110 protein-coding genes, 1 tRNA gene and 2 pseudogenes (2 of these 113 cut by a window edge) are annotated in these 113,213 nt (G+C 67.0%); 42 read left to right on the forward strand and 71 right to left on the reverse strand.

Annotated features, from left to right (window positions below; all coding sequences use genetic code 11):
- The 5 genes from AB0H61_RS18100 to AB0H61_RS18120 all read left to right on the forward strand — a co-directional run.
- Window positions 1-91, forward strand: the end of a protein-coding gene (locus tag AB0H61_RS18100) for a DUF402 domain-containing protein (protein WP_357305503.1). 542 nt of this gene lie to the left of the window's left edge; 91 of the gene's 633 nt are visible here — the last part of the coding sequence; its start codon lies beyond the left edge, outside the window; it ends in the stop codon at window positions 89-91.
- Window positions 92-150: 59 nt separating this feature from the next.
- Window positions 151-675 carry a DUF402 domain-containing protein gene (locus tag AB0H61_RS18105; RefSeq protein ID WP_357305506.1) on the forward strand — a complete coding sequence of 175 codons (525 nt, stop codon included), beginning with the start codon at window positions 151-153 and terminating at the stop codon, window positions 673-675.
- A gap of 124 nt (window positions 676-799) precedes the next feature.
- Window positions 800-1,138: a metalloregulator ArsR/SmtB family transcription factor gene (locus AB0H61_RS18110; protein ID WP_357305509.1), complete on the forward strand. Its 339-nt coding sequence runs from the start codon at window positions 800-802 to the stop codon at window positions 1,136-1,138.
- Window positions 1,135-1,659, forward strand: coding sequence for a pyridoxamine 5'-phosphate oxidase family protein (locus tag AB0H61_RS18115; protein ID WP_357305512.1), 525 nt, complete (start codon window positions 1,135-1,137; stop codon window positions 1,657-1,659). Before AB0H61_RS18110 ends, AB0H61_RS18115 begins: the two co-directional genes overlap by 4 nt.
- A gap of 34 nt (window positions 1,660-1,693) precedes the next feature.
- Complete coding sequence (locus AB0H61_RS18120; RefSeq protein WP_357305515.1) at window positions 1,694-2,137, forward strand: SRPBCC domain-containing protein; 444 nt, start codon at window positions 1,694-1,696, stop codon at window positions 2,135-2,137.
- 9 nt (window positions 2,138-2,146) lie between these two features.
- Here AB0H61_RS18120 and coaE read toward each other — a convergent pair whose 3' ends face one another.
- Window positions 2,147-3,355 (reverse strand): dephospho-CoA kinase, encoded by a 1,209-nt coding sequence (coaE, locus tag AB0H61_RS18125; RefSeq protein WP_357305518.1) that lies wholly within the window; start codon window positions 3,353-3,355, stop codon window positions 2,147-2,149.
- 372 nt (window positions 3,356-3,727) lie between these two features.
- Here coaE and AB0H61_RS18130 point away from each other — a divergent pair, with 372 nt between their 5' ends.
- Window positions 3,728-3,940, forward strand: coding sequence for a hypothetical protein (locus AB0H61_RS18130; protein ID WP_357305904.1), 213 nt, complete (start codon window positions 3,728-3,730; stop codon window positions 3,938-3,940).
- 72 nt (window positions 3,941-4,012) lie between these two features.
- Here the strand turns inward: AB0H61_RS18130 and AB0H61_RS18135 are convergent, their stop codons facing one another.
- Complete coding sequence (locus tag AB0H61_RS18135; RefSeq protein WP_357305520.1) at window positions 4,013-5,551, reverse strand: alkaline phosphatase family protein; 1,539 nt, start codon at window positions 5,549-5,551, stop codon at window positions 4,013-4,015.
- Between the two features lie 315 nt (window positions 5,552-5,866).
- Here AB0H61_RS18135 and AB0H61_RS18140 point away from each other — a divergent pair, with 315 nt between their 5' ends.
- Window positions 5,867-6,850 (forward strand): NAD(P)H nitroreductase, encoded by a 984-nt coding sequence (locus AB0H61_RS18140; RefSeq protein ID WP_357305523.1) that lies wholly within the window; start codon window positions 5,867-5,869, stop codon window positions 6,848-6,850.
- Window positions 6,851-6,883: 33 nt separating this feature from the next.
- On the opposite strand, the gene AB0H61_RS18145 is transcribed toward AB0H61_RS18140, so the two are convergent.
- The 8 genes from AB0H61_RS18145 to AB0H61_RS18180 all read right to left on the reverse strand — a co-directional run bounded on the left by AB0H61_RS18145 (window position 6,884) and on the right by AB0H61_RS18180 (window position 19,593).
- The gene (locus tag AB0H61_RS18145; protein ID WP_357305526.1) at window positions 6,884-8,290 is read right to left on the reverse strand and encodes a wax ester/triacylglycerol synthase family O-acyltransferase; all 1,407 of its coding nucleotides are present in this window, start codon (window positions 8,288-8,290) and stop codon (window positions 6,884-6,886) included.
- Window positions 8,291-8,357: 67 nt separating this feature from the next.
- The gene (locus AB0H61_RS18150; RefSeq protein WP_357305529.1) at window positions 8,358-9,587 is read right to left on the reverse strand and encodes a cytochrome P450; all 1,230 of its coding nucleotides are present in this window, start codon (window positions 9,585-9,587) and stop codon (window positions 8,358-8,360) included.
- A gap of 378 nt (window positions 9,588-9,965) precedes the next feature.
- Window positions 9,966-11,204 carry a cytochrome P450 gene (locus AB0H61_RS18155; RefSeq protein WP_357305878.1) on the reverse strand — a complete coding sequence of 413 codons (1,239 nt, stop codon included), beginning with the start codon at window positions 11,202-11,204 and terminating at the stop codon, window positions 9,966-9,968.
- Between the two features lie 350 nt (window positions 11,205-11,554).
- Window positions 11,555-12,814 (reverse strand): cation:proton antiporter, encoded by a 1,260-nt coding sequence (locus tag AB0H61_RS18160; protein ID WP_357305531.1) that lies wholly within the window; start codon window positions 12,812-12,814, stop codon window positions 11,555-11,557.
- 89 nt (window positions 12,815-12,903) lie between these two features.
- Window positions 12,904-14,766 carry a 3-deoxy-7-phosphoheptulonate synthase gene (locus AB0H61_RS18165; RefSeq protein WP_357305533.1) on the reverse strand — a complete coding sequence of 621 codons (1,863 nt, stop codon included), beginning with the start codon at window positions 14,764-14,766 and terminating at the stop codon, window positions 12,904-12,906.
- A gap of 24 nt (window positions 14,767-14,790) precedes the next feature.
- Window positions 14,791-16,266: an NAD(P)/FAD-dependent oxidoreductase gene (locus AB0H61_RS18170; protein WP_357305536.1), complete on the reverse strand. Its 1,476-nt coding sequence runs from the start codon at window positions 16,264-16,266 to the stop codon at window positions 14,791-14,793.
- 613 nt (window positions 16,267-16,879) lie between these two features.
- The gene (locus AB0H61_RS18175) at window positions 16,880-17,830 is read right to left on the reverse strand and encodes a helix-turn-helix domain-containing protein (RefSeq protein ID WP_357305539.1); all 951 of its coding nucleotides are present in this window, start codon (window positions 17,828-17,830) and stop codon (window positions 16,880-16,882) included.
- 326 nt (window positions 17,831-18,156) lie between these two features.
- Window positions 18,157-19,593, reverse strand: coding sequence for an SPFH domain-containing protein (locus AB0H61_RS18180; protein ID WP_357305542.1), 1,437 nt, complete (start codon window positions 19,591-19,593; stop codon window positions 18,157-18,159).
- Window positions 19,594-19,830: 237 nt separating this feature from the next.
- Here AB0H61_RS18180 and AB0H61_RS18185 point away from each other — a divergent pair, with 237 nt between their 5' ends.
- Window positions 19,831-22,062, forward strand: coding sequence for an MMPL family transporter (locus AB0H61_RS18185; RefSeq protein ID WP_357305545.1), 2,232 nt, complete (start codon window positions 19,831-19,833; stop codon window positions 22,060-22,062).
- On the opposite strand, the gene AB0H61_RS18190 is transcribed toward AB0H61_RS18185, so the two are convergent.
- Window positions 22,034-22,666, reverse strand: a complete 633-nt coding sequence (locus AB0H61_RS18190; protein WP_357305548.1) for a TetR family transcriptional regulator — start codon at window positions 22,664-22,666, stop codon at window positions 22,034-22,036. The genes AB0H61_RS18185 and AB0H61_RS18190 overlap by 29 nt on opposite strands.
- Window positions 22,667-22,787: 121 nt before the next feature.
- Window positions 22,788-23,489, reverse strand: a complete 702-nt coding sequence (locus AB0H61_RS18195) for a TetR/AcrR family transcriptional regulator (protein WP_357305551.1) — start codon at window positions 23,487-23,489, stop codon at window positions 22,788-22,790.
- Window positions 23,490-23,579: 90 nt separating this feature from the next.
- Here AB0H61_RS18195 and AB0H61_RS18200 point away from each other — a divergent pair, with 90 nt between their 5' ends.
- The gene (locus tag AB0H61_RS18200) at window positions 23,580-24,272 is read left to right on the forward strand and encodes an NAD(P)H-binding protein (RefSeq protein ID WP_357305554.1); all 693 of its coding nucleotides are present in this window, start codon (window positions 23,580-23,582) and stop codon (window positions 24,270-24,272) included.
- Window positions 24,273-24,410: 138 nt separating this feature from the next.
- On the opposite strand, the gene AB0H61_RS18205 is transcribed toward AB0H61_RS18200, so the two are convergent.
- Entirely contained in the window at window positions 24,411-25,118 is a 708-nt protein-coding gene (locus AB0H61_RS18205; protein ID WP_357305556.1) for a hypothetical protein, read from the reverse strand.
- Between the two features lie 299 nt (window positions 25,119-25,417).
- Entirely contained in the window at window positions 25,418-26,887 is a 1,470-nt protein-coding gene (gene rpsA / locus AB0H61_RS18210) for a 30S ribosomal protein S1 (RefSeq protein ID WP_062987216.1), read from the reverse strand.
- 289 nt (window positions 26,888-27,176) lie between these two features.
- Between rpsA and AB0H61_RS18215 the strand changes: the two genes are divergently transcribed.
- Window positions 27,177-28,025 (forward strand): class I SAM-dependent methyltransferase, encoded by an 849-nt coding sequence (locus AB0H61_RS18215; RefSeq protein ID WP_357305559.1) that lies wholly within the window; start codon window positions 27,177-27,179, stop codon window positions 28,023-28,025.
- A 33-nt stretch (window positions 28,026-28,058) separates the two neighbouring features.
- On the opposite strand, the gene AB0H61_RS18220 is transcribed toward AB0H61_RS18215, so the two are convergent.
- Window positions 28,059-28,649, reverse strand: a complete 591-nt coding sequence (locus AB0H61_RS18220) for a TetR family transcriptional regulator (RefSeq protein ID WP_357305562.1) — start codon at window positions 28,647-28,649, stop codon at window positions 28,059-28,061.
- A gap of 43 nt (window positions 28,650-28,692) precedes the next feature.
- Between AB0H61_RS18220 and AB0H61_RS18225 the strand changes: the two genes are divergently transcribed.
- Window positions 28,693-29,589, forward strand: a complete 897-nt coding sequence (locus AB0H61_RS18225) for an SDR family NAD(P)-dependent oxidoreductase (protein ID WP_357305564.1) — start codon at window positions 28,693-28,695, stop codon at window positions 29,587-29,589.
- A 104-nt stretch (window positions 29,590-29,693) separates the two neighbouring features.
- On the opposite strand, the gene AB0H61_RS18230 is transcribed toward AB0H61_RS18225, so the two are convergent.
- The 4 genes from AB0H61_RS18230 to AB0H61_RS18245 form a co-directional block, all read right to left on the reverse strand.
- Entirely contained in the window at window positions 29,694-29,894 is a 201-nt protein-coding gene (locus tag AB0H61_RS18230; RefSeq protein ID WP_357305881.1) for a cold-shock protein, read from the reverse strand.
- 87 nt (window positions 29,895-29,981) lie between these two features.
- Entirely contained in the window at window positions 29,982-30,158 is a 177-nt protein-coding gene (locus AB0H61_RS18235; RefSeq protein ID WP_357305567.1) for a toxin-antitoxin system HicB family antitoxin, read from the reverse strand.
- Between the two features lie 9 nt (window positions 30,159-30,167).
- The gene (locus AB0H61_RS18240; RefSeq protein WP_357305570.1) at window positions 30,168-31,052 is read right to left on the reverse strand and encodes an SPFH domain-containing protein; all 885 of its coding nucleotides are present in this window, start codon (window positions 31,050-31,052) and stop codon (window positions 30,168-30,170) included.
- A 70-nt stretch (window positions 31,053-31,122) separates the two neighbouring features.
- Window positions 31,123-32,496 carry an FAD-binding oxidoreductase gene (locus AB0H61_RS18245; protein WP_357305573.1) on the reverse strand — a complete coding sequence of 458 codons (1,374 nt, stop codon included), beginning with the start codon at window positions 32,494-32,496 and terminating at the stop codon, window positions 31,123-31,125.
- A 71-nt stretch (window positions 32,497-32,567) separates the two neighbouring features.
- Here AB0H61_RS18245 and AB0H61_RS18250 point away from each other — a divergent pair, with 71 nt between their 5' ends.
- Together AB0H61_RS18250 and AB0H61_RS18255 are read left to right on the forward strand one after the other, a co-directional pair.
- Window positions 32,568-33,464, forward strand: a complete 897-nt coding sequence (locus AB0H61_RS18250; RefSeq protein ID WP_357305576.1) for a LysR family transcriptional regulator — start codon at window positions 32,568-32,570, stop codon at window positions 33,462-33,464.
- 158 nt (window positions 33,465-33,622) lie between these two features.
- Window positions 33,623-34,330 carry a respiratory nitrate reductase subunit gamma gene (locus tag AB0H61_RS18255; RefSeq protein ID WP_357305579.1) on the forward strand — a complete coding sequence of 236 codons (708 nt, stop codon included), beginning with the start codon at window positions 33,623-33,625 and terminating at the stop codon, window positions 34,328-34,330.
- A gap of 5 nt (window positions 34,331-34,335) precedes the next feature.
- Here AB0H61_RS18255 and AB0H61_RS18260 read toward each other — a convergent pair whose 3' ends face one another.
- Both AB0H61_RS18260 and AB0H61_RS18265 read right to left on the reverse strand, forming a co-directional pair.
- Window positions 34,336-35,661 (reverse strand): deoxyribodipyrimidine photo-lyase, encoded by a 1,326-nt coding sequence (locus AB0H61_RS18260; protein WP_357305582.1) that lies wholly within the window; start codon window positions 35,659-35,661, stop codon window positions 34,336-34,338.
- A 103-nt stretch (window positions 35,662-35,764) separates the two neighbouring features.
- Window positions 35,765-36,319, reverse strand: a complete 555-nt coding sequence (locus AB0H61_RS18265; RefSeq protein WP_357305884.1) for a lipocalin family protein — start codon at window positions 36,317-36,319, stop codon at window positions 35,765-35,767.
- Window positions 36,320-36,642: 323 nt separating this feature from the next.
- Here AB0H61_RS18265 and AB0H61_RS18270 point away from each other — a divergent pair, with 323 nt between their 5' ends.
- Window positions 36,643-37,488 carry a MerR family transcriptional regulator gene (locus AB0H61_RS18270; protein WP_357305585.1) on the forward strand — a complete coding sequence of 282 codons (846 nt, stop codon included), beginning with the start codon at window positions 36,643-36,645 and terminating at the stop codon, window positions 37,486-37,488.
- Between the two features lie 109 nt (window positions 37,489-37,597).
- Here AB0H61_RS18270 and AB0H61_RS18275 read toward each other — a convergent pair whose 3' ends face one another.
- The 5 genes from AB0H61_RS18275 to AB0H61_RS18295 form a co-directional block, all read right to left on the reverse strand.
- The gene (locus AB0H61_RS18275) at window positions 37,598-38,350 is read right to left on the reverse strand and encodes an amino acid ABC transporter ATP-binding protein (protein ID WP_357305887.1); all 753 of its coding nucleotides are present in this window, start codon (window positions 38,348-38,350) and stop codon (window positions 37,598-37,600) included.
- A gap of 65 nt (window positions 38,351-38,415) precedes the next feature.
- Window positions 38,416-39,369, reverse strand: coding sequence for an amino acid ABC transporter permease (locus AB0H61_RS18280; protein ID WP_357305588.1), 954 nt, complete (start codon window positions 39,367-39,369; stop codon window positions 38,416-38,418).
- Between the two features lie 3 nt (window positions 39,370-39,372).
- Complete coding sequence (locus AB0H61_RS18285) at window positions 39,373-40,236, reverse strand: ABC transporter substrate-binding protein (RefSeq protein WP_357305890.1); 864 nt, start codon at window positions 40,234-40,236, stop codon at window positions 39,373-39,375.
- Window positions 40,237-40,843: 607 nt separating this feature from the next.
- Window positions 40,844-42,676 (reverse strand): acyl-CoA dehydrogenase, encoded by a 1,833-nt coding sequence (locus AB0H61_RS18290; RefSeq protein WP_357305590.1) that lies wholly within the window; start codon window positions 42,674-42,676, stop codon window positions 40,844-40,846.
- 230 nt (window positions 42,677-42,906) lie between these two features.
- A complete protein-coding gene (locus AB0H61_RS18295; RefSeq protein ID WP_357305593.1) occupies window positions 42,907-44,127 on the reverse strand; it encodes a helix-turn-helix domain-containing protein in 1,221 nt (406 codons plus the stop codon).
- A gap of 253 nt (window positions 44,128-44,380) precedes the next feature.
- On the opposite strand from AB0H61_RS18295, the gene AB0H61_RS18300 reads away from it, so the two are divergent.
- From AB0H61_RS18300 to AB0H61_RS18335, 8 genes are all read left to right on the forward strand, one after another.
- On the forward strand, window positions 44,381-45,973 hold the full coding sequence (locus AB0H61_RS18300; RefSeq protein WP_357305595.1) for an FAD-binding oxidoreductase: 1,593 nt from the start codon (window positions 44,381-44,383) through the stop codon (window positions 45,971-45,973).
- 156 nt (window positions 45,974-46,129) lie between these two features.
- Window positions 46,130-46,753: a TetR/AcrR family transcriptional regulator gene (locus tag AB0H61_RS18305; protein WP_357305597.1), complete on the forward strand. Its 624-nt coding sequence runs from the start codon at window positions 46,130-46,132 to the stop codon at window positions 46,751-46,753.
- A 67-nt stretch (window positions 46,754-46,820) separates the two neighbouring features.
- Window positions 46,821-47,273, forward strand: coding sequence for a VOC family protein (locus AB0H61_RS18310; protein WP_357305600.1), 453 nt, complete (start codon window positions 46,821-46,823; stop codon window positions 47,271-47,273).
- Window positions 47,274-47,421: 148 nt separating this feature from the next.
- Entirely contained in the window at window positions 47,422-48,435 is a 1,014-nt protein-coding gene (locus AB0H61_RS18315) for a nitronate monooxygenase (RefSeq protein WP_357305603.1), read from the forward strand.
- Between the two features lie 193 nt (window positions 48,436-48,628).
- Entirely contained in the window at window positions 48,629-49,120 is a 492-nt protein-coding gene (locus tag AB0H61_RS18320; RefSeq protein ID WP_357305606.1) for a hypothetical protein, read from the forward strand.
- Window positions 49,003-49,497, forward strand: coding sequence for a DUF2199 domain-containing protein (locus AB0H61_RS18325; RefSeq protein ID WP_357305609.1), 495 nt, complete (start codon window positions 49,003-49,005; stop codon window positions 49,495-49,497). Before AB0H61_RS18320 ends, AB0H61_RS18325 begins: the two co-directional genes overlap by 118 nt.
- Before the next feature lie 289 nt (window positions 49,498-49,786).
- Window positions 49,787-50,413 carry a hypothetical protein gene (locus AB0H61_RS18330; protein ID WP_357305611.1) on the forward strand — a complete coding sequence of 209 codons (627 nt, stop codon included), beginning with the start codon at window positions 49,787-49,789 and terminating at the stop codon, window positions 50,411-50,413.
- Between the two features lie 106 nt (window positions 50,414-50,519).
- Window positions 50,520-51,944: a hypothetical protein gene (locus AB0H61_RS18335; protein ID WP_357305614.1), complete on the forward strand. Its 1,425-nt coding sequence runs from the start codon at window positions 50,520-50,522 to the stop codon at window positions 51,942-51,944.
- An 83-nt stretch (window positions 51,945-52,027) separates the two neighbouring features.
- Here the strand turns inward: AB0H61_RS18335 and AB0H61_RS18340 are convergent, their stop codons facing one another.
- On the reverse strand, window positions 52,028-52,360 hold the full coding sequence (locus tag AB0H61_RS18340; protein ID WP_357305617.1) for a hypothetical protein: 333 nt from the start codon (window positions 52,358-52,360) through the stop codon (window positions 52,028-52,030).
- Between the two features lie 466 nt (window positions 52,361-52,826).
- Between AB0H61_RS18340 and AB0H61_RS18345 the strand changes: the two genes are divergently transcribed.
- The 3 genes from AB0H61_RS18345 (at window position 52,827) to AB0H61_RS18355 (ending at window position 56,049) form a co-directional block, all read left to right on the forward strand.
- Window positions 52,827-54,314 carry a catalase gene (locus AB0H61_RS18345; RefSeq protein ID WP_357305620.1) on the forward strand — a complete coding sequence of 496 codons (1,488 nt, stop codon included), beginning with the start codon at window positions 52,827-52,829 and terminating at the stop codon, window positions 54,312-54,314.
- Between the two features lie 123 nt (window positions 54,315-54,437).
- Window positions 54,438-54,602 carry a hypothetical protein gene (locus tag AB0H61_RS18350; protein WP_357305623.1) on the forward strand — a complete coding sequence of 55 codons (165 nt, stop codon included), beginning with the start codon at window positions 54,438-54,440 and terminating at the stop codon, window positions 54,600-54,602.
- 193 nt (window positions 54,603-54,795) lie between these two features.
- Window positions 54,796-56,049, forward strand: a complete 1,254-nt coding sequence (locus AB0H61_RS18355) for a helix-turn-helix domain-containing protein (RefSeq protein WP_357305626.1) — start codon at window positions 54,796-54,798, stop codon at window positions 56,047-56,049.
- Between the two features lie 12 nt (window positions 56,050-56,061).
- Here AB0H61_RS18355 and AB0H61_RS18360 read toward each other — a convergent pair whose 3' ends face one another.
- Together AB0H61_RS18360 and AB0H61_RS18365 are read right to left on the reverse strand one after the other, a co-directional pair.
- Window positions 56,062-58,170, reverse strand: a complete 2,109-nt coding sequence (locus AB0H61_RS18360) for an acyltransferase family protein (protein ID WP_357305629.1) — start codon at window positions 58,168-58,170, stop codon at window positions 56,062-56,064.
- Window positions 58,171-58,362: 192 nt separating this feature from the next.
- The gene (locus AB0H61_RS18365; RefSeq protein ID WP_357305631.1) at window positions 58,363-59,067 is read right to left on the reverse strand and encodes a flavodoxin family protein; all 705 of its coding nucleotides are present in this window, start codon (window positions 59,065-59,067) and stop codon (window positions 58,363-58,365) included.
- Window positions 59,068-59,264: 197 nt separating this feature from the next.
- Here AB0H61_RS18365 and AB0H61_RS18370 point away from each other — a divergent pair, with 197 nt between their 5' ends.
- A complete protein-coding gene (locus AB0H61_RS18370; RefSeq protein WP_357305634.1) occupies window positions 59,265-59,978 on the forward strand; it encodes a response regulator transcription factor in 714 nt (237 codons plus the stop codon).
- Complete coding sequence (locus AB0H61_RS18375; RefSeq protein ID WP_357305637.1) at window positions 59,971-60,999, forward strand: HAMP domain-containing sensor histidine kinase; 1,029 nt, start codon at window positions 59,971-59,973, stop codon at window positions 60,997-60,999. The genes AB0H61_RS18370 and AB0H61_RS18375 overlap by 8 nt, the downstream gene beginning before the upstream one ends.
- Here AB0H61_RS18375 and AB0H61_RS18380 read toward each other — a convergent pair.
- Together AB0H61_RS18380 and AB0H61_RS18385 are read right to left on the reverse strand one after the other, a co-directional pair.
- Window positions 60,983-61,129: a hypothetical protein gene (locus AB0H61_RS18380; protein ID WP_357305640.1), complete on the reverse strand. Its 147-nt coding sequence runs from the start codon at window positions 61,127-61,129 to the stop codon at window positions 60,983-60,985. The genes AB0H61_RS18375 and AB0H61_RS18380 overlap by 17 nt on opposite strands.
- Before the next feature lie 56 nt (window positions 61,130-61,185).
- The gene (locus tag AB0H61_RS18385) at window positions 61,186-62,271 is read right to left on the reverse strand and encodes an isocitrate/isopropylmalate family dehydrogenase (RefSeq protein ID WP_357305643.1); all 1,086 of its coding nucleotides are present in this window, start codon (window positions 62,269-62,271) and stop codon (window positions 61,186-61,188) included.
- A gap of 79 nt (window positions 62,272-62,350) precedes the next feature.
- Here AB0H61_RS18385 and AB0H61_RS18390 point away from each other — a divergent pair, with 79 nt between their 5' ends.
- Window positions 62,351-62,908 carry a 2'-5' RNA ligase family protein gene (locus AB0H61_RS18390; protein ID WP_357305646.1) on the forward strand — a complete coding sequence of 186 codons (558 nt, stop codon included), beginning with the start codon at window positions 62,351-62,353 and terminating at the stop codon, window positions 62,906-62,908.
- 49 nt (window positions 62,909-62,957) lie between these two features.
- The gene (trxA, locus tag AB0H61_RS18395) at window positions 62,958-63,329 is read left to right on the forward strand and encodes a thioredoxin (protein ID WP_357305648.1); all 372 of its coding nucleotides are present in this window, start codon (window positions 62,958-62,960) and stop codon (window positions 63,327-63,329) included.
- 116 nt (window positions 63,330-63,445) lie between these two features.
- On the opposite strand, the gene AB0H61_RS18400 is transcribed toward trxA, so the two are convergent.
- The 3 genes from AB0H61_RS18400 to AB0H61_RS18410 all read right to left on the reverse strand — a co-directional run bounded on the left by AB0H61_RS18400 (window position 63,446) and on the right by AB0H61_RS18410 (window position 65,615).
- Window positions 63,446-63,877: a 2-keto-3-deoxygluconate kinase gene (locus AB0H61_RS18400; RefSeq protein WP_357305651.1), complete on the reverse strand. Its 432-nt coding sequence runs from the start codon at window positions 63,875-63,877 to the stop codon at window positions 63,446-63,448.
- 83 nt (window positions 63,878-63,960) lie between these two features.
- Window positions 63,961-64,092, reverse strand: coding sequence for a hypothetical protein (locus tag AB0H61_RS18405; protein ID WP_357305654.1), 132 nt, complete (start codon window positions 64,090-64,092; stop codon window positions 63,961-63,963).
- Between the two features lie 215 nt (window positions 64,093-64,307).
- Window positions 64,308-65,615, reverse strand: a complete 1,308-nt coding sequence (locus AB0H61_RS18410; RefSeq protein ID WP_357305656.1) for a DUF3533 domain-containing protein — start codon at window positions 65,613-65,615, stop codon at window positions 64,308-64,310.
- Window positions 65,616-65,680: 65 nt separating this feature from the next.
- Here AB0H61_RS18410 and AB0H61_RS18415 point away from each other — a divergent pair, with 65 nt between their 5' ends.
- A complete protein-coding gene (locus AB0H61_RS18415; protein ID WP_357305659.1) occupies window positions 65,681-66,277 on the forward strand; it encodes a TetR/AcrR family transcriptional regulator in 597 nt (198 codons plus the stop codon).
- Between the two features lie 266 nt (window positions 66,278-66,543).
- Here AB0H61_RS18415 and polA read toward each other — a convergent pair whose 3' ends face one another.
- The 8 genes and pseudogenes from polA to AB0H61_RS18455 form a co-directional block, all read right to left on the reverse strand.
- The gene (polA, locus tag AB0H61_RS18420; protein ID WP_357305893.1) at window positions 66,544-69,210 is read right to left on the reverse strand and encodes a DNA polymerase I; all 2,667 of its coding nucleotides are present in this window, start codon (window positions 69,208-69,210) and stop codon (window positions 66,544-66,546) included.
- A 314-nt stretch (window positions 69,211-69,524) separates the two neighbouring features.
- On the reverse strand, window positions 69,525-71,195 hold the full coding sequence (locus AB0H61_RS18425; protein WP_357305661.1) for a DUF885 domain-containing protein: 1,671 nt from the start codon (window positions 71,193-71,195) through the stop codon (window positions 69,525-69,527).
- Window positions 71,196-71,264: 69 nt separating this feature from the next.
- Window positions 71,265-71,960 carry an ABC transporter ATP-binding protein gene (locus AB0H61_RS18430; RefSeq protein WP_357305896.1) on the reverse strand — a complete coding sequence of 232 codons (696 nt, stop codon included), beginning with the start codon at window positions 71,958-71,960 and terminating at the stop codon, window positions 71,265-71,267.
- 210 nt (window positions 71,961-72,170) lie between these two features.
- Window positions 72,171-73,115, reverse strand: a pseudogene (locus AB0H61_RS18435) (ABC transporter ATP-binding protein); the annotation flags it as partial.
- A complete protein-coding gene (locus AB0H61_RS18440; protein ID WP_357305664.1) occupies window positions 73,112-74,530 on the reverse strand; it encodes a branched-chain amino acid ABC transporter permease in 1,419 nt (472 codons plus the stop codon). The gene AB0H61_RS18440 and the pseudogene AB0H61_RS18435, both read right to left, overlap by 4 nt.
- The gene (locus AB0H61_RS18445) at window positions 74,527-75,564 is read right to left on the reverse strand and encodes a branched-chain amino acid ABC transporter permease (protein ID WP_357305666.1); all 1,038 of its coding nucleotides are present in this window, start codon (window positions 75,562-75,564) and stop codon (window positions 74,527-74,529) included. The genes AB0H61_RS18440 and AB0H61_RS18445 overlap by 4 nt, the downstream gene beginning before the upstream one ends.
- Window positions 75,565-75,639: 75 nt before the next feature.
- Window positions 75,640-76,818, reverse strand: coding sequence for a branched-chain amino acid ABC transporter substrate-binding protein (locus AB0H61_RS18450; protein ID WP_357305898.1), 1,179 nt, complete (start codon window positions 76,816-76,818; stop codon window positions 75,640-75,642).
- A gap of 240 nt (window positions 76,819-77,058) precedes the next feature.
- On the reverse strand, window positions 77,059-77,676 hold the full coding sequence (locus AB0H61_RS18455; protein ID WP_357305669.1) for an ANTAR domain-containing response regulator: 618 nt from the start codon (window positions 77,674-77,676) through the stop codon (window positions 77,059-77,061).
- Between the two features lie 300 nt (window positions 77,677-77,976).
- Here AB0H61_RS18455 and AB0H61_RS18460 point away from each other — a divergent pair.
- Window positions 77,977-78,063: transfer RNA gene (locus AB0H61_RS18460), tRNA-Leu, on the forward strand.
- A 42-nt stretch (window positions 78,064-78,105) separates the two neighbouring features.
- Here the strand turns inward: AB0H61_RS18460 and AB0H61_RS18465 are convergent.
- The 3 genes and pseudogenes from AB0H61_RS18465 to AB0H61_RS18475 all read right to left on the reverse strand — a co-directional run bounded on the left by AB0H61_RS18465 (window position 78,106) and on the right by AB0H61_RS18475 (window position 80,876).
- Window positions 78,106-78,715, reverse strand: a pseudogene (locus tag AB0H61_RS18465) (site-specific integrase).
- A gap of 263 nt (window positions 78,716-78,978) precedes the next feature.
- Window positions 78,979-79,812, reverse strand: a complete 834-nt coding sequence (locus AB0H61_RS18470; protein ID WP_357305672.1) for a hypothetical protein — start codon at window positions 79,810-79,812, stop codon at window positions 78,979-78,981.
- A gap of 815 nt (window positions 79,813-80,627) precedes the next feature.
- Window positions 80,628-80,876 (reverse strand): hypothetical protein, encoded by a 249-nt coding sequence (locus tag AB0H61_RS18475; protein ID WP_357305675.1) that lies wholly within the window; start codon window positions 80,874-80,876, stop codon window positions 80,628-80,630.
- Window positions 80,877-80,933: 57 nt separating this feature from the next.
- On the opposite strand from AB0H61_RS18475, the gene AB0H61_RS18480 reads away from it, so the two are divergent.
- The 3 genes from AB0H61_RS18480 (at window position 80,934) to AB0H61_RS18490 (ending at window position 82,824) form a co-directional block, all read left to right on the forward strand.
- On the forward strand, window positions 80,934-81,446 hold the full coding sequence (locus AB0H61_RS18480) for a DUF4188 domain-containing protein (protein WP_357305678.1): 513 nt from the start codon (window positions 80,934-80,936) through the stop codon (window positions 81,444-81,446).
- Between the two features lie 230 nt (window positions 81,447-81,676).
- Window positions 81,677-82,297, forward strand: a complete 621-nt coding sequence (locus tag AB0H61_RS18485; RefSeq protein ID WP_357305681.1) for a low molecular weight phosphatase family protein — start codon at window positions 81,677-81,679, stop codon at window positions 82,295-82,297.
- A 116-nt stretch (window positions 82,298-82,413) separates the two neighbouring features.
- Window positions 82,414-82,824, forward strand: a complete 411-nt coding sequence (locus tag AB0H61_RS18490) for a hypothetical protein (protein ID WP_357305684.1) — start codon at window positions 82,414-82,416, stop codon at window positions 82,822-82,824.
- 55 nt (window positions 82,825-82,879) lie between these two features.
- On the opposite strand, the gene AB0H61_RS18495 is transcribed toward AB0H61_RS18490, so the two are convergent.
- From AB0H61_RS18495 to AB0H61_RS18545, 11 genes are all read right to left on the reverse strand, one after another.
- Window positions 82,880-83,782 (reverse strand): acyl-CoA thioesterase II, encoded by a 903-nt coding sequence (locus AB0H61_RS18495; protein ID WP_357305686.1) that lies wholly within the window; start codon window positions 83,780-83,782, stop codon window positions 82,880-82,882.
- Window positions 83,783-85,201 (reverse strand): pyruvate kinase, encoded by a 1,419-nt coding sequence (gene pyk / locus AB0H61_RS18500; RefSeq protein WP_357305689.1) that lies wholly within the window; start codon window positions 85,199-85,201, stop codon window positions 83,783-83,785. It abuts the gene before it with no gap.
- A gap of 103 nt (window positions 85,202-85,304) precedes the next feature.
- On the reverse strand, window positions 85,305-85,973 hold the full coding sequence (locus AB0H61_RS18505) for an amino acid ABC transporter permease (protein WP_357305692.1): 669 nt from the start codon (window positions 85,971-85,973) through the stop codon (window positions 85,305-85,307).
- A gap of 6 nt (window positions 85,974-85,979) precedes the next feature.
- Entirely contained in the window at window positions 85,980-86,732 is a 753-nt protein-coding gene (locus AB0H61_RS18510; RefSeq protein WP_357305695.1) for an amino acid ABC transporter substrate-binding protein, read from the reverse strand.
- 189 nt (window positions 86,733-86,921) lie between these two features.
- Window positions 86,922-87,386 (reverse strand): TM2 domain-containing protein, encoded by a 465-nt coding sequence (locus AB0H61_RS18515; RefSeq protein ID WP_357305698.1) that lies wholly within the window; start codon window positions 87,384-87,386, stop codon window positions 86,922-86,924.
- 351 nt (window positions 87,387-87,737) lie between these two features.
- Window positions 87,738-88,979 carry a prolipoprotein diacylglyceryl transferase gene (gene lgt, locus AB0H61_RS18520; protein WP_357305700.1) on the reverse strand — a complete coding sequence of 414 codons (1,242 nt, stop codon included), beginning with the start codon at window positions 88,977-88,979 and terminating at the stop codon, window positions 87,738-87,740.
- Window positions 88,980-89,054: 75 nt separating this feature from the next.
- On the reverse strand, window positions 89,055-89,855 hold the full coding sequence (gene trpA / locus AB0H61_RS18525; RefSeq protein WP_357305702.1) for a tryptophan synthase subunit alpha: 801 nt from the start codon (window positions 89,853-89,855) through the stop codon (window positions 89,055-89,057).
- Window positions 89,852-91,114, reverse strand: a complete 1,263-nt coding sequence (trpB, locus tag AB0H61_RS18530) for a tryptophan synthase subunit beta (protein WP_357305705.1) — start codon at window positions 91,112-91,114, stop codon at window positions 89,852-89,854. Before trpB ends, trpA begins: the two co-directional genes overlap by 4 nt.
- On the reverse strand, window positions 91,114-91,932 hold the full coding sequence (trpC, locus tag AB0H61_RS18535) for an indole-3-glycerol phosphate synthase TrpC (protein ID WP_357305708.1): 819 nt from the start codon (window positions 91,930-91,932) through the stop codon (window positions 91,114-91,116). The genes trpB and trpC overlap by 1 nt, the downstream gene beginning before the upstream one ends.
- 183 nt (window positions 91,933-92,115) lie before the next feature.
- Window positions 92,116-92,853: a TIGR02234 family membrane protein gene (locus AB0H61_RS18540; protein WP_357305711.1), complete on the reverse strand. Its 738-nt coding sequence runs from the start codon at window positions 92,851-92,853 to the stop codon at window positions 92,116-92,118.
- Entirely contained in the window at window positions 92,846-94,396 is a 1,551-nt protein-coding gene (locus tag AB0H61_RS18545; RefSeq protein WP_357305714.1) for an anthranilate synthase component I, read from the reverse strand. The genes AB0H61_RS18540 and AB0H61_RS18545 overlap by 8 nt, the downstream gene beginning before the upstream one ends.
- A gap of 162 nt (window positions 94,397-94,558) precedes the next feature.
- On the opposite strand from AB0H61_RS18545, the gene AB0H61_RS18550 reads away from it, so the two are divergent.
- The 4 genes from AB0H61_RS18550 (at window position 94,559) to AB0H61_RS18565 (ending at window position 96,744) form a co-directional block, all read left to right on the forward strand.
- On the forward strand, window positions 94,559-94,879 hold the full coding sequence (locus AB0H61_RS18550; RefSeq protein WP_357305717.1) for a hypothetical protein: 321 nt from the start codon (window positions 94,559-94,561) through the stop codon (window positions 94,877-94,879).
- 108 nt (window positions 94,880-94,987) lie between these two features.
- A complete protein-coding gene (locus AB0H61_RS18555) occupies window positions 94,988-95,449 on the forward strand; it encodes a peroxiredoxin (RefSeq protein WP_357305720.1) in 462 nt (153 codons plus the stop codon).
- Between the two features lie 78 nt (window positions 95,450-95,527).
- Window positions 95,528-96,112 (forward strand): permease, encoded by a 585-nt coding sequence (locus AB0H61_RS18560; protein WP_357305722.1) that lies wholly within the window; start codon window positions 95,528-95,530, stop codon window positions 96,110-96,112.
- A 200-nt stretch (window positions 96,113-96,312) separates the two neighbouring features.
- Entirely contained in the window at window positions 96,313-96,744 is a 432-nt protein-coding gene (locus tag AB0H61_RS18565; protein WP_357305725.1) for a MarR family transcriptional regulator, read from the forward strand.
- A gap of 27 nt (window positions 96,745-96,771) precedes the next feature.
- Here AB0H61_RS18565 and hisI read toward each other — a convergent pair whose 3' ends face one another.
- The 5 genes from hisI to AB0H61_RS18590 all read right to left on the reverse strand — a co-directional run bounded on the left by hisI (window position 96,772) and on the right by AB0H61_RS18590 (window position 100,170).
- Window positions 96,772-97,122, reverse strand: a complete 351-nt coding sequence (hisI, locus tag AB0H61_RS18570) for a phosphoribosyl-AMP cyclohydrolase (protein ID WP_357305728.1) — start codon at window positions 97,120-97,122, stop codon at window positions 96,772-96,774.
- A 190-nt stretch (window positions 97,123-97,312) separates the two neighbouring features.
- Entirely contained in the window at window positions 97,313-98,086 is a 774-nt protein-coding gene (gene hisF / locus AB0H61_RS18575) for an imidazole glycerol phosphate synthase subunit HisF (protein ID WP_357305731.1), read from the reverse strand.
- Window positions 98,087-98,107: 21 nt separating this feature from the next.
- Entirely contained in the window at window positions 98,108-98,905 is a 798-nt protein-coding gene (locus AB0H61_RS18580) for an inositol monophosphatase (protein WP_357305734.1), read from the reverse strand.
- Window positions 98,906-98,912: 7 nt separating this feature from the next.
- Window positions 98,913-99,644: a bifunctional 1-(5-phosphoribosyl)-5-((5-phosphoribosylamino)methylideneamino)imidazole-4-carboxamide isomerase/phosphoribosylanthranilate isomerase PriA gene (gene priA / locus AB0H61_RS18585; protein ID WP_357305737.1), complete on the reverse strand. Its 732-nt coding sequence runs from the start codon at window positions 99,642-99,644 to the stop codon at window positions 98,913-98,915.
- A gap of 73 nt (window positions 99,645-99,717) precedes the next feature.
- Entirely contained in the window at window positions 99,718-100,170 is a 453-nt protein-coding gene (locus tag AB0H61_RS18590) for a MarR family transcriptional regulator (RefSeq protein ID WP_357305740.1), read from the reverse strand.
- A 102-nt stretch (window positions 100,171-100,272) separates the two neighbouring features.
- Between AB0H61_RS18590 and AB0H61_RS18595 the strand changes: the two genes are divergently transcribed.
- A complete protein-coding gene (locus AB0H61_RS18595; RefSeq protein WP_357305743.1) occupies window positions 100,273-100,803 on the forward strand; it encodes a nuclear transport factor 2 family protein in 531 nt (176 codons plus the stop codon).
- A gap of 218 nt (window positions 100,804-101,021) precedes the next feature.
- Window positions 101,022-101,465, forward strand: a complete 444-nt coding sequence (locus AB0H61_RS18600; protein ID WP_357305745.1) for a hypothetical protein — start codon at window positions 101,022-101,024, stop codon at window positions 101,463-101,465.
- Window positions 101,466-101,573: 108 nt separating this feature from the next.
- Here the strand turns inward: AB0H61_RS18600 and hisH are convergent, their stop codons facing one another.
- The 4 genes from hisH to hisD are packed head-to-tail and all read right to left on the reverse strand — an operon-like array spanning window position 101,574 to window position 105,303.
- Entirely contained in the window at window positions 101,574-102,203 is a 630-nt protein-coding gene (gene hisH, locus AB0H61_RS18605) for an imidazole glycerol phosphate synthase subunit HisH (RefSeq protein WP_357305748.1), read from the reverse strand.
- Complete coding sequence (gene hisB / locus AB0H61_RS18610; protein WP_357305750.1) at window positions 102,200-102,814, reverse strand: imidazoleglycerol-phosphate dehydratase HisB; 615 nt, start codon at window positions 102,812-102,814, stop codon at window positions 102,200-102,202. The genes hisH and hisB overlap by 4 nt, the downstream gene beginning before the upstream one ends.
- Before the next feature lie 3 nt (window positions 102,815-102,817).
- On the reverse strand, window positions 102,818-103,969 hold the full coding sequence (locus tag AB0H61_RS18615) for a histidinol-phosphate transaminase (RefSeq protein WP_357305753.1): 1,152 nt from the start codon (window positions 103,967-103,969) through the stop codon (window positions 102,818-102,820).
- Entirely contained in the window at window positions 103,966-105,303 is a 1,338-nt protein-coding gene (gene hisD, locus AB0H61_RS18620) for a histidinol dehydrogenase (protein WP_357305756.1), read from the reverse strand. The genes AB0H61_RS18615 and hisD overlap by 4 nt, the downstream gene beginning before the upstream one ends.
- A 359-nt stretch (window positions 105,304-105,662) precedes the next feature.
- On the opposite strand from hisD, the gene AB0H61_RS18625 reads away from it, so the two are divergent.
- Window positions 105,663-106,244, forward strand: a complete 582-nt coding sequence (locus tag AB0H61_RS18625; protein ID WP_357305759.1) for a TerD family protein — start codon at window positions 105,663-105,665, stop codon at window positions 106,242-106,244.
- Window positions 106,245-106,324: 80 nt separating this feature from the next.
- Here AB0H61_RS18625 and AB0H61_RS18630 read toward each other — a convergent pair whose 3' ends face one another.
- The 5 genes from AB0H61_RS18630 to AB0H61_RS18650 form a co-directional block, all read right to left on the reverse strand.
- Window positions 106,325-106,711: a peptidoglycan-binding domain-containing protein gene (locus AB0H61_RS18630; RefSeq protein ID WP_357305762.1), complete on the reverse strand. Its 387-nt coding sequence runs from the start codon at window positions 106,709-106,711 to the stop codon at window positions 106,325-106,327.
- Between the two features lie 149 nt (window positions 106,712-106,860).
- Window positions 106,861-108,468 (reverse strand): protein kinase, encoded by a 1,608-nt coding sequence (locus tag AB0H61_RS18635; protein ID WP_357305765.1) that lies wholly within the window; start codon window positions 108,466-108,468, stop codon window positions 106,861-106,863.
- Window positions 108,469-108,608: 140 nt separating this feature from the next.
- Entirely contained in the window at window positions 108,609-110,348 is a 1,740-nt protein-coding gene (locus AB0H61_RS18640; protein WP_357305768.1) for a penicillin-binding transpeptidase domain-containing protein, read from the reverse strand.
- Between the two features lie 62 nt (window positions 110,349-110,410).
- Complete coding sequence (locus tag AB0H61_RS18645; protein ID WP_357305771.1) at window positions 110,411-111,277, reverse strand: arylamine N-acetyltransferase; 867 nt, start codon at window positions 111,275-111,277, stop codon at window positions 110,411-110,413.
- A 111-nt stretch (window positions 111,278-111,388) separates the two neighbouring features.
- Window positions 111,389-112,390, reverse strand: a complete 1,002-nt coding sequence (locus AB0H61_RS18650; protein ID WP_357305773.1) for a prolyl oligopeptidase family serine peptidase — start codon at window positions 112,388-112,390, stop codon at window positions 111,389-111,391.
- A gap of 178 nt (window positions 112,391-112,568) precedes the next feature.
- On the opposite strand from AB0H61_RS18650, the gene AB0H61_RS18655 reads away from it, so the two are divergent.
- Window positions 112,569-113,063: a TerB family tellurite resistance protein gene (locus AB0H61_RS18655; RefSeq protein ID WP_357305776.1), complete on the forward strand. Its 495-nt coding sequence runs from the start codon at window positions 112,569-112,571 to the stop codon at window positions 113,061-113,063.
- Window positions 113,064-113,080: 17 nt separating this feature from the next.
- On the opposite strand, the gene AB0H61_RS18660 is transcribed toward AB0H61_RS18655, so the two are convergent.
- Window positions 113,081-113,213, reverse strand: partial view of a lipase gene (locus AB0H61_RS18660; protein ID WP_357305779.1) — the 3' end only. Its footprint extends 851 nt past the window's final position; 133 of the gene's 984 nt are visible here — the last part of the coding sequence; the start codon falls outside the window, past its right edge — the gene reads right to left on this strand; it ends in the stop codon at window positions 113,081-113,083.

The following is a 113,213-nucleotide window of genomic DNA, read 5'->3' on the forward strand; positions in this document are numbered from 1 at the left end:
GGCGACCGCCGTGGTGGACGGTGTCGCGTCGCACCAGCACGATTTCGGACGCTGGCTTGCCGCCAAGGGCATCACCCTGACCTGGATGTAACCGGCCCCATACCCCGCTCATCGCTCGACTACAGGCCCGCGGCGGTAGATTCTGGGTGCATGACACAGGCACCATCCGTGGGCGTGCACCGACCGAAGGTCGAGTACTTCGATATCGCGAGCCTGACGAATACGGACCCGAAGGGTTTCGTCCGTCCGGTCGAGTACTACCGCGAGGAATCGTGGGGCCTGTACATGGCGCGCACCTCGGATCATCCACAGTTCTACTACATCGAATCGTGGCTGCTACCCGACCTCGCCCTGCGCACGACCATCTTCCACTACCACCCGGAGCACCAGCGCGACCAGGACTTCTACCTCGATCTCGGCGAATTCAGCAGGCTGGGTCCGGACCGGTGGAAGTCGGTGGACCACTACCTCGACATCGTGGTGCGCACCGGGCGCGAGACCGAATTGCTGGATGTGGACGAGTTATTGGCCGCGCACGCCGCGGGGCTGCTCGGCGCGGCGGAGGCGCAGGCGGCGATCGAGCATGCCACCGCCGCGATCGACGGCATCGCCGCCAACGGATACTCGCTCGAGCGCTGGCTGGCGAGCCTCGGCATCACCCTCACCTGGCGGTAGCCCCCGCACGAATAGCCCGCCGCATCCGGCGGCGCTACATCCTTCGGCCGGACACTTGACATCCTCTGCCATCAGGACCAGCATTTAACCTGTCAGTTAATTATCTAGGTGGTTAAATAAGGCCATGACGGACGACGAACTCAGCAGGACCTTCGCCGCACTCGCGGATCCGACCAGGCGTGCGATCCTGGCTCGCCTCGCCGACGGCGAAGCCACCGTCAGCGAGCTCGCCGAGCCGTTCGCGATGAGCCTGCCCGCGATCTCCAAACATCTGAAGGTGCTGGAACGCGCCGGACTCATCACCCGAGGGCAGCATGCGCAATGGCGCCCGTGCCGTTTGGACGCGGCGCCGCTCGGCCCGGCCACCGATTGGCTGGACCGCTATCGGCAATTCTGGGACGGCCGTTTCGATCGCCTCGACGCCCACCTGCTCCGCATTCAGCACAAGGACATACGCCGATGACCGATCCGCTTACGCTGCCGCAAGGCGACCTCCGGCTCCTCGACACCGACATCGCGCGAAAACTACTGGCCGCGAATATTCCGGCCCGCATTGCCTGCACCGCCGCCGACGGCACCCCGCGGGTGCTGCCGATCAACTTCTGGTGGAACGGCAGCGAAGTGGTCATGGCCGGTTTCGCGCCCTCGAAGAAGGCAGCGATGCTGCGCGCCAACCCCGATGTCGCCATCACCATCGACACGAATTCCGCGCCGCCGGAGGTGCTGCTCATCCGCGGCCGCGCCGAGGTACACGATATCGACGGATTGGCACCGGAATACGCGTCGGCGATGCGCAAGGGCGGCGCCGAGCAGGTCGCCGACTATCTCGACTTCGTGGCCGGTCTGGCTCCGCGCATGGAACGAATCGTGGTGCGGCCGAACTGGGTCGGCGTCCTGGACTTCGAGAACCGTTTCCCCGCAGGCGCCCCCGACTGGATGACCCGCCGGAACAGCCAGGCCCCGCATCCCGGCGATGACGACTGACCGACGATCAGCAATCGAAGAGGACTTTCCGATCATGAGCGACCACGAATTCACCATTGTCCGCGTTTTCGCCGCACCACGCGAGCTGGTCTTCCGGGCCTGGCTCGACCCCGACCAACTCGCCGAATGGGCTGGGCCGCAGGGATTCACGACGCCGCACGACAGCATTGTGGTCGAGCCGCGGGTCGGCGGCCGCTATGACTCGCTCATGGTGTCCGAGGCCGACGGCACGACGTATCCGAGCGCCGGGACGTTCCGGGAAATCGTCGAACCGGAACGTCTGGTCTTCACCTGGGGCGACCCAACCGGTGACGGCAGCCAGGACCGGGCATCGATCATCACCGTGACCTTCGACGAAACCGGTGCGGCCGAAACCACCATGACCTTTCACCTGCTCGCGCCGGGACCGCTCAACCCGGAGGACGGCGCCGAAGCAGGCTGGGGACAGAGTCTGGATAGGCTCGGCGCCCGATTCTGAGCGTCGGACTCACGAACTCCGGCCCGCGCTCCATGCCAGGGCGCGCCCATAGACCGCGTCGATCCACGGCTCCTCGACCCCGTAATACGCGTCCACGGCATCGACACCGGTCAGGCCCGCCGCCTTGGCCTCGGCCTCACGCTTGACCTCGAGGTACTCGTCGCGAGCCGCCGCGTCGGCGCGCAGCCAGTCCCGGAAGATCAGCGCGAACCGCTGCCCGGGCGAGCCGTCGACGCGGATATGCACATTCGCGGGCCGGCCCGGATCGGCGTTGCCGTGCAACCGCTTGGCCCACAACCCGGTATCGGCGCCTGCCGGATCTGCCTCGGTCGGCTTCGGGTTGTCCCCGGTGATATCCGCCTTCACGGGGAAGCCCGCCGTGCCCAACACCTCGCGCAGGCCGTCGGCGGCGGCCAGATCCGCGACGCTGATCTGAAGGTCGATCATGTCCTCGGCGGGCAACCCCGGCACGGCGGTAGAACCTATGTGGTCGATCCGGATCGCGGACTGCCCGCACGCCACCCACAGCCGGGCGATCAGTCGCTGCGCCTGCGCCGCCCACTCCGGATCGGCGGACACCGGCCGCAGCGGCGCGGGCGCGGCGGTTCCGGTCCGCAGGTTGTGTTCGAACGGGACCAGCCGCTCGTCCCACAGCCGGCGCACCACCGGTTCGATATCGCTCGGCGCGCCATTGTTGTCGAGCAGCACATCGGCGGCCGCGCGGCGCTGTTCATCGCTTGCCTGCGCCGAAATCCGCGCCCGTGCATCGGCTTCGGAAACGTCCCGGTATTCGACGAGCCGCCGAATTCGAGTTTCCGCTTCGACGTCCACCACCAGAACCAGATTCATCAACGGCGCCAAACCGTTTTCCACCAATAGCGGAATATCCTGCACCAGAATCGCATCCGGCGCGGCCGCCGCAATCAATTCCGCGGTACGCTTTCCGACCAAAGGGTGGGTGATGGAATTGAGTTTCGCGCGGGATTCGTCGTCACCGAATGCGCGGGCCGCCAGCGCGGGCCGGTCCAGGCTTCCATCGGCGGCCAGAATGTCGGGACCGAAGGCCTCGGCGAGCGCGGCCAGCCCCTCGGTTCCGGGTGCGACGACCTCCCTGGCGATCGCGTCGGCGTCGATGACCACCGCGCCCCGCTCGGCGAGTATCCGCGCCACCGTCGACTTGCCCGCTCCCATGCCTCCGGTGAGGCCGATCCGCAACATTCCCCCAGTCTCGCATCCATGATCGAGCCCCGGCCCACCGCCCAGCGGGCGGTCGATGCCTTCGGCGGCACCGGCCGAGGCGCCGAATGCGGGCGGATCCCGGCGTAGATCCGCCGTCGGCGCGGTGTACCCCGGCCCAAGGCGCGGGAATACCCACAGCCACCGCGCATTCCACCACTCCGTGCCGCATTTGCCCGATCCGTGATGCCGCCGAGACCAATTCGCAACATTTCCGGCGGGCTCCGGTGTGGCAGCGGCATCTTTCCGACACGCCGAGGCAATTGCTTGCGCAAAATACACTGTTGCGCCCTTTTCTTCGGCTAATCTTCGCCGTGGCGATCCAGGCCAGAACCAGCTAGCAAAGGAACATCATTGGGCACCAGAGACAACCAGACGGGTCGCCACCGCCTGGGTATGGCGGGAGGCATGCACTGCATCCTGATTCCCGCCGTAGCGGCCGCGCTCGCCGAGCATCGCCGCTCATGGTTTACCGCGTTGATAAGCCCAGCGCGGCACAGTTTCGCGGCCATGCGAAAACGCTCCGCTGTCGCGGCCGTGCACTGGGTACCCGCCACCGCCAGCTGACCTCCACTTCGGACGTGGCCCAATCCTGTTCGGGTTGGGCCACTCCCATGTGCCCCCGGGGGCGGTGGCCGTTCAGACCGACCCGCTCGGGCTGCGACGGGCGCCCGGCCGCTGCCGCGGCATCTCGTTGGGCGGGACGGGATAGGGGACACCCATCTTCTCGGTGCCGAGCACGATATTCAGACCACACTGCGCGACGGCCGCGTCGACCTTCGGCTTCGGGTCACTCAACACCGGTACGGCCGCGTCCGGAGCCGAACCGAAATCGAAGGCCGAAGTCATATCGCCGGTGACGCCGCGCCGCCAAGTGGTCAGATTCGGCACCTCGACCCCGAACCTGGTCTCCAGCAGGCGCAGCTGTGAGGTGTGGTCGAAGGTCTCGGAGGCGACGAGGCCGCCGCGGCTGTACGGCGAGATCACCAGCCCCGGCACCCGATATCCGAGGCCGATCGGGCCCGCGATGCCATTGGCCGAGGAGACACGGTCCAGCGGCACCGTCAGGTACTCCCCCGGCGTGCCCGGCGGCGCCGTCGGTGGCGTGACATGGTCGAAGAAACCGCCGTTCTCGTCGTAGCTGATGATCAGTGCGGTCTTCTCCCACACCTTCGGGTTAGAGGTGAGGGTGTCGAGCAGCTGCACGATGCCGAAGGCGCCGAAGGCCGCGGGTAGCGCGGGATGTTCGCAATTGATCAGCGCGGGGATCACCCACGACACCGCGGGCAGCCGGTCGGCCGCGACATCGGCCTGGAAGTCGTTGGGATACACCGGAGCCAGGCCGCGGCGGGCCAGCTCGGAGTTGGGATCCGCCGACTGGGTGAAACAGCCGATCATGCCGTCCAGGAACCTCGATGACAGCGGGCCGACATCGCGGTTGTTGTAGATCTTCCAGCTGACCCCGGCTTCGGACAGGTTCTCCGGGTAGGTGCGCCAGCTGTACACATGCTGCGGTATCAGCGTCGGCGTATCCACCAGCGGGCCTCCGGCCCGGCCGTCCGGATCGATGGTGGCGCTGATCCAGTACAGCCGATTCGGGTCGGTGGGGCCGAGCAACGAGCAGTGGTAGTGGTCGCAGAGGGTGAACGCCTCGGCCAGCTCGTGATGGATCGGAATATCCTCGCGCAGGTAGTAACCCATGGCCGCGGGGGCGTTGGCCGGACCGACGCTCGCGATCGACATCGGCATCCATTGATCGTTGGCGCCGCCGTTCCAAGCCCGGTGCATACCACCCCAGCTGTGGTCCGGATCGTTGATGCATTCGCCGTCCAGCGTCGCACCGCGGGTGGTGTCGAGGCGGAACGGATTGACGAATCCGTCCGGGGCCGGGCCGATTCCGGGTGTCCACCCGTACTGCTGCCACGCCGCGGACGGGTCGTCGAAGCCGCGCACGCCGGACATGGTGCCGAAATAGTGGTCGAACGAACGGTTTTCCTGCATCAGCAGCACGAAGTGCTCGATATCGCCGAGACCGCCGGTCCCCGCGGGGTCGGCGGCGTAGGCGCGTTCGATGATCGGATTCGCCCACGACGCCAACGCGCCCACCGCGCCGGCCGCCGCCGCCTTCCCCAGAAATTGCCTGCGATTGAGACCGCTGAACGGACCCGATGCACACATCGCTCGTTCGGACCTTCCGCCGGAGTTGCTCTAGCCCAGGTTGCACGATCGCGCCGACAGTACCCGAGGAGCGCGCGGTGGAAGGACCCGCGTGCCACTCGACACCTGCCTGCGCTCTATCCCGGCCGCCGCGCAACCGGAATCAGTCCAGTAGCGAATACTGGCGCGCTCTGAGCTCAGGGTGCGGCGACGATCGCCGGACCGCTCGCGAAGGGAAAGGTCCGCGACGGCCACACGACATGCGGGTCCACCAGCCACAAGACTCGGGACCTACGACTCCTCCGATGTCGGCGTCCGGCGCCTACCGTCGGCGATATGAACGAAGTTCCGATCGGTCGAACCATCGAGAAGGCGGTCCTGCTCGCCGGCCGGGCGCCTTCGCTGCACAACAGCCAGCCCTGGCACTGGACGTTCGACGGTGAAGCGCTCCGTCTGTTCGCCGTGCCCGAACGCATGCTGCCGGCGACAGATACCGCCGGCCGGCAGATGCTGATCAGCTGTGGCATCGCTCTCGGCCATCTGCGCGCGGCCATGGCCGCCGCCGGCTGGCGCATCTTCGTGGCCCGCTTTCCCAACCCACACCGGCGAGATCACCTTGCCACCATCACATTCCATCCAGCAGAGATCGTGACCGATGGCGACCGCGACCGCGCCGACGCCATACTGCGTCGGCACACCGACCGGCTGCCGTTCGCCGCGCCCACCGGCTGGTCCGATTTCGAATTCGTGCTGAGGACCACCTTCGATCCGGCCGACGGCACCCTCGACGTGCTGCGTGACGACAGCCGACCCATGCTGGCCCGCGCCTCGGAGATGACCGCGTCCCTGCGCCGCTACGACTCCGGATATCATGCCGAATTGCAGTGGTGGACGGGCCACACCATCGCCAGCGCCGGTGTCCCCGATGAAGCCCTGATCTCCCCCGAAGAACGGCAGCGAGTCTCCGTGGGCCGCCAGTTCCCCACTACCACCGGCGCACCTCGACGCGGCGAGATCGCCGACGACCACTCGGTGATACTGGTGCTGTCGACCGACAGCGACGCCGCGGAAGACCTGGTGCCCTGCGGTGAAGTGGTGTCGACAGTACTGCTCGAATGCACTCTCGCCGGGTTCGCCACGTGCCCGCTCACTCATCTGACCGAGGTGCCGCGCAGCCGCGCCGTCGTCCGCGAACTGACTGCGCACTCCGGCCTGCCGCAGGTTCTGATCCGGGTCGGTATCGCACCCGAATCCGAGCAGAACGGCCCGGTGACGCCACGCAGGCCGCTCGCCGAAATCCTCGACATGGGATTCCGCTGATGCCTGGTTACTGGAGCCGGGCGCGGTCCGCGCTCATCCTCCGGCGATATCCGGTGGCGGTAGCCGCCGGATATCGGCGTGCTCCCGCAGCCGCTGGATCTCCCGGACGATGCCGTCGGCGATCACGCCGATATCCGGTGCGGTGTCGTAGTCGCCGGTGATACCGAACGTCAACTGATCGGCATAACTGAGGATCGCGATGGCCGTGCGCAACCGCATCGCAATCGGCACGGCCGGCAGCAACTGCAGGACTCTGCGGCCGCATACCGCCAATTCGTGGCGTGGTCCGGGGACGTTGGTGGCCAGCGCGCTCACACTGCGCTGCGGAAAACGCGCCATGAGCCGGAGGGTCCACGCCATGGGTGCGAAAGGCAGCCGGCTCGCCACCGTGAGCAGTGAGCTCTCCGCCCGTGCTTCGTCCCTGGACTTGTGTTCGGTCATCCGCGCGTGAATGGTGCTGAGTCGCTCGACCGGGTCTGCCACGTCGATCGGCAGGAACGGCATCATCGCCGACACCCGGTTGTCGAGCACGTCCTTCGCCTGCTCGGTCCGCATCGAAACCGGAACGAGTATTCGTAGCTTGTTGGGGGCCGGCCGCTCATTCCGACCGAACAGCAGGTCGCGGTAACCAGCGGCGACGGCGGTGAGAACGACGTCATTGACCGTGACCCCGAACGCCGCGCAGATCGCGCGGACATCCGACAGCGAGGGTCGAGCTATCACATAGCGGCGCTGCCGTCCGATGGGGCCGTTGAGCGAGGAATCCGCGGCCGGCGTGAACGCGGCGAGAGCCACGGGAGTCAGCCCGCGCACCGCGCCGATCACGAACCGAGGCAGGGCGACGGGCAACCGCAGTCCACCGCCGGCCCATCCGAGCAACCGCGCCGCGGTCGAGCCCGGCGACTCGGGTGCGGCGCGATTCTCCGCCTCCGCCGCTACCGGATCCGATACCGGATCACAGAGATGCTCGAACAGCGAGATGCCCGACACGCCGTCGACCAAGCTGTGATGCGCCTTGACGATCAGCGCCCAGCGGTCGCCCGCGAGACGTTCGACGACAACGCACTGCCACAGCGGGTGGTCACGGTCGAGTCGTTCCTCCATTTCGGTCGCGACCAGTTCGCACAACTCCTGCTCATCACCCGGCCGGGGCAGCGCGGTCCATCGCACGTGGTGGGCCAGATCGAAATGTGGGTCGTTCTCCCAGACCGGCGTGGCCAGGTCGAGCGGTGCCCGCCGCACCGTCTGGCGGAGGCGGGCGTTGCGTTCCAGTCCCCTGGTGAGTGTGTGGCTGAACTCGTCCCGGCTCGGCGGCTCGCCGGCAATGATCGCCACCGCGGCGATGCCGAGGCTGATGTGCCGATCGGAGTCCTCCAGTTCGATGAAGCCCGAATCGAGGAGTCGTAATTCTGCCGTCGGCGGTGGAACTGACTCTGCCACGTATGCAATTCTGCCAATCGAGGCCCGGCGGTGCGTGATAACCGCTGCTGATGGCCTCGTCGTGGCGCTACCTCGCGGGCAGCGTCGAGGTCCACGACGACGGAACGGTGTTCAGTGGGGAGGTGGGCGGGAAGGTGACCGGAAGGGTGGTCAAAGCTCGGTGGAAGGGGCCGGGACGCCAGACCGGTGTGCCGTCGGGCAGGTTCAGATGGATTTCCGGCAGTGCGTCGAGAAGCTGATCGATGGCGTCCTGGGCGACGAGGTAGGCCAGGGATTGTGCCGGGCAGGCGTGCGGGCCGATGCCCCAGGCCAGGTGAGAGCGGTTGCCCGTCAGGTCATCGGCCCGGATGGCGGGGTCGTTGTTACAGGCGGCCATGCTGATGACGACCGGCTGGTGTGCGGGCAGCCAGATCTCATCGATGAGGATCGGCTGGCGGGGGTAGGTGATCAGCAGGTTCGCCAGCGGCGGGTCGTTGAACAAGACCTCGTCCAGGGCATCGCGGGAGGACAGGTTCCCGCTGAGGACACTGCCGCCGAAGCGATCGTCGGTGAGGATCAGCAGCAGGGTATTGACGATCAAGTTCAGCTGGAATTCGATCCCCGCGCCGTAGACCTGTGACACATGGTGGGACACCTCGACGTCATCCAGCCGGGCCGGATGCTGAATCAGCACCGAGGTGATATCGCGGCGAGGTTCGATCCGTTTGAGGGTGACCAGTTTCGTCAGCGCCTCACCGATCGTCTGATTGCCCTGCTCGGCGTCGGCTCCCTCGAACATCGCGGCTGTCGCGGCGGCGACCTGCTGGCCGATCTCCGGTGGGCAGCCGAGCAGGAAGTTGACCACTTCGAACACCAGGGGGAACACGTACTGCATCACCAGGTCGGCGGAACCGGTTTCACAGAAGGTGTTGATCAGCGGGACCGCGAGGTCTTGCACGATGTCGTGGAGTGCGTACAGATCGACCTCATCGATACTCGCGGTGATGGCCTGCCGGTAGCGCACGAAATCGGTTCCGGCGCTTCGGCTCGCTATCGGTCGCCACTCCAGCAGCGGAAGGATCGGGCAGTCGGCGGGAATGGTCTGCTGCCAGGTGCGCGGGTCGGCGGGGAAGTGTTCGGGGTCGTTGAGAACCCGCACCGCGGTGCTGTAACCGATCACCAGGGTCGCGGGTACACCGGGCGCCAACTCCACCGGAGCCAAAGAGCCGTAGCGGCTGCGCATCTCACGGTAGAAGGCGTGCGGGTCGGCAGCGAACTCCGCAGAGTGCAACGGTACCCGTGGGTCGTTCGAATCCATCGGCGCGCCGGGTACGACCGGGCACGGCCGGGACGGTTCGCGGAACGGCATACTCAAAGAAACCCCCAACTGTTCGTAATACATTGCGGAAATCGATGAAGAAGCGCTCCGTGCCGAGACACTGCGGCGGAGCCGTTGTCCGGTCTACGCCGGATCCTGGTCGATGGTATAGCGCCCACTACACCATCGGGTGTACAGATGAAAAAGAGCTTGGTCGAATGTTTTTCGTGCGCGGACCGGGGCTCACGCCCGGCCGCGAACACCGTGGCGCCTACGGTGCCGATGGAGGTATCTCGGCTGCCGTCGGAGGTGGCGAACGAGTTCACGGGTCACCGCCGTCCCCGGCGACCACACCGTGCACCACCCTCCGGGGCCTCCCTACGTGAGGTGCAACGGCGGGGACTTGGGGAAGACGACCGGCAGTGCCATCATTGCTCGATGGAAAGGCCCTGGGCGCCAGGGCAATTGGTCCACAGGAACGGCCACCTGCATTTCGGGGAGCGCGTCGAGTAGCTGATCGATGGAGTTCTGCACGGTCAGGTACGCGACGGTTTTGGCCGGGCAGGTATGCGGCCCGGAACTCCACGCCAGATGTGAGCGATTGCCGATGCGACTCTCGCCGGGGTTGTTGTTCCCGTGGATCTTCGGGTCGTTATTGCTGCCGGCGAGACTGATGACGACCGGCTGATGCGCCGGCAACCAGACATTGTCGATCTCGATGGGCTGCCGCGGGTACGTCGTGCAGAAGTTCGCCATCGGCGGGTCGTTGAACAGAACCTCGTCGAGCGCGTCGGTGGTCGAAAGATTCCGGCCGAGGACATCGCCGAACCGGAATCGGTCGTCGGTGATCATCAGCAGCAGCGCATTGGTGATCAGATTGCGCTGCGCTTCGAAGCCCGCACCGTAGAAACTCATCAGTTGGGCGAAGATCTCCACGTCATCGAGGTCGGCGGGGTGTTGGGCCAGCCGCGAGGTGACGTCGTCACCGGGTTGGTCGCGTTTGAGCCCGATCAGCTCCATCAGCGCCACTTTGAGCATTTCCATGCCCTGGGCGCCCTTGACCGTGTCGAAGCGCATGGCCATCCCGGTCGCGACGCGCTCCCCGATCTCGGCCGGGCAACCGACCATCTGGTTGAGGACCTCGAGGACGAGCGGAAACGCGTACTGGGTCACCAAGTCGGCGGAACCGGCCTCGCAGAACGTGTTGATCAGCGGGACGGCGATCTCCTCCACCGTGGAATGCACTGTGTGCAGATCGATTCCGTCGATGCCCGCGACGGAGGCCTGCCGATAGCGAGCATGCTCGGCTCCGTCGTTGTACCGCGCGGCCGGATACCACTCCATCATCGGCCGGACCGGACACGTCTTCGGAATGGTCTCCTGCCAGGTTCGTGGATCAGCCGAAAAATGCTCGGGGTCATTGAGGATTCGCACCGCGGTCGCGTAGCCGATCACCAGGGTGGCCGGTACACCGGGTGCGAGGTCCACCGGGACCAGCGAGCCGTATCGATCACGCATCTCGCGGTAGGCATGGTGCGGGTCGGCGACGAATTCCGGTGTATACAACAGAACTCGGTCATCGGTATCGCCGGGCGATTCGTGCTGGACGGGGCACATTCCGGTCGCGGTGGTGTGCGGTGCGGACGTGGGGAACTGTGGTGTGGTCAAAGACGTGACTCCAGTCGATGGAACAGGAATTCGACAAGCATGATCAGTGTGCGTGCACACATGCCTCGATCACGCACGAGCGGCGAACGAGGTCAGTGGTGTGTCGGGTTGTCGAGCACAGGTAACGACAGTCGTCAACGACCTGTCCGAAACCTGGCGGCTCGCCCACGCAAGCAACATAGCAACACCGTGGCAGTAGTGCTTGCGAACGCCCCAGCGACGGGATCGACCCATGGTTCCAATCCCTGTGCCGTGGCACCTGATTCGCCCCGGCGAAGGTATCCGTGCCGGACTTTTGTTCAGAGGTGGGTCGGTGGGCTCGCAACCTGCCGGTCGGTTCGCTCGGCCGGGGAACCGTCGAGGCCGGGCGGATCGACCGCGGGCGGTTCGGCTACTCCGATCAGCCGCATCAGCGGCGCCGTCATCGCCGTCGTCACCAACGCCATCACCACCAGCAGTGAATACAGGTGCGCGCTGATGAGTCCCAGGCTCAGCCCGACGTTGAGTATCACGAGCTCAGTCAAACCACGGGTGTTCAGCAACGCCGCCACCGCCGCCGCCGATCGCGGTTCCAGGCCCGTCGTTCGCCCTGCCACATAGACGCTCCCGAGCTTCCCCAGGACGGCCACCGCCACGATGGCCACCAGTTCGCCGACCGCCGTCCGGTCGATCGACCCGAGATCGACGGCGAGTCCCGCGACGACGAAGAAGCCGGGCAGTAGGACCGAGCTCAGCACCCGAGTGCCGGACTCGACCGCCTGCCGCCGCGCGCGCGGGAAAACCACCCCGAAGGCGAACGCACCGAATATCACATGCAATCCGATCCACTCGGTCACCGCGCCGAGCAACAGTGCGCCGCCGACGCCGACCACGATCATCGTCTGCTCCGAGCACAATGCGGCTGCCCGCGCCAATGCCGGACGCACGACCCACCACATCACCGCCACCGCGGGCACCAGCAGGGCCAACCGCCACTGGTTCCCCATCGAAGGGCGTGCGATGGCCAATACGACGGCAAGCGCCGACCAGGCCAGGATGTCGACGAGCGCCGCGCAGGCCAGGCTGAGCTGACCGATCTCTGTGCGAATCAGTCCGCGATCATGCAGGATCCGGGCCAGGACCGGAAAGGCCGTCACCGCCAGCGCGCAGCCGATGAACAGCGCGAAGCTCAGCCGCTCGCCGGTTTGGTGGCGAGACAACGCGACCACGGCGACTCCACATCCCAGTACGAACGGGACCGCGTAGGCCGCGGCGGATATCGCCGGAATCGAACGCCTGCCTCCGGCGAACACCGTGCGATCGAGTTCCAGCCCGGCGACGAACATGAATACGGCTACACCGACGGTGGCGAGCAGATTCAGGTACGAGCGGATCTCATGCGGAAATAGCGCGGCCGACAGATCCGGCCCGAGAACAGTTGGCCCAGCGAGGATTCCGGCGGCGATCTCGCCGATCACCGCCGGCTGGCCGACTCGCTCGGCCAGCCAACCCAACACCCGGGCGGCTGCCATGATGACGGCGAGATCGATGAGGATCACGACGATTTGACTACTCGACACTCTCTACTCCCTCGCGATAGCGGATGAATCGATTCGAACCGCGGACCAACTCCCGAGGACCGGATCGGGGCGTGCCCGGAAAGAATGAATCAGGCGGCCCGCATTTCGGTCAGTGCTGTGAAGGCACAGGAAAGTGTCTGTGCGGGATCGAGTCCCGGATCACAACGCGTTCGGTGGTCCGCGGAATGCTCGTCGATCCGCCCCTCCCGTCCGAGGAATTCCGTGACGGCTTCGGGCGCACAGTCGAGGTGCAGGCCGCCGATGACGGTGCCCGTCTCCCGGCAGGTTCGAAAGAACGCCCGGATCCGGGCCATGACCTCGTCGACGCGACGAATCGCGCGACCTTCGTGAGTACGCGTTTCGACATACATGGGATCGCACACCCAGGACACCGGGGTATCGCGGGCAGCGTCGAACAAGACAGGAAGGTCGTCGACCATGCGTGCGGCACCGAGCCGAGGGACGAAAGTGAGTCTGCCGGGCCGATTCTCCGGATTCAGTTGCTGACACAGGAATTCGACGTCCTGCGGCGTGGCCGTGGGCCCGAGTGCGACGGCCACGGGATTGCGGACACCGGCAGCGAATTCGATAAGCCCGTGCGCCGGATTTCGGGTCCGATCGCCGATCCACAGCAGGTGGGTCGCGGAATCCCACCATCGCCGATCCGGTCCGCGCCGAGACGAGGCGGACTCGCCCGGCGCCTCACGCGAAAGATGAAGCCGCGGAATCGAACCGTACAGTTCGTGAGAGGCCGGAGGCGCGTCCGCGGCGAGGGGCAACAGCGCGGCGACCTCGCGGAGCATATCGGGTAGCACCGGCTCGAGGCACCGATCCGCGGCGCGCCGCAGTATGTCGACACAGAGCGTCACCGGCAGCTGACCGCCACGCCGATCATCGAAGGTGGCCGCAGCGCGAAAGTACGCCTCCGGCAGACGATCGCCGCCCGGTGCTCCACTGTCGGCGCCGGTGACTCGGCTGCTGTAGTAGGGCACGGGCACGGTGGTGGATTCGACTGGCGCGGAGCGTGGTGCGGTGAATTGCCCCGCCAGCCGGTCGACGGTCACGATGGGCATTCCCAGGCCATGCGTCAGTACCGTGGCGGCGGCTCGGATCAGCGCGCGGCGGGCGGCGAAAGCCCGAGTATCGAAGGTGGGGACCGTGTCGCCGCCGCCGAAGTGCAGCACGAATGCTTCCCCGCGCACGGCCTCGGCCAACTCGGCGGTGAGCGCCTCGCGCGCGGCCGAGTGGATCGGTGCGAGCCGATTACGCGGACACACAACGCCGTTCGGCAGCAATTCGACATTCGGCCATGTCGGCTCGTCATGCGAGGTCGCGTTGGTCCTGGGTGGCGCCGGTGAAAGGTAGGTCGGGGATTCCGGCTCGTCGGCCCACCCCCGATCGTCGGCGGGAGCGGAGTGGTCCGGTGGAATGACGTTGGGATTGAAGGATTCCCGGATGTAGCAGAGAGGACGATCGCCGAGCACGATGACGTACGCCTTCGCCGCGCAGAGGCGACCGTCCGTCCATCTCGCCACGCCCGCGCGCAGTATGTGCCGTCGCTGGGATACACCCCGGGAAATCAAGCTGGAACCGATCGGCACGTGCACGTCGTCCACCCCGGACGCGGCCGCGAGTCCGCCGACGGTGACGACATAGTTGACAGATGCGGTCACCATGTCGGAATTGATCAGACATGAACGGCGGACAATGACGCGGTCGGCCCCGGACACTCGCAGTACATCGGTCACGGTGGCCGGTAACTGTTCTGCCGCCACATCGTCCTGGCGGAGCACGCGGACTTCGAGTTCCGTGCCGAGTATCTGCTCGAGTATCGGCATGGTGAGGCCCTCGCTGGCCAGCAGCATTCTGGTGCGCGGATGATCGAATCGATCCGCACCACCGGCCGAGGAATCGCCCGGTGGTGCGGAGACGCTGCGCGCGGTTGTCTTCACGAGAAACTCCGTGCCGAAACCGGGTTAATGAGTGGTGACACTCTCCGGTGGGATGACCGGGCGAATGACAGCCTCTATCTCCGCCTCGGTACGAGGCCGTCTCGTCAGGCCGAGTACCGGTTCGGTCGTGATTCGCACATCGTCCATCTCCGTGTCGTGTCCCAGCGGGTCACGCCAGTGATTCCACACCGGGGACATATCCAGACCACCCATGTAGTGAATATTCACCCCGTCCGCCTCCGCGCGGAGTTCAGCCTCGGAGACGAGAGTGCCGGTCCCGGCACGCTGTTGCTGTCCCGCCGACTCGCCCATATCGGTCAGCCCCGCGGTGATCCTGGTGAACGACTCCTGCGGGGTGTCGCCGGGATGCTCCTCGGTGAGGGCGCTGGCATGCGAGAAGTATTCGGCGGACCCGACGTAGTTCTTGTACAGCCGCGTCACCAAGGACAGGAATCTCGTGTAGGCCCGTCGAGCGGTGTACTCGTAGAAGCCCAGTGCGTCGGCCTCGTTCATCTCGCCTCGCAACGTGGTCGCGATGGCGGCCGATGCGGTCAGAGCACCGTATGTCGCCAAATGCACGCCGGTGGACAACAACGGATCGAGGAAGCACGCCGAGTCACCGACGACGGCGTAGCCGGGACCGCAGAATCGCTCGGACACATAGGAATAGTCCTGCTCGGCCCGCACTTCGGCGACCTGCTCCGCGCCCTCGAGCAGCCCACTCATTGCCTCGCTGCGGCCGATGGCGTCGTGATAGTACGAGTCCAGCGAGCCGTGCTCACGCCGCTTCTCGGCAGCCTTGTCCACGGGAATCACATAGCCGACGCTGAAACGGCCGTCCGACAGCGGGATATGCCAGAACCAACCGCCTTCGGCGGTCGACACGACATTGATCGCGCCTTCCGGGCTTTCTGGATGTAGTCGCGCACCCGTCCAGTACGACCAGATCGCGATATTGCGGAGGTCCGGATGCGGTTCGCGCATCGTCCGGGACAACAACCCGGCCCGCCCCGAGGCGTCGACGAGGAAATCGAATTCGGTGGTCCGGATCTGCTCGTCCCCGTGCGCGGTCCATTCGACGGCGGTCGGACGACCGTCGCTGCCGTACAGCACATTCGTGACGGTGGCCTGCTCGATCACCCGCGCACCCTGTTCGGAGGCGTTGCGGAGCAGAATGTCGTCGAACGCGGCGCGGTCGACCTGCCACGACCAGGCTTCCGCGTCCACGAGCTCATGCCACTTCAACAGCCAGGTATCGTTCTGCCACAGGAACACCCCGCCCCGCTTCCGCTGGAACCCATAGCGGGCAACGGCGTCGTAGGCGCCGGACAGGCGCAGTGTCGACAGGCACGAGGCCAGCAACGACTCCCCGATGTGATACCGCGGGAACTTATCTCGTTCCAGCAGCGTCACCTCCACCCCTGATCGCGCGAGCAGAGCCGCGGTGGTCGATCCCGCTGGACCTCCGCCGATCACCAGAACATGCGGCTTATTCCCCATAGCAAACTCCCTGGAAGTGCTGATAGCGGATACTGCACCCGCACCGGCGACCGGATCGACTCCGGGGCCCCCTGGCTGCGGCAAACCCGGGTTGAGTGTTGCCACTAGTTATCTTAAGCAATCAAATCTGAATCTTCAATTGTGAGAACGCATCCGGGCGATCAGGTACTGTTCTGCGCGTGAGCGCCCCATAGGTGGCGGGGATCTCGGTATGAAACGTCAACACCGAACAGCCGTGCCGAACTGCATGCCGAAGGAACCGTCGACGGAAATCGGCATGAGATCGGCTCTAAACCGTTCCTGGACAGCAGTTTTCGCCAGAAAGTCGGACCGTAACAAGGACATGATCTGGTCGTGATGGGGTAGTGATAGTCGGTGTCGTCTGGCCATCACCCCGCTCTTCATTCTCGAAATCAGGGTACGACGGAGCCCGGAGATGCACGAGACCTTCGCGCACAATCGCGCCTCACAGTGAGCTCGTGGCCCGCTTCGGCTACCCGCGGGTAACACTCGATAGATGTATAACCTTGTCGCGGTTAACATTTACGGAACTTTTACGACGGCCCACCGACCGTGACCGAAGCCGATGGCACCCTGCGGCCGTCAGCCTCGATCAGCGGATCCTGTTCTTACGCAGTGCGGCCGGGTAGATCCCGTATCGGTTGCGGAAGCTCTCCCGAAAAGTACTGAGCGAGTTGAAGCCGGAACCGAACGCGATGCGATCGATGCTGTCGCGATTGAAGGGATCTTCGAGGCGCCGTCTCGCTCGCGCCAGCCTGGTGTGGCGCAGCAACAGTGCCGGGGTTGTCTGCACGACACCCAATGCCTTGTGCAGTTGTCGCAACGAACAGTTCATATGCGCCGCAATGGAATCCGGTGTCACCGACGGATCGTCGGAGTGGTTGTCGACATACGTCCGTGCCGCCCGCGCGAGCGCCTCGAGCCCCGACAGATCCGGCGCCTGACGATCATCGAGCGCCATGCCGAGCAGGTCGAGCAGATTCGAATTGATCCGCACGAAGTCCCGCGCCGTCATCGACTCGCGGTGGTCGGCGACCGCTCGGACCATCGCGACGACAGTTCCCAGCATGGGGCGCCGCGAGTCCGGCATGAGCAGGGGGCTGTCGGTGAGCGCCGACGCGAGAGGGTCGCCTTCGGGAATGCTGAGAATCCATGCGCGGGCGCCGTCTTCGTGCGCGAGGCCCATGGAACGCCCCATGGAGACAAGGCCCACGTCTCCCGACCCCAGCTCGACGGTGTCATCGAGCTGGGTGAGCGCGATCCGGCCGTCGAGCGGAATGATGAGCCGGGCGCTGCGATCGTCGTCGTCTCGAATGTGTCGTGCGGTGCGGCGGTAGCCGACAAGGTCGGAGGAGAACTCGACAAGCTGATAGTCACCGCACCGTTGCACCTGCGTCGACCCTACGAAGTCGTGTGTGTCCGCGAAGTCGAAGCCGATGTGGCCGTGGTTGATTCGAACGTGCGCTGTCCAGTATTCGAGTCTGTCGGGCTTCGCGACATCGAGGGTGGACAGGTTCTCCAGCTGATACTGCTGGTCGGCCACCGCGACACCCTCTCGTGCAAAAATCCGGCGCAACTGTGCAAGGATCCGGTCGATTCGGCCCTCTTCCGCCGAATAGCCTGCTGTGACCGAACCTGCACTCGAGGATACGGCCCGAACACTTCGTGCGCCGCATCCCCATCGAGCGCGGTCGAGACGACCCCGATACCGCGGCGGCTCACCTGAGCGGCGATGGAGGGGTCGCCGAGTCGAGCACGCCGGACCGAGTCCACACACTCTGTCCGCAATCGTCTTCCGGCACAGCGGAGTGCGGGAAGGCCGCAACGGGTAGTGAACTGCGCCCGCTCAATGTCGAGCAGTGGCGCAGTTCACTCACTCGGACCGGCCTGGCCGGAGCCGTTCGTGCCGGAAACTTTTGCCGCGGACCAGGCTTCGACCACACCGCTGATCTGGGTGAGCAGCGCGGATACGGCCGCGAGGTCGCCACCGATCTGATACGACTTCAGCTCCGCGGGTTTGGGCAGCCGCGCGACGATCTCCGGCAGTTCACCGACCAGCCTGGACTGGATATTGGCCGCGTTCTGCTGGTTGGCGTTCGTGACCCGGATCCGGTCCCGCTCCAGCGACAGCAGTTTGCCCTTGTGTTCGGCGTGTAGCCGGGCCGTGGCCAGCGCCAATTCGCCGTCTACTTCCTGGCGCTCCAATTCCTGACGCCTGCGCAGATTCTCGGCTTGTTCGGCGTGCTGCTCGCGCTCCAGGCGCAGCGCGTGCAGCGCGGTCTCCTGCGCGAGATCGGCGACGGCACGCTGATCGTCGTGCTCACGGGTGGTACGACGCAACTGTTCGGTGGTCTCCCGGTCGAAGCGGGCGGCCTCGTTGCGGGCACGCAGCTCGGCCAGTTCGCGTTCGTTCTCGATGCGACGTTCCTCCGCGGCGCGATGTGCGGTGGTCTCCCTGGCCGAAATCACCTCCTGCGCCGCGAGTTCGGCGAGGCGCGCGATCTGGCTCTGTTCGCTGCGATAGGGCTTCTGCAGGTTCTCCCAGAGCGTGGACGAGCTGACCACCGCCTCCTTGATCTGCACGGTAACGATCCGCAGACCCAGACCACGGTCGCCATGACCGTCCGAGGCACCGTCGCCCGCACCCTCGGCGACCGCGCGCAGCCGGGCGGTGAGTTCCTCGATGATGGGCTGCTTATCGCTCAGCACATCCCGCACGCCCATGGTGGAGACCTTGTCCTTGATCGCCGCCTCGGCCTGCTCGCGCAGCTGAATATTGACCAGCCGCATGGGGTCGTCGTTATCGGAGAAGTCCAGCTTGCGGTAGGCGGTGCCGAAATCCTCGATGATCCACTGGACATACCCCTGCACCAGGACGCCCTGGAGTTCGCTACAGATGCAATAGGCATTGATCAGGATCGTCTGCATCGCGCCGGGCACCACGAGATAGGAGTCGGTCGCCGGATTGAACCCGAACGACACCCCGAGTCCGATGTGCATCGGTTCGCCGCGCCCCCGACGCGTATGCACGACAAAGGCATTCGGCGGCACCAGCACGGTACGCCAGCGCCAGAAACCGGTCACCCGGACCTCGACCGGGCCCGGCCCCGCCCCCTGCGGGGTCGGACCGACCCGGTCGGATCGCTTGGTCATCGGGCCGCGCGGGGCGGGCGCGCCACCCGGCGCCGGGGCGGGCGCCGCGAACGCGGGCGGCGTCGGTTTGCGCGTACGCAGATCGTCCTCGAGGGCGGCCTGCTGCGCCACCACCTGGTCTAGATAGGTGTTCTTACCCGGATTGCTCCCCATGACCGGGCACCCTACCGGCGAACACCGCGGCTCCCAACCGATTTCGGACGGTTGCGCATCCGGTCAGCGTACCGCCGGCAATTCCGAGCAGAGTTCATCCTACGGCGAATGCCGTTGCGGCAGTGACTTGTCCCACAGCCTTGAATCCTGACAGTCACTTGCAACTCGCTCGGGCCGCTTCCTAGACTGACCGAATACCTGATAGTGACTATCAGGTATCGAAACTCGGGAGGGACAATGACACAGCACCTCACGTTCGAACGGCCGGACCACCCAGCGCTAGCCGACCGGCCCGGCGCCGTCGGCAGCTGGGGCGAGTTCATGGCCCGCCACCGCAGGATCGTGCTCGGCGCCTGGCTGCTGCTCGTCGTGGTCTGCGGCGCCGCCTACCCCGCCCTGCACGACCGCCTCGGCGCACCCGACTACACCGTCCCGGAGTCCGGCTCGAGCCGCGTCGAACATCTTGTCGCCGAACACTTCTCGCAGCTCGGCGCGGAACAGGACCTGCTCGTCTTCCATTCCGCGCACTACCCCGCCGACGCGCCCGAGTTCCGAGCCGCCATGGATAACGTGCTCGCCACCGTGCGCGGGACGGCCGGAGTCGCGGGTGCGGTCGGGCCGTTCGAGGGCCTGCCCGCGGTGCAGATCTCCGCAGACCGGCACACCGCCTTCGGCATCGTCGGCCTCAACGGGACGATGTCGGAACGCGTCGAGGTCGCGACGCGCCTGCAAGAGACCCTCGTGGCGAGTCCCGACACCGGGGTCGACGCAATGATCACCGGTTATGCGCCGATCGAGGCCGACATGACGGCGATTGAGACCGCCGATATGCAGCGCGCCGAAGCGATCGGCCTGCCGGTCGCCGCGGCCGTGCTGGTGCTGGCGCTCGGGGCGCTGGTCGCCGCCACCGTGCCGATCGCCGTTACCGCGGCGGGCATCGCGGTCGGGGTGGGCGTGCTGTTCGGCCTGACGACCTTTCTGACCTTCGACTCGCTGGTGCTCTCGGTGGCGACCATGATCGCCACCGGCACCGCCATCGACTACGCCATGTTCATCGTGAGCCGGTTCAACGAGGAGCTCACCCGGCGCGGGGTGCGCGATCGTCGCGACCGGGGCGCCATCGCCGCCGCCGTCGGCGGCGCGCTGGACACCACAGGCCGGACCATCCTCGCGTCCGGACTCATTGTGATGATCTCGCTCTGCTCACTCGCGGTCGTCGGATTGCCGATGCTCAACGGCGTCGCCATCGGCGTGGTCACCGCCGTGGTCGCCACCCTCACCGCGGCTTTCACCCTGCTGCCCGCACTGCTGGCGACGTTGGGGCCCGCGGTGAATCGCGGCGCGCTCCCGGCCAGGCTGCGGCCCGCGGAGACTCGATCGACGGTGGCCTCCAGCGCGTGGGCGCGCTGGGCACACACCGTGATGCGGCGGCCGGTGCTATTCGGTGCGCTCGGCGTCGCCGCGCTCGTCCTGGCCGCCCTCCCGATCACGCGCATCGAATACGGCATCGACATGGGGCTCGACTCGCTCTCACAGCGGCCTACCGGACAGGCCACGCGGCTGGTGCAGGACAAGTTCGGGCCGGGGATGCTCGCCCCGATCTCGGTGGTCGCCACCGGACCCGACGACTCCATGCTCACCGAATCCGCACGGCTACAAGCCAATCAGTTCGTCAACGCCCTTTCCGGCGATCCGCGGGTGGCCCGGGTGCTGCCGCAACAGGCCGACGGCCGCATCCTGGCGACCGTTGTGCCGCGGGATTCGTTCGACTCCACCACCGTTGCCGAGTTGACCGACGATATCCGCACCCGCGCAACCGATATCGCCGATGCCGAGATCCTCGTCGGTGGCGCCTCGGCCACCTTCGCCGATGTCTCCGTCCGCATCACCGATCGATTCCCACTGGTGATCGCGATGGTGCTGACCGTCTCTCTGGCCTTCCTGATCCTCGCATTCCGCAGTATCGTGTTGGCGCTCAAGGCGATTCTGCTCAATCTGCTGGCCACCGGTGCGGCGCTGGGCATTACGGTCGCGGTGTTCCAGAACGGCCTCGGGGAATCCGTGCTCGGTTTCCACAGTCCCGGATTCCTCCAGGTCTTTCTGCCGATGCTGGTTTTCGCCGTGCTGTTCGGACTCTCCATGGATTACGAGGTATTCCTGATCCGGCGCATGAAGGAGGCCTGGGATCGGCACCCGGACAACGCGTCCGCGGTCGCGGAGGGCCTGCAACGCACCGCCCGCCCGATCACCGCGGCGGCCGCCATCATGGTGGCGGTCTTCGCCAGCTTCCTCACCGCGGACGTAGTGGAGCTCGCGCAGATCGGGTTCGCGCTCGCGGTGGCGATCACGATCGACGCGCTGGTCGTGCGGCTGGTACTGGTACCCGCGTTCATGCAGTTGTTCGGGCGCTGGAACTGGTGGCTGCCGCGGTTCGGATCGGCTAGCCGAGCACCCGCTCGACCGCGCTGATGATGGCGTCGATCGCCTCGGTGTAGACCGCCCGAAGCGGTCGGGTGAAATCCGCGGCGGCCCAGTGGTCCAATGCCGCGGTCGCGCCCCACACTCCGGTCGCGGCCGCGATGCGCAAGCGTAGATCGTTGCCGTCGTGGCCGATCCGCTCCGCGAACTGCGCCAGGAACTGGTCCTCCAACTCCCGCATCTGCCGGTGCTGGGCGTCGGCGATCTCCGGAATCGTTGTCACGTATCGCATACGCCTGCGAATCCGCAGTTCGGTCTCGGGGGTCAGCAGCGAGTCGATCAGCGTCGGGGCCAGCATCCGGGCCGCGGCGACCAATTCGGCGGGCCGCACCCGTTCTCCGCCGCCCGCGCCGCGAATCGCCTCCAGGATCCGCAGATCGTGCTCGTCGTAGAGAACCAACATCTCCTTGGTACCGAAGTATCGGTACACGGAACTCGCCGACACCCCTGCCACATTCGCGATGCGCTCGATCGTCACCCCCCGATACCCGTACTCCTCGAACAGATCCAGCGCGACCCGCTGGATCCGGCTCATCGCCTCGAGCTTCCTGCGCTCCCACACGCTCGCCGAGGACTCCACACTGACTTCGGACATCGCAGCTCAGACTACCCGGCCGGGTCGGCGTCGACGTAAGACTCGGGGCGCGCGCGACCGAGCCACGGGTTTACGGCCACGCTCACCGACGCCCCGCACCATGGTCGGGACGGCCGAGCGCCTAGAGGCCGAGCGAGCGGACCAAGTCGAGCATCTCGGCATGGTAAAGCTTTGCGGGGTCCTGGGATTGGGGACGAAGGTGGCCATAGACCTCGAGCGCGATCAGCCCGTGCATGCGGCCCCACATGCGCAGGGCGAGCGCCAGCGCAGCGGGCGGTAGCTCGGGAAAGTCCGCGCGGACATGATCGACGAGACTCGCATCGAAGTCGGACCATTGGGCGTCGCCGTCGCTCTGGTATCGCGCGGCATGCGGCCAGGCCGCGGCGGTGAGACCGATAAGACCGGTGCAGGCCCGCAATTCGGCGGTGCGCGCGGGACCGCCGGGCGGCGGTTGATATCCGAGCACCGGATCGCCGTAGATCAGGCGGAATCCGGCGGGATCGGCGACGGCCCACGCGCGCACGGTCTCGCCCCACGCGATGATGCGGCCCGCCGGATCGTCCTCGGATATCGCGTCGCGCGCGGCCTCCACCCGATCCACCAGCGCGGTGTACACATCGGAGATCAGCGTGGTGATGAGGTCATCGCGGGTGGCGTAGTAGCCGTAGAGCGCGCCCGCCGTCATGCCCATCTCGCGGGCGATAGCGCGCAATGAGATCGCGTCGGGACCACCCTCGGCCAGCAGCCGCAGTGCAATCGTCTTGATCTCCTGCGTCGCCTCCGCCCTGAGGCGTTCCCGGCGACTTTTCACGACCTCCACCACGGTTGACACTCTACAGCGTTCGTCTACTATCGGCGGTGCTGTTACTGAACAGCGTGTAGTAATTGAACATCGTGTATCTCGAGGAGTAACGTGAAGATCGGAGTATTCGGCGCGACCGGCGTGATCGGCGCGCGCGTCGTCACCGAGGCACAGCGGCGGGACCACGAGGTGACCGCCTTCGCCCGCGATTCGAGCCGATTCCCGGCCGCACAGGACGGTGCGTCCTGGCGGGTGGCGAACTGGCTGGACGCGGACAGCATCGCCGACGCCATTACCGGCCTCGACGTGGTGATCAGCGCGGTGAACGCGGGTCACGGCATCCCCGACACCATCGCCAACGCAGGCAATTTCGTCACCGGCGCGCGAGCCATGCTCACCGCGCTGCAACGCCATCCGGACATCCGGGTGATCACCGTCGGCGGCGCGGGCAGCCTGGAAATCGCACCCGGACTGCAATTGGTGGACAGCCCGGATTTCACCCGCGGCCTCACCGAGGATCTGGGCGTACCCGCCGAGTACCGCGACGTGGTGCTGGCGCTGCGCGAGGCATTGAACCTCTACCGCCTGTCCAACCGCGACTGGACCTACCTCAGCCCGTCCTCGGGCCGGATCAACCCCGGCGAACGCACCGGCCGCTACCGCACCGGCAGCGACCAACTCCTCCTCGGTTCCGACGACATCTCCGCCGAAGATCTGGCGGTGGCCCTCCTCGACGAGGCAGACAATCCGCGCTTCCGGCAACGCCGATTCACCGTGGGCGCCGAGACATCCGACGCGGCATGATAGCCCCGGCCGAAAAGGGCAGCGGCGCAGCCTAATCGGCTTGCGCCGCACCGCGCCAACGGTTCATCCGCTGGCGTACCACGATCGTCTATGCGAATTCCCGTTCGCACCAGGCGATCCCGAAAATGCGGGAGATTCTCATGGACCGAGCGGGGCCGTGGGGAACCATTCGCGCAGCAGATCGGCCGCGGTTTTGCCACCGCGGCCGAAACTCTGGCCCTCGTAGTCCGCTTCGACGATGTACAACGAGCGTTTGGGGTCGTCCGGGAAGCCGATGAAGATCGGCGGGTCGGCGGGGGTGCCGCTGGAGTCGGTGACCAAAAGGGGGCGCGGCACATCGGGGTGGGACATGCGGGTACCAGGGTCGCTCTTGCTCACCCCCATCCGGCTGTCCACGCAACTCTGCGTGCGGCAGTGCCGCATGACGAACGACACCTTGCCCGTCTCGTTCTTGCAGGCGAGGGTGCCGCGTTCGCCGTAATCGGTATTGGTCAGGAAGCCGGAGCAGGTGGTGCCGCCCCAGCCTTTCCCGCCGTTGCCCGCGGATACCAGCCGTGGAAACGCGTCGGCGATCAGCTGCTCCTCCGGATTCCACGGTGATCCGTTGTGCGCCTTGCCGTTCAGCAGGACCGCGACGACAACGCCGACACCGATCACGAGCAGCAGCACCAGCGGGATGATGACGAGCGCGGCGATCCGGCCGCCCGAACTACCCCGGGGCGGCGGGTACGGTGCACCGCCAGGATGCTGCGGCGGGCCGGGAAACTGCGGCGCACCTTGATATTGCGGCGCACCAGGGCCCTGCGGCGCACCCTGATACTGCGGCACGCCAGGATACTGGGGCACGCCAGGATACTGGGGTGTGCCCTGATTCTGAGGCACGCCAGGATGCTGCTGCGCACCCTGATATTGCGGCACGTCCCGCGGCGCAGCCGGATACGGCGACGGTCCCCCGGAATACTCCGCACCACCCGGGAACTGCGGCGCGGGCCCGCCCGGATACCCCGGCTGACCGCCCGATTTCGGATCGAATTGCTGCACGATCTCCCCCACTTTGTTGTCGTCCCGGCGCGCACTCTACCGTTGAACAGCCCGAAGGCCCCGGTCCTTAGCGGACCGGGGCCTTCGAACGTTGCTTACCCGAATCAGGCGTTGCCGGAGAGCTTCTCCCGCAGAGCCGCGAGCTGGGCGTCGCTGGCCAGCGAGCCGCCGGCGGGCTCGGCCTGGCCGGAGGACGCCTGCGCACCACTCTCGGAGGAGTAGTTGCCCGACGCGCCGCCGCCGTTCGCGGCCTCGGCCGCGGCGTCGGCCGCCATCTTCTCCATCTGCGCGGTGTGCATCTTGTGGCGACGCTCCGCCTCGGCGTAGCGGCCTTCCCACTCTTCGCGCTGCTTGTCGAAGCCCTCGAGCCACTCGTTGGTGTCGGGATCGAAGCCCTCGGGGAAGATGTAGTTGCCCTGGTCGTCGTAGCTGTCGGCCATGCCGTACTTCGACGGGTCGAACTCGGCGTGGTAGTCCTCGTTCGCCTGCTTCAGCGACAGCGAGATCCGGCGACGCTCCAGGTCGATGTCGATGACCTTGACCATCGCGTCGTCGCCGACGGCGACAACCTGGTCCGGCACCTCGACGTGGCGCTCGGCCAGCTCGGAGATGTGCACCAGGCCCTCGATACCCTCTTCGACGCGCACGAACGCACCGAACGGAACCAGCTTGGTGACCTTGCCCGGCACGATCTGACCGATCGCGTGGGTGCGGGCGAACTGACGCCACGGGTCTTCCTGAGTCGCCTTGAGCGACAGCGAAACACGCTCGCGGTCCAGGTCGACGTCGAGAACCTCGACGGTGACCTCGTTGCCGACCTCGACGACCTCGGACGGGTGGTCGATGTGCTTCCAGGACAGCTCGGAGACGTGCACCAGACCGTCGACGCCGCCCAAGTCCACGAAGGCACCGAAGTTGACGATCGAGGAGACCACACCCTTGCGGACCTGGCCCTTCTGCAGCTGGTGCAGGAACTCGGAGCGAACCTCGGACTGGGTCTGCTCCAGCCAGGCGCGACGCGACAGAACCACGTTGTTGCGGTTCTTGTCGAGCTCGATGATCTTGGCCTCGATCTCCTTGCCGACGTACGGCTGGAGGTCACGGACCCGACGCATCTCGACGAGCGAGGCGGGGAGGAAGCCACGGAGACCGATGTCGAGGATCAGGCCGCCCTTGACGACCTCGATGACGGTGCCCTTGACAGCCTCGTCCTTCTCCTTGAGCTCCTCGATGGTGCCCCAAGCGCGCTCGTACTGAGCCCGCTTCTTCGACAGGATCAGGCGGCCTTCCTTGTCCTCCTTGGTGAGAACGAGGGCCTCGACCTCATCACCCACGGAAACGACCTCGTTCGGGTCGACATCGTGCTTGATGGAGAGCTCGCGGGAAGGGATGACGCCTTCGGTCTTGTAACCGATGTCGAGCAGGACCTCGTCGCGGTCGACCTTGACGATGGTTCCTTCGACGATGTCGCCGTCGTTGAAGTACTTGATCGTGGCGTCGATGGCGGCGAGGAAGTCCTCGGCGGAGCCGATGTCGTTGACGGCTACCTGCGGCGAGGTGACGGTGGTGGGCATGTGTCGGTTTGCTCCGGACGGATTGTGGTCGGTTGCGGACATTGGAACTTTCGGTACGCTGCGAGATCACCGCGACGATGCGACGACGGACACAGAGGAACGTACCGCACTCACCACTCGTGAAACCCAGCACGGGCGCTCTGTTACTCAGTACTCTGTAACCGTAGGTAGATCGTTACCTTGATTACATCGGTACGCCAGTACAGAAGGCACTCGCTGGTTCAGCGTACGCGACCTTGGTCGGGACGGGCAAACCGGTGCCCACGCCACGCCGGGATATGGTTTTCGCGTGTCGGAAGATCGCCATGCGCAAGCGAATGCACTGCTCGGGACCACGGGAACCGCGCGCACCCGGATCGGTTCGGCCGCCAGTCAACAGGCCAGCCGCCGCTGGTGGGACGCCGACGCCACTCAGTACCACGAAACGCATGCCGATTTCCTGGGCGCCGACTCCCCCGGCGGCGAATTCGTGTGGTGCCCGGAGGGCCTGCACGAGGGCGATATGCACTTCCTCGGCGAGATCGCGGGTAAGCGGATTCTGGAGATCGGCTGCGGTTCGGCGCCGTGCTCGCGCTGGCTGGCGGGGCAGGGCGCGCATCCGGTCGGGCTCGACCTGTCGCGGCAGATGCTCGAGCACGGGGTGGCCGCGATGGGCCGGGGTGGACCGCAGGTACCGCTGGTGCAGGCGGGCGCCGAGGACCTACCCTTCGCCGACGAGTCCTTCGACCTGGCCTGCTCGGCCTTCGGCGCCGTTCCCTTCGTCGCCGATTCCGCCCGCGTGATGCGCGAGGTCGCGCGAGTACTACGGCCGGGCGGGCGCTGGGTCTTCTCGGTGAACCACCCGATGCGCTGGATCTTCCCCGACGATCCGGGCCCCGCCGGTCTCACCGCCTCGATTCCCTATTTCGACCGCACCCCGTATGTCGAAGTCGACGACGACGGCACCCCCACCTACGTCGAGCACCACCGCACGATCGGCGATCGGGTCCGCGAGATCGTCGCGGCGGGGCTGATCCTGGAGGACATCGTGGAACCGGAATGGCCGGAATGGCTGGACCGGGAATGGGGTCAGTGGAGTCCGTTGCGCGGCGAACTCTTCCCCGGTACCGCCATCTTCATCACCCGAAAGCCCGCCTGACCGAGTCCGGCAGCCCCCTCGGCCTTCCCGGCGTCAGCTCGTCGCGGCGGGCCCCAGTTCGGTCAGCAGGGCGGCACGCGCGTTCGCGATATGCGCGGCCAGATCGCCGCCGCTGCGCAACCACACCTCGTAACCGGCGAAGAAACAGGCCATTCCGACCTTGGCCCACAGCAGCGGGCGGACATCGGCGGTCGCGTCGACGCCCATACGGGCTGCGAGATGGCCGGCGACCAACGCTTCGATCGCATTCCGCTTGGCCAGGTCGCGTGCCTGCAACGCCGGATGGGCGGCGATGAGCGCATCGCGCGCCGCGGCCTCGGCCCTGCGGTCGGCGAACCGTTCGACCATCGGGCCGATCACCGCCGCAAGCGTCTGCTCGGGCGTCTCGGTCGCGGGTCGTTCGGCCAGCAACCGGGACAGTTCGGCCCGATGCTCGTCGTCCTCGGCGAACAGTAATTCGTCCTTACTCGCGTAATAGCGATGCAGGGTGCGGGTGCCCACCTCGGCAGCCTCCGCGATATCCGCGATGGTCACCGCGTCGAAGCCGCGCTCGGCGAACAGCCGCATGGCGGCGTCGGCGATCGCGTGCCTGGTCCGTTCCTTCTTCCGATCCCGCAACGACATTCGAGCATTGTCACACAGCGCGTCATATGGCACTCTATGCCATATGACATCAAGTGACAGAACGGTCGTGATCACCGGCGGGACAAGTGGACTCGGGCGCGAATGCGCTCGCGCGCTGGCGGCGGATCCGCGCTGGACCGTCGTCGTCACCGGGCGCGACGCGACCCGCGCCGAGGCGGAAGCGGAGGTCATCGGCGCCCACGGCATGGCGCTCGACCTCGGCTCGCTCGCATCGGTGCCCCGCTTCGCGGACGATCTGCGCGCCGCCGGACTTCCACCACTGCGGGCGCTGGTCTGCAATGCCGGATTGCAGTTCACCCGGCGCGCCTACACCGAGGACGGCGTGGAGGCCACGTTCGGCATCAACCACCTGGGGCACCTCGCGCTGGTCCGGGCGCTGCTGGCGGACCTCACGGCCCCGGCGCGCATCGTTTTCGTCAGCTCGGGCACCCACAATCCCGCGCAATTCACCGGCATGCCGCACCCCTTGACGGCCACACCCCGCGCACTCGCTTATCCCCCGGACGCCACCGAGTCCGCCCAGCGCGACGGCCGTCGCCGGTACAGCACCTCTAAACTGGCCAATCTGCAAACCGCCTACGAACTGGCCAGGCAGCTGGCACCACGCGGCATCACCGTGAACGCGCTGGACCCGGGCCTGATGCCGGGCACCGGACTGGTCAGGGATGCGGCACCCACCACCCAATTCCTGTGGCGCACCGTGGCACGCGCGCTGGTTCTGCTCCCCGGTGTCAATACCGCGCGCACCTCGGGGGCCGACCTCGCCTGGCTGGTCACCGATCCGGGCCTCGACAGCGTGACCGGTCGCTACTTCGTCGGCCGCGCCCCCAAACCGTCCTCGACCGCCTCCTACGACATCGAGGCCCAGCGCACCCTCTACACCGGAAGCCTGGAAATCCTCACCGAACTAGCGCACTGAGGACCCCATTGCCACCGCGGGATCGCGAGGTTGCGATGACATTGCGGACCCGGATAACGGAACCGGCCGCCCACAGGTGTGGACGGCCGGTTCTCCGCCGAAATTCAGAGCGGCCGAACGTTTTCGGCCTGCGGACCCTTGGGGCCCTCCGTCACATCGAATTCGACGCGCTGATCATCGTTGAGGCTGCGGAAGCCGCTGCCTTCAACCGCGCTGAAGTGGACGAATACGTCGGGGGTTCCGTCGTCGGGGGCGATGAAACCGAAGCCCTTGTCCGCGTTGAACCACTTGACGGTGCCTTGCATCGCTCGCTCCTGCCGTTCGGGGATCGCCATTCGATCGCACCCACATACTGCCCGGTCCCACGCGGGAAACTCGGTATTTGCCCGCGCTCATGTTGTGGCGTCGTCATCCGATCGAGTGGGTTTGCGGCCCGCCTGCTCCAGCGCTCGCCGCAGCGCGTACTCGATCTGGGCGTTGATGCTGCGCAGGTCATCGGCCGCCCACCTGGCCATGGCCTCGTGAACGGCCGGGTCGAGACGGAGCAGTAGCTTCTTGCGTTCGACCATGAGCCCGGCTCAGCTGTAGAGCGTGCCGGTGTTGACGACGGGTTGGGTCGCGCGGTCCCCACACAGGACAACCAGCAGGTTGGACACCATGGCGGCCTTGCGTTCCTCGTCGAGTTCGACGACGCCCTGCGCGCTGAGCCGCTCCAGCGCGAGACCGACCATGCCGACCGCGCCCTCGACAATGCGGGTGCGGGCGGCGACAACCTGCGCGGCTTGCTGGCGGACCAGCATGGCCTGAGCGATCTCCGGCGCGTAGGCGAGGTGGGTGATGCGAGCCTCCAGCACCTCGATACCCGCCATCTCGGTGCGTTCCCGCAGTTCGACGGTGAGTTCCTCGGCGACCTCGGCACCGTCGCGCAGGCTGGTGCGGTCGGCGTCGTGCGCATCGTAGGGGTGCGTGGTGGCCAGGTGCCGGACCGCAGCCTCGGACTGGGTCTCCACGTACTCCTCGTAATCGTCGACCGAGAATGCGGCCTTGAAGCTGTCCACCACGCGGTAGACCACCACGGCGGCGATCTCGACCGGGTTGCCGTCGGCGTCGTTGACCTTCAACTTCTGTGTCTCGAAGTTGCGGACCCGCAGCGAGATGCTCTTGCGGTCGGTCAGGGGCACTACCGAGAAGAAGCCGGGTTCACTCACCGAGCCGATGTAGCGGCCGAAGAACTGCACCACCTTCGCCTCATTCGGATTGACCACGGTCAGCCCGGTCGCCAGCAGCAGGAGTACCACCACCACGACGGTCGCCACGACCGCGGCGATCAGCGCGGGCGAGTTCCCGCCGTCCACGGCGGCGACATAGCCGAGTGCGGCCGCGCCGCCGAAGAAGAGTGTGAGGACCAACCACGCCAACAGCACCAGAAAGCCGTTGACGTGGAAAGCGGACCTGAGCTTCATGACATTCTCCCGGTATCAGAGTGATATCACTAAGATAGCAGAGTGCCAGCGCTGCGCAAGATCCGCGAAGTCAGGCGGACGGGCGGATATTGCGGTTGAAACGGAACATATTGCGGGGGTCGTACTGCGCCTTCAATGCGGCCAACCGGGCGTAGGTCGCGGGCGCGTAGCCGGCGCGAACCTGCGCCTCGTCCGAATCCGCGCCCGCACCGTAGAGGAAGTTGAGGCTGTGGCCCAGGGTCCACGGGGCGAGCGCGCCGCGGGTGACATCGTGGTCCGCGGGAATCGCCGCACCACTGCCAGGGGCGGGCATTGTGATGACACGGACCACGTAGGCGGCGTCTCGGTAGTCCACCGCGATCCCCGCGGCGCCCGGCCGCCCCAGTGCACCACCGAGGTGACGGATATCGACCACCGCCCGCACCGGCGCGCCCGGCCCGGCCGTGGCCAGCAACGTGGACACCGTTTCTCCGCTCAGCTCACCGAGCAGCGCATTGGTGGCGGCGTAGGCGTGCGGGTGATCGGGATCGCTGTGGATGGTGTGGGTTTCGGTGTAGGGCATCGCGCGCAGGTCGTCCTTCAATCGCGCACCGACCGCACGCAGTGGCGCGGCCAAACGCTCCCCATCCTCGGCCGGTCCGTCGAAGGCGATGCGAATCGAGGCCAGGTAGCGGCCGCGCAGCGGCTCCGGCACCTGCGGGATATCCGGGAAGGTCAGCATGGTGACGGTCGAGGTCAACTCCTCGGGCACCGTCGCCGTCCACTGCCGCCACGCCTCGAGCGCGGGCTCGACCAGCGAGGTGTCGAATACCAGCTGGCCGCCGTACACCGTGGTCACCGGAATCAGGTCGAGTTCCAGCGCGGTCACCACGCCGAAATTGCCACCGCTGCCGAGCACCGCGCCGAATAATTCGTCGGCGGGAGTCAGCGTGCGCACCCGACCGTCCGCGGTTACCAGTTCGATGGTCCGGACATGATCGGCCGCGTAACCGAATTCTCTGGCCAGCAACCCGAGACCGCCACCGAGGTGGTAGCCGACCACACCTACCGACGGCGAGGAACCGTTCAACGGCGCCAAGCCGTGCGGTGCCGCCGCCTCGATCAGCGCACCGGCCCGTACGCCCGCCGCGACCCGGGCGGTGCGCTCGACCGGATCGACCCGGATTTGGGTCATCCGGCGGGTGCTGATCAGCACGCCGCCGTCGGCCGCGACCGAGAGCCCGTGCCCGGTGGCCTGCACGGCTACCGGAAGTCCTTGACGCGCAGCGTATTCCACCGCAGCCCGGACATCCTCGGTATGCGCGGCGCCGACGACGAGCGCGGGGCGGTGGGTGTAGGTGGTCTGGAAGCCCGCGATCTCCTCCTCGTATCCGGCGTCGCCGGGACGGAAGACGGGGCCGGTGAAGGTATCAGGGTCGATGGTCTGCACTGCGTTATTTCCCATGCCTTCGACGATGCCCGCCCTCGAACCGGAAGTACAACAGATAGTTTTTCTTGTATCTAGAATCAATGGTTATGGAAATGCGCCAGCTCCGATACTTCGTCACCGTGGTCGAGGAGGCCAATTTCACCCGCGCCGCCGCCCGGTTGCATCTGGCCCAGCCCGGCCTCAGCGCCCAGATCCGCCGGTTGGAACGCGAACTCGGCCAGCCGCTGCTGGAGCGCGGCGCCCGTTCGGTGACACTCACCCCCGTCGGCGCCGCGGTTCTGCCACACGCGCGCGCCGCACTGGACGCGGCCGAACAGATCGTCCGCACCGTGGACGACTTCACCGGCCTGCTGCGCGGTCAGGTCCGGCTCGGCTTCGTATCCGGTACCGCGAGCGAGGATTTCGAACTGGCCACGGTGCTGGCCGGATTCCACGAGGACCACCCGGGAGTCGGCATCAGCCTCACCGAACACACATCCGAGCAGATGCTGGCGGCACTGCACCGCGGCGAACTCGATATCGCCCTCATCGGATTGACCGGCGCCGACATCGAGCCCGCCGTCGGCGTCGACGTCGTACTCGACACCGCCATCGTGGCCGCCGTGGCATTCGACAGCGACGCACCCCGCACCGCGATTTCCCTGCACGAGGTCGCACAGCACCGGCTGATCTGCCTACCGCGCGGCACCGGTATCCGCGGCGTCTTCGATCGCGCTTGTGCCACTGCGGGACTGGCGCCCGAGGTCACCTATGAAGCGGCCACCCCACCGCTGCTGCTGCAACTCGCCGCCCACGGGCTCGGCACCGCCATCGTCCCGAAGCTCACCGCGGTCGAAGCCGAGGACTTCGGGGTGCGTACCATCCCCATCGTCGAACCGGAGTTGCGTGGACAGCTGGCGCTGGTCTGGCGACGCGATCGACCGGGGAACCCGGCGGCGAAAGTGCTACTGGGACAACTCCGTATCGCTCTCGGCGGAAGGTGAATCCGGCGGCGGGCCGGACCGATCCGCCGCCACGACACGGCGGGCATCCACCCGGAATCCCCCGCGTGCAGCAGGGTCCTAATACCCTTGTCCGGCGTCCACGTCCGTGCCAAAGTAGTGCGCCCCTGGGACTTCGAATCGGAAAGCGAACTCGACCCATGCCGTCGCTGCTGTGGATCGTCCTGCCCTATGCGGCGTTCCTCTCGTTCGGTCTCGGCCACGTATGGCGCTACCGCCACGACCGATTCCGCGACATCACCACCCTGACCGAGACGGATCGCGCGCATCGCTTGGGGTGGATGGCCTTTCGAACGGGCTTCGCCGTGGTGATCACCGCACGCCTGACCGACTTGATCATCTCGGGCCCACACAGTCACCCCACCGACGCGCTGTATGCCGGGCTCGTCCTGATCGAGGTCGCCGGTGTCCTCGCCGCGACCGGCGCTGCCGTCCTGCTGTTCCTTCCGGATCTGATCGCCGCGCCACCCCGCGCCGGCATCACCCCGCTCGACCGCCTGACCCTGCCCGCCCTGGCGGCCGGTCTGCTGTCCGGGGTGATCGTCCGATTCGACCCCAACTCCACCGCGAACCAATATCGCACCGCCGAAACGCTTTTCGCGTGGGCGCGATCATTGGTCGTCCTCCACCCGGACACCGATGCCATCAGCCACGCACCCTTCATCTACCAGGCCCGCGGCCTGATCCTGTTGCTGATCATCGGAATCTGGCCCTACACCAGGCTTTCGGGCACCTTCGCGGGACCGATCGTCCGGCGGGCACGCCGGTTCGCCATCGCTCGGCGAGCGCGCGGCGCCGCTCCCGACGCAGTGGCCGGTCGGATGCGGGCAGCGCGCTTCTCCAGCTGATCCGGCTACATCCCGACGCAGTCGATGATCGGCGCGGGATAGTCGGCGGGATCGACGTTCGCGCGCCATGGCGTCAGCGCACGACGGCCGGGAAGATCGGCGAGTTCGGGAATCCAGCGCCGCACGTACACGCCGTCCGGGTCGTAGCGCTCGGCTTGCCGCACGGGGTTCAGCACCCGGTTGGGGCGGGTATCGGTGCCGGTACCCGCCACCCACTGCCAATTGAGCTGATTGTTCGCGATATCCGCGTCGACCAGCCAGCGCAGGAAGTGAGAGGCGCCGATCCGCCAGTCCACCCGCAGCGATTTGACCAGGAAACTGGCGGCGATCAGCCTGGCTCGCCCCGGCATCCAGCCCTGCGCCCGCAACTGGCGCATCCCGGCGTCGACAATCGGGAATCCGGTACGCCCCGCGCGCCAGGCGGCCACGGCCCGCGGATCATCGCGCCACGCGATGGGCCGATCACGGTAGGGCCGCCATGCGGCGTCGGGCCGGGCGGCGAGCACCTGGTGGTGGAAGTCGCGCCAGGCCAACTGCCTGGCGAACGCGTGCCCACCCTCGGTCGACAGGTCGACCCGATGCACCAGCTCCACCGGGGACACACAGCCGAAATGCAGATACGGCGACAGCCGTGAGGTCATATCGGCCGCGAGATCGTCGCTGCGCCGGTAATAGTCGGCGATCGGCCCGGCGAGCCAGTCGCGCAGGAGTTTTCGCCCGGTGGTTTCGCCGCCCACCTCCAGCTCCGGTGAGCTCGCCCCCGCGCAGAGCTGCGCCGCTTCCGGCAGCGGCGCGCTGGTAATCCGGGGCATGGCGAGTTCTCGTGGCTTGCGCAGCGGAGTACGCCGATGCGCCTGCGCCCACCGCCTGAAGTACGGGGTGAAGACCGCGAAATGGTCGCGGCCGGTGGACGGGAGCAGTTCCTCGGGATCCACGGCGGTGATCGAGGCGGTATGGGTGTGCAGCAGACAGCTCCGGCGCGCCAATCGCTCGCGCAGCGCGTCCTCGCGCCCGCGGCTGTATCCACTCACATCGGCGGCGATATGCACGCTGTCGGCGTGGACTTCGGCGGCCACCCGATCCACCTCGTCGACCACCTCACCGCGCCGCACCACCAATCTGCCACCGATGGCACGCAATTCGGCATCGAGCTCACCGAGCGCCGCCGCCAGGAAACGGGCCCGATTCGGGGAGACATGACGCCCGGACAGTATCCGCTCATCGACGACGAAAAGCGGTACCACCGTCACGCCTTCGCGATGCGCCGCGGTGAGCACCGGATTGTCGCGCACCCGCAGATCATGCGTGAACAGGGCGATCGTGATGGTCATCGGTCAGCACTCCTCATCGTTGTCACGGCCGACCGCCCACAATGGCGGCAGGGACCGTGCCGTACGTCCGTCGGCGCGGGGCGCACATGGCATGCCGAAAAGGTCACGTCGAGCACAGTGGCGCGATATCGCCGCGCCCGCCGGTGGTCGGAGAGGTCAGGTATGAACATGTGTTCTGCCCCGCCGTCTCGATCGCGGCGCGGATCCTGTTCCACTGCTGCGCGTCGAGCGCGGGTTCACGGGAGAGCACGAATCCGGAAATACGGCTCGGATCGGTGACGAGCGCCCACGAGTAGTCCGGACCGAGTGCGGTCACGATGTAATTGGTCGGCCCGTCGAGGCGATCCTGGGTCGGCACTCCGGGAAAGCTGACATGCAGTTGCGCACCCGTCTCCCGGTCGTTGATCGTCGCGGTGCCGGTGATGTCGTTGACCGTATTCGCCCAGGTGGTGCAGCGGTTGTACACCGAGATGTTGCCCTGCGGGTCCAGCGCGTAGGTGGCCCGGGTATCGCGCGCGCAGGCCAGATTGAAGTGCTGCGGCACGGCGGCGAGTTGATACCAGGTGCCGAGGTATCGATCGAGGTCGAGCTCGGGCACCGGCGCGGGTGCGGCGACCGGTTCGCCCGGCGGCGCGGCGACGGCGCTTGCGGTGGCGATCGTGGCGCAGACGGCTGCCGCGCAGAGCCCGGCTACGAGGCGACCGGGGCGGCGAAACGTTCGATCGGGGATCACGCGAACTCCTGAGAATCGGCGACGAAGACCACTATAGCGGATAACGATGCATAATCGATGCGTTAGGACCTCGGAGATCGCATGGGATATCGCAGGCTCCCCCGCAGCATCGGTGGCGCAGTTCCGCGCCGCGACCGCCCTGCCGACGATGGGGCGGTGAACACCCCGTCGGAGGCCCACCGCCGCACGCGACGCGCGGGCGCCCGGCCATGACGAATCGCGGGAACGCGACCGGGCAGAATAATGTGATGACCGCCGGTTCCGCCCCGACCTCCGACGCGGCCGGATTTACGGTGCGCGCGGTCGCCGATCGGCTCGGCATACCGACGGCGACCCTGCGAAGTTGGAACCGTCGCTACAACATCGGCCCGCCGCAGCAACGACCCGGCCAGCATCGTCTGTATTCCGAGGCCGATATCGCACTGCTGGTACGAATGCTCGGCCTGATCGACGCGGGCGCGACGCCCGCGGGCGCGGCGGCCGCCGTGCGCGGCCCTATTCCCGCGCACGGCGACCGGACAGCACTGCTCACCGCGGCATTCGCGCTGGACGCGAGCACGATGTCCGGCCTGCTCACCGCTCACGTTCGCGAATTCGGCGTGGTGGATACCTGGGATCTGCTGTGCCGTCCCGCCTTTGCCGACATCATCGCCCGTCAGTCCAGTGGCGAGGGATGTATCGATGTCGAGCACGCGCTGTCGTGGTGCATCACCTCCGTGCTGCATCGCACCAGCCCACCACCTGGAACGCCGCACCCGACGGCAATACTGCTGGCCTGCACCAGCGGCGAAAACCATGCGTTGCCACTCGAGGTGCTGCGCGCGGCACTGGCTGAACGCGGCGTCGAAGCCAAGATGCTCGGCCCCGATGTCCCGACCGCCGCGCTCACCGACGCCCTCGCCCGTCAGGAACGACCCGCATCGGTGGTGCTGTGGTCCCAGCAGGAATCGACCGCGCTGACCTCGGCGGTCCGAGCCTGTCTCGGCGCAAGCGCCCGAGTCTTTGTCGGCGGCCCCGGCTGGGAAGAGGTCATACTGCCCGATTCGGCGATCCGGGTCGTGAGCCTCACCGACGCGGTCGATCACCTGGCCTGATCGACCGCATCAACTGCTCGCCACACCCCAACCCGGATATTGAAACGATTCATGATTGATGCGAATGGGCCGGGCGCCCAACGGATGCCCGGCCCACTGCCGTGTCCGCTCAGAGCAACCGCGACAGGAAGGTCTTGGTGCGCTCGTGCTTCGGATTCGCGAGCACCTCACGTGGCGGCCCGGCCTCCACCACCACCCCGCCGTCCATGAACACCAGTTGATCGGCGACTTCGCGAGCGAAGCCCATTTCGTGGGTCACCACCACCATGGTCATACCGTCGGCGGCGAGTTCGCGCATCACCTCGAGCACCTCGCCGACCAGTTCCGGGTCCAGCGCCGAGGTCGGCTCGTCGAACAGCATCAGCTTCGGATCCATAGCCAGCGCCCTGGCGATGGCGACGCGCTGCTGCTGACCGCCGGAGAGCTGGGCAGGGTAGGCATTCGCCTTGTCCCCCATGCCGACTCGGTCCAGCAGCTCATGCGCCCTCGCCACCGCGTCCGCCTTGCGGATCTTCTTGACCTGGGTGGGGGCCTCGATAATGTTCTCCAGGGCCGTCCGGTGCGGGAACAGGTTGAAGTGCTGGAACACCATCCCGATATCGCGGCGCTGCTTGGCCGCGTCGCGCGGATGCAGCTCGTGGAGCTTGTCACCCTTCTGCCGATACCCGACCAGATCGCCGTCGACATACAACCGGCCCGCATTGACCCGCTCCAGGTGGTTGATGCACCGCAGGAAGGTCGACTTACCGGAGCCCGACGGCCCGATGAGACACAGCACCTCACCGCGGGCGACCTCCAGCGAGATGCCCTTGAGCACTTGCAATGCGCCGAAGCTCTTGCAGACCCGGTCGGCGACGATCATGGGCGGCCGCGAGGTCTGCTCGACCGCGGGTGCGCTCTCGTCGGCGTCTTTGGAAAGTTCGGGGCTCATTTCGCCTTCACCACGCTCTGCGCATCGGCCAGTTGCTGCAACTGTTTGGCGGTCAGCTGCCGGGACGCGCCGCGCGAGTAGTAGCGCTCCAGGTAGTACTGGCCGACCATCAGCACACTGGTGATCGCCAGGTACCAGGTGGCGGTGACCAGGAGCAGCGGAATCGGCTGGAAATTCACGCCGTAGATATCGCGGGCCCGGCCATAGAGATCGGTGGTCAGCGGGATGGCGGTGACCAGCGAAGTGGTCTTCAGCATGCCGATGAGTTCATTGCCGGTGGGCGGGATGATCACCCGCATGGCCTGCGGCAACACGGTCCGCCGCATGGTCTGGGTCCAGGACATGCCGAGCGCGACCGAGGCTTCCCGCTGCCCTTCACCGACGGAATTGATACCGGCGCGGACGATTTCCGCCATGTAGGCCGCCTCGTTCAGACCCAGGCCGATGACCGCGAAGGTGAACGCGGCCTGCAGACCCTGCACGTCGAGTTGAAAGAACTGCGGGCCGAACGGCACCCCGAGATCGATCTGCCGATACAGCGAGGGAAACAGGCCCCAGAACACCAACTGCACGAAAACCGGGGTGCCGCGGAAGATCCAGAGATACACCCAGGCGGTGGCGCGGAGCACCGGATTCGGCGACAGGCGCATCACCGCGAGCACGGTGCCGAGCGCGATCGCGATCGCCATCGCCAGCACGGTCAGCTCGAGGGTGACCACCGCGCCGGAGACGATCCGGCTGTCGAAGAGATACTTCCCGTAGGTGCTCCACTGGTAGGCGTCGTTCGTGGCGGCGCCGTAGATGAAGAGACCGAGCAGGATGAGGATGGCGGCCGCGGCAATCCAGCGGCCCGGGCGGCGCAGCGGAACAGCCTTGATCGGTTCCGGTTCACCCTGGTCCGCACCGTGCCCGGGATCGCCGGGCACGGTGTCGGTGACGGAGTCGGACATCGATCAGCTCTCGGCGCCGTTGATAACCGATTCGGTGATCGCGCCTTCCTGCACGCCCCAGTTCTCGGTGATGGTCTTGTACTGGCCGTTCTTGATCAGGTGGTTGAGGGCAGTCTGCAGAACCTTCGCCAGCGGCGAGTTCTTCGGCACGGCCCAGCCGTAGGGCGCGGAATCGAAGACCCCGCCCGCGGCCTCGATCTTGCCGCTGCTCTGCTTGATCGCGTACGCGGTCACCGGGGAGTCGGCAGACATCGCGTCAACCTGGCCGAGTACCAGCGCGTTGGTCGCGGCGCTCTGCTCATCGAAGGGCTTGATGTCGATGGCGGGCTTACCCTCGTCGGTGCACTTCTTGCTCTTGGCGGGCACCTCGTCGGTGTGCTCCACGGTGGTGGCCTGGACGGCGACCTTCTTACCGCAGGCGTTGTTCGGGTCGATCGGCTTACCGGTCTGCTGCGCCCACTGGATGCCGGCCTTGAAGTAGTCGGTGAAATCGACCTGCTGCTCGCGTTCCTTCGAGTCGGTGATCGAGGACATGCCGACGTCGTAGGTGCCCGCCTGGATCGCCGGGATGATCTTCTCGAAGGCGGACTCGACGTACTCGACCTTCAGGCCGAGCACGGAACCGACCGCATCCAGCAGGTCCACGTCGAACCCGACGATCTTGCCGCTGGCGTCCTTGTACTCGTTGGGCTGATACGGGACATTGACACCGACGACGAGCTTGCCGGACTGCTTGATCTTGTCCGGAACCGTGGCCGCGATCTCGTCGACCTTCTCCACTTTCACCTTCGCCACGGCCGGGCCGGACTCTTCGGTGTTAGTGGTACAGCCCGTCAGTATCAGTGCGCCGCCCGCGACAACGCACATCGTCCGCAGGGCGCGCCTGCCAAGTACCGATCGAACAGACACAGCAGCCCTCCACATTTCGAATACATGAAACCCGGGCGTCACCGCCCGTTTGGCAATCTAAGCGACCGAGACGCTTCGCGCTGGACAGTCATGGAAGAGCGACACGAAGTCGTTGCCAACTCCCTGACGTCCACATACCCGGTGCACCGCCGCAACACCCTACATCCTCACCTCTTGACCAGCGTCTTTGTGAGGCGGGCAACAGTCGAGTCCGCCGCCACACCGCGGCCGCCGATCTCACCGAATTTTCCGAGCCGTTACCGGCCGAGCTCCCGCCCGCGACGATCCCCGAGGTCCGAGCGGCAGCCGTGTGCTCGGCATCACAGCGCTGCCGTCACCGGCCCACGTGGACCGTCGGCACACCGGCGCGGATATTCCGACCTCCACCACCCTGCCGCCGCAGCCGCAGCTCGACGGGTAGAGCCGGAACATCACGCGCCCGCATCAGCTGCCACAGACCGTGTCCACACCTCACAGGGGTCACAATCTCTGTGGGGTGCCCAGTGGGTCTGTGGCAGCTACTGTTCATCGGTCCGCCGAGCCGGGCTACCGCACGCTGTGCGGATCAGAAGGCGCCTTCCTCGAGTTCCATGATGCTGGAGTCGATGGCGGATAGGCCCGCCCAGTCCGCGCCCAGTCTCGGCAGTACGTTCTTGGCGAAGAACGACGCGACGGCGATCTTGCCCTCGTAGAACGCACGGTCGGTCTCGACGCCGGAATCCAGTGCGGCGACGGCGATTTCGGCCGCCACGAGCAGGCGCCAGGCGATCAGCAGGTCACCCACGGCGAGCAGGAAGGGCACGGCGGCGAGGCCGATCTTGTACAGTTCGGCGGGGTGCTCCTGGGCGGCGAGCAGGTGCTGGGTGAGTCTTCCTGTCATGTCCTGCACATCATCGAGTGCCTGATCGAGCAGCTTCTTCTCCGTTTTGAGCCTGCCATTCCCGGCGGTGGAATCGCTGGTCTCCCTGATCTTTCCGGCGAGGTGAGCGAATGCGACGCCGCGGTCACGGGCGATCTTGCGGAAGAAGAAGTCCTGCGCCTGGATGGCGGTGGTGCCCTCGTAGAGCGAGTCGATCTTCGCGTCGCGGATGTACTGCTCGATCGGGTAGTCCTGGAGGAAGCCGGAGCCACCGAAGGTCTGCAGCGATTCGGTCAGGTACTGGTAGGCGCGCTCGGAGCCGACACCCTTGACGATCGGCAGCAGCAGGTCGTTGACGCGGAAGGCCACATCCGCATCGGCGCCCGAAACATGCTGGGCCACCAGAGCATCCTGGTGCGCGGCGGTGTAGAGGTAGATCGAGCGCAGTCCTTCGGCATATGCCTTCTGCATCATCAGTGATCGCCGCACATCGGGATGGTGCGTAATGGTTACCTTCGGCGCTGTCTTATCGGCCATTCGGGTCAGATCACTGCCCTGCACCCGGGTCCTGGCGTAGTCCAGTGCGTTCAGGTAGCCGGTGGACAGTGTGGCAATGGCCTTGGTGCCCACCATCATCCGAGCTTCCTCGATGACTTTGAACATTTGCGCGATGCCGTCGTGGACGTCGCCGACCAGCCAGCCCTTGGCGGGGGTACCGTGCCCGCCGAAGGTGAGCTCGCATGTCGCCGAGGCCTTGAGGCCCATTTTGTGCTCGACGTTGGTCACGAAAACACCATTGCGGTCGCCGATTTCACCGGTCTGCGGGTCGAAGAGGAACTTCGGCACCAGGAACAGGCTCAGCCCCTTGGTGCCGGGGCCCGCCCCCTCCGGACGCGCCAGGACCTGGTGGACGATATTGTCGAACAGATCGTCGGCGTCCGCCGAAGTGATGAACCGCTTCACACCCTCGATATGCCACGATCCATCGGGCTGTGGCACGGCTTTCGTGCGACCGGCGCCGACATCCGATCCCGCGTCCGGTTCGGTGAGCACCATTGTCGCGCCCCAGTTGCGTTCCACCGCCAGCTTCGCCCACCGCCGTTGCTGTTCGCTTCCGATGCCGTGCAGGATGTGGGCCATCGTCGGCCCGGTCAGATACATGTAGGCCGCCGGTTGTGCGCCGAGAATGAATTCGCTGATGGCCCAGGCCAACATCGACGGCGCGGGCACTCCGCCGATCTCCTCGGCCTTGCCGACACGCCACCAGTCGGCCTCGTACCAGGCCCGGACGGATCGCTTGAGCGATTCCGGCAACCGTACGGAGTGGTTATCGGCATCGAACACCGGCGGGTTGCGGTCGGCGTCGGCGAAGGATGCGGCGACCGGCCCCTCCGCGAGCCGGGCGGCCTCTGCGAGCATCGACCGGACGGTATCGCCGTCCAGATCGCCGAAGGTTCCGGCTTGCAGAATCGCGTCGAGTCCCAGCACTTCGAAGAGGTTGAACTCGAGATCGCGCACATTGCTCCGGTAGTGAGCCACAGACCCGTCAACTTTCCGGTAGGCCCGGTCCGGTGACCGGGCAGGCCATGGGGCGCGCCAACCGGCCCCGCGCACACTTTTGCCCAGGACCCCACGGCTTCGCAACCGTAAGTTAAGGCCTGATAGGCAGAATCACGGTTTCAGTGGGTCAAAAAGCCGAGCGTGACGGGGTATCAATGCATTAAGTTAATTTTCACTAAGCATTCGGAGTCTGTTCGCAGTGTCCTGGCTCACTGCCCGGGCGGCCGGGCCGACGCAATGCGATCACCGATCGCGACCAAGGCCGTCACCAAGTCCGCGCGATGACTGACCCGGGGATTGCGGACCGCGTCGATGACGACGATGGTGATCGCCTGGATCAGCACCCGCGCCACATCGATCGACAGTTCGGGCCGCACCGTCTGCAGCATCCGCGCCCACCGGAGGATGCCTTCGCGATGTGCGCGCCGATAACGGGACGACAGATCCGCGGGCAGATGGCCGACCTCGTTGACGGTGGTCCCCACCAGATCGGGCTCCTCCGCGGCGAACTGGGCGAAATAGCGCAACAACAGCAGCAACGACTCCTGCGGGCCGCTGCTTTCGGTGATCGCACGCGAGGTGTACAAGCGGATCCACTGGGCGTTGCGATCGATGATCTCGTTGAGCAGATCGGCCTTGCTAGTGAAATGGTGGTAGACGGCGGGACCGGACACGCCTACCGCGGCACCGATGTCCTCGATCCCAACCGCCGCATAGCCGCGAGCGTTGAACAGCCGGGCGGCGGCGACAATCATTCGCTCGGGGCGCACCGCCCGGTCGAACTCGTCATCCGCGGGAGCCACCGGCCGCGGCGGAGTGCGTCCCGTGGATCGCTCGCCGACACCGACCTCGGCGGTGATCAGACTCTCGATCGCCGCGTCGAGCATCGCGACGAAATCCTGCCGCGCCAGCGAGACCCGGTGGTAGGACGGGCTCACCGCCACCGACAGCGCGCACCAGCTCAGCAACTCCACATCCCAGGTCGGCAGCTGCGGACGGCGGACACGGATCGCCGCACGCAGATAGCCGGTCAGTCGCACGACCCGCAGTAGCGCCGCGGTGCGGTCGAGCGGTGCCAGATTGCGGAACTCGAGCTGCCACAGCCGCGGCAGGCCGCGCAGTTCCAGCGATATTCGCACCAGCTCGGTCAGTACCGCCGCGCCGGAACCGTCGACGCGACGGGCCTGATCCAGGCGTTCCAGAGTCGTATCCAAGCCGGTGAGCAGACACTGCCCGAGCAGCTGTTGTTTGTTGCGGAAGTGTCGATACAGTGCGGTCGCCGAGATGCCTACCGCGCCTGCGATATCCGCCATCGACGTGCCGTGGTAGCCGTGCTCGGCGAACGCCTCACCCGCCGCTCGCAGGATTGACGCGCGCCGATCCCTCGGCCGCCGATGCTTGTGCCGCCCGACCCGCTCGCTCGTATTCATCACCATCAGTCTCGCCCATCGCATCACCGCAGACCGTGGGCGATTCCTTTTCAGCCCCCGATCAGCCGCTTCCCGGCCGAGGTTCGCACCCTGCGGGGCACCGCTCCTGCACCGGGTCCGGCCCACTCGGCCCGAGGCGACAATCCGCCGCGCAGGATCCAGCCGGTTCCGATTGACCGCCGCCTATGTCACACCTAGGCTGAATTGAATAGTCGGTAAATTACCGAGGAGTCAATCGCGAAGGAGGGCCGCGATGGGAGCACGCTCCTGGTGGGGTTGGGGCACGGTGGAGGGTGCGGTCGTCGGCGCCGAGCGCGCGGCGCTGCTCGGGCGAGTCGCCGCGCTGCTGCCCGGCGCGGAGCTGGTCGAGCACGAGCCGCCCGCGATCGAGGCACTGGGGATCGCCGAGGCCCGGATCAGTCCGCCCGGCTCGTTGGCGGGACTGTGCTCGGCCGACCCGGCGGACCGGGCAGCACACGCGCACGGCAAGGCTTTTCGCGATGTGGTTCGCAACCTGCTGGGTGAGCTGCCGAATGTCCCCGACCTCGTGGCCCGGCCGACCGGTGAGGACGACATCACCGCGATCCTCGATTGGTGCGCCGACGCACGGGTGGCGGTAATCCCCTATGGGGGCGGAACTTCGGTCGTCGGCGGCGTGGAGGCCCGCGTCGATGATTCGTACGCGGGAGTTGTCAGCCTGGACCTCGGACTGCTCGATCGGGTGCTGGAGATCGACCCGACCAGCCGGGCGGCCCGGATTCAAGGCGGGGTGCTCGGCCCGGCGCTGGAGGATCAGCTGCGCCCGCACGGCCTGACGCTGCGGCACTTCCCGCAGTCGTTCGAGTTCTCCTCGCTCGGGGGTTGGCTCGCAACGCGCGCGGGCGGTCACTACGCGACGGTGCTCACCCACATCGACGATCTCGTCGAATCCATGCGAGTCGTGACGCCATCGGGTACGAGCGAGTCGTTGCGTGTGCCCGCTTCTGGAGCGGGCCCCTCCCCCGACCGGCTGTTCCTCGGTTCCGAGGGCACACTCGGCGTGATCACCGAGGCATGGATGCGAGTGGTGGAGCGACCGCGCTGGCGGGCGGGGGCCACCGTGCTGTTCTCCGACTATGTCGAGGCGGTCGCCGCGACGCGCGCGCTGGCCCAGTCGGGGCTGAATCCGTCCAACTGCCGGTTGCTCGATCCGGTCGAGGCACTGATCAACGCGGGCGTCGCATCCGAAGGCGGGGTGCTGGTACTCGGGTTCGAATCGGCACACCACCCCGTGGAACCGTGGCTCGAAACGGCGCTCGACCTGTGCCGGGATCATGGCGGCACACGGCAGGACGCGCCACGCACCGACCGGGATCCGGCCACCGCATCCGAGACATGGAAGTCGTCGTTCCTGCGGATGCCCTATCAGCGTGACGCGCTGGCCGCGCACGGCATGATCGTGGAGACGTTCGAGACCGCATGCACCTGGGACCGTTTCCCTCAGCTGCGGGAGGCGGTCGTGGCCGCCGCACAGGACGCGATGCGCGCGGTCGGCGCCGAAGGGGTGGTCAGCTGCCGGTTCACCCACGTCTACCCGGACGGTCCGGCGCCCTACTTCGGCATCTACGCGACCGGCCGATGGGGTGCGACCGTCGCCCAATGGGATGAGATCAAAGAGGCTGTCTCCGACGCGCTTTCGGCGAGCGGTGGCACGATTACCCACCACCACGCCGTCGGCCGTGACCATCGCCCCTGGTACGACAAGCAGCGCCCGGCACCGTTTGCCCTGGCGCTCACCGCGGCCAAGGCGGCCGTGGACCCCGCGGGAATCCTCAACCCCGGCGTCCTGATCGGACCCGCGGCCTGAGCGCAGAAAGGAGCTGACATTCCCGGGGGAAGCCTCGTCGCCGGGCAAGGTCCACCACCGGCTCGATGCGGCCGAACAGGAGGGATCTTCCGGAACGCGGTTGTGTACGTTGACCTGGCTGCGGCGCACCGCCGAAGCCGACTGGGAGGAGTGCGCATGTCGTCGGGAGCGGGGACCAAAGGGGTCCCTCGGGCCGAGCGCGAGGAACAGATCCTCGACCTGGCGGCCCGCGAATTCGGTATGCACGGATATGCGGGCGCCTCGGTCGCCACCATCGCCCAGCTGGCCGGAGTCTCGAAACCGCTGATCTACAACTACTTCCGATCTCGCGAGGGCCTCCATCTGGCTTGTGTGCACCGGGCGGGCGAACGCCTCGTCCCGGCGGTGCGCAGCGCCCAGCGCGACGTCTCCGCCGCGGAACGAGCCACCGCCACGATCGTGGCGATCGTCACGGCGCTCGCCGATCGTCGCCACGACTGGCACCTTCTCTACGATCCGACCCTGCCCGACACCGGGGCGGTCGCCGAAGCGGCGCACGGATATCGCAAGGCGCTCAACGAGATGGGCGCCCACGGCGTGGCACACGCGCTGGCGCGCACGGGCAGCACCGACCCCACCGACAACGCACTACTCACCCGCATCTGGTTCGGCACCGTTACGGCGGTAATCGACTGGTGGACAGAACATCCCGAAGTTGCCACCGCCGAGATGATCACCCGGTGCACCAGGGTCTTCGCGCTGCTCGAACCGCGGTCTCCCGACGCAGGACAGCATCCCTGATACACCGCCCGCTCGCGGTGATGGCCCGGCGCGTTGCGCGACAGCGGAACATGTGTAGACAAGTCGCATGGCATTGAACTGGAAGCTGGTCATCGACAGCAGGAACGCAGCCGCTCTCGCCGACTTCTGGGCCGCGGCCCTGGATTACGAGGTGGAAGACCCCAGCGCTCTCGTCGAGCAACTACTGGCCGCCGGCCGGCTCGGCGCGGATGCGGTTGTCGAGCATCACGGCCGCAAGACATTCCGGGGCTACGCCGCGATCCGCCACCCCGACGATCCGTTCGACCCGACCAGCGGTGTCGGCCACGGTCGGCGACTGCTCTTCCAGGACGTACCCGAGGACAAGTCCGGCAAGAACCGCCTGCACCTCGACATTCACAGCGAGCCAGGCGATCTCGACGGGCTCGTGGCCCGGCTGGAAGGGCTCGGAGCAACCCGCGTCCGCGAGATCGACAAAGGACCCGCTGGGCACTGGTGGATCATGCACGACCCGGAAGGCAACGAGTTCTGCGCCGCATAGGTTCGTTTACGTAACCTCCATCCGGGAGGCTGCGGACTGCGGTGATCCGGACGTCACGACGGCGGCGAGCCTCGTATCGCCAGTCGACACGGACCGACACATCCGACGCCGGAGCGATCGCCGCCGGGCACTGTGCTGCTATTGAGGTATGTCGTCATCGCATGCGCAGCCGAGTCCGGGCGAACAGGCTATCGAGCCGCGCCTGGCCACCGAGTGGTCGCGAGCGCTGAATCTGCGCGTGCCGGTGGTCAATGCCCCGATGGGTGGCGTGGCGGGCGGGCGCTTGGCCGCGGCCGTCACCTCGGCCGGTGGGCTGGGAATGATCGGAATGGGAAGCGCCGGATCGGTCGCGGCCCTGTGCACCGAACTCGAGCACACAACCGGGAGATTCGGGATCGGTCTGGTCGATTGGGTCATGGCGGCCGAACCGGGATTACTCGACGCGGCCATAGCCGCGGCTCCCACCCTGATCTCGGTGAGTTTCGGAACCTCCCTGTCGTGGGTCGAACCCGTGCGCGACAGTGGAATCCTCACGGCCACACAGGTCTACAACGTGGCCGAGGCGCGTCGAGCTCAGGACGCAGGCATCGACGTCGTGGTCGCGCGGGGCGCCGAGGGCGGCGGCCACGGTGCGACCGAGATGGCGACGCTTCCGCTGTTGGATGCGGTACTCGACGCCGTTTCGGTACCGGTGCTGGCGGCGGGCGGCATCGGTTCCGGCGCAAGTCTCGCAGCGGTTCTCGCTGCCGGCGCCAGCGGAGTATGGCTGGGCACCCACCTTGCCGCCTGCTCGGAATCGCTGCTGTCCGATTCCGGCCGACGGGCGCTGATCGAGGCCGATGGTACCGACACGATCGTCACACGAGCCTTCGATATCGCGATGGGGCTCCCCTGGCCGACCCGGTTTCCCGCACGTGTCCTGCGCAACGAATTCACCGATCGCTGGACCGGCCACGAGGATGCGCTGCGCACCGACCGTGCGGCCAGAGAAAAGGTGACGGCCGCCATCGACGCCGACGATCCGAGCGCGGCGCCGGTCGACGCCGGTCAAGGGGTCGGCATGATCACGACGGCGACATCGGCGGCACAGGTGATCCATGAAATCTGTTCCGGCGCGGCAGCGTTGCTTTCCCGGCCGATATCGGGGTCGGGTCCGACCTGAGGAGGACATAGGTAGCGACCATCGGGCGATGTGGTGGGCGGGCGGGGCGCGAAGAATCCTCGAGGGGATCCCAAGGATTCTGTAGGAGAACTCTAAGCCGCAACGGATTTGATGTAGAGGTGCGGACGCGCGGCTCGGGGTACGCCGAAGCGTCCGCGCTCATACCGATGCGCGATCCCGGCTCGTCCGGGGGATGGAGAAGGCCGTGCCCACGACGTTTCCGAGTTCCGTCACGATGGCGACACCGGATGCCGTGCAGGACTACCGGCGGCGCGGGTGGACCGTCGCCGAGACGGCCAATGGCGTATGCCTGATCACCGACGAGCAGGTGTCGGCGATCGAGCTCACCGGCACGCTGGCCGCCACCGTGCGCCGATTCCTGCGGTCGAACAACCTGTCCGGCCCGGTCATCGAGATTCCGGGTGCGCAGCGTCGCGAGATCCATCTGGTCGTCGGCGCGGCCAAGGCGGCATTGGCGATCGAAGCCCTGCGGGCCGCGGGCGCGACCGTCCACACCGACAGCGCGAGCATCCCGCTGCCGCCGACCAGGCTGGCGACCGGCTCCGCGTGCTGGGGCGTTTCCCCGAGCGAGGCCCGCTGGGTGCCGCCGGTGGTCGCGATCGCCGCCGCCGTCCGCGCCGCCGGCACCCGCCGCACAGCGCATCTCACCGGCGTCGCCTGCTGACCATCGCACTCCGACGTGGGTCTTCGCCGGACTTCTTCATCCGGGCTCGCCTGATCCTGCCCATTGTGGACTCGGAGAACGACTTCGAGAGTGTGGTCTCACTGAGCAAGGCCAACTTCGCCCGCGCGACGGAGTTGTGGACCAGCCCGGAGCGTGTGCAGGAGCCACCGTATTTCGGCTGGCTGTCCAGTGAGGTGCCCACTTACGAACCGACGACGCTGAACTTGAAGACCAAGCTGCACAGCCAGCCCGTCGGTGTTCGGCCGATAGCGGAACTGGAACCCACAGACCACCCGTTGGCCGTGGAACAGCGAATCGGCATCACTCTCGCTCGCGTGCAAGCCATAGCTGAACAACTGCTGCACCCTCAAGAGTGACGCCGCGTGGCGACCGCGCCACGGTCTGCGACGCGACGGTTCGGACGTGGACCAACCACATCGTCGCTTGGGCGGTTGCCGACGCCGAAGCCACCGCGCTCTCTTGCGCAACAGCCAGATTCTGCGCAGCTCAGGACAATCCACCCGGTACCGCAGGGCATATCCGCGCGTGCGCACACCCGGGATGCGCCCACCACCCGCGCTCGATCGGATCCAGAGATACATGTTGACACTCAATGTCTATATGTAATACTCGCGTGGCCCGGCGATCATGAAAGGGAGGTTCGCCGTGACCGACAACGCCCGAGCGGCGCTCGAGATTCTTCGCGATTCGAGTCAATTCAAGTGGTACGTGATCCCGCTTCTGCTGCTCGTCATCTACATCTATGCCGTCGAAGCCGAGCGGCGGAACTGGAACGTCCTGTTCGCCGGACTCGCGCTGTGGGGCATGGACTGGTTCAACGAGATCTGGAACGCCCTGGTCTTCCATATCACCGGTCGCGCGCCGGTCTGGGGCGCTACCGGGCCGACCGCGTATCAGATCCTCATCGGTCTCAATATCGAGATCTGCTTCATGTTCGCTGTCATGGGAATCGCGGCGGCGAAGATGTTGCCGCCCCGCGAGACTCGCATCTTCGGTCTGCCCAACCGGCCGGTCCTCATCGCGATCAACTCGGCCGCGGCGGTCGGCGTCGAAGTCTTGCTCAACAAGGCCGGTGTACTCACCTGGGACTGGTCGTGGTGGCAGCCGGGCTTCCCGGTCCTCATCTGGCTCATCGGCTACGTACCGTTCTTCGCGGTCTGCTTCTTCGTGCATGATCTGCCCTCCGTGCGGAACAAAGCACTCGTTGTCGGCGCGATCCTCGGCGTCGACGCGGTCGCGATCCTCGGCTTCGGCGCCGCGGGGTGGTTGTAATGCGGCCCCGCACCCTCCGGCGTAGCGCCGTCGCCGCCGCGGCCGGGCTGATATTCGCCGGATTGACAACACCTTCGGTAACCGTCGCGGACGGGGCTGTGTGCTGGTGGGCACCGTTGGCACCCCGGAAGTAGCGGTCGACGAGTCCACCGCGGGGCTGGAAGCATTCCCCCCGGCCGCTATCGACCTGCCCGGGCAGATCTACTTCCGCACCACCACCGAGTCGTTCAACCGGCGCTGGACATTCGCCAGCCGTGACGGCCACGTCTACGTGAAAGAATCCGCCGCACAGGGCGGTTGGCGCACCGTAGCACTGCCCGACTGCCTGGAGGGTCGCGTCGCCGGTGTCTCCGCCGATGACGACGAGGTGATGATGATCGACCGCGACGGCCGGTTCTTCACCATGGACCACGCGCTGAGCGCACCCCGGGACTGGAACTGGAGCAACCGCTACGGCACCCCGCTGTGGACCGGCCCCGGAAATACGCTGCCTCCGGGCACGAGCACCTGGTCCTGGTCGGTTGTCTCACCCAACGAGGACCACGTCTGGAGCGATACGGCGGGCAACGCGCACCCGGTCGGCGGCGCGAAGGTGTCGCACGTCTTCGCGCTCACCCACGACGGTCAGCGCATCCAGTACGTCGATCCCTGGCTGCCGGTGGATCACAGCTACGAGATGGCCACCCCACACGGCGGCCGGTTCCGCGGCGCCGCACTGTCCACGAGCGCCTCGACCTCGCTGATCGTCAACCGTTTCGGCGACTTCTACACGCGCCTCTACGATTTCGACATCTCGGGCGCCGACAAGGTGTTCTTCCGTTACTCCTACGACGACCAGCGCGGGCTGCCGGAAGCCCCCGACATGCTGTCGGAACGAATCGACAGTCGATACGCCGCGATTCAGCTACCCGCACCGGACTGGGTGCGGCAGCCGAAGGTGTCCGGTGAGATCACCGACCGCATCTCCATCCACCGGACCGGACCCGGCTCGACGGCCAGGAAACTGCGGGTCGAGGGTCGCGACGGCGGTCGAAACGGTTACTGGACCAAACAACTCACCGCCGAGTCGTGGACGTTCGTGAGTACCGATCAACCGCTCGCCGGAACCATGCTGGAGAACACTGCGACCGATCGCTCGCTCGACACGCTGGCAGCCCCGTCGCCATACAACTACCACGGCGTCTCCACGCGGGGGTGGAGTGCTGGAGTACGCGCCTTCGATGTGGCCGTCACCCCGACACCGCTTCGGATCGACTTCGGCGACGGCCGGCAACTGGATCTGATCCTGCACACCGTCGACGGGTTGCGCCAAACCCCACAGCGGCCGGGAATCACCAGTCAGCCAAGGCATTTCGATGGCACAGTAGAAGTGCCGCCGCAACTGCTGGCGGACCTGGACACACAGCCGACCGTGGTGCGCGATTTCATCCGCGACATCCTGGGCGGGCGGCGTTTCACGGAAACCTCCGTCGATGTCACCGACACGCAATTCCGTATCGCCCGGCTGGATCCGACCTTGAACCCGTCCTGATACGACCCTGGGCCGACGCGGCCGACTTTTCGCCACACCACGTGGGGTGCGGATCGTCGGCCGCGCGGCAACCGTGCCCCCGGTCAGCGTCGCGGCCGTCCCCGTCCGTCCGGCCGCGACAGGGCCGCCGCGTCGCACCACTGTTTGACCTCGACGCGACCGCGGCGGTTTCCGGTGACAATGGCGAAGCCGACGAGGCCGAGCCACGTACCTTCCGTCGTCCGGGCCCACGCGTAGAGCAGGCCGGGCACGGTGCCCGCGACGTGCAGCCCCCCGGCTTTGATCCGCATGGTCGCGGTCCCGCCGAGATGACCGCGTGTCGGTATCGCCAGTCCGAGGTCGACGAGCACCGGCTGCGGCGGGTCGACGACCCGCCGGAGCGACGCGGAGAATCCATCGGACCAATACTCGAACATAGTTTCGAATACTATCCGGTCTGTTAACTGGGGGTTGGCGGGACCGCGAAGGCAGGCCACGGGCCGGTCGATCCGGCCGACGTCCGACGCATCCTGCGCTACGTTGGATATCGATTACCCGGAAAGTCGAACGGTTGCCACCGAGACCGAAGGGTTTCGCATGGTGTGCACGAACAGCCTCTCGCAATACCCGGCACCACGGCGCGACGCCCGGTGCGGGCCCGTCGTGCCGGGCGGCGTTCGAAACGGGCGACCGCTTCCGGTTCGTGGACGACAAGCCTCCCGCCCAGCGTCGCCGCGAGCGGGTAGCTGCCCTGGACCGCCTCACCACGACGAGGGCCGCCGGGTATCCGGTCCGTGTCGCCACCATCGGTTCCGGGCACCGTGCCCGACGCATCGCGCCGCACGAATGCCCGCCGAACGGCTCGCCTCAGGCCTTTCATACCGCATGTAAGAGAGGAGAGAGATGTCCGATCCGAACTACACCACCGATGACTCCGGCATCCCGGTACCCAGCGACGAGCACTCGTTGACCGTCGGGCCCGACGGCCCGATCCTGCTCAACGACGCCTACCTGATCGAGAAGATGGCCGCGTTCAACCGGGAACGCGTACCCGAACGTCAGCCACATGCCAAGGGCGGCGGCGCATTCGGTGTCTTCGAGGTCACCAACGATGTCAGCGATTTCACCCGTGCCGACCTTTTCCAGCCGGGCAAGAAGACCGAGATGCTGGCCCGGTTCTCCACCGTGGCGGGCGAGCGCGGCAGCCCCGACACCTGGCGCGACCCGCGGGGTTTCGCGCTCAAGTTCTATACCGAGCAGGGCAATTTCGATATGGTCGGCAATAACACGCCCGTATTCTTCGTCCGGGATCCGATGAAGTTCCAGGACTTCATCCGTTCACAGAAACGCCGCGCCGACAACAACTTACGCGATCACGATATGCAGTGGGACTTCTGGACATTGTCGCCGGAATCGGCGCACCAGGTGACCTGGCTGATGGGCGATCGTGGCATACCGCGCAGCTGGCGGCATATGAACGGCTATTCCAGTCACACCTACCTGTGGTACAACGCGGCGGGCGTGCGGTTCTGGGTCAAATACCATTTCAAGACCGACCAGGGCATCGAATTCTTCACCCAGGACGAGGGCGATCGGATGGCCTCGGTGGATACCGACTGTCACCTGCGCGACCTGTGGGAAGCGATCGACCGGGGTGACTACCCGAGCTGGACGCTGCACATGCAGATCATGCCGTTCGACGATGCCAAGACCTACCGGTTCAACCCCTTCGACCTCACCAAGGTCTGGCCGCACGACGACTATCCGCTCGTCGAGGTCGGCCGAATGACCTTGAACCGCAACCCCTCCGACTATCACACCGAAATCGAGCAGGCCGCCTTCGAACCGAGCAATTCGGTACCGGGCACCGGTCCGAGCCCGGACAAGATGCTGCTCGGTCGCTGGTTCTCCTATCCGGATGCGCACCGGTACCGGATCGGCGCGAATTACAAGGAGCTGCCGGTCAATTCGGCGCACGCCACCACGGTGCGGTCGTATTCGAAGGATGGGTCGATGCGGCATCACAACCCGGGCGATCCGGTGTACGTGCCGAATTCCAAGGGCGGCCCGCACGCCGATCCCACCGCTTTCGGCCCGATCATCGGCTGGTATGCCGACGGCGAAATGGTGCGCACCGCATACACCTTGCGACGCGACGACGACGATTGGGGTCAGGCGGGCACGATGGTCCGCGAAGTGCTCGACGATGCCGCACGCGAGCGTTTGGTGAGCAATATCGTCGGTCACCTGCTGGACGGCGTCACCGAGCCGGTGCTGTCCCGGGCGTTCGACTACTGGCGCAATGTGGACAAGGATCTCGGCGATCGCATCGAGACCGGGGTTCGCGCGAAACAGGACGAACGCGACCCGGATCGTCCGCCACACCGATAGGGAGGATTCACAATCAGCGGGGCTTCCCTTTCGTTCGATGAATGAAACGAGCTGGTCAGCTCGAAGCAGCGGTAACCGGCACGTACCGTCGATGGCCGGAGGACATCACGCCGAGGGAGCGCCATGAGTATGGGCCCGCACGAGGAATGCGGATCAGGGGTCGAGGTACCCACCGCCACGGAGGCGGGCCATGCTCGGCACAGAGATCCCGACTCGATTCTGAAGGCGGGGTTCGAGCTCGCATTGGTGCTGGTGAATGCGGCGGAGGCGGCCACCTCCGTCCTCTAGGACAGTGGATCCGACGTATGAAAGTCGACATCGCCCGACAGATCTGGAACCATCCCGAACTGTGAGCGATCACAGGCGGGATCGACAACATTTCGGCAGATCCCAAAACCGATTGCGCGGCCAGCAGATTCGTGCGAGCGCCACGCTACCGTGATGTGCTTCGCCACGTCGCGGAGACGGAAAGGGAGTCAGGATGACCAGCACCAGTTCAGCCCAGCCGGACTTGACTGTTTCGGGCCAGCCGGTCACTTCACCGTTGAAGGACGTGCGTGCGCTATCCCGGAAGATGGTGGGCCATTTCATCGAAAACGTCGTCCCGTGCCGCACCCTGCCGGGTGAGGCGCTCAATGGCGACATCACCACCATCACCCGCACCTGCCTCGAACTCGCGGTCAGCATGCTCGATGGCACCGATATTCCGGAGAAGACCCAGCAGCTGCGGACCGGCGCCAAAGGGTGGGCGCGCGAGGGCATCCCGATCGACACCATTCATCACGCCGTGCACGAAGGCTTCAAACTCGGCTTCGACCTCATCCTGGCCGACGCCACCGCCGCGGACTTCGACTGCCTCAAACAGGTCAGCCGCAGACTCCTCGAGATCCTCGATATCATCACCTCCACCGTGTCCCGCGCCTATGTCACCGAACTACGCGCGGTGGTCAGCGAACATCACACCGCCGCACACACACTCACCTCGGCGCTGCTCGGCGGACATCCCACCTCGACCATGGCCCGCGAATGCGGTATCGAGATCGCTCCGTCGTACTCCGTGCTGGCCATCGCGATCCCACCGCACCCGGAAGAGCATGACGTCCGCCTGAACAGCAAAGTCGTCGCGCGGCGCAAACTCCGGCGGGTGCAGGCCGAACTCGCCAAGCAGTGCGGCGAGCACGTGCTGTCGCTGCTGAGCGTGGACGGCGGCACCATCCTGCTGCCCGCCGGGCTGCTCGATGGCGAGACCCGGGAAGGTCTGGTCGACCAACTCTCGCGCGCCGCACAGGTTCCCATCACCGCGACCCTGGTGGAGGCGCCCACCGAGAAGATCCCCGCCGCCGCCGATCAAGCCCACGAACTCCTCGACATGGTGCAACGCCTGGACTGCGTCCGCGGCCTCTACCGCTTCGATGACCTGGCCCTCGAGTATCAGCTCACCCGCCCCGGCCCCGGCCTGGAACGACTACGCACCATCCTCGATCCGCTGGACGAGCACCCCGAACTCCTCGAAACCCTGCAACGCCACATCAGCAACAACCTCAACCGCCAGCGCACCGCCCGTGCGCTGCACGTGCACACCAATACCGTCGACTACCGGCTCAGGCGCATCGGCCAGCTCACCGGATTCGACCCGGCCCAGGCCTCGGGTCTGTGGTACCTGCGGGCCGCCATTATCGCCCGCAGCTACCAGCAGCCGACGCGGCATTCCACCGGTGCAGGCCGCCCAGCGTGAACCCCGCCATCGTTACCACCACCGGGTGATCTCACCGATCTGGCGGCCGAGTTCCGGTGCCAGGGAGCGTGCGTAACTGGCGGTGAGGTGATGCTCATCGCGGTAGATGAGAACGTTGCCCTCGGCGGCCATGCAGTGGTCGGGGCGGCAGACAGCGTCGGTCAGGTCGAGCGGGTAGACGTTCGGGTAGGCCGATGCCGGTTGCGCGGCGGGGTTCTCCGGCGCTAGAGCCGAGGCGCGGTCGATGCCGCAGCTGTAGGTGGTGCCGCGATGGGCCAGGCAATCCACCGCCCGGTACTGCACGCCGTCGCGACGCAGCCATGGGGTGTCGCGCACCGCGAGGACATTGAGTCCGCGGTGTGACAGCGCCGTCCAGATCTCGAGGTACTCCGGCGGAATGTCGTCGCCGTCGTCCGAGCGCGGCCGGGTGGCGGTGGTGAATACCCACTCCGGACGCTGCTCGGCGAGCCGGTCGAGGACCTCGAGCGACCATTCCCGGCATTCGGGGAACGGCGCCACGGCGTAGGACGGCTCGTCGACCAGGGTGAGCGGACAACCTTCCTTCAGGTAGGTCACGATGCGGAACCGGTGCTGCACGGCGAGCTGTTCGAAGGCGGGCAGCCAGTGTTCGGAATGCGAGCCGCCCACCACCGCAATGGTCCGCGCCGCGGCGACATCACCGTAGATGCAGGTGCGCACTTCGCGGTTCGGGGTGATGCAGCCGTCGAATGTCGGCCGCGGCGCGTCGATCGACCCCTCGAAGACGGTCGGCCGCATCCGTTCCGCGGTACCCGCCACACCCCCGAACAACACCGCCGCCCCGGGGTATCGGGCCGCGTCCAATGCGGCGGGCGCCTCGGCCGGGTTGGCCTTCAGCACGAGCTGCCAGCCGAGAACCGACGCGAGGACACCCGAACCGACCGCGAGCACGAGCACACCGGTGCCACGACGGCGCCGCACATTCACGGCATCGGGGACGGGCGAGCGCAGGCGCAGCGGATTCTCGACGAGCCGCTGGGTGAGAACGGCCAGTACCAATGAGATCGCCATGACGAGCAGCCCGCCCTCGATGCCGGACGTGACCTTTCCCTGCTCGGCGAGATAGAAGATCAATACCGGCCAATGCCACAGATAGAGCGAGTACGCCAGCGCGCCGAGTTCGACGAGCATCGGCCTGGCCAGCAATCGATTCACCCATGACCGGCGCTCCGGCGCGGAGTTCATGCCGGACACGATCAGCGCGGCGGCGGCGGCCACTGGAAACAGCGCCGCGGGTCCGGGAAACCGGGTGGCGCCGTCGATCAGCAGACCGCACGACAGCACCATGGCGAGTCCGAACACCGCCAGCACCGCCCGCATAATTCTCGGCAGCGTGATCCACGGCGCGGCGATCGCGAGAATCGCGCCGGCCAGCAACTCCCACGCTCGCGCGCCGCTGTCGTAATAGCTCCATGCCTGGTGCCGAGCCGACCCATCGGCGGCGTACCAGAACGAGGCCGCGGCCACCGCGGCCACACCGAGCAGCAGCCCGATCCGGTGGCGCGGTGTCCGATCCGAGCGGCGCCAAGCCCAGGCCCACGCCGTGATCACCAGCAGCATCGCGAGATAGAACTGTCCCTGCACCGCCATCGACCACAGATGTTGCAGCGGGCTGACGGAGGGATCGGGCGCGAGGTAATCCAGCTCGGCCCCGGCCAGATACCAGTTCTGGTAGTACAGCGCCGACGCCAGCGTCTGCGCCGAAATATCACCCCACTGGGTGTACGGCCGGGCGAGCACGGTGCCGGCGACGACGGCCGCGAGCACCACGACCAGCGCGGGCAGCAACCGACGTCCGGTCCGGCGCAGCGTCTGCCCGAGGCCGACGCTGCCGGAGATTTCGGCGCGGCGCAGCACCATTCCGGTGAAGAAGAAGCCGGACAGCACCAGGAAAACGTCGACACCACCGGAGACCCGGCCCATCCACACGTGGAACACCACGACCAGCGCGATCGCGATCCCGCGCAATCCGTCCAGATCGTGACGGTATTCCGGCCGCGCCGCCACGGTGGCCAGCGTCGCCGCCGAGTCGGCTCCGGAGCTCGGGCCTCCGCGCTGGGTACCGCCGACCCAGGTCAGCATGCGTAACCGTACCGTCCGCCGGCCACCCGCCCTGTCCTCGCCGCGATCCGTCCGAGCACCGATCCACTCCCCTCACCGATGGCCCGGCCCGGCAGCCGGGTCGGGTGTGCCGACCAGACTTCCCGGCGCTCCACCAGTAAAGATGCCGAATGGCCGACCCGGTGGGCAAAACGCCGTGCGGGCTCCGATCCGCTATCGATAGTCCGGGTTCTCGAAGTCGAAGCGACAGCCCGCGTCCCATTCCGAGCGCTGGTTGCCGTGCGCCGGAACGCCGCCGCGATCCACGAGCATCCGGGCCAGGTGCAGCAGGTTCCAGGTCATGAAGGTGGTGTTGCGGTTGGTGAAATCGTTCTCCGGGCCACCGGAGCCGGGATCGAGGTAGGACGGTCCGGGGCCCGCTTCGCCGATCCAGCCCGCATCGGCCTGTGGCGGGATGGTGTAGCCGAGGTGCTGGAGGCTGTAGAGGATATTCATCGCGCAATGTTTGACGCCGTCCTCGTTACCGGTGATCACACAGCCGCCCACCCGGCCGTAGTAGGCGTACTGGCCGTGCTCATTGAGAATCGAGGAGTTGCCGTACAGCCGCTCGATCACCTTCTTGGTCACCGAACTGTTGTCGCCCAGCCAGATCGGACCGGCCAGCACCAGGATGTGGGCGTCCATCACCCGCTGTTGCAAGGCGGGCCATTCGTCGGTGGCCCAGCCGTGTTCGGTCATATCCGGCCACACCCCGGTGGCGATGTCGTGGTCCACCGCCCGGATACGCGACACCTGGACGCCGTTCTTCTCCATGATGCGGGCGCTCACCTCGATGAGGCCGTCGGTATTGCTCGGTTCCGGCGATCGCTTCAGCGTGCAATTGATGAACAGCGCGCGCAGGTCATCAAAGGTTGTCATAAAAGGACGCTAGGCCGCCGCACCCCCGGGGAGGACCGAAAACGTATGACGAAACAGTGACGGCGGCGAGCATCGGCGCTGGAAGGACGGCTTTCGAACCCGACGGCCCTATCGTGAGAGACGTGACGGCGTACCCACACCCGGCGCGGAGGGGAATCCGCTCATCGCCCATACCATCCTGACGAACTGGTGACAGCATGTGCATTCTGATCGCTGACGACGATCCGGTGGTCCGAGATGTGGTGCGACGCTACCTCGAACACGATGGCCGGACGGTGATCGAGACCGCCGACGGCCCGGCCACGCTGGCCGCGCTGCAGCACGGCGCGGGACCCGACGACGAGGTCGAACTCGCCGTACTCGACGTGATGATGCCTGCCCCCGACGGCATCGAGATCTGCCGCGCCGTGCGCTCGGGTCCGCGCCCCGATATCCCGATCATCCTGCTCACCGCGCTCGGCGACGAGGACGACCGGGTGCTCGGCCTGGAGGCGGGCGCCGACGACTACGTCACCAAACCGTTCAGCCCGCGCGAACTCGCGCTGCGGGTCGCCTCGGTGCTGCGCCGATCCCGGCAGCCGTCGAACGGCGAACCGATCGTATTGCGCGACGGGGTCGTCGAGGTGCGCCCGGATATTCGGCTGGCGCTGGTGGACAACGCGCCGGTGGAGCTGACGCCACGGGAATTCGATCTGCTGACCTTCCTGCTGCGCCATCCACGGCAGGTGTTCAGCCGCGAGGAGTTGCTCGCCCAGGTCTGGGGCTGGGACTTCGGCGACCTGTCCACCGTGACGGTGCACATCAAACGGCTGCGTGCCAAACTCGGCGACCGGCACCGCATCGAAACCGTCTGGGGACGCGGATACGCCTGGGCGCGAAGCGGTTCGGATAGCGAGATCAGCGATGCCTGAGGACACCTTCGCACTGGTCGGGTACACCCTGGCGTGCTCGGTGCCGGTGGTCGTGATCGGCGCGGTGCTGCTGCGCGCGACCAGCAATCGCTCGCTCACCACCAGCATGGCGCTCCTGGTACTGATTCCCACCCTCGCCACGCTCGCCGGCATCATCGGCGTGAGCGGATTGATGTTCACCGACGAACTACAGCGCACCGCCATCGTGCTCGCCGTCGTCGCCGCGGTGACGGTGCCCGCCGCGGTCCTACTCGGCCGCGAACAGGCCCGAAAGATGGTGTGGGAAAAGCAGATCCGGGAGCAGGAGCGAGCCGCGGAGCGTTCCAGGCGGGAGCTGGTCGCGTGGGTCAGCCACGACCTGAGGACGCCGCTGGCGGGTATTCGTGCCATGGCCGAGGCGCTGGCGGACGGAATCGTCACCGACACCTCCGATGTGGCGCGCTACGCCGAGCAGATCGGCGTCGAGACCGATCGGGTCGCGCGGATGGTGGACGACCTGTTCGAGATGTCGAAGATCAATGCCGGAGCGTTGCGGCTGGAGCTGGAACCGGTGGATCTGCGGGAGCTGATCGACGAGGTGCTCGCCGCCAACCGGGCCACCGCCGAACGCGCCGAGGTGGCCTTGGACGCGGAGCAGCCGGACACCCCGATCATGGTGACCGCGAGCGATCAGGCGCTCGGCCGGGTATTGACCAATCTCGTCTCCAACGCCATCGCGCATACACCGCCGGGCGGGCGGGTCGCCATTTCCTCGGGCATCGCCGACGACCACGCCTGGGCCCGGGTCGAGGACACCGGACCCGGGATCGCCGAACAGGATCTGCCCCGCATCTTCGAGGTCGCCTACCGCGGCACGGCGGCCCGCTCCCCGGTCGCCGCCAGCGGCGTCCCGACCGGCAGCGGCATGGGACTCGCCATCGCGGCGGGCCTGGTGCAGGCACACAACGGTGACATCGTCGCCGAAAACCTGGACCGGGGTTGCCGTTTCGAGGTGCGTATACCGCTCACCCGTGCTTCTTAGCACGTCGGCGGGCGCGGACCCCCGCGGCGTCGGCGCGATCCGGGAAGTGACCAGCGCGGGGCCGAAACTCACCGAACAGGTCACCGGATTCGACCGCCCGCACCGCCGCCGCGTCCGTGGCCGAGCTCATCACGGGCACCTGATCAGCGGCTACGCACGATTATCCGGAGACTGACGATCGGGGTACTACCTGTAGTGCACCCTGGCACGCACCTGTTCGGTGAATTCGCTCGTCGAGGCCGTCCCGCCGAGATCCGCGGTGGCGACACCCGCCTCCAGTGTCGCGGCGACGGCCCGTTCGATTCGCTCGCCCGCGTGGGTGAATACGGCATCGGCGTCGCGGATTCCCAGCCAGTGCAGCAACATGGCCGCCGACAGTTGCAGCGCCACCGGATTGGCCCGGTTGCGCCCGGCCAGCGTCGGCGCCGCTCCGTGCACCGCCTGTGCCATCGCCCGGGTCGCCGAACAGTTCAGGGAAGCCGCGATGCCCAATGATCCGCTGAGCTCACCCGCGAGATCGGAGAGGATGTCGCCGAAGAGATTCTCGGTGACCAGCACATCGAAATCACCCGGAGCACGGACGAGATGGGCGGCGGTCGCATCGACGTGCTCGTCGTGCACCTCGATACCAGGATAGGCGTGGGCGATCTCGTAGCAGACATCGCGGAACAGGCCCATGGTCATCGGAAGCACATTGGCCTTGTGCACGATGGTCACCCGTTTACGGCGGGACGCGGCCACGCGGAACGCCTCGTGCGCGATCAGCTCGCAGGCCCGCCGGGTCACGACGCCGACGGCCATCGCCACATCCGGGGTCGGGCGGAACTCCCCCGACCCGGCGAACATATTGCGATCGGCGTAGAAACCCTCACTGTTCTCCCGCACGATCACCAGGTCGATATCCGGGGCGAGGGCACGCACACCGGCGAACGCGCGCGCGGGCCGGATATTCGCGTACAGCCCGAAGTGTTTGCGAATGGCGCCACCGGGCGCCACCGCGCGCCGGTGCTCGGCGGCATAGGAAGCATTGTCGTGCGGTCCAAGGATCCAGGCGTCGAGCCCCTCGAGCCCCCGCAGGGTCTGTTCGGGCAGCGGATTGCCGAACTCCTCGATCGCTCGCTGTCCCATCGGCAGCGACACCCATTCCACCGGTGCCGCGCCGACGACGGCGAGCGCTTCGTCCACTACCAGCCGGGCCGCCCGCACCACCTCGGGACCGATCCCATCGCCTTCGATCAGACCCAGTCGCACCGGTTTGCTCGCATCGTTCACCGAGCCATCCTCCCGCTCGGCAGCCGGTGCGGCGCGAATCGGCCCGCGGACACGCCGGGACCGCTATTTTCTGGAGATCATGGTGCAGTCGGTCGAATTGCTGCTCGACGATGCCGCCGACGCGGAAATCCGGCGGCAATGGGAACTGCTCGCGGAGGCGGGAGTGCGGAGCCTGGCCGCGCAGACCGCTGAGACCAACCGGCCACACATCACGATCGCGGTGGCCAGGCAGATCTGGCCGCGGATCGACCACGCGCTGGACGAACTGACCTTCCGCCCGGTCCCGTTGCGGCTCGGCGGGGTACTGGTGTTCGGGGCACGGCATCCGATTCTGGTGAGAGCGGTGGTGCCGACCGATCAACTGCTCGCACTACACCGGCGGATCTTCCACACCGTCGCGCAATGCCCCGGCGTTTCGGCCAACCTGCACCCGGACGCCTGGACTCCGCACATCACGCTGGCGCGGCGGGTACCGATCCCGCAACTCGGGACGGCCGTGCACGCCATCGCACGGGACCGTGATTTCCCGGCCACCGTGGTGGGTATCCGGCGTTGGGACGGCGACCAACGACGTGCCTGGCCGGTCGCCCAGCACGGTGGCGGGCAACCAGCCCCTCACGATCGACATGGAAGATAAAGTCCAAGCCGGGCGTTACAGCTGGCGACATACGACATGAGAGGACGTCATGGCCACCCAGACGCTGACCCAGCAGAACTTCGATGAGGTAGTCACCGGAAACGACGTGGTACTCGTCGATTTCTGGGCTGCCTGGTGCGGTCCGTGCCGCAGCTTCGCACCGACCTACGAGGCCTCGTCGGATAAGCACCCCGATGTGGTGTACGGCAAGGTCGACACCGAGGCCGAGCAGGGACTGGCCGCCGCCGCCAATATCCAGTCCATCCCGACCATCATGGCGTTCCGCGAAGGCGTGCTGGTGTTCGCGCAGCCGGGTGCGTTGCCGCCCGCCGCGCTCGAGGATCTGGTGACCCAGGTGAAGGCGCTGGACATGGACGACGTGCGCAAGCAGCTCGCCGAGCAGCAGGCGAGCGCCGAATAAGTCTCGGCCTTCCTCGCATACCCCGCTCGGGCCCGCGAACCGTTACGGTTCGCGGGCCCGTCGTGTAGGGGCCGATTCGGATTGCCGGGACGTCGGATGCCCAGCAATCGCGGACCTCAGGCGTCGAGGCGGTTGATGCCCGAGATCATTGCTCGGACAGTCGATTCCGCGCCGTCACCGGCAAGTGCCGCACCCCAGCCGCGCCGACCGTTGAACTCGCACTGCACGAAGGTGGCGGTGCCATCCGCGGTGCGGCGCTGGTGGAATTGCAGGATCTCGACCGGATAGCCCTCGTCGTAGAGCGCCGAGGTGAGCGCCGCGACCGGGGATCCGGTGGTGGCGACCGAACGGAGGTGATCGGCGAACTCCAGCGTGGCGGTGTACTCCGAGGTCTGGCCCGCCGCAGCCCACTCACTGAGCCGAATGGGGCCGCTGTGCTCGCAGTACCGGTCGTAGAACTCCGCCGGGGTCAGCCCGGCCGTCTCCGTCCGCAGGCCCTTGGGAGCGGCGGCGATGAACGTGTTCGTATCAAGTGTGAGGATCGTCATTGCAGTAGAGGTCTTCCCGAAGTATGTCGGTGGAGGGGACCAGCAAAACAATCAACAGCCCGCAGCGAGGGGGCCGGTCCGAATCAGACCCCGCTACGGCGGGCTACTACGAGAAGTCGCGCCTGCGCCACCATCGCGGTGAGCGGAATTAGCGCGGCGCAGTCGCGGTCTGCGACAGTCAGCGCGGCGCTGTGGCGGAAGGCGAGATTCGGCACGCGATCGAGGATATGCACATCGCAGCCCGATAGCAACCTTATTCCATGCCCGTTTTCCGCTACTCGCGAGTACCATTGCCGCAGCTCAGCGCACACGCGGCGCAATCCGAGCGTTGACCGGCGCGCGGCACGTATCGTGGCTCACATGGGAGCCGTTCGGCCCCAACCCAGCCGGGTAGCCCCCTGCGCTACCGGCCGCGGGTCGGCCGAGGCGGTCAGCAGGCCTGGGGCGCAACCCCGTTCGGCACCGGCACCTCGTTCGCCGCCGTGCGGTTCAGGCCGCGCCGGTCGTAGGCGATCGTTGCCGCGGAGCCGAGGAGAACGCCGACGGTCAGGCCGAACAGCGTCATCCAGAGGCCGTGCGAGAACCCGGCTTCGGCGCGTCCGTCGAAGAACAGGATGGCCCGGACGGCCAGGTAGATCTGGTGCATGGGCTCGAAACGAGCGAGGGCGGCGATGTAGGAGGGGACGGCTTCGAGGGGAACCGTCGCGGCGGAAGAGGGCAGGCCGAGGACCACGAACAGGACGAGGTTGACCATCAGGCCCGCGGTGCCGAAGGCGGCCAGCACGGACAGGGCGGTGAAACCGACCGCGATAATGGCCAGGGTTCCGTAGAGCCACAGCAGTAACGGGCTCGGCACCGGGACATCCAAGAACGCCGCGACACCGAGGAATACACCCGACAGCAGTGGCGCGGCGGCGCCGATGACGGCCCACTTGATCAACAAGGTGTGGAAGCGGGTGGTGCCGGTGGCGGGCGGATGGACGAACCAGGGGCCGTACTCGGTGGGGGTGAACCCGAGGACGGAATCGATCAGGGTGTGGATGATCATGGCCCCGGTGAACCCGGCGAGCAGCAGGATCAGGGTGTAGAAGAAGGCGACGAGGCCCTGGCCCGCGCCATCGGAGAGCGGGCGGTAGGGCGCGTCGATGACCTGAACCGGGTCGGCGATCATGAGTCGGGCCGCGCCACTGATCCGATCGGTCGCGGCGGCGGGTTCGGGGGCGCCCGCGGCCAGGGTGGCGTGCACCTGCTCGGTGAGATTCTTGCCGACGGTTGCGTCGACCTGCCGCAGCGCGCGGTCGGCGATCCGCTGCATGATGCCGGTGGTGTACGGGCCGACGCGCGGGTTGGTGTGGACGGTGATGACCGGACGTTCGACATCGCCGGGGACCACGGCGGCCGCGCCGAGGATGGCCAGGCGCTTGGTGAAGTCCGAGGGGATGATGATCGCGCCGTAGACCTGCCCGGTCTTCAATTGCTCACGGGCGTCGGCGATTCCGACGACGCGCAGGTCCACCTTATCGGCGGGGACGCCCGCGACGAGCGCATCGGTGATCTGGGCGCCGATATTGGCGGGTGTGCCACCGATGGTCTCACCGACGTCCTGGTTCACCAGCGCGACCGGAAAATCGTGCAGATTCTTCTCGGTGTTGCTGGCGTAACCGAGGTACATGGTGGCGAGCAGCGCCGCGAATACGGCGAGCAGCGCGATCGGGGCGGTGAATGTCCGAACCGTCATGGGAATGAATGTAGGCAGTGCCTACAAAGTAGTCAACGCCTACATTTTGTTATCCTGCACTCACCATGTCTTTCACCCGTGCCCGCTCATACCATCACGGCGATCTCCGCGCCGAGCTGCTGCAACGCGCCGAGGCCACGCTGCGCGAGTCCGGCGTCGACGGGTTGTCGCTGCGACAGCTGGCGCGCGATATCGGCGTCAGCCATGCCGCGCCGACCCGGCACTTCCGGGATAAGCAGGCCCTGCTGGACGCCATCGCGGTCGCCGGTTTCGAGCGACTCGGCGACTCCTTCGAGAACCTCACGAGCACGGGATCGTTCACCGAGCCGATGCGCGCGATGGCACGCACCTACCTACGCTTCGCGACCGACAATGCGGAGCTGCTCGCCCTGATGTTCGCCCGCAGGTACAGCCCCGTCGCGGGCGACGCCATGTCCCGGGCCGTGGACCGCGCCTTCGCCACCCCGATCGCGCTCATCGCGGCGGCACAGGACCGCGGCGAGATCATCCCCGGCGACCCACGCCGCATCGCCCTCACCGCCGTGGCCGCTCTCCAGGGCCTGGCCACCTTCCTCGGTTCCGGGCTGGTAGTCGCGGAGGACGCCGACGCGTGGCTGGACGAGACGGTCGCACACCTGATGCTGGGCCTGCGCCCGCGATAGCCCGCCCCCCACGTCGCTCGGCCACACTCTCGCGCCCACCGATGAATGCCGACCACGCCCAGCGGAGGAACGACAGCCGTCACGCCGTGGCATCGGCTGTGGTCTTGTCGCCCACCATAATTGGAACAGTGGGCCCGGCGTGACCCGACGGACGGAACGACGCCCGTCGGCCGCGCATACCGATCGACGGCGCACAGCCTCCGCTGCGCGATCGATCCGATCGGCAGCCTCAGCTGTGCGGTCGACACCGGACCGCTTGGGTGGTGTCAGTGCGCGGCGGAGTCCCAGCTGCGGCCGGTGCCGAAGGAGACATCCAGCGGCACCGACAGGGCGATGGCCGAGGACATCTGTTCACGGGCCAGTGTCTCCAATGCCTCCCGCTCCCCTTCGGCAACCTCGAATACGAGCTCGTCGTGGATCTGCAGCAGCATTCGGGAGCGCAGGCCTGCCCCCTGAACGGCCTTGTGCACGTTGATCATCGCCACCTTGATGATGTCGGCGGCGGTGCCCTGGATGGGGGCGTTCAAGGCCATGCGTTCGGCGGCCTCGCGGCGCTGCCGGTTGCTGGAGTCCAGATCGGGCAGGTAGCGACGGCGACCGAAGAGCGTCTCGGTGTAACCGACCTTGCGTGCCTGCTCGACGACCTCGTAGAGGTAGTCGCGGATGCGGCCGAAGCGGTCGAAATAGACGTCCATCTGCTCCTTCGCCTCGCCGGTGCTGATCTTCAGCTGAGCGGCCAGACCGTAAGAGCTCAGGCCGTAGGCCAGACCGTAGGACATCGCCTTGATGCGGCGCCGCAGCTCCGGGGTGACCTCGGAGATCGGGATGTCGAAGGCCTTGGAGGCGACGAAATTGTGCAGGTCCTCACCGGAGTTGAACGCCTCGATCAGGCCCTCGTCGCCGGAAAGGTGCGCCATGATGCGCATTTCGATCTGGCTGTAGTCCGCGGTCATCAGTTCCGCGTAGCCGGGGCCGACCACGAAGGTGTCACGGATCCGGCGGCCGGTGTCCGTGCGGATCGGGATGTTCTGCAAATTCGGCTCGGTGGAGGAGAGCCGTCCGGTGGCCGCGATGGTCTGGTTGAAGGTGGTATGGATGCGACCGTCCTCGGCGACCGACTTGAGCAGTCCGTCCACGGTGACCTTCAGCCGGGTGGCGTCGCGATGTTCGAGCAGATGCTGCAGGAAGGGATGCTCGGTCTTCTCGAACAGCGATTCCAGCGCGTCTGCGTCAGTGGTGTAGCCGGTCTTGGTGCGCTTGGTCTTCGGCATGTCGAGCTCGTCGAAGAGCACCACCTGCAGCTGCTTCGGCGAGCCGAGATTGATCTGTTTGCCGATCACCTCGTAGGCGGAATTGGCGGCGTCGTTCACCTTGTCGGCGAATTGGCGCTGGAGCGACTCCAACTGGTCGACGTCGACCGCGATGCCCGCATCCTCGAGGTTGGCCAGCACACCGAGCAGCGGCAGCTCCATATCGGCGAGCAGCGGCGTGGATTCGATTTTCTGCAGTTCGGTGTCGAGCGCCTCGGCCAGATCCAGTACGGCCCTGGCCCGCAGCATTTCGGTCTGCGCCAGTTCGGCGTCGACGGTGTCCTCGTCGTCCAGCAGTGACAGCTGCGGGGCCTCGTCGGCTTCCGCGCGCAGCTCCCGGTGCAGGTAGCGCAGCGAGAGGTCGTCCAGGTTGAAGGTGCGCTGACCGGGGCGCACCAGATAGGCGGCGAGCGCGGTATCGCTGGTCAGGCCACCGAGGGTCCAGCCGCGGCCGCGCAGGGCATGCATGGCGGACTTCGCCTCGTGCAGTGCCTTGGGCACGGTGGCGTCGGCAAGCCAGGCGCCCAGTGCCGCCTCATCCTCCGGCGTCAGCACGGTGACGTCGATGTAGCCGCTCTCCCCGTCGCCCGCCGCAATGGCCAGTGCCTTCACGTCACCGTCGGCCGGGGTGCCGGTGCCGACCACGGAAACACCGTGCCTGGCCCCGGTCCCGGCGTGCTCGGCGAGCCAGTCCGCGATCGCGCCGACCTCGAGCGCGGCGCCGCTGATATCGAAGCCCGCTTCGGCCTCCGGCCCGGGCGGGGCCAGCGTCTCGAAGAGCCGGTCGCGCAGCACCCGGAACTCCAGATCGTCGAAGAGCTGGTGGATCTTGTTGCGGTCCCACGGCTGCTGGGCCAATTGTTCCGGCGTGTACGGCAACGGCACATCCTTCACCATCTCGGTGAGCTGCCTGTTGAGCACGACACTGCTCAGATTGGCCCGCAGCGCGTCGCCGACCTTGCCCTTCACCTCGTCCACCTTGTCGACGAGGGTCGCCAGATCGCCGAACTCGCGCACCCATTTGGCGGCGGTCTTCTCGCCGACGCCCGGGATACCGGGCAGATTGTCGCTCGGGTCGCCGCGCAGCGCCGCGTAGTCCGGGTACTGGGCCGGGGTGAGACCGTATTTGGTCATCACCTCGTCCGGGGTGAACCGGGTCAGATCGGAGACGCCCTTGCGCGGGTAGAGCACCGTGACGTCATCGTTGACCAGCTGGATCGCATCGCGGTCGCCGGTGACGATGAGGACGCGGAAGCCCTCGCGGATCGCCTGCGTGGTGACGGTGGCGATCACATCGTCGGCCTCGTAGCCGTCGATCGCCATGACCGGGATGCCCAGCGCACCGAGCACATCCTTGGTGAGTTCGACCTGCCCACGGAACTCGTCGGGCGTCTGGCTCCGGTTCGCCTTGTACTCCGGGTACGCCTCGGTGCGGAAGGTCTTGCGTGACACATCGAACGCCGCCGCGACATGCGAGGGCTTCTCGTCGCGCAGCAGGTTGATCAGCATGGCGGTGAATCCGTACACCGCGTTGGTGGTCTGCCCGGTGACCGTCTTGAAGTTCTCCGCCGGTAGCGCGAAGAACGCGCGGTAGGCAATCGAATGCCCATCCAGTAGGAGCAGAGTCGGCCGGTCCCCACCGGCCGAGTCGCTGGAACCGGAGCCGGTGGCGGGACGCTGCGCAGTCGTGGGTGAACTCACGCCCCCGAGTCTAGGGACCGGCACCGACAAGCCGAAACGCCGACACCCGCGCGGCCGGAATGTCCGTTCCCCGTGATCGTCGCGGCCGCTCGATCCGATCTTCCCGGCACAGCCCGCAACACGGTGGTACCACTACCTCCGGTTGTCTTGGCGACCAAGGCAACGGAACAGCCCGACCGGGATCCGACCTCCTGAACCAAGCCCGGCAGCCTTCAGCGGCCCGCAACTCGAGGCGACTACAGCGTGGCGACCAGTTCCCGCAGCACCGGCAGGCTGACCGAGCCCGAACTCAGCACCACATCGTGGAAGGCCTTGATATCGAAGCCGTCTCCGAGCCGGGCCGCGGCCGCCGCCCGTTGGCCGCGAATCTCCAACTGCCCCACCTTGTATGCGACGGCCTGCCCCGGAATGGCGATGTAGCGGTCGATTTCGACAGTGATCTCGGCCAGCCCGACCGGCGCGTTGGCCACCATGAAGTCGATGGCCTGCTGTCTGCTCCAGCCCTTGGCATGCAGCCCGGTGTCGACGACCAACCGGCATGACCGCCAGGAATCACCCGCCAGCATGCCGATGCGGCCCAGATCGTCGGGGTACAGCCCCATTTCGTCGGCCAGCCGCTCGGTGTAGAGCGCCCAGCCCTCCCCGAAGGCGGTATTGGCGAAGGATTGGCGCTGGAAGCGCGGCAGTTCCTCCAACTCGTTGGCAATGGTGAGTTGCAGGTGATGGCCCGGAATAGCCTCGTGGTAGGCGACCGAGGCGGTCTCGTAGCGGCTGCGGCGCAGTGGATCGTGCTGATTCACGAAATAGGTGCCGGGCCGGGAACCATCGGCGGCGGGCGGAAAGTAGTACGCCGCGGGGGCGTCCGCGGCCAGGAACTCCGGCACGGGCACGATATCGCAGGATTGTTTGGGCAGTCTGCCGAACCACGCGCCCATCTCGGCGGCGGCCGCGTTCAGGCAGCGCCGCGCGTCGGCCATGATCTCATCCCCGTCGCGGTAACGCAGCGCCGGATCGTCGCGCAACCGGGAGAAGATCTCATCGATATCCGTTGTGCCGAACAATCGGGCCCCGACCTCGGCGTATTCCGCACGCAGCAGTTCGAGTTCGGACAGCCCGAGTTCGTGGATCTCCTCGGCGCCCAGATCGGGCAGCGTGGTGTGATGGCGCAGCAGGCGCCGGTAGATGTCCGCACCGTCGTCGCCGAGCCAGCACAGGCCCGGCTTGTCGTCCGCGCGGCTGACGGGCAGCAGTTCGTCGGCGAGCGCATCGCGATAACGCTGGAACGCCGGACGGATCACCTCCCGCGCCACCTCGCTCAGCTCAGCCCGCCAGTCCGCCTCGCCGTCCCAGTCCGGCGGGCCGGGGAAGGTGACGAACGGATCCGCGGCGAGATCGGAGGCGAGATAGCCGTCCAGCTGATTCAGCGACCGTTCGATGGTGATCCGCGCGGGCGCGCGACCCGCTTCGAGACCGGCTCGGAAGCGCTGCACCGCCTGCGCCATCATGCCGTCGACCTGCCGATAGCGCCGCACCAGCGCCTCGGCATTGGCCGGCTCCGGCGCATTGGTCTGCGGGGCCACCATGAGCATGCCCGCGTGTACACCGCCCATCTGGTCGGAGGCCAGTTCCAGGGGGCGCCAGGCCAGATGGTCTACCGCGGTGGCGAGTTCGGCGCGCAACAGGCTGCGGGTAATACGATCGGTGTCGTCCAGCCGGTCCGGATCGAGTGCCTCCACCGCGCCGAGCAGCTCACGCCAGCGGCCGAGCAGGCTTTGCTCCGCGTCCGCCGACAGATCCTCGATGCGGTCGTCGAAACGCCGGTCACCCAGCAGGGTGGCCTGACTCGGCGACGCCTCCAGCATGGAGTCCCAGTAGCGGTCGGCAAGGCGGAGCAGCTCGTCGTCCATGCGGGCCATCATGCCTCGAGCGGCGTCGCCCCGGCACCAGGTTTCCGGATGCCGGGGCACGTATCCGCGCTACCCGACGCCGAGGTAGGCCGACTTCACCGCCGAGTCGGTGAGCAGGTCAGCGCCGCTGCCGGATTTGGTGACCTCACCCGTCTCCAGGATGTAGGCGCGATCGCTGCGCGCCAGCGCCTGCTGGGCGTTCTGCTCCACCAGCAGCACCGTGGTGCCCTGCTGGTTGATCTCGCCGATGATCCGGAAGATCTGCTGAATCACCATGGGCGCCAGTCCCATCGACGGTTCGTCCAGCAGCAGCAACCGGGGCCGGGCCATCAACGAACGTCCGATCGCCAACATCTGCTGCTCGCCGCCGGACAGGGTGCCGCCGACCTGCTTACGCCGCTCGGACAACCGCGGGAAGAGGTCGAACACCCAGTCCAGCGTCTGGTCGTATTCCGACTTCTGTTTGAAAATCCGTCCGTAGCAGCCCATGTCGAGGTTTTCCTGCACCGTCATGCCGGGGAAGACACCTCGGCCCTCCGGCGCCTGGATCAATCCGCCGACGACCCGCTCGTGCGCCTTCATCTTGGTGATGTCGCGGCCCTCGAACAGGATTCGGCCCTTGGTCAAGGGCAGCAGGCCGGACAACGCCCGCATGGTGGTGGTCTTGCCCGCACCGTTGGCGCCGAGCAGGGTGACCAGCTCGCCCTCCGCCACCCGCAGCGAAATCCCGTGCAGCGCCTGGATCCTGCCGTAGTTGACGACCATATCCTCGACCTCGAGCAGCGCGGGCGCGGCGCTGAAATCCCGCACCCGCGACTTACGCTCGACATCCGCTCCGGCCGGTTCCGGCTCCTTACCCGCGACCACCGGACCCCGGCCCGGCTGTGGAATCGGCAGCTTCTGGGTCGGTTGATCCACCGGAGCCGTTGGCTCGGAACCGGTTTCGCCCTCGGGCGCGGAGTGCTCGACCTCGCTGTCGGGCACACCCAGGTAGGCCGCGATCACACTGGGATCCTCGCGGATGTCACCGGGCAGGCCGTCGGCGATCTTGCGGCCGAACTCCAGCACCACGATCCGGTCGGTGACCCCCATGACCAGGCGCATATCGTGCTCGATGAGCAGTACGGTGAACCCGTCGTCGCGGATCTTGCGGATCAGATCCATCAGCGCCGCTTTCTCGCTGGGATTGAACCCGGCGGCGGGCTCGTCCAGGCACAGCAGCTTGGGCTCGGTGGCCAGCGCCCTGGCGATCTCCAGTCGACGCTGATCACCGTAGGACAGGTTGCGCGCCTTCTCCACCGCATGCGGTGCGATGCCGACGAATTCGAGAAGCGCCATGCCGCGCTCGATGGCGTCGCGCTCCTCACGGCGGTGGCGCGGCGTGCGGAAGACGGCCCCCGGCACCGAGGTTCGATGCCTGGCATCGGTACCGACGACCACATTCTCCAACGCCGTCATCTCGCCGAAGAGGCGGATGTTCTGGAAAGTGCGCGCGATACCGAGCCGGGTGATCTCGTTGCGGGAGGTCTTGGTCAACGGCTTGCCGTCGAAGAACACCGTGCCGCCCGCGGGCTGGTACACGCCGGTGATGGCGTTGAAGCAGGTGGTCTTGCCCGCACCGTTGGGCCCGATCAGGCCGAGGATCTCGCCGCGGCGGATCTCGAAGCTGACCTTGTCGAGCGCGGTGAGACCACCGAACTGGACCGTCAACTCCTCGGTGCGCAACAGTGACGCACCCACTTGGGTCTCGATCTCCCGATGTGCCGCGACGACTTCCGCGACGGCCCCGGCATCGGCGAGGCTCGGGATGACCTCGGTGACATCCACCGTGCCCGCGCTCCGCACCTGTTCCTGCTCGGCGTAGCCCGCCGCCATATCCTCGTTGTCGAACAGCGCGTCACCCGCGCCCGGCCCGGTCATCGGCCCGCTCCCGCGCCCGCGCCCACCGGTTCCGGCGCCGGACGGCGCACCACCCGGTACACCTGCCTGCCGTAGGCCAGCAGTTTCTGCCGGGCCGGGAACAGACCCTGTGGCCGCAGAATCATCATCACCACCAGTGCGATACCGAAATAGAGATATTTGAGGTCACCCAGCGATTGCGCGCCGCCCTTACGGAACAGCAGCACGCTGCCGAGCAGAAGCAGCCCCATCACGCCGGTGACGACCGTCGCGGTGATGACACCGCGCTGGATCCACGGGCCCAGGTACTGCACCTTCATCCGCCAGGCCACCAGCAGCGCCGCGAAGATCGCCACATCGATCACCAGCAGGACGTAACCGGTCGCCTCGTCGGAGACCAGCTGCACCGACTGCAACCGCAGCGGCAGATAGGCGATCAGGAACGCACCGACGATCACGCCGAGCTTGTTGCCCTTACCGCCGAGCACCACCGCGCACAGGAACAGCATCGAGGTGATGATGTCGAACTGGCGCGGGTTGACGTAGGTCACCTGGCCCGCGTACATGGCGCCGGACAGGCCTCCGACCGCGGCGCCGATCGTGAACGCCCACAGCTTGAACTTGAAGGTCGGCACCCCCATGATCTCCGCCGCGTCCTCGTCCTCGCGGATCGCGACCCAGGCTCGGCCGACCCGGCTGCGCTCCAGATTGCCGACGAGCAGCAGCACGATGATCACCAGCACCATGCCGAGCCAGAACCACCAGGTGCCATTGTTGGCCCGCACGAACGGATTCCAGCTGTCGGGGTCGCCGAGATTACCCGGCGAGAAGACCCCGCCCGGATGTTCCTCCGACTCGCCGACATGCGGGTAGGCGATCTGCGACAGGCCGAGGCTGCCGTTGGTGAGTTCGCCGAGATTATCGGCCATCAGCCGGACGATCTCACCGAATCCGAGGGTGACGATGGCGAGGTAGTCGCCGCGCAGCCGCAGCGTCGGCGTGCCGAGGATCAGGCCGGACAGCGCCGTCAGCGCGATCGCCAGCGGCACACAGGCCAGCCAGGCCCAGCTCGGATTCAGCCAGCCGCCGTCGGTTTGATTCCACGGACTGTTGGGACTGGTGAGCAGGCCGACGGTATAGGCGCCGACCGCGTAGAAGCCGACGTACCCGAGGTCGAGCAGGCCCGCCTGGCCGACGACCACATTCAGGCCGATCGCGATGAGCGCGTACATGGCGAACTGCGCCATCATGCCGCCGAAGCTGACGGCGGGGGTATCCAGCAGCGGCGGCGGGAACAACGGCAGCAGCGCTAGGGCGATGATCGCGGGAATTCCGACCACCCACTGCATCGGACGTGACAGCCCGCCCCACCAGAAGCGGATCGAGTCGCCGAGACCAGGCTTCGGCGGTGCCACAGGTTCTTTGATCACGGTCATGCGCGCGCCCTCCCGAGGCTCTCACCCAGAATGCCGGTCGGCCGGAACATCAGCACCGTCACCAGCAGGACGAACGCGACCACGTCGCGCCATTCGGTACCGAACAGGATCTGCCCGTATTGTTCGGCCACCCCGAGCACGAGCCCGCCGAGCAGCGCGCCACGCAGATTGCCGATACCGCCGAGCACCGCGGCGCTGAAGGCCTTGATACCGAGGATGAATCCGCCCGAGTACACGATTCCGGTCGGCACTCGCAGCGTGTAGAGCAGGGCGGCCGCACCGGCGAGCACACCGCCGATGAGGAAGGTCAGCATGATGACTCGCTCACGGGAGACTCCCATGAGCGTCGCGGTATCCGGATCCTGGGCGACCGCGCGGATGCCGCGCCCGAATTTGGTCCGGTTGATGAGTACCTCGGTCGCGATGGCCAGCAGTACCGCGGCGACCACGATCACGATGGCCACGTTCGTCACATCCGCACCGAGGAAGCTGAACTGCACCTTCGGGTCGACGAGCCGGATGCCGGTCTGCGCGTTGGTGCCGCCGAGCCCGGGTTTGATCTTCGGCAGAATGTAGTGCACGAATTCCTGGATCACGAACGACATTCCGATCGCGGTGATCAGGAAGGCGAGCGGTTTGGCGCCGCGTTTCCGCAACGGCCGATAGGCGATGCGTTCCAAGCCCACCGCGGCCGCGCCGGAGACCGCCATGCCGAACAGCATCGCCAGGCCGAGGAAGACGATGGTCATCACGACGCCCTGCGAATAGACGTCACCGCTCGCTTGGAAGCCGAGTACCTCCAACCCCACATAGGTGCCGAACATGCCGAGCATGAATATTTCCGAATGGGCGAAATTGATCAGTCGCAGCACGCCGTAGACCAATGTGTATCCCACGGCGACAAGGGCATATATCGACCCGTAGGTGAGGCCGTCCACGGTGAGGCGCCAGAATTGGTCCACCACTCCGGAGATATTGAAGTCGATCGACCCGTTGGCAAGCAGGGCCACGCCGACCGATGCGGTTGAAGTCATTCGTTTCTCTCGCGTCGGGAAACGGCGTGTGCGGGTCCCATGGGACCCGCACACGCTGTCACACTCGTTGTTGAACTACTTGACCTGGTACATCCAGATCTGGATGTTCGACAGCTCCCCGGTCTCGTTCCACTTGTACTGACGGGCCACACCGGTGCCGTTGTAGGTACGCACGAACTCGACGATCTCGGGACGGGTCACCTTGCCCGCCGCGATGGCCTTCAGCACGATCGTGGTCAGGTCGTAGCCCTCGACCGAGTAGACACCCGGCGCTTGGCCGTTGAACGCCTGGTACTCCGAGGCGAACTTGTCGGGGGCCGGGCTGCACGGGCAGGACAGGTACGCCTCCTTGGACGAGCCGCCGGCCTGCCGCACGAACTCCGGATCATTGCTGCCGTCGGCGGAGGCGAAGGTCGCGGTCACGCCGCCGGTACGCAACTGCTGCACGAACGGCGCCGACTCGGCGTAGTACCCGGAGTAGAAGATCGCATCGGGCTTGGCGGCCGACAGCTTGGACACCGCCGCCGAGAAGTCCTTATCGCCTTCCTTGACACTGACCGCGCAGCTGGGATCGGCCGCCGAACCCGCCGCCGCGGTGAACGCGTCGGCCAGACCCTTGCCGTAGTCGGTGTTGTCCACCACGACGCAGATCTTCTTGTACCCGAGCTTGCCGGTCAGGTACTTCGCCACCGCCGGGCCCTGCGAATTGTCATTGCCGAGGCCGCGGAAGAAGGTCTTCCAGCCGTTCTGGGTCAGCGTCGGATTGGTGGCCGATGCCGTCAGGGTCGGCATGCCGGCCTCGCTGAGCACCTGGCCGGTCGCCTTGGTCTCACCGGAGAAGGTCGGGCCGATCAGCGCCACGATATTGGGATCGTTGATGATGGTCGGAATGACCTGGGTGGCGTTCTGCGCCTTGCCCTCGGTGTCGAATTCCTTGACCTTGATCTGGCAGCCGGGATTGGCCTTGTTGTGCTGATCGAGGGCGAGCTTGACGCCCATGACGACATTGATGCCGAGAGCCGCGTTACCGCCGGTGAGCGGGCCCGCCATACCGATGGTCAGCGGATCGCACTTCGCTTTGCCGTCGCCGGCCGGATCGGCGGCCGTACCCGCAGCGCCCGCGGGTACCTCGCGACCCTCGGTGTCGAGTTGCACGACCGGCTTGATGGAAAGGTCGGAGCCGCCGCCGCCACTGTCGGTCGACTTGTCACTACATCCCGACAGCACGAGCGCGGCAGCAGCGCCGATTACCACTGCGCCACGCGTCGAACGACTGCGCCATGTCGAACTAAGCACGTCTCACCTCTACGTCCTGTGCTCCCCCGGCTCTCCGAGGAGGCCAACCACGTCAGCCCGGTCAGAACATAGCGTTGGTACGTTAGATCCGCATCACATTGGCATCATGCAAGCGACATTGTGTCGAATTCTTTTTCACGATCGCGTTTCAGATGAGTAAAATTTCCAGCAGTAACCGGCCCGTGGGCCGGTTCCGGGTCACTTCGGGGTCAGGTTCTCCAGTACCACCTCGGCTACCGCCTTCATGGTAGTGCGGCGGTCCATCGCCGTCCGCTGAATCCACTTGAATGCCTGCGGCTCCGACAACCCCTGCGTCTGCATCAGCACACCCTTGGCCCGCTCCACCAACTTGCGCGTCTCCAGCCGGTCGGACAGATTGGCGACCTCGCTCTCCAGCGCGGTGATCTCGTGGAAGCGACTGGCCGCCAATTCGATCGCGGGCACCAGATCCGACTTCGTGAACGGCTTCACCAGATAGGCCATGGCGCCGGCGTCACGCGCCCGCTCGACCAGATCACGCTGACTGAACGCGGTCAGAATCACCACCGGCGCAACACGTTTCGAGGCGATCTCGGCGGCGGCGTCGATACCGTCGCGACGCGGCATCTTGACGTCCATGATGACCAGATCCGGCCGGTGCTCCACCGCGAGATCGACCGCCTGCTGGCCGTCGCCCGCCTCGCCGACCACCTGATAACCCTCTTCGGTCAGCATCTCCACCAGATCCATGCGAATGAGCGCCTCATCCTCGGCGACGACGACCCGCTTCGCCCCGGCGTCCCGCTTCGTGCCGGCGCCCCCTGCTGTGTCGCTCATGCCCGCACCTCGCCGACGCTCAGCTCCGGCATGCGCAAAGCGCGCTGGCACACGATTCGCTCGCTGCGCTCACTCATAGGTAGACCCCTCTGCTTCCGATGCCTGTCCCGACACGCCGGAAGGAGCCATGGCCGCATCAACCGTCCATCGCCCCGCCCCACGCGTAATCGAGTGATGTAAAGACTACCTTTCGGGTCCGCGTAGAACGCATATACCCTGCGCAAAGAGCATGCAGCGTGGTGCAAGTCGCAACCCATTCGCGATTCCGGGTACCGACCCGCTATAGTTCTCATCCGGTGCGCCGGGTTGGCGGAACTGGCAGACGCGACGGTCTCAAAAACCGTTGTCCGAAAGGACGTGTGGGTTCGAGTCCCACACTCGGCACCAAGGCAGGGCGCGGTTTCGCTGATCGCGCCCCTCCTCATCACTTCACGCAGTCCGCAGATAGTCCGCAGCTGCCCGGGCTCCGGCATCCATTCCAGCCGCGACCGTGTCCAGATCATCCGGGAACAGGTGCCCGTACAGATCCAGGGTCAGCGTCGCCGTCTTGTGTCCGAGCATCCGCTGTACGACCTTGATGTTCGCTCCCGCGCTGATCGCCAGCGAAGCCGCGGTATGACGGAGTCCGTGCGGAACAATCCCGGTCGACGTCTTTCGCCGCTTGGTCGAACACCCACCGGAACTCCGTGGAGGTCAGGTGGCCGCCCTTGTGGCTCGGGAACACCAACGCGTCCGGCCGACGACCACCCAGGATGTTCGCCAGATCCTCGGCAAGAATCCCTGGCACCGGCAGGCCCGAGTGGTGTGGTTCTTTCGTATCGGTCTCCACAATGCCCTTTCCCGTGACCCCAGTTACCGAACGATTGATGGTGATCCGGTTGCGCACCAGGTCCACATCCGCCGTGCGCAGTGCGATCGCCTCACCGAACCGGATCCCGGTGTAGGCCAACGTGAAAACCAGCGGCCGGAACCTCCCCGAGCCCATAGCGAGCTGCATCACCTCCACGTGCGTCAGGTATCGCCGTGCCCCCGACATCATCGTGGGCAAGTCCACGTCGTCGGCAGGATTCGCCGCCAGCCGCTTCGCTTTGATCGCGAACCTCAGTACCTGGCTGAGCACCTGGTAGGACTGGATCGTGCGCGACGCCGACAGTCCGCGCCCGACAAACCGTGAGCTCCCCGATTCCGAGAGGCTCACGATCCAATCCTGAATGTCCTCGAACTCGATTTCGCGCGGCGGCACCGATCCCCAGCAAGGCAACACGATCGTGTCGAGCACCACCGGCCAGGCATCGTCAGTCGCTACGGTTTGCGACGCCAGCCCTGTGCGACATCAGCCAAGTTCCACCACGAAACATGTTGCACATCTGTCGATTCCAGATCCCAATGGGATATCAGCTCCTCGAAGAAGGCATCGTCACCGGTCTTCCCGCCGTTCGGCTCACCAATGAAGATCAATCGTTCGCCGCCTCGCGCCTCGAAGTCTCGCAGCGCGTTCGACGCCATCGGATCTCCCCATCCTGGCGGCCAGCAGAGAAACAGCACCACGTCATCAGTCAGTTCGGTAGCGAACTCATCCAGCGCGCGGACTGGATGCCAGACGTCTAGCTGGCCCGCTGCGCCTGGAAATGAGATATTCGCCGTCGTGTCCGGTGGTTCCGAGTCGAATGCTGCGATGTTGACCCCTTGCGCGGCCAACTGCTTGGCCCAGTACCCACGGCCCGCACCGAGCTCGAGCACGCGCCGCCCCTCGCTGAATTGTGCAATCCAATCAATCGTTTCCGGTGACGGGACCGCGTAGGCGTAGACGGACTGCAAGATCGTCTGCGCGAAGCCCAGCCGGGCACTTCCGTTCTTCCTGCCGCCGTTGACGACCCGACGCTTCCCATCGTCATTGACCGCTGGACCCACGATGTCCCAGTAGGGATTTCCCGACTCCGACACACCGCCAGTCATGTAGTGCACCAACCGCAGGTCGAAGGCTGCGTCAGCACTCGGATCGTCTGTTCCCGGCAGCATCGGCGCGGTGTCGAGGTACTCCGCGACCTTCGGGAACTGCAGCCGAAGCCGCTGCTCGTCCTCCAACAACGCGGCCAGCTCCGTGCGCCGCTCGGTCGTCAGGGAGAGCCCAGTCATAGGCTGATTCTCTCCCGGATCCAACCGCCAGGGCTGACTTCTAGCTTCCCAGGATGCTGTCGTTAACTGTAAAGTTCTAGGCGTCACGCGAGTGATGCCGAGAGGTGGAGCCGCCAGCTTCGACGGCCCCACCAGGTGGGTCAGCTAGCCCGCACTCGGCGGACCAAGACGAGAGCTCCGGCGACTACAGCAGCAGCTGCCAAGACGATGCCGTAGTCGACCGGAGCCTCTTGCTTTCTCCGGCGATGTTTCGCCATCCCCACCACCTCCCTCCTGGGCGCGGTGTCTGGACCATGTCCACTGCCCCTCGGCTGGAGGTGCCACCACCGTACGTCAGCGCACCGACGGGAACCGTTGGAATGCAGGTGGTTCCGCGAACTCACTGGAGTTCCAGGTTGGACGTCCAGTGCCGTTCAGGAAAAGCACTACGGACTCACGCGACCCGAGCTGGCATCCGCGCCAATGTTCGTGGGCTACTGCCGAATTTCGCCATACAGGATCAAGGCGGCGCGCTGGCGCGCGCCGCGAGGATCCAAGTACTAGGCGACTCCGGCAGCCGACGGCGGCAGCCATGCTCGGCAACCGGGCCCGGCCGGAGCAGGCCCGGTCATCGTGGCCGGACCAGAACGGCGGCTCGCCGACGCCGGTACTGCTGCTGCCGCGAAGACAGCCGGTGACCCGCACACTCCGACCCTTCAGGTCGACGGCCAACACACCGATGATGAGCCCGAGCCCGGCACACCACTCGGCACCCTCACCGACACAGGAACCGGCGGCCAGACAGCGACCGGCAACAGCGCCCCGTCACCCCGTGGTCAGGCTGTCGCCGCCGACCCACGCCAGGCCACCCCATCAGCCGCCCGGATGACGATCTTGGTGGTGTCGACCCCTCCGCCACGCTCACGCCCGCCCCTACGACCGTTGAAGACCACGGTGCGGCCGATGACGAGCCCACCGGCGCCCGCGCCGCGGGATTCGGGGTTGTCGGCGAGGTGTCCGGCGCCCTCCGTCGTTCCTCTCCTTGATCTTCCGGGGTCGTCGGGGTGAACCGTGCGGCCGTTCACGTCGTAATTCCGCGTAGGGTGGGCAATGGGTACACCCGGCGTAGCGGAGGTTGCTTGATGCGGGTGAACAGGACGACAGTCGATCTGTCCGGATATCCGGACCTCGTGGTCATCTATCTCGGAATGCGGGTGCGGCGGCCGCGCGGGATGCTGCGACTGCTCGGGCTGGGACCGAAACTCTATAGCTCGCATCGGGATCGGCCGGATGGGCTGCTGCTGCACGAGGATGTGGTCTGGGGGTGGTTCCCGCCGCACTGGGGCGCACGGCAGTACTGGCGGGACTTCGACAGCCTGGAACGGTGGACTCGGTCTGCACCGCACCGGGATTGGTGGCAGAAGTTCCTGAAGGATTCGGGTGGGACAGGGTTCTGGCACGAGGCCTACTTCGCGCGGGGCGGGATCGACGCCATGTACGACGATATGGATCCCGGGACGGGGCTGGCGCGATTCGCGCCCGTGGTGCCCTCCCGCGGGCGGATGTTCTCGAGTCGCAGGCGGGTACACGACGAGGCGCCGAAGGTGGCGCCGGTGGTTGCCGAATCAACTTATTATCGAAGCGAATTCGAGTGAGCGCGAACACATTCCCAACGATGGTGAGTGCTGAGGATTGAACGGCCGCACGGGTGGGTAAGTTGACGGGTACACCCGGAGGCCGATCGTGACCGACAGCGAGCGGCAGCGCGAATACCCGGGTGTGCTTTGTGTACGGCACTCGACTTTCAGATGAATATATCGACGCACACCTGTGATTCGATCACTTCCAACTTCTGGTCGGATAACAGGCGGATTACGGTATCCGCATGCACGTCCTGTTCGTCTGTAACGGCAATGTCTGCCGTTCGGTGATCGCCGAGCGGCTCACCCGCGCCGTCGCGGCCGAACACAACCTCACCGGGTTGACCGCCGAGAGCGCGGGAACCCGTGCGCTGGTCGGCTTTCCGGTGGAACCGCTCGCCGCACAGACCATCGCCGGATTGGGCGGCGACCCGGAGGGCTTCAAGGCGCGCAAACTCAAGCCGGAGATGATCGACCGGGCCGATCTGATTCTCGCCATGACCGACCGGATCCGGGACCAGGCTGCGGCCATGGGATTCGGGGCCGCGCCGCGCACCTTCACCCTGTTGGAGGCGTACCGCATCGCCTGGGTCAGCGGCGCCCGCACCATCGCCGACCTGGACCGGGCCCGCGATGATCTGTCACTGGTCGGCAACGAGAACATCTCCGACCCGGTCGGCCTGTCGGAGGCGGCCTTCTGCGAGGTCGGCGACCGGATCGCGGAGGCATTGGTGCCACTGCTGCTGGCTCTCGCACCGCATGAGCAGGCCCGCCCGGACGCGGATGAGCGGCCCGGACTGGTGGTACAACCGGGCGCCGTCCCCGCCCCGCTGGCGAGCTTTCTGGCCGCCCAACGCATCAGGTGAATGGGATTCGTAAACAATTACGCCCTTGCAGTGTCGCTCACCCCATCGAGGGATTACACTCCCCGCGGGGAAAAGTTCCGCCGTTGATGGTTCGACACACACGACAGGAATCAGACATGCCGAAACGAATTTCGGATGTTTCGCTCCATGTTTATGTGACACCGGAAACCCTTGATCGCGTTGTCGAGATGGTGCGCGGGGTGGTCGACGACCACCTGGAGGACCGCGACGTCTTCGCGTGGCGTTTTACGCTGCCCGTCGACGCCGAGGACCCGGCGCATATCGTCCTCGAAACCCAGTGGTGCGTCGACCATCCCGGTCAGCAGCCGGAGGGTCGCCGCACCTACGAAATCGCGCTCAGTCTGGTGGGTGCGCCGCGCGATCTGACCGCGCCGGGCCTGGCCGCATTGGAGCGCCGTCTGATGCTGGAAACCTCCGGTGGCGCACATGATGTCGATATTCCGCGCACCATCCGGGTGCAGCGCCGTGACAGCTTCGATTTCGAGACCGAGCGGGAATCGCTGTAAGGGAACCGAATACGACAACGGCCCCGTCGCCCTCGGACGACGGGGCCCACCTACCTCAGACGCGCGAGGGGAAGTGCCGGATGAGGCCTTCCTGCACCGTGGTGGCGAGGAGTTCACCGCTGCGCGAGTAGAAGCGGCCGGTGGCCAGGCCACGCGAGCCCGCGGCGACCGGGGATTCCGTCGCGTACAGCGCCCACTCGTCGAACCGGAACGGACGGTGGAACCAGATGGAGTGGTTCACCGTGGCCGCCACGATCCGATCCAGGCCCCAGGACAGTCCATGCGTGGTGATGATCGAGTCCAGCACCGTGGTATCCGACGAATAGCCGAGGGTCGCAACATGGATCAGCGGATCGTCGGGAAGCCTACCGTCGGCGCGCATCCAGACCCGGTTGTGGTTGAGCCGCTCCCCGGTGCTCTTCATGATCCAGGCCGGATCATTCGTGTAGCGCATATCGATGGGGTGCGGCGCCTTGATGAACATCTCCAGCTTGTCCTCCAAGCCTTCGAAGCTCTCCTCCACCCGGGGCAGCGCCTCCGGATCCGGTACCTCTGGCTTGTCGTGCGAGTGTTCCAGCCCCTTGCCCCAGTCCTGGAACGCCGCGAGCATGACGAACAGCTCCTGACCGTCCTGGGTGGCGGTCACGGTGCGATTGGCCAGTGAGCGGCCGTCCCGGTGCCGATCCACCCGGTACTCGATCGGCTGTTTGGTGTCGCCGCCGCGCACGAAATGCGCGTTGACCGCGTGCACCGGCCGGTCGCCCACGGTGCGACCGGCCGCGATGATCGCCTGCGCGACCAGTTGGCCGCCGAAGGTCCGGCTCCACACCTTCTCCGGATGCTGGCCGACAAAAACGTCCTCGTCCATCTGCTCCAGATCGAGCAAACCGAGAAGCACGTCCAGATCGGACCTCTCCGCCGAGCCGATGTCGACAGAGCCGCCTAGGGCAGCAGACATTTAATGGTCCTCCTCGCCGATCCGATGGACGTGGATCAGATTCGTGGACCCGACAGTACCGGGCGGCGAACCCGCCACGATGACTACCAGGTCTCCCTTCTGGTATCGGCCCATCGACAGCAGTGCTACATCTACCTGGTGGATCATCGCGTCGGTGCTCTTCACGGTCGGCACGATGAAGGTTTCGGTACCCCAGGTCAGGGCCAGCTGGCTGCGCACCTCCGGCAGCGGGGTGAACGCCAGCAACGGCAGCGGGGTGTGCAGGCGGGCCAGGCGGCGGACGGTGTCACCGGACTGGGTGAAGGCGACCAGCGCCTTGGCATTGAGCCGCTCACCGATATCGCGGGCGGCGTAGGAGATCACCCCGCGCTTGGTGCGCGGCACATGGGTCAACGGGGGCACCCGGGTCGATTCGGTCTCCACCGCGTGCACGATGCGCGCCATGGTGCGCACCGTCTCGATCGGATACGCGCCGACCGAGGTCTCACCGGAGAGCATCACCGCGTCCGCGCCGTCGAGCACCGCATTGGCCACATCGGAGGCCTCGGCCCTGGTGGGGCGCGAGTTCTCGATCATCGACTCCAGCATCTGGGTGGCCACGATGACCGGCTTGGCATTCTCCCTGGCCATCTGGATGGCGCGCTTCTGCACGATCGGCACCTGCTCGAGCGGCAGCTCGACACCGAGATCACCGCGGGCCACCATCACCGCGTCGAAGGCCAGCACCACCGCTTCCAGGTTGTCGATGGCCTCCGGCTTCTCCAGCTTGCCGATCACCGGTACGCGGCGGCCCACCCGGTCCATCACGTCGTGCACCAGCTCGACATCGGAGGGCGAACGCACGAAGGACAGCGCGATGAAGTCCACGCCGAGCTTCAGTGCGAATTCGAGGTCCTCGATATCCTTTTCGGACAGCGCGGGCACCGAGACGTCCATACCGGGCAACGAGACGCCCTTGTTGTTGGAGACCGGGCCGCCCTCGGTGACGCGGCACACCACGTCGTTGCCCTCGACGCCGGTGACGGTCAGCCCGACCTTGCCGTCGTCGACCAGCAGCCGATCCCCCGGCTTGGCGTCTTTGGCCAGCTCCTTGTAAGTGGTCGAGACCCGGTCGTGCGTGCCGTCCACATCGTCCACGGTGATACGGACCTCTTCGCCGGTCGCCCAGACCGTGCGGCCTTCGATGAACCGGCCGAGCCGGATCTTCGGTCCCTGGAGGTCGGCCAGGATGCCGACCGCTCTGCCCACCGTGTCGGAGGCCTGACGTACCTTCTTGTAGTTCTCGGCATGGTCCGCGTGCTCACCGTGGCTGAAGTTCAGCCGCGCCACGTCCATGCCGCTCTCGACGAGTTCGCGGATACGGTCCTCGGTGGCAGTGGCCGGGCCGAGCGTGCACACAATCTTCGTCCGTCGCATCACGAGTAGAGCCTAATCCTGTAGGGGTACCGTGGCCCCTCGTGGCCTCGGTGAAACCTGGGTGAAAAAAATGCACACACGTTGGGGGAAGCTACGAAGAGGTCTCTCACCGCGCCACATGCCGGGACAGGCGGGTCTCCAAACGGGTCTGCCCGAAGCCGAGGATCAGGCAGATGACCCAGTAGTAGATCGCCGCGACGCCGTACAGCGCGAAGAAGTCGAAGGTCGGCGCGGCCGCCAGCTGGGCGGTGCGCAGCAGTTCGGTGACCAGGATGGTCGAGGCCAGTGAAGTGTCCTTGACGAGCGAGATCAAGGTGTTGGACAGCGGCGGCACCGCGATCCGCGCGGCCTGCGGCAGGATGATCAGCCGCAGTTCCTGCGCGTACGACATACCCAGCGCCTCGGCCGCCTCCCACTGCCCGTGCGCGACCGACAGGATCGAGGCGCGCACCACCTCGGCCGCGTAACCGCCGACATTGAGGCTGAACGCTATTACCGCCGCTGGGAAGGGGTCGATCACGATATCGAACTGCGGCAGCGCGTAGAACACGATGAACAGCTGCACCAGCAGCGGCGTGCCCCGGATGATCGAGATGTAGAACCGGGCGGGCGCGGAGAGCAACCAGCTCGGCGACATCCGGGCCAGCGCCACGAACAGCGCGATGACCAGACCGATCACGAAGCTGATCGCGGTGAGCGGGATCGTCTTGGTGACGGTGGCCTCGAGCATCGGCCCCAGGTTGTGCCAGATCAGCTCCCGGGTGGCGGCATCCACGGCCGGTTATTTGCTGACGTCGTAGCCGAAGTACTTCTCCGAGATCTGCGCCAGCCGTCCCTCGGCGCGCAGTTCGTCCAGCGCCTTGTTCACCTCGGCGATCAGCGCGTCACCCTTGCGGGCGGCCAGCCCCATCCGGCTGGTCTCGCCGATCTCGGCCGCGACCTTCACCGACGTATCCCCCTTCTGCTTCAGGTAGTCGGCGACCACCAGGGAGTCGTTGACCGTCGCGTCGACCCGACCGGTCTTCAGCAGCTGGACCGCCTGCACCCAGCCTTCGACGCCCTCGACCTTCGCGCCCGCGCCCTGGGCGATCTTTCCCCAGTTGCTGGTGACCGACTGCGCGCTGGTCTTACCGTTGAGGCCGGCCAGCGACGTGATCTCGGTGTTGTCGGCACGGGTGACGATCACACCCTCGGAGACGGTGTAGACGCTGGAGAAGTCGTACTTCTTCGTGCGCTCGTCGGTGATCGACACCTGGTTGGCGACCAGATCGAAACGCTTGGACTCCAGGCCGGCGAAGATCGCGTCCCACGGCGTCTGCACGAATTCGACCTTCTTACCGAGCTTTTCGCCGACCGCCCGCACAACCTCGACGTCGTAGCCGGTGAGTGCGCCGTCGGCGCCCTGGAAGCTGAACGGAGAGTAGGTGCCCTCGGTGCCGACCTTCAGCACATTCGCGTCATCGCTTCCGCAGGCCGAGAGCCCGGTGGCGGCGACGATGGCGAGCATGGCGGCGGCGAACAGCTTGCGACGCACGGGATCCCTCTCTTCGGTGCGCGGGGACGCCCGCACACGGCACACAAATCCGGACAAACTTACGCCGGGTTCGGTCCGAAGCACAGTATCGCGATCATGCTGAGCCGAATATCCGCACAGCCCGAAAAGGCGACGGACACCCCACCGCAACGATGGGATGCCCGTCTGGATTCCGGTCTATCGGCGCGGTCAGCCGCGCAGCGGGCGCCCCAGCGAGTCGGGCACCTTGCCGGTGAGCATCATGATGGCGTCGATCAGCGCCCAGACACCGCAGCCGCCGCAGGTAACCAGCTGCAGGACGCCGATGGTGGTGTGGCCGGTGTAGAAACGGCCGACGCCGAAACCGCCCAGGAAAAGCTGGAGCAGCCCCGCGGTCAGCTTCTCCTTATCGGAGAACGGAACGCCGTACATGTCGCGGCCATAGGGGGCCTCCGGGTCGCCAGGGTTGTAGCCACCCGGCGGACCGTACGCGGCAGGCGGGTAACCACCCGGCTGCTGACCGTACTGCGGGGGCGGCGCGTACGGGTCGGCGGGCTGGCCGAACTGCGGCTGGCCCGGGGCCGCGCCCGGCTTGTTCAGATCGGCCGGACCCGTACCGGGCGGGCCGTACTGCGGTCCACCGAATTCAGGGTTCTGCTGGTAGGGGTCGGTCACTAATGTCCTCCTCATTCGTGGCGGGTACCCACTGCTGGCCCCCGTCTTTGTCGATCAGCCGACCGGGCGCAACCCGCGACGATCACGGTCATTCTTGCCGCAACCCACCGGTTTTGTCGCCTCGGATCCCGACCGACCAGATCCGATATACACCGGGCCTTCGAGTCGTTATCGCGAGTAACGGCAGAATCGTTGCCTGTGGGTTCGCCGAAATGCAGGGATCTACCGACGCTTTCCCCGCACCGCGGTCAGACGCGAACGGACCGCCCGCGGGTGCGGACGGTCCGATCGGATGCGGATCCGGTGGGCCATCGGGCGACGGAACCGGTCCCGGGTGAGAGTTCCCGGCGCTCAGGACTTCTCGGCGACCTCGCCCGTCACGCTCGCGCTCTTCTCGGCGGCGCTGCCCTTTTCGGATTCCGAGTCTTCGGCGGCTTCGGTCGGCAGCTTCTCGGCCTTCGCGATCTCGCCGGGCTTCGCGCCACCATCGGTGTCCGCGGTCTTATCCGAAGCGGCCGTATCCGTCTCGGCATCCTTATCCGACTCGGCGGTCTCATCGCTCGCCGCGTCCTCACCGGACTCCGTACCTTCGGATTTCGCGTCCTTCTCCAGGGTCACACTCTCGGCGTCCGCGCTCGCCGCCGACTCCGCGCCGACCGCGCGCAACTCGCTCAGCTGCCACGGCCACGGACGCTTCGTGGCCCCGGGCTGGAGCATATCCGCCGTCTCGCGGCCCTTCGTCGCGAAGACGAAATAGGCGATGGCGGCGAGGAACACCAGGGCGGAGGTGAAGGAGTTGATACGGATGCCCGCGATCTCGTTGGCTTCGTCGTCACGCAGCAGTTCGACGACGAAACGGCCCACGCAGTACCCGGCGACGTAGAGCGCGAAGAGGCGGCCGTGGCCGATCCGGTAGCGCTTGTCGATCTGCACCAGCAGCACCACGATGAGCAGGTTCCACACCATCTCGTAGAGGAAGGTGGGCTGCACGACCCTCTCCACCACGCCGTGGGAGACGCCGTTCATCATGTCCAGCGGGCCGTTGTCGTCGTAGCGCAGGTAGATCTCCAGGCCCCACGGCAATTCGGTCTCGCGACCATAGAGTTCCTGGTTGAAATAGTTGCCGAGGCGGCCGATGGCCTGCGCGAGCAGGATCGGCGGCGCGATGGCATCACCGAAGGCGGGCAACGGGATTCGGTACACCCGGCAGCCGATCCAGGCGCCGATGCCGCCGAGGAAGACCGCGCCCCAGATGCCGAGGCCGCCCTGGTAGATCTTCAATGCGTCGATCGGGTGACCGTCGGCGCCGAAGTACTTCTGCCAGTCGGTGGCAACGTGGTAGAGCCTGCCGCCGATCAGGCCGAATGGCACCGCGAACACCGCGACGTCGAGCACCGTGCCCGGTTGGCCGCCGCGTTCCTGCCAGCGGCGCTCGCCCCACCAGATAGCGACGATGATGCCGACGATGATGCACAGGGCGTAGGCCCGTAGCGGGAGCGGCCCGATCTGCCACACGCCCTGTGAGGGGCTGGGAATGTAGGCCAGCACGTCGCTGTTGGCCACGACACTGTCTGCCAGGACTCGTAAGGTCACGGTCGCCACCGTAGCGGAGGCCGGTCACGTCGCAAGCTCCGCGGTCGGTGCACGGCCGCCGCGGCGCCCGGTGGGTCAGGAGGAGACGGTCGCCGAGCGCACGCCGCCCGCCAGTTCCTCGGTGAGGCTCCGTACCGCGTCGAGCCCCTTGGCGGCGGCGCTCACCAGGGCCGAACCCACGATGACTCCATCCGCGTAGGAAGCGATTTCCGCCGCCTGCTCACCCGAGCGGACACCGAGTCCGACGCCGATCGGGATATCGGAGTGCGCGCGGATGCGAGCGCAGAGGGCGGGCGCCGCGGAGGACACCACATCGCGCGCACCGGTGACACCCATGGTCGAAGCCGCGTAGATGAAGCCACGCGAGGCCTCCAGCGTCTTCACCAATCGCTCCTCGGTAGAGGACGGCGCGACCAGGAAGATGCGATCGAGATCGTGCGCGGCCGAGGCGACGAACCAGTCGTCGGCCTCCTCCGGGATGAGGTTCGGGGTGATGATGCCCGCGCCGCCGGCACCCGCCAGATCCCGCGCGAATCGGTCGACGCCGTACTGCAGCACCGGATTCCAGTAGCTCATCACGACGGCCTGGCCGCCCGCCTGGGTGATCGCCTCGACCACCGCGAATACATCGCGCACCCGGACGCCGCCGCGCAGCGCCTGCTCGGCGGCGGCCTGGATGGTCGGTCCGTCCATTACGGGGTCGGAGTAGGCGACGCCGACTTCGACGATGTCGCAACCGGATTCGACCATCGTGCGGCACACCTCGATGGATCCGGCCAGATCCGGGTAACCGGCGGGCAGGTAGCCGATGAGCGCGGCCCGGCCCTCACCGCGCGCGGCGGCGAAGGTGTTCGCGAGACGGGACTGCTGGCTCACTTCTGCTCCTCGGCAGGCTCGTCGAACAACCCGAACCAACGGGCCGCGGTGTCCATATCCTTATCGCCGCGCCCGGACAGGTTCACCACGATGATCGCGCCCGGACCCAGTTCCTTGCCCAGCTTCAGCGCGCCGGCGACGGCATGCGCCGACTCGATGGCCGGGATGATGCCCTCGCAGCGGCTCAGCAGCAGCAGTGCGTCCATCGCCTCCGTATCGGTGATCGGCTGGTATTCGGCGCGGCCGATGTCCTTGAGGTAGGCGTGCTCGGGGCCGACGCCGGGGTAGTCCAGGCCCGCGGAGATGGAATGCGATTCGATGGTCTGGCCGTCCTCGTCCTGCAGCAGGTACGAGTAGGCGCCCTGGAAGGCGCCGGGCGTGCCGCCGGTGAAGGTGGCCGCATGCCTACCGGTTTCGACGCCGTCGCCCGCCGCCTCGTAACCGATCAACCGGACAGCGGCGTCGTCGAGGAAGGCGTGGAAGATGCCGATGGCGTTGGAGCCGCCGCCGACGCACGCGGTGACCGCGTCGGGCAGTCTGCCGGTCAGCGCCTGCACCTGGGCCCGCGCTTCCAGGCCGACGACGCGCTGGAAATCGCGCACCATCAGCGGGAACGGATGCGGTCCCGCGGCGGTGCCGAAGCAGTAGTAGGTGGCGTCGGCATTGGTGACCCAGTCGCGCAGCGCCTCATTGATCGCGTCCTTGAGCGTCTGCGACCCGGTGGTCACCGAGACCACCTCGGCGCCGAGCAGCCGCATCCGCGCCACATTCAGCGCCTGGCGTTCGGTATCGACGGCGCCCATGTAGATGACGCACTGCAGGCCGAGCAGCGCGCACGCGGTCGCGGTGGCGACACCGTGCTGGCCCGCACCGGTCTCCGCGATGACACGGGTCTTACCCATGCGCTTGGCCAGCAGCGCCTGACCCAGCACGTTGTTGATCTTGTGCGAACCGGTGTGGTTCAGATCCTCCCGCTTGAGCAGGATGCGCGCGCCACCCGCGTATTCGGCCAGCCGCATGCACTCGAAGACCGGCGAGGGACGACCGGTGTAGTCGCGCTGCAATCGATCCAGTTCATCGAGGAAGGTCGGGTCGAGCCTGCACTTGTCGTACTCGGCGGTGACCTCCTCGATCACCGCCATCAGCGCCTCGGGCACGTGCCGACCGCCGTAGACGCCCCAGTGGCCGCCCAGATCCGGTTCGTGCGCGCTGCGCTCGTGGACGCCGGCACTCGCCTTCGGTAGCGCCGTCACCCCCATCACCGGCCCCGCCGGGCCGGCTTCGGGCAGGACGGGTGGGTTCCGGCGGTCACCAGCTGGAGCACCGCGGCCCGGGGATCGCCGCTGGTCACCAAACCCTCGCCGACGAGCACGGCGTCGGCGCCCGCACCGGCGTAGGCCAGCAGGTCGGCCGTACCGCGGATGCCGGATTCGGCGATCCGGATGACCTCGGTCGGCAGGCCGGGGGCGATGCGCGCGAAGACGTCGCGATCCACCTCGAGGGTTTTCAGGTTCCTGGCGTTCACACCGATCACCGAGGCGCCCGCCTCCAGCGCGCGATCCGCCTCTTCCTCGGTGTGCACCTCGACAAGTGCTGTCATACCCAGCGATTCGGTGCGATCGATCAGCGAGGAGAGCACATCCTGCTGGAGCGCCGCGACGATCAGCAGGATCACGTCGGCGCCGTGCGCGCGGGCCTCGTGGATCTGGTACGGGCCGACCACGAAGTCCTTGCGCAGGATCGGGATGTTCACCGTCGCGCGGACCGCGTCGAGGTCGTCGAGCGAACCGCCGAAGCGACGGCCCTCGGTGAGCACGCTGATGATGCGGGCGCCGCCGTCCTCGTACGCCTTGGCCAGGCTGGCCGGGTCCGGGATGTCCGCGAGCGCACCCTTGGACGGGCTGGCCCGCTTGACCTCGGCGATGACGCCGATGCCGTCTTCGAGAAGTGCGGCCCGCGCGTCGAGCGGGGCGGGAGCCTGGGTCGCGGCGGCCTTGATGGCCTGGAAATCCAGAAGGGCTTCCCGAGCGGCCACATCCGCGCGGACCCCGTCGAGAATCGAGTCGAGTACCGTCATCTGGCTCGAATCCTTTCTGGGGAGACGGACTTGCTGCCTGAGAATCCCCCCAGGCGCTGTCTCACCGATGCTGACAAAGAATAAATGGCGTGCTGTCTTCCGATCGCGCCGGGGTTGCGCTGGAATCCCGGCACCCGGTCGCGAACCCCACGCGCCACTCGGCGTGGCGCGTGGGCGGTCATGTCAACGGGCATTGCGACCGCGCTCGTCGGCACCGGCGTCCCCGGCAGCCGCACCCGGTTCGGCGATGTCCTCCGTCGGGTCCGTGCCCGCGTCCAGGGCATCCCACAGCACCCGCTCGGAGAGTTTGTTCGCGGGCGCGTCGGCGGTGTCGGCGCGCTGCTTGGTGACCTGTTCGGTGGCGGCGGCCCGGCGGAACACCGGGTTGTCGTACTTACCGGACAGTCGCGCGGTATCCGCGGGCATTCGCGCCAGCAGCACCGCCGCGATGAAGGCGGCCACCGCCGCGGCCAGTGTCAACCAGGCCGGGAACGGCGCCGTCACCACCTCGGTGACGGTGGCGCGGCCCGGCAGCTCGGCCAGCGTCGCGGCGCGCGTATCGGTCGCGCCTGAGCCGGTCAGCAGCGCGAAGGCGGGAACCGCGGTCACCGCGGCGACCAGGCCGATGAGTACACCCACCATGCGACGCAGCCAGCCCCGGGTGGCGAGCACCGCCGCGATGGCGGCGAGCAGCACCAGCGCCAGCGGGGTCAGCGCTCCGAACCAGACGCCGCCGTTCAATTCGTCGGTGCGGGGTTCGGTGAGGCCGTCGGTGGACGAGACCGTCACCCAGGTCAGCCGGGAGGCGCCCCACATGGCCGTGGCCGCGACCGCGAGCAGGATGATCGCCCCGGCGGGATACTTGCGTCCCGGCCTCACCTCGGGCGGCGCGATGCTCTGATCGGGATCCGGATCACTCATCGGCGCTTCCCGGCTCGTCGCCGTAGGCGCGCACGGTCCCGGCCGCCGCGATCGCGCGGAGTACCGCCATCGCTTTGTTCTGGGATTCGACATCCTCGTAATCGGGATCGGAGTCCGCGACGATGCCCGCGCCCGCCTGCACGTAGGCGGTGCCGCCCTTCAGCAGTGCGGTGCGAATGGCGATGGCGGTATCCGCGTCGCCCGCGAAATCCAGGTAGCCGACGACACCGCCGTAGACGCCGCGGCGGGTGGGCTCCAATTCCTCGATGAGCTCCATCGCGCGCACCTTCGGGGCGCCGGAGAGGGTGCCCGCCGGGAAGCACGCGTTCACCGCGTCCAGCGCGATCCGGCCCGGGGCCAGCCGGCCGGATACGGTCGAGACCAGATGCATGACGTGGCTGTAGCGCTCGATGTGGCGGTACTCGGTGACCCGCACGGTGCCGGGCCGGCAGACCCGGCCGAGATCGTTGCGGCCCAGGTCGACGAGCATCAGATGCTCGGCGTTCTCCTTCTCGTCGGCCAGCAGTCCCTTCTCCAGCAGCAGGTCGTCCTCCTCGGTCGCGCCGCGCCAGCGGGTGCCCGCGATCGGATGGGTCGTCGCGACCCCGTCCTTCACCGTCACCAGCGACTCGGGGCTGGAGCCGACGATGGAGAATGCGGTGCCGCCGTCGCCGTCGGGAATGTGGAGCAGGTACATGTACGGGCTCGGGTTCGAGGCGCGCAGCATCCGATACAAATCCAGCGGCTCGCCGTCGTAGTCCATCTCGAAGCGCTGCGAGAGCACCACCTGGAAGGCCTCGCCCGCCTCGATCTCCTTGACCAGTCGTCGCACCCCCGTGCCGAACTCGTCGGAGGTGCGCCTGCGCCGGTACTGCGGATCGGGCTGGTCGAAGACCGACACGGTGGAGGCGGCGGGCGCGGCCAGCGCCGCGGTCATCCGGTCCAGCCGGGCCACCGCGTCGTCGTAGGCCTCATCCACCCGCTCGGAGGTGCCATTCCAGTTGACCGCGTTCGCGATCAGCGTGATCGCGCCCTCGTGATGGTCGAACGCGGCGAGGTCGGTGGCCAGCAGCAGCACCATCTCCGGCAGTTGCAGATCGTCGACGGCCAGGTTCGGCAGGCGCTCGATCCGGCGCACCGCGTCATAGCCGAGGTAGCCGACCATGCCGCCGGTCAGCGGAGGCAGGCCGGGCAGCCGTTCGGTCTGCAGCAGTTCCAGGGTTTCGCGCAGCGCGACCAGCGGATCGCCGCCGGACGGCGCGTCCACCGGAATATTGCCGAGCCAGGCCGCCTGGCCGTCGACCACGGTCAGCGCCGACGGGCTGCCCGCACCGATGAACGACCAGCGCGACCAGGAGCGGCCGTTCTCCGCGGACTCGAACAGGAAGGTGCCCGCCCGATCCGTGGCCAGCTTGCGATACGCCGACAGCGGGGTTTCGGAGTCCGCCAGCACCTTCCGGGTCACCGGGACCACCCGATGTTCCGCGGCCAGAGCATGGAACTGTTCGCGGGTCGTGGTGGTGGGAGTGGACGCGGCAGGCATGGCTACATCATCCCAGGACGGTCCACCCGGTTTTCCGGCGCACCCCGCGCGACAGCGAGCGGACCGACCGGTTCCCACGCGATGCGGGGCATTGTGGCTTTTATCACTACACTCGTTGCGTTCCACGATGCACGCGGTATCCACTTCGAGAGGAGTCAATTGATGTACCCCTCGCACCCGGGGGCGCCGGAGGGTCGGCGCACAACCGGACCGGGCTCGATATCCGGTCCGCCCCCGCGGATGGCCGGCCTGAACTCGATGGGCGGCTCGCAGCAGGGACCAGGCAGTAGCACCCATAACGCACTAGCCTCCTTCGTCACCTACGCGAAAGCGCTGGAGTCGCTGGACAGGAACCATTTCCCGGACGAGTACCAGTCGAACAGCGACCGGATCCGTGAGCTGCGGCCGTTCCTGCGGGCACACGGCATTCTCGATGTCATGGATATCAAGAACCCCGAGGTGGCCGCGCTCATCGGCGCATAGCACGACCTCGCGCCCGATGGTCTCGGTCGTCGGGCGCGGGCAATCCGGCCACGGGCGCAATCCCTCGGCGATGCGATGATTCGGCCGCGCCCGGTAGTGTCCAGTTTTATGAAGACAGGCCAGCTCGCCCCGCAGTTCGAGCTCCCCGATCAGTCCGGTACCCCCCGTTCGCTCGAAGCGCTGCTCACGGACGGCCCCGTGGTGCTGTTCTTCTATCCCGCCGCCAACACCCCGATATGCACCGCCGAAGCGTGCCACTTCCGGGATCTGGAGGCCGAATTCCAGAAACTCGGCGCATCCTGCGTCGGCATCAGCGCCGACGGCGTCGACACCCAGGCCGGGTTTGCCGCCAAGCAGGGGCTGGGTTATCCGCTGCTCTCGGATTCCGACGGAGCGGTCGCGGCGCAGTTCGGCGTGAAGCGCGGATTACTAGGCAAGCTGGCACCGGTGAAGCGGCAGACCTTCGTCATCGATACCGATCGCACCGTGCTGAAGGTGATCACCGGCGAATTGCGCGCCGACGCGCACGCCGACGAGGCACTCGAGTTCCTGGGCAAGCGCGCGAAGTAGTCGCCTTCCGGTACACACGTCCGGAAACGCCGGGCACGATGACGGCGTTTGCGCTGCTCACCGGCCTACCCTGGACGGATGACTTCGAGCGAGGGTCGGCCGGACGGGCAGAAATCCACGCTGGCGACGTGGCGCACGCGGATCATCGGCGGCCTCGCGTTGCTCGCCGTCGTCGTTATCACCTATCTCATCCTGGCCGCGTTCATTCCGCGCTGGTGGGCCCAGCGGGTCGGCGACACGGTCGGCAAAAGCTTCTCGAAGGGTATTGCCTGGGGTCTGGCCTACGGCTGGCTCGGCACCCTGGTGCCGCTGCTGCTCCTACTGTTCGCGGCACTGATCTGGCGAAGGCGGGCAGGCAAATTCGCAGCGGGCGCCGCCGCGGTGATCGCGATCGTGCTCGCCATCCCGAATCTGATGACGTTGAGCGTGGTCCGCGGCTCCGGCAGCGCCTCCGACGCGGGACGTCAGATCATGAATGTCGAGGCGCCGGCGTTCCGTGGTGCGACGCTGGCAGGCGCCATCGCCGCGGTCATCCTCTTTCTCTTGGTGGTGGCGCTCGTGGCGCGTCGCCGGATCCGACGCCGCAAGGCCGCCGAGCAACTCACGCGACAGCCTCCGCCCGCATCCCCCTCGATGACCGCGACACGCCCCGGCAACCTGTGAATGAACTCACGTCGCGAGGGATCGCCGTGTCGGCCGAGCGAAGTCGTGGCAAACTCGATGTCACGGGTGACTGTGAATATGCTTTTCAATAATTACTAGGCGAACCGATAATCCACGTCACTTGGCTCGAAAGAAGGCACATAGTGACGAAGTGGCTCGACCCCGTCGAACAAAGGGCTTGGCGCGCAATTGTCGCGCTCATGACACGTCTACCTAGTGCCTTGGATACCCAGCTGCAACGCGAATCCGGTGTCACCCATTTCGAATACTGGGTGCTAACTCTGCTCTCCGAAGAACCCGGTCATCGACTGCAAATGAGTGACCTTGCCCACAAGGCAAATGCATCGCTATCGCGACTCTCGCATGTCGTCTCCAAGCTGGAACGCATGGGCTGGGCGCAACGTGTGACGACCGCGGGCCGCCGCGGAGTTCACGCCGTACTCACCGACGACGGCTACCTGAAGGTGGTCGAGGCCGCGCCCGGATACCTGGACGCGGTGCGCCGCTTGGTCTTCGACGGCCTCAACCCGGACGAGAAGGCACAGCTGGCCGAGCTCAGCGAGCTTCTGTCACAGCGGCTCGCCGATGCGCTGAGCCAGCCCGGCGCGTCGTCGGATCCGCCGAAGCGGTAGCACCTCCGGACCGGAATCCGCGCCGGATCAGGCCGGATCGGCGAGTAGGACATCCGAATCGAAGCAGGTGTGGGTGCCGGTGTGACAAGCGGCGCCCTCCTGATCGACGACCAGCAGAATGGTGTCGCCGTCGCAATCCAGCCGAACCTCGTGCACGTGCTGGGTGTGGCCCGAGGTCTCCCCCTTGACCCAGTACTGCTGCCGCGACCGCGAATAGTAGGTCGCCTTCCGGGTTTCCAGGGTCCGGGCGAGCGCTTCGTCATCCATCCAGGCGACCATCAATACGTCCCCGGTCCCCCGCTCCTGCGCGACCGCGGACACCAGGCCCGCGTCATTGCGCTTGAGCCGGGCGGCGATGGCGGGATCGAGAGTCGTCATATCACCGTTATAACAGTCGGGAGTGACCGCGACGCAGGCGGTCAGGCCGCATGCGTGCGATGCAGTTCGCCGAGGAGTTTCCAGGTGCGGAGGCGGTCGACGGTGGTGGTCAGGTCGGTCCGGCAGAAGACCACGTCGGTGGCGGGCAACGGCGCCGACCACGATTCCGGTCGTCGCCGGATTCCGTGGATCAGCGGACGATGATCTTCTCGGCGCGCATGGAGTCCTTGACCTGGCCGATGGTGAGGTCACCGAAGTGGAAGACGCTGGCGGCGAGTACCGCGTCGGCGCCCGCGTGCACGGCCGGGGCGAAGTCTTCGACGGCGCCCGCGCCACCGCTGGCGATGACCGGCACCGAGACCGCGGCGCGCACGGCACGAATCATCGGCAGGTCGAAGCCCTTCTTGGTGCCGTCGGCATCCATCGAATTGAGCAGGATCTCACCGACGCCCAATTCGGCGCCGCGCACGGCCCATTCGACGGCATCGATGCCGGTGCCACGCTTACCGCCGTGGGTGGTGACCTCCCAGCCGGACGGAGTGTCGGGCTGACCATCGGGCACGGTACGCGCGTCGACCGAGAGCACGATGCATTGCGAGCCGAAGCGTTCCGACATTTCGCGCAGTACCTCGGGGCGGGCGATGGCGGCGGTGTTCACCGAGACCTTGTCGGCGCCCGCGCGCAGCAGCCGATCCACATCCTCGACGGTGCGCACGCCGCCGCCGACGGTGAGCGGAATGAAGATCTGCTCGGCGGTGCGGGTGACCACATCGATCATGGTGCCGCGGTCGCCGGTGGAGGCGGTGACGTCCAGGAAGGTCAGCTCGTCGGCGCCTTGGGCGTCATAGAGGGCGGCCAGTTCGACCGGATCGCCCGCGTCGCGCAGATTCTCGAAGTTGACGCCCTTGACCACCCGGCCCGCATCCACATCCAGACACGGAATCACGCGTACCGCCAACGTCATTGCCTCACCCTTCGCCTTCGCTCATGCCGTGCTCACCATGCAGATCATTTCGAGCAATTCTTCGTGCACCCCCGGTGCGGCCGCCAGCACCGAACCGGAGGTGATGTGCCAGGGCTCGCCCGCCAAATCGGTCACCACCCCGCCCGCCGCGCGGATCAACGCGACCCCGGCCGCGTTATCCCACGGATGGTGGCCGAACACGATCGCCCCGCCCAGCACCCCCGACGCGGTGAACGCCAGGTCGATGCCGGTCGAGCCGTGCATGCGCACCCGCGAGGAGAGCCTGCTCAGTGGCCCGAGCAGATCGAACCGGAAGCGGCCGGGAATGCGGCCGGTGGCATCGACATTGAAGGCGCCGAACCCGATCATCGCCTCGGCCAGCTTGCCGTGCGGCAGCCGCGGCAGCGCGGATCCGTTGAGCAGCACCGGCCCGTCGACGCTCGCGGCGTATCGCTGACCGAGAATCGGCAGCCAGGTCAGCCCGAGCACCGGTTCACCCTCGTGCACCAGTGCCAGCAGCATGCCCGACAGCGGGTGCCCCGACGAGTAATTGAAGGTGCCGTCGATCGGGTCGAGCACCCAGGCGGTGCCCGTGGTCAGCTGCGGACCGCCGAATTCCTCCCCGTGTACCTGAATTCCGGTCCGCTGCTCCAACTCGGCCGAGATGGTGCGCTCCAGCTCCAGGTCGAGCTCGGTCGCGAAATCGTTGCGGCCCTTACTGACCGCACTCGGCGCGCCGATGCCCTCGACGAAGCGCGGGGCGGCCGCGTCGAGAATGTCGCACGCGGTGGCCAGCAGGGCGGTCAGATCGGCAGCCATCGCGGTATCAGCGCACCGCGGCCAGCGCCTCGGGCAGCGTGAACCGGCCCGCGTACAGCGCCTTGCCGACGATCGAGCCCTCGACGCCCTCGGGCACCAACCCGGCGATGGCGATCAGGTCCTCGACGGTGGAGACGCCGCCGGAGGCGATGACCGGCGCGTCGGTGGCCGCGCAGACCTCGCGCAGCAGGTCCAGGTTGGGACCGGTCAAGGTGCCGTCCTTGGTCACGTCGGTGACCACGTAGCGGGAGCAGCCGTCGCGTTCCAGGCGCTCCAGCACCTCCCACAGGTCACCGCCGTCGCTGACCCAGCCCCGACCGCGCAGCCGGTGCTCGCCGTCGATGATGCGCACGTCGAGACCGACGGCGACCCGCTCACCGTGCTTGGCGATGGCGCGCGAACACCACACCGGATCCTCCAGCGCGGCGGTGCCGAGATTGACCCGGGCACAGCCGGTGGCCAGCGCGGCCTCCAGGGACTCGTCGTCGCGAATGCCTCCGGAGAGTTCCACCTTGACGTCGAGCTCGCCGACCACGCCTGCCAGCAGTTCGCGGTTCGAGCCGCGGCCGAAGGCGGCGTCCAGATCGACCAGATGCACCCACTCGGCGCCGGCTTCCTGCCAGGCCAGCGCCGCGTCACGGGGGGAACCGTAGCTGGTTTCGCTACCGGCCTCTCCCTGCACGAGGCGCACGGCCTCTCCATTGGCGACATCGACGGCAGGTAGCAGCACAAGACTCACTCCCAGTAGCTTAGTGGCTCGCCTCCCGCATTCGAGCCTCGGGCCTGCGCTGATGGGATGCCGGTCACCCGGGCTATCCGCGCGAGTGGTCGTCCAGGATGCGAGTGAGCAGGCCGACCAGTTCGCGACGCTCGGTCGCGGAGAGCGCTCGCAATAGCTCGTCCTGAGCGGCGTCCAGCCGTTGGTCGAGTTCATCCAGGTGCCCGGTGCCCGCACGGGTGATGGTGACGATATTGCGACGACGATCGCCGGGATCGGGGCTGCGTTCGATGAAACCGCGCTCGGCCAGGTCATTGAGGGCGGCCACGATATCGCTGCGATCGATGCGGGTGCGCCTGCCCAGTTCGGCCTGACTGTCCGGGCCGAATTCGCGCAGCGTCGTGAGCAGGGCGTAGTGATGCCTGCGCGATCCGGTGGTGTCGAGGGCCCGTTCGCTTGTTCGATCGGCGACGATCGCGACCTGGTTGATCAGCCGGGTCGGCAGGGCCCGCAGCCTGCCCGCTACGCCTTCGTGCGCGATGTCCATGAATTCATAGTCTACCAACACTTGTTGGTGCGACCCACATTCTGATACTGTTGGCGCTACCAACGTTGGACAGGCCAACGTTTCTTCCGAAAGGCTCTACCGATGAACAAGATCCGCGCCCTCGCCTTGGCCGCACTGCCGCTGGCACTGCTCACCGCCTGCTCCAGCGCCGCCACCGCAACGAATGACAACACCCAGCGGGAACTGCGCGAACTGGTGGATCGCGATCAGATCACCGGTCTGGTCGACCGCCTCGGCCGCGCACTCGACGAAGGCCGCTTCGACGACCTCCGCACCGTCTACACCCCCGACGCCACCGCCAAGACCCCCGGTGGCACCGCCACCGGCCGCGAAGCACTCATCGCCCAGGCCAGCCGGAATCACACCGATGCCAACCGAATCCAGCACTTCATCAGCAATGTGCTGATCGACCTGCGCGGCGACCGCGCCGACGTCCGCGCCAACCTGCTCGCCACCTTCACCCCGGCCGCGGCGACCCCGGGCCGGGTCGCCCCGGAACCGCAGTTCACCCTCGGCGAGATCTACCACTTCGATGCCGTCCGCACCGACGAGGGCTGGCGGCTGTCGCGAGTGGAGATGAGCACGCTGTGGTCCACCGGGACCCGGCCGTAGGCCCCGGCGGGCACGCGGCTCGAGCCCGTCCATGCCCACGCGGCTACCCGGCACCGTGCCACCCGGGTAGCCGCCCATCCGTAATAGCGGGTCGCGGCGAATACCGCCGCGGCGGCACAGCATCGTTTCCGTGGCGGTGGTGGGTATGGTTCTGTTCCGGGGACTACAACCGTTGTCCGCGACGCTCGCCCAGGGGGGATCCCACCATGTCTCGATCGATGCTTGCCGCCGCACTGCTGGTTTCCGCGACGGCAACCGGCTTGCTCGCCGCGCCGTCCGCGACGGCGGCGGCACCCGAACAGGCTCGCGTGGCGGGCTGTGAATTCGGCACGATCCTGGGCAATTACGACTACACGCGCTTCGACGACTACGTCCAGCGGGTACTCGACCACAGCACCGGGGAATTCCACGCGAAGTTCGCCGCCGCCCGCTCGAACATGCAGGCACTGTTCGAGGCCGCCCAGGTCCGATCGGAAGTCACCGCCGTCGAGTGCGAGGCCCTCTCCGGCGACGCGAACCGCGCCGACATTCTGGTTCACACCACCGCCGCCGTGCGCAACCGCGACAACAATGGCAGCCCCCAGAGCAGCCGGACGTCGACCGTGGTGGCCCTGGAAAACGTCGACGGGCGCTGGCTGGTCGCCCGTGTCGACGTCCGCTAGCGCACACGACCGCTGCCGACGGCGGCGCGGGGGCGGTGCTAGCGCGACCCGGAGCCACCACCTCACCGCCGTCCGCCGACGCGTTCCCTTGCTCGGCGGATCGCCGGTTTACAGCGAGTCGATCCAGTTGCGCAGGAGATGGGCTCCTGCGTCACCGGATTTCTCCGGGTGGAACTGGGTGGCGGACAGTGCCCCGTTCTCGACGGCGGCGAGGAAGGGGACGCCGTGCTCGGCCCAGGTCAGTTTGGGGGCGGCGAAATGTTCGCTGGGCGGGAGATCCCAGGTCTGGGCGGCGTAGGAGTGCACGAAGTAGAAACGGGTGTCACGGTCCATACCGGCGAACAGGGTGCTGTCGACGGGGGCCGACACGGTATTCCAGCCCATATGCGGGAGCACGGGGGCGGAGAGGCGTTCGACGGTGCCCGGCCATTCGGCGCAGCCGTCGGACTCCACCCCGAATTCGACGCCGCGTTCGAAGAGGATCTGCATGCCGACACAGATGCCGAGCACGGGTCGGCCACCGGCCAGGCGCTGACCGATGATGCGCTCGCCGCGCACCTCGCGCAGGCCCGCCATGCACGCGGCGAAGGCCCCGACGCCGGGGACGACCAAACCGTCCGCGGCCAAGGCGATCCGGGGGTCCGCGGTCACCTCGACGGCAGCGCCGGCACGGACCAGCGCACGCTCGGCGGAGTGCAGATTTCCGGAACCGTAATCCAGCAGAGCAACGGATTTCACAGCGTCCCCTTGGTCGACGGCACGCCGTTGACGCGCGGGTCGAGTTCGACGGCGGCGCGCAGCGCCCGTGCCACCGCCTTGAATTCGGCCTCGGTGATGTGATGCTGATCCCGGCCGTAGAGCACCCGCACGTGCAGGGCGATGCGCGCGTTGAGCGCGATCGACTCGAACACATGGCGATTCAGCACGGTCGAGTACGGCGCGCCGGGACCCGAACCCGGGATCACCGCGTGCAGCAGGTGATCCGGTTCGCCCATATGCACGCAGTAGGGCCGCCCGGATACGTCCACCGCGGCGTGCGCCAACGTCTCGTCCATCGGGATGAACGAGTCGCCGAAGCGGCGGATCCCGGATTTGTCGCCCAATGCCTGACCCAGCGCCTGACCGAAGACGATCGCGGTGTCCTCCACCGTGTGGTGCGCCTCGATCTCGATATCGCCCTCGGCGCGCACCGTGAGATCGAAACTCGCGTGCGCCCCGAGCGCGGTCAGCATGTGGTCGTAGAACGGGACACCGGTGGAGATCTCGGTCTTGCCGGTGCCGTCCAGATCCAGTTCGACCACGATGCTGGATTCCTTGGTGACGCGCTCGACCCGCGCGGTCCTTGTCATGCTCTACCTCGCTGACGCTGGTTCATCGGGGGTGAGTTCGGTGGGGGCCAGTGTGCCGCTGACACGCAGGAACTCGTCGTTCTCGGCGGCGAGGCCGATGGTGGCGCGCAGATATCCGGGGATGCCGACGTCGCGGATCAGCACACCCGCGTCCAGGTACCGCTGCCAGGCGCGGGCCGCATCGGTGAACCGGCCGAACAGGACGAAATTGGCGTCGCTGGGGATCACGTCGTAGCCCTGCGCGGCCAGCGCGGCGACGACCCGGTCCCGCTGGGCCGCCAATTCCGCGACGCTGCCGAGGGTTTCGTCAGCGTGCCGGAGCGCGGCGCGCGCGGCGGCCTGGGTGACCACCGACAGGTGGTAGGGCAGCCGCACCAGCAGCAGCGCATCGATCATCGCCGGCGCGGCGGCCAGGTAGCCGAGGCGCCCACCCGCGAAGGCGAACGCCTTGCTCATGGTGCGGGTCACCACCAGCTTCGCCGGGAACCGGTCGATCAGCGTAATGGCGCTCGGCGCGGCCGAGAATTCGCCGTAGGCCTCGTCGACCACCACGATGCCCGGCGCCGCCGCCAGGATCCGCACCAGGTCCGCGATCGGAATGCTGTGTCCGGTCGGGTTGTTCGGGCTGGTCACGAACACCACGTCGGGGCGGCGTTCGGCGATCACGGTGACCGCGTAGTCGATATCGAGGGAGAAATCGGCATTGCGCTTGGCCTCGACCCATTCGGTGTCGATGCCCTCGGAGATGATCGGGTGCATCGAGTACGAGGGCACGAAACCCAGTGCGCTGCGCCCGGGTCCGCCGAAGGCCTGCAACAGTTGCTGCAGGATCTCGTTGGAGCCGTTGGCCGCCCACACGTTCGCGGTATCCACCGCGACACCGGTCTGCCGCGTGAGGTAGGCCGCGAGATCGGCGCGCAGCGCGACCGCGTCCCGGTCCGGGTAGCGGTGCAGGTCGGCGGCGGCGGCCCGAATCGATTCGGCGACGTCATCGATCAGCGCCCGGCTCGGCGGATGCGGATTCTCGTTGGTGTTCAGCTGCACCGGCACCGTCAATTGCGGTGCGCCGTACGGCTTCTTGCCGCGCAGATTATCGCGCAGCGGCAGATCGTCCAGGCTCACTCGCGAGCCGGGAACCGTCAGTTCGACATTCACGACAGCGCCTCGAATCGCGCCGTGACAGCCTGCCCGTGCGCGGGCAGGTCCTCCGCGACGGCCAGTGCCACCACGTGACCGGCGACATCCTTCAACGCCGCCTCGGTGTACTCCACCACGTGGATGCCGCGCAGGAACGTCTGCACGCTCAGTCCCGAGGAGTGCCGCGCACAGCCCGCGGTCGGCAGGACGTGGTTCGAGCCCGCGCAGTAATCGCCGAGACTGACCGGCGCGTAGGCGCCGACGAATATCGCTCCGGCGCTGCGCACCCGGGCCGCGACAGCGGCGGCATCGGTGGTCTGGATCTCCAGGTGCTCGGCCGCGTAGGCGTTGACCACCCGCAAACCCTGGTCGATATCGTCGACCAGCACGGTGCCGGACTGCTTACCGGTCAGCGCCTCACGCACCCGGTGCGCGTGCTTGACGACGGTCAGCTGCGTGTTGAGCGCGGCGTCCACCGCGTCGGCGAATTCGGCGCTGTCGGTGACGAGCACGCTGGCGGCCAGCACATCGTGCTCGGCCTGGCTGATCAGATCGGCGGCGACATGTACCGGATCGGCGGTGGCGTCGGCCAGGATGGCGATCTCGGTCGGACCCGCCTCGGCGTCGATGCCGACCAGGCCGCGGCACAGCCGCTTGGCCGCGGTCACGTAGATATTGCCCGGACCGGTGATCAGGTCGACCGGTTCGAGCTGGGCGCCGTCGGTGTCGAGGCCACCGTAGGCGAGCAGCGCCACCGCCTGCGCGCCGCCGACCGCCCAGACCTCCTCGACCCCGAGCAGCTTGGCGGCCGCGAGGATGGTCGGATGCGGCAGGCCGCCGAACTGCGCCTGCGGCGGCGAGGCGACGACCAGCGAGTCCACCCCAGCGGCCTGCGCGGGCACCACATTCATCACGACGCTGGACGGATAGACGGCATTGCCGCCGGGCACGTACAGGCCGACCCGTTCCACGGGCACCCACCGCTCGGTGACGGTGCCGCCGGGCACCACCTCGGTCACCGTGTCGGTGCGCCGCTGATCCGCGTGCACCTTGCGGGTCCGCTCGATCGCGACCTCGAGCGCGGCGCGCACCGCCGGGTCCAGGTTCTCCAGCGCCGCGTCGAGTTCGGCGGCGCGTACCCGCACACTCGCCGGGATCACCCCGTCGAACCGCTCGCTGAACTCCAGCGCCGCCGACACACCGCGATCTCGGATGGCCTCGACCACCGGGCGCACATGATGCAGCACCGAGTCGACGTCGACTCCCCCGCGCGGCAGCGCGGTGCGCAGCTCGGCAGCGGAGGGAGTACGACCGCGCAGATCAACGCGGGCGAGCTCGATGCGGGGTGTCATATCGGTCTGCAGTCCTGTCTGTGCTGGTGCTTTGTCCGGTACCAGCCTAATGGTCCGCACCACCGCTTTTCCGCCCGGTCGGTCTCCACCTGGGCCGCGCCAGGGCCCGGTGACCTGGATCTCATCCGAGCCGGGTGCGGACGGAGTCGAAGTCGCGCCCCCGGATTGCCACCGTCGGCGGACTTCTCCCAGGTGCCGTTGCCGTGGCGCCGATCGCCGCCACTTCGGTAACGGACCGCGCGGGCCGTTATTCCTTCGCGCCGCACCGGTTTCCGACGCCGAAAACTCGATCATTCGGTCGTTGACCAGCGATAATGCTGTGCCCCACGGCAATTCGGCAGCGCCGGTAGTCTGATGCCATGATCACGCTCAAGAAAGAAGACGGCGCCGCGGATCTCGCCGGTATCACCAAACTGAGTGTCGGGGTGAGTTGGGATCCGTCGGCGGGGACCAGCGGCGGTGCGCTCGGCTGGGCGCGGCGTAAGAAGGGGGTGGACCTGGACCTGATCGCCATCCTCATGCAGGGTGCGGAGCCGGTCCGATTCGCGGGCCTGGATTCGCTCGACCCGCTGGGCAACGGCTCGGTGCTGCACTCCGGCGACGAACAGACCGGCGCGGCCACGGGTGATGACGAGACCGTCAGCGTCACCTTCGCCGATGTGCCGGGCGGTATCGACGCGATCATCTTCGTCGCGGCCGCCTTCAAGAAGGGCAGCTCGTTCGAGAAGGCGAACAACATCTCGTTCAAGGTCTACGATGCCACCGGCGGCAACAGCCAGCAGGTCGCCGATATCTGGCCGTCGCTGCTCGGCAACGACAACGCCAACGCCGTCGCCCGCGCGTTCCGCAACGGCCCGGCCTGGCAGCTGGAAGTGCTGAACCGCAAGGGCAAGATCAAGCAGGGCGACAAGCAGGCGCTGCTGCGTTTCGCGATGGCGTAATCGGTTCGCCGACCGCGTGGGCGTCGACGCCGGCTACTTCGCCGTCGTCGCGGCGTCGCCCCGCGCGGTCGGCCATCCGCTCAGTACTGGGCGTGGTAGTCGCAGTCGCCCCGATGGTTGCATTCCACCTGGATGCGACCCCAGGTATTGGTTCCGACCACACCGTCGGCGGAGATACCCTGCCAGCGCTGGAAAGCCTTGACATCCCTCTCGGTCTCCGGGCCGAACTTCCCGTCCACCCCGGTGCCGTAGTAGGCGTGCAGGAAGGACTGCACCGCGGCGACACATCCGGCCTGGCCCTGCACGCCCCGCTTCAACACCGGCCGGAATACCTGGCATTCGTTGATGGATGGCGCCGTCGTCGCGGCGGCGGGCCCCGCCGTAACGGTCATCCCGCCGAGCACCGTCGCCGCGCTCACCACGAGGGCCGCGGCCAGCCGACGACCCCGCCACTGTACTGATGTCATGACACTTCTCCCGTATCAGAGGATCGGTACCTCGGATCGGGACATGTTGTCGCCCAAGAACTTCCGAGGTGCGGGCGATCCATCCGTCCGCACCATCAACGCTATGGCGCGGTTCTGGGAGAAATCTTGCGCAATTCTCGGTCAGGCGCCTAGGTGCCGGTGGGCCTGGTCTCGCTGTCGATCAGCAGTCTGCCGCCGCCGCTGCCGACGACGTGCAGCACCATCGACCTGGTCTGTCCGTCCACGGTGAGCTGGGCCAGCCGCATGTCGACGGAGCCGTCCGGATAATTGCCGCGGTTGGTGCCGTTGATATCGGCGAAGGTGTCGATGATGCGGGTGCTCCAGTACTGACGGAACGCCTGTTCGGTGCCGTACAACTTCTGGGCCGCCGGGGTCAGCAGCGACCAGGATCCCGCCGGATTGCTGTAGAAGTCGACGATCAGATCTCCGGCCGGGCCCCATTCGACCGTGCCCACGCTCGGCGTCTTGCCCAGCGACGGGGTCGTGGTCGTGGTCGAACCACCGGTGGGGGCGGCCGTCGCGGTCGGATTCGCCCGCGGCGGCGGGGTATTCGAGTCCGACTGGTTCAGCGTGCCGACGAGCAGCGCGACAACGGCCACTACCGCGCCGACCGCGCCGCCGATCAACACGGCACGGCGCTTGCCACCGGGCTTGGGTGCGGCAGGCCGGGGCTGGGCAGTGGTGCGCGGATGCGCGGCCGTATTCGGGTGCGCACCGCGGGCGGGCGGCGCGGCCGGGCGGGTATGCCGCTGGGTCGGCTGGTGCGGGGGCGCGGCAGGTGGCCGCAACGCCCGGGTAGCCGCGTCGGGCGGACCGACCTGGCGACGCGCGAAAGCCTCACTGGCGGGGATGAATCCGGCGGGTACCGGCGCGGAGCTGGAGTCCGCGAGCGCGGCCAGCTGATCACGCGCGATCCGCATGCTCGGCCGCTCCTCCGGCTCCGGGCTGAGCAGTTGCAGCAGGAAGTCGGTGGCGGCGCCCGCGTTTCGCGGCTCGCTCACTTGACCGTTGGCCGCCGCGTAGAGCACCGCGAGCGGATTCGCGCTGGCACCGTAGGGCGGTTCACCCTCCAATGCGTGGAATAGCGTGGCACCCAAGGCGAATACGTCGGCGGCCGGGGTCGGGTCGGCGCCGCGGGCCACTTCGGGGGCCAGATAGGCGGCGGTGCCGCAGATCAGGCCGGTTTCGGTGAGGGTGACATCGCCGGTCGCGCGGGAGATACCGAAATCGGTGATCTTCACCGTGCCGTTGTCGTCGAGCAGGATATTGCCCGGTTTCACGTCGCGGTGCACGATGCCCGCCTGGTGCGCCGAGATCAACGCGGAGGCGACCTGCTCCCCGATCCGCGACACCTGGGTCAGTGGCAACGTGCCCTGCGCGGAGAGCACCGCGGCCAGGCTCTTGGACTTCATGAACTCCATCACCAGGCACGGATCGCCGTCGTGCTCTGTGATGTCGAACACAACGATCGCGTTCGGGTGCTGGAACCGGGCCGCATTGCGAGCCTCGCGGATCGCGCGCTGACGCACCACGACACGTTCGGCCTCGGGCAGGCTGGGTTGTATATGGATCTGTTTGACCGCCACCGAGCGTTGCAGGCGTTCATCGACGGCGCGCCAAACAACGCCCGTGCCGCCGCTACCAATCCGCTCGACCAGGCGGTAATGCTCCGCGATCAATTGACCGGTATCGATGGCGCCTACTCCGAACCTTCTCGAAATCGTGACATCCCGCATATTGACCGCTTACGCGGCCCGCCGACGAGTGTAGCGGGCGCTTGCGCCGACCAACGCGTCAGCACGGAGATATTTTGCGCCGTCACCGCCGTACTCGCGCTTTCGGTATCCGAGATGGTCCCGCGGCGGCTTTCGAACCGCTAGCGCGGCGCGCGCATCATGCGTCCCGCGGCCGCTACCGCGGGTCCCGAACTGCCCGCGTCACCGACGAAGACCGCGAAGGCGAGATCGCCGTCGATCCCGACGAACCAGCCGTGTGCGTGGGTGTTGTCGCCGTATTCGGCGGTGCCGGTCTTGCCGAGCAGCCCCGGGATGTCGGCCAGCGTGGTCGCGGTGCCACCGGTAATCGTTTCGCGCATCATGGATTCGATCTGATCGGCGACGATCGGCGGCAATGGCCGCGCGGCACGGTCCGCGACACCCGGCTTACCCGCGACGAGGGTGGGCGTCGGTACCGCACCGCGCGCGATGGACGCGGCGACCAGCGCCATACCGAACGGCGACGCCGTCACCTGGCCTTGACCGATGCCGGATTCGACGCGCTGGGCCGGGGTATCGGCGGGCGGCACCTTGCCGGTCACCGTGGTCAGGCCCGGTGTGACGTAGTCGATGCCGAGGCCGAGCTGCGCGGCCGCGTCGGTCAGGGCATCCGGCGCCAACTTCACCGCCAGACTGCCCATCGTGGTGTTGCAGGACCGGGCGAAGGCGGTGTGCAGCGGAACCTGACCCAGATCGAAATTATTGTCGTTGGGGATGCGGCGGCCCTCGATATCCGCCACGCCCGGACAGGGCAGCACGCTATCCGGGGTCACCTCGCCCGCCTGCAATGCGGCCGAGGCGGTGACCGTCTTGAAGGTGGAGCCCGGCGGGTAGAGGCCGGTGAACGCGATCGGGCCTTGCATGTCGGCCGCGGCGTTCTGCGCCATCGCGACGACATTGCCGGTGGATGGCTGCAATGCCACGATTGCGGCGGGCTGCGCGATCGGGGCAAGCGCGTCCTCGGCGGCGCGTTGCAGGCCGATGTCGAGGGTGGTCGGGATATCCGAGGTCGGTTTCGGCTCCTGGCCCGCGATGTACTCGGCGCCATCGGGAATCAGCGCTCGGACGGCCCAGCCCGTCGCGGCGTCGGCCTCGGACTGCCACAGCTGCGCCAGGCCCGACAGGGTCGGCGAGGCCAGTGACTTGTCGACGGTCAGCAACCGGGTCTGCTCGACCGGCGTGACGCCGGGGATGGCCTCCAGGGCGGCCCGGATCGGAGCGATATCGGCGGCGCGCAGCGTGATCGCGGTGATCGGTTTGCCTTGCGCGGCGGCCAGATCCGATTGCAGCGACTCCGCGGTGAGGCCGGGCGCCAGCGGTGCCAGCACGCCCGCGATGGCGGCGGTGTCGGCGCCGGGCGACACATTCACCAGCGTCACGATCTGCTGGGTCATCAGCTCACCGCCGGAGCCGTCCAGGATGCGCGCGGGCTTCGGCGCGACGGGGGTGTACTCGAGCGGACCCACCGCGAGGCCGGGAGCGACGGTGGCCGGATCCCAATGGATTTTCCAGCCGTCGTTCTCGTCGGCGGTTCCGAGCGTGGTGTAGCTCCACTCGTCCTTGCCGAACTTCCAGGTCGCGGCGAGGGTGAAGCCGCTCTCGTCGGTGGCGCGAACCTCGTAGGTCACGTCCTTGCCAAGAAATTGGTAGAGCGTATTCAGATCCGCGGTGGCGGCGGCGGGGTTATCGGTGAGCGCGGCCGCCGCGCCGACATCATCGCGATTGAGCGCGTCGGCGAACTGACCGGCGACGGTGCCGGGTTGTTCCGGACCGGAGCCGCAGCTGAGCAGGACGAGGACGGGTGCGGCGAACAGGGCCAGGAGCTTCCGTTGGGTACGCACCCGGCCGACTGTATCGGGCGCCCGCCCCGCCGCAGGTCAAGCGAGACCGGACAGTCGCGCCGTCAGTGGGTGAGCCAGCGCGCCTCGGTCAGTGTGTCGGCGTCCGCCTCATCGAGGTCGATATCGAAAACCTCCGCGAGGACCTTCGGCAATTCGGCGGGTTCCAGTTCGCGGGTATCGCCGGAGCCGTCCGGACGTTCGGTGATCAGCGTGGTGCCGTCGATGACGTAGTGCACGTCCGGCAGGAAGCGTTGGATGAACGGGCGGGTGGTGAACGGCGAACGCGGAGAGGTCGAGACGAAGTGATTGCCGACCTGGTAGTCGATCCGATACTGCGGTTCGGTGGTGAAGGTGTAGCGGTCGATCCAGCCGTCTCGGCCGAACTGGTGCAATACCCACACATCGACGCCGAGTTCACCGGTCCGGCGCTCCAGTCGGAACCGCCACTGCCCCAAGGCGAACTCCCCTGCGCTCTCGGTCAGTTCGTACGGCTCCAAGGGGCCGGATCCGAAGCCGACGTCGACCAGCCAGATCCGGTCGTCGTCGTTCGTGGTCACCCGTAGCAGGGCGTGGGTGGCGGGCCGCAAACCCTCGGCGACACCCATGGTGACCCGGCCGCTGAGGCCCGTCACGCCGAAGCCGAGCCGCTCGAGCGCGGCCGCGAACAGGCCGACATTCTCATAGCAGTAGCCGCCGCGACGGCGCCGGATCATCTTGTCCTGCAAGGTCTCCAGATCCAACGGGATGGAGCGGCCGAGGATGATCTCGAGATTCTCGAACGGAACGGTGGTGGTGTGCAGGTACACCAGCCTGCGCAGCGTGGCCAGGGTGGGCGCGCGCTCACCGTCGAAGCCGATCCGGGCCAGATACGCGTCCAGGTCCAGGTCCGCGCCGTTCCAGTGGTACGCCGGGTCCGTCGGCTTGTTCATCCTTCGCGCCTCACTTCGGTGTCGATGTTTTGTTCCACCAACAACCACCCCCGGGCGCAATGTCTTCCACCGTCCAGCGTCGAGTTACCAAGAATTTCCGGTCCGCGGTCGTCACGCCGCGCATTTGGCCTCGGGCGGAGCGGCGGGAGCGGTATTGATCTCGCGGGCGATATCCACGAGGTAGTCGCGGTCCGGGCCGTCGACAGGTTCGGTGCCGATGAGCAGACGTTCCACCACGCAGCCGCCCTCGAAAAAGGCGGGGCCGACGTTGTGGTCGCCGGGAACGATGGCGCCGTTGAGATCGCGGCCGGTCACCACGGTGTACATGGAGGTCGGTTTGCCCGCGGCGAGCAGACCGGCGCGCATCTCGACGCTGGTCGCGTAGGGCACCACATCGTCGGCGGTGCCGTGGATCACGAAGGCGCGCTTCATATCCATCCGACCGGCCAGCAGCGCCGGTGAACGCTGCGCGTAGGCCAGCGGGCAGACGATCGGGGTGCAGCCGCCCGCGTCTCGTTCGATCTGGGCGGGTAGGTCCGGGTCGACGGCGGCCGAGGCGGCCCACATCGTGAAATCGTCCGCCGGACCGTAATTGTCGACCCAGTAGTCGAACAGCCCGCGTGGTCCATGCGCGACCGCGAGCCCACTCATGATGCCGCCCTGACTCCAGCCCCACAGCACCGTGCGCGCGATCGCGGGATGCTCGCTCTTGTACCACTGGGTCGCCGCCACGATGTCGTGCCACCCGGCCCACAGATTCCAGTCGCCGGTTCGCCAGACGCTGGTGGCGCTGCGCAGGTCCATGGAGACGAACGGGGTGGCGGTGCGGCGGGCGATCGAGGTCACGTAGTCGGCGTAGTCGGCGGCCGAACCGGAATGCCCGTGCACGGCGACTGCCAGCCGATGCGGCGGCAGATCTCCCGGGGTACAGCGGTAGGGCTCGTACACCCGGCCGGTCGCGGCCTCACCGTCCACCGTCAGGGTCACCGGACGCACCTCGACCCGGATCGGGCAGTCCTGTTCCGCCGAAACCGGTGGCGCCGCAACGGCGGTGGCCGTCAGCATCCCCATCAGCACACAGCACACAGCCAGCAATCCGGATCCACGCCTCATCCTTCGAATGATCCCACGCGACCATGCCGAATCCGGTGCGGCACCGGGATTAACACCGTCCGATCAGCAGCCGATAATCGAGGGGCGCGGGTCGGATGTCCTTCTGCCGGCGCGCCGATGTCGATTCGGAGCCCGGGCCCGGTTCCGCCGGTCCCGGCTCTCTTTCCAGGAGCGGTCAATGGCCTTCTTGAACAAGCTCGTGTCCAATGCGCACACCTTCAGCCGCCTGATGGATGTGGTCGACAAGGCGCCGCAGTGGCGCAAGCAGTTACTGGCCAAGAAGAACGAGCTGCGCGGCGGTTCCTTCCGCGACGCCGCGATGGGCATGTGCGCGCTGGTCGCCGCCGCCGACGGTTCGATCGATCCGACCGAGCGGATGCGGGTGGCCGGACTGATCGGCGCCGACCCGGTGCTGTCGAACTTCACCGCCGACGAACTGCGTGTCCTGTTCGAAGACAACTGCAACCGGCTCACCGCCGACCCGGCCTTCGGACGCGCCCACGTCATGCAGCAGATCGGTAAGGCGGCGGGCAAGGCGACCGAGGCCGAGGCGGTCGTGCAGATCGGCATCATGATCGGCAACGCGGACGGCAACTTCGACCAGGTCGAGGTCGCGGCGGTGCGCGAGGCGTGCCAGGTGCTGCGGTTGGACCCGGCGCGGTTCGGGCTCTGAGCGAAACCGGTTGCGCCTCAGAGAGCGTAGGGGCGCAGTGCCGGTTCCGCGCCGATCTTCGGGGCGGCGAGCAAGGTGCCGACACTGTGTGCGAGTGCGCCCGCGGCATCGCCCACGAAGGTGATCGGGTTGACGCCGGGCATGAACGGT

It is taken from the genome of Nocardia sp. NPDC050710 (assembly GCF_040654375.1).
In the GTDB taxonomy this organism is placed as follows: Bacteria; Actinomycetota; Actinomycetes; order Mycobacteriales; family Mycobacteriaceae; genus Nocardia.

What these genes read in the sequence shown, in the direction of transcription:
- AB0H61_RS18655 (WP_357305776.1), top strand. Translation starts at nt 112,569, where the DNA reads ATGGCCTTCTTGAACAAGCTCGTGTCCAATGCGCACACCTTCAGCCGC.
- AB0H61_RS18275 (WP_357305887.1), bottom strand. Translation starts at nt 38,350, where the DNA reads ATGATCGTCGCCGACCGGGTCTGCAAGAGCTTCGGCGCATTGCAAGTG.
- AB0H61_RS18150 (WP_357305529.1), bottom strand. Translation starts at nt 9,587, where the DNA reads ATGGATTCGAACGACCCACGGGTACCGTTGCACTCTGCGGAGTTCGCT.
- AB0H61_RS18645 (WP_357305771.1), bottom strand. Translation starts at nt 111,277, where the DNA reads ATGAACAAGCCGACGGACCCGGCGTACCACTGGAACGGCGCGGACCTG.
- AB0H61_RS18190 (WP_357305548.1), bottom strand. Translation starts at nt 22,666, where the DNA reads ATGTCCGAAGTCAGTGTGGAGTCCTCGGCGAGCGTGTGGGAGCGCAGG.
- AB0H61_RS18320 (WP_357305606.1), top strand. Translation starts at nt 48,629, where the DNA reads ATGGAGAAGGCCGTGCCCACGACGTTTCCGAGTTCCGTCACGATGGCG.
- AB0H61_RS18625 (WP_357305759.1), top strand. Translation starts at nt 105,663, where the DNA reads ATGATCACGCTCAAGAAAGAAGACGGCGCCGCGGATCTCGCCGGTATC.
- trpB (WP_357305705.1), bottom strand. Translation starts at nt 91,114, where the DNA reads ATGGGGGTGACGGCGCTACCGAAGGCGAGTGCCGGCGTCCACGAGCGC.
- AB0H61_RS18555 (WP_357305720.1), top strand. Translation starts at nt 94,988, where the DNA reads ATGAAGACAGGCCAGCTCGCCCCGCAGTTCGAGCTCCCCGATCAGTCC.
- AB0H61_RS18310 (WP_357305600.1), top strand. Translation starts at nt 46,821, where the DNA reads ATGGCATTGAACTGGAAGCTGGTCATCGACAGCAGGAACGCAGCCGCT.
- AB0H61_RS18455 (WP_357305669.1), bottom strand. Translation starts at nt 77,676, where the DNA reads ATGAGCGACACAGCAGGGGGCGCCGGCACGAAGCGGGACGCCGGGGCG.
- AB0H61_RS18280 (WP_357305588.1), bottom strand. Translation starts at nt 39,369, where the DNA reads ATGTCCGACTCCGTCACCGACACCGTGCCCGGCGATCCCGGGCACGGT.
- AB0H61_RS18595 (WP_357305743.1), top strand. Translation starts at nt 100,273, where the DNA reads ATGAACAAGATCCGCGCCCTCGCCTTGGCCGCACTGCCGCTGGCACTG.
- AB0H61_RS18415 (WP_357305659.1), top strand. Translation starts at nt 65,681, where the DNA reads ATGTCTTTCACCCGTGCCCGCTCATACCATCACGGCGATCTCCGCGCC.
- AB0H61_RS18375 (WP_357305637.1), top strand. Translation starts at nt 59,971, where the DNA reads ATGCCTGAGGACACCTTCGCACTGGTCGGGTACACCCTGGCGTGCTCG.
- AB0H61_RS18305 (WP_357305597.1), top strand. Translation starts at nt 46,130, where the DNA reads ATGTCGTCGGGAGCGGGGACCAAAGGGGTCCCTCGGGCCGAGCGCGAG.
- AB0H61_RS18365 (WP_357305631.1), bottom strand. Translation starts at nt 59,067, where the DNA reads ATGACAACCTTTGATGACCTGCGCGCGCTGTTCATCAATTGCACGCTG.
- AB0H61_RS18245 (WP_357305573.1), bottom strand. Translation starts at nt 32,496, where the DNA reads ATGGGAAATAACGCAGTGCAGACCATCGACCCTGATACCTTCACCGGC.
- AB0H61_RS18120 (WP_357305515.1), top strand. Translation starts at nt 1,694, where the DNA reads ATGAGCGACCACGAATTCACCATTGTCCGCGTTTTCGCCGCACCACGC.
- AB0H61_RS18260 (WP_357305582.1), bottom strand. Translation starts at nt 35,661, where the DNA reads ATGACCATCACGATCGCCCTGTTCACGCATGATCTGCGGGTGCGCGAC.
- AB0H61_RS18185 (WP_357305545.1), top strand. Translation starts at nt 19,831, where the DNA reads ATGACACAGCACCTCACGTTCGAACGGCCGGACCACCCAGCGCTAGCC.
- AB0H61_RS18410 (WP_357305656.1), bottom strand. Translation starts at nt 65,615, where the DNA reads ATGACGGTTCGGACATTCACCGCCCCGATCGCGCTGCTCGCCGTATTC.
- AB0H61_RS18300 (WP_357305595.1), top strand. Translation starts at nt 44,381, where the DNA reads ATGGGAGCACGCTCCTGGTGGGGTTGGGGCACGGTGGAGGGTGCGGTC.
- AB0H61_RS18550 (WP_357305717.1), top strand. Translation starts at nt 94,559, where the DNA reads ATGTACCCCTCGCACCCGGGGGCGCCGGAGGGTCGGCGCACAACCGGA.
- AB0H61_RS18635 (WP_357305765.1), bottom strand. Translation starts at nt 108,468, where the DNA reads ATGCGGGATGTCACGATTTCGAGAAGGTTCGGAGTAGGCGCCATCGAT.
- hisI (WP_357305728.1), bottom strand. Translation starts at nt 97,122, where the DNA reads ATGACGACTCTCGATCCCGCCATCGCCGCCCGGCTCAAGCGCAATGAC.
- AB0H61_RS18590 (WP_357305740.1), bottom strand. Translation starts at nt 100,170, where the DNA reads ATGGACATCGCGCACGAAGGCGTAGCGGGCAGGCTGCGGGCCCTGCCG.
- AB0H61_RS18155 (WP_357305878.1), bottom strand. Translation starts at nt 11,204, where the DNA reads ATGTGCCCCGTCCAGCACGAATCGCCCGGCGATACCGATGACCGAGTT.
- AB0H61_RS18285 (WP_357305890.1), bottom strand. Translation starts at nt 40,236, where the DNA reads ATGTGCGTTGTCGCGGGCGGCGCACTGATACTGACGGGCTGTACCACT.
- AB0H61_RS18440 (WP_357305664.1), bottom strand. Translation starts at nt 74,530, where the DNA reads ATGACCGTGATCAAAGAACCTGTGGCACCGCCGAAGCCTGGTCTCGGC.
- AB0H61_RS18140 (WP_357305523.1), top strand. Translation starts at nt 5,867, where the DNA reads ATGAACGAAGTTCCGATCGGTCGAACCATCGAGAAGGCGGTCCTGCTC.
- AB0H61_RS18180 (WP_357305542.1), bottom strand. Translation starts at nt 19,593, where the DNA reads ATGGGGAGCAATCCGGGTAAGAACACCTATCTAGACCAGGTGGTGGCG.
- AB0H61_RS18345 (WP_357305620.1), top strand. Translation starts at nt 52,827, where the DNA reads ATGTCCGATCCGAACTACACCACCGATGACTCCGGCATCCCGGTACCC.
- AB0H61_RS18600 (WP_357305745.1), top strand. Translation starts at nt 101,022, where the DNA reads ATGCTTGCCGCCGCACTGCTGGTTTCCGCGACGGCAACCGGCTTGCTC.
- AB0H61_RS18135 (WP_357305520.1), bottom strand. Translation starts at nt 5,551, where the DNA reads ATGTGTGCATCGGGTCCGTTCAGCGGTCTCAATCGCAGGCAATTTCTG.
- AB0H61_RS18370 (WP_357305634.1), top strand. Translation starts at nt 59,265, where the DNA reads ATGTGCATTCTGATCGCTGACGACGATCCGGTGGTCCGAGATGTGGTG.
- AB0H61_RS18560 (WP_357305722.1), top strand. Translation starts at nt 95,528, where the DNA reads ATGACTTCGAGCGAGGGTCGGCCGGACGGGCAGAAATCCACGCTGGCG.
- hisD (WP_357305756.1), bottom strand. Translation starts at nt 105,303, where the DNA reads ATGACACCCCGCATCGAGCTCGCCCGCGTTGATCTGCGCGGTCGTACT.
- AB0H61_RS18545 (WP_357305714.1), bottom strand. Translation starts at nt 94,396, where the DNA reads ATGCCTGCCGCGTCCACTCCCACCACCACGACCCGCGAACAGTTCCAT.
- AB0H61_RS18230 (WP_357305881.1), bottom strand. Translation starts at nt 29,894, where the DNA reads ATGCAAGGCACCGTCAAGTGGTTCAACGCGGACAAGGGCTTCGGTTTC.
- AB0H61_RS18105 (WP_357305506.1), top strand. Translation starts at nt 151, where the DNA reads ATGACACAGGCACCATCCGTGGGCGTGCACCGACCGAAGGTCGAGTAC.
- AB0H61_RS18390 (WP_357305646.1), top strand. Translation starts at nt 62,351, where the DNA reads ATGGTGCAGTCGGTCGAATTGCTGCTCGACGATGCCGCCGACGCGGAA.
- AB0H61_RS18490 (WP_357305684.1), top strand. Translation starts at nt 82,414, where the DNA reads ATGCCGAAACGAATTTCGGATGTTTCGCTCCATGTTTATGTGACACCG.
- AB0H61_RS18235 (WP_357305567.1), bottom strand. Translation starts at nt 30,158, where the DNA reads ATGGTCGAACGCAAGAAGCTACTGCTCCGTCTCGACCCGGCCGTTCAC.
- AB0H61_RS18425 (WP_357305661.1), bottom strand. Translation starts at nt 71,195, where the DNA reads ATGGACGACGAGCTGCTCCGCCTTGCCGACCGCTACTGGGACTCCATG.
- AB0H61_RS18115 (WP_357305512.1), top strand. Translation starts at nt 1,135, where the DNA reads ATGACCGATCCGCTTACGCTGCCGCAAGGCGACCTCCGGCTCCTCGAC.
- AB0H61_RS18565 (WP_357305725.1), top strand. Translation starts at nt 96,313, where the DNA reads ATGACACGTCTACCTAGTGCCTTGGATACCCAGCTGCAACGCGAATCC.
- hisF (WP_357305731.1), bottom strand. Translation starts at nt 98,086, where the DNA reads ATGACGTTGGCGGTACGCGTGATTCCGTGTCTGGATGTGGATGCGGGC.
- AB0H61_RS18255 (WP_357305579.1), top strand. Translation starts at nt 33,623, where the DNA reads ATGCCGTCGCTGCTGTGGATCGTCCTGCCCTATGCGGCGTTCCTCTCG.
- AB0H61_RS18250 (WP_357305576.1), top strand. Translation starts at nt 32,568, where the DNA reads ATGGAAATGCGCCAGCTCCGATACTTCGTCACCGTGGTCGAGGAGGCC.
- AB0H61_RS18630 (WP_357305762.1), bottom strand. Translation starts at nt 106,711, where the DNA reads ATGACATCAGTACAGTGGCGGGGTCGTCGGCTGGCCGCGGCCCTCGTG.
- AB0H61_RS18470 (WP_357305672.1), bottom strand. Translation starts at nt 79,812, where the DNA reads ATGACTGGGCTCTCCCTGACGACCGAGCGGCGCACGGAGCTGGCCGCG.
- AB0H61_RS18540 (WP_357305711.1), bottom strand. Translation starts at nt 92,853, where the DNA reads ATGAGTGATCCGGATCCCGATCAGAGCATCGCGCCGCCCGAGGTGAGG.
- AB0H61_RS18400 (WP_357305651.1), bottom strand. Translation starts at nt 63,877, where the DNA reads ATGACGATCCTCACACTTGATACGAACACGTTCATCGCCGCCGCTCCC.
- AB0H61_RS18480 (WP_357305678.1), top strand. Translation starts at nt 80,934, where the DNA reads ATGCGGGTGAACAGGACGACAGTCGATCTGTCCGGATATCCGGACCTC.
- AB0H61_RS18340 (WP_357305617.1), bottom strand. Translation starts at nt 52,360, where the DNA reads ATGTTCGAGTATTGGTCCGATGGATTCTCCGCGTCGCTCCGGCGGGTC.
- AB0H61_RS18495 (WP_357305686.1), bottom strand. Translation starts at nt 83,782, where the DNA reads ATGTCTGCTGCCCTAGGCGGCTCTGTCGACATCGGCTCGGCGGAGAGG.
- AB0H61_RS18380 (WP_357305640.1), bottom strand. Translation starts at nt 61,129, where the DNA reads ATGAGCTCGGCCACGGACGCGGCGGCGGTGCGGGCGGTCGAATCCGGT.
- AB0H61_RS18580 (WP_357305734.1), bottom strand. Translation starts at nt 98,905, where the DNA reads ATGGCTGCCGATCTGACCGCCCTGCTGGCCACCGCGTGCGACATTCTC.
- AB0H61_RS18445 (WP_357305666.1), bottom strand. Translation starts at nt 75,564, where the DNA reads ATGACTTCAACCGCATCGGTCGGCGTGGCCCTGCTTGCCAACGGGTCG.
- AB0H61_RS18315 (WP_357305603.1), top strand. Translation starts at nt 47,422, where the DNA reads ATGTCGTCATCGCATGCGCAGCCGAGTCCGGGCGAACAGGCTATCGAG.
- trxA (WP_357305648.1), top strand. Translation starts at nt 62,958, where the DNA reads ATGGCCACCCAGACGCTGACCCAGCAGAACTTCGATGAGGTAGTCACC.
- AB0H61_RS18270 (WP_357305585.1), top strand. Translation starts at nt 36,643, where the DNA reads ATGACCGCCGGTTCCGCCCCGACCTCCGACGCGGCCGGATTTACGGTG.
- coaE (WP_357305518.1), bottom strand. Translation starts at nt 3,355, where the DNA reads ATGTTGCGGATCGGCCTCACCGGAGGCATGGGAGCGGGCAAGTCGACG.
- AB0H61_RS18350 (WP_357305623.1), top strand. Translation starts at nt 54,438, where the DNA reads ATGAGTATGGGCCCGCACGAGGAATGCGGATCAGGGGTCGAGGTACCC.
- hisB (WP_357305750.1), bottom strand. Translation starts at nt 102,814, where the DNA reads ATGACAAGGACCGCGCGGGTCGAGCGCGTCACCAAGGAATCCAGCATC.
- AB0H61_RS18650 (WP_357305773.1), bottom strand. Translation starts at nt 112,390, where the DNA reads ATGAGGCGTGGATCCGGATTGCTGGCTGTGTGCTGTGTGCTGATGGGG.
- AB0H61_RS18110 (WP_357305509.1), top strand. Translation starts at nt 800, where the DNA reads ATGACGGACGACGAACTCAGCAGGACCTTCGCCGCACTCGCGGATCCG.
- AB0H61_RS18295 (WP_357305593.1), bottom strand. Translation starts at nt 44,127, where the DNA reads ATGAATACGAGCGAGCGGGTCGGGCGGCACAAGCATCGGCGGCCGAGG.
- AB0H61_RS18430 (WP_357305896.1), bottom strand. Translation starts at nt 71,960, where the DNA reads ATGGTCGTCAACTACGGCAGGATCCAGGCGCTGCACGGGATTTCGCTG.
- trpC (WP_357305708.1), bottom strand. Translation starts at nt 91,932, where the DNA reads ATGACGGTACTCGACTCGATTCTCGACGGGGTCCGCGCGGATGTGGCC.
- rpsA (WP_062987216.1), bottom strand. Translation starts at nt 26,887, where the DNA reads ATGCCCACCACCGTCACCTCGCCGCAGGTAGCCGTCAACGACATCGGC.
- AB0H61_RS18225 (WP_357305564.1), top strand. Translation starts at nt 28,693, where the DNA reads ATGACATCAAGTGACAGAACGGTCGTGATCACCGGCGGGACAAGTGGA.
- AB0H61_RS18170 (WP_357305536.1), bottom strand. Translation starts at nt 16,266, where the DNA reads ATGGGGAATAAGCCGCATGTTCTGGTGATCGGCGGAGGTCCAGCGGGA.
- AB0H61_RS18360 (WP_357305629.1), bottom strand. Translation starts at nt 58,170, where the DNA reads ATGCTGACCTGGGTCGGCGGTACCCAGCGCGGAGGCCCGAGCTCCGGA.
- AB0H61_RS18220 (WP_357305562.1), bottom strand. Translation starts at nt 28,649, where the DNA reads ATGTCGTTGCGGGATCGGAAGAAGGAACGGACCAGGCACGCGATCGCC.
- AB0H61_RS18355 (WP_357305626.1), top strand. Translation starts at nt 54,796, where the DNA reads ATGACCAGCACCAGTTCAGCCCAGCCGGACTTGACTGTTTCGGGCCAG.
- AB0H61_RS18240 (WP_357305570.1), bottom strand. Translation starts at nt 31,052, where the DNA reads ATGAAGCTCAGGTCCGCTTTCCACGTCAACGGCTTTCTGGTGCTGTTG.
- AB0H61_RS18485 (WP_357305681.1), top strand. Translation starts at nt 81,677, where the DNA reads ATGCACGTCCTGTTCGTCTGTAACGGCAATGTCTGCCGTTCGGTGATC.